Genomic DNA, 109,136 nt, shown 5'->3' on the forward strand with positions numbered 1-109,136 from the left:
AAGACGACGCCACCGAGGGCATGATCATGGTCGGCGAAATCGGCGGTTCGGCCGAGGAGGATGCCGCAGAGTTCATCGCCGATCACGTCACCAAGCCGGTGGTCGGCTACATCGCCGGCGTGACCGCACCCCCGGGCAAGCGCATGGGTCATGCCGGCGCCATCATCTCCGGCGGCAAGGGCACGGCCGAGGCAAAGTACGCGGCACTCGAAGAGGCCGGGGTCACGACGGTTCGTTCGCCGGTGGAGCTGGGCGCGGCGATTGCGGATCGGTTGAAGTAAATCGGTTGACGGGTCACGGTTTACGGTTGACGCAACAGCGGCTTCAGAGCCTACCGTAATCCGTAACGCCTAAACCGTAACCCGTAACCCGAATCCCATGCTCAAAATCGCTCTCGCCCAGGCCGACTTCCAGGTCGGCCACATCACGGCCAACCACGATCGGATTTTGAAGCTGATCCGGCAGGCGCGCGACGAGCAAGGGGTCGACCTGCTGGTGCTGCCCGAGCTGGCCCTGACCGGGTATCCACCCGAAGATCTGGTTTTGCGGTCTGGCTTTATGCGCCGAACCGAGGAAACCCTGGCCGACATCACCGACCAGGTGCGCGGGATCGACGTGATCATCGGTCACCCGCGCCGCCACGGGGAACAGCGCTACAACTCGGTCTCCTGGCTGCGCGACGGTCAGGTACTGGGCACTTACGACAAGTGGGACCTCCCCAACTACGCCGTCTTCGACGAGCGCCGCTACTTTGTTCCGGGGACCGAACCGCTGGTCATCGAGGTCGCCGGCGTGCGCGTCGGGGTGCTGATCTGCGAGGACACCTGGACGCCGGAGGCGGCGCGCGCCGCGCGCGAAGCCGGCGCCCAGCTGCTGGTCTCGGCCAACGCCTCGCCGTATTACCGGCGCAAGCACCTGGATCGGGCCGAGGTCCTGAAAAGCCGCCACGCCGAGACCGGCCTGGCGCTGATCTACCTCAACTGCGTGGGCGGGCAGGATGAGCTGGTGTTTGACGGTCATTCGCTGGCCATCGACGCCACGGGCCGCCTGTCGGAGCCGGCGCCGCTGTGTGAGGAAGCGCTGCTGAGGGTCGATTTCGACCCCGACACCGGGGCTTTCGGCTACCGCGACTGGCCGGCTGGCCAAACCGAGGATTTGCCGGTGATCTACGCGGTGCTCAAGCGGGGCCTGGCCGACTACGTGCGCAAAAACAAGTTCTCCTCGGTGGTGTTCGGGCTGTCCGGCGGGATCGATTCGGCCCTGACCGCGGCCCTGGCCGCCGATGCGCTGGGGCCGGACAATGTGCTGGCGGTGATGCTGCCCTCGCGCCACACCTCGGAATTATCGCTGATCCTGGCCAGCGAGCAGATCAACTGCCTGGGACTGAAATTCCACAATCTCTCGATCGAGCCCATTTACCAGGCCATGACCACGCAGCTGGCCGAGCCGTTTGCGGGAAGGCCGGAGAATTTCACCGAGGAAAACCTGCAGGCCCGCGCCCGCGGCAACCTGATCATGGCGCTGTCGAACAAGTTCGGCCACCTGCCGCTGGCGACGGGTAACAAGAGCGAACTGGCGACCGGTTACTCGACCATCTACGGCGACATGTGCGGCGGCTTCAGCCCGATCAAGGATGTGCTAAAGACCCTGGTCTATGAGCTGGCCGAGTGGCGCAACCGCCAGGGCGAAGCCATTCCGCAGGGCGTGATCGAGCGTCCGCCCTCGGCCGAGCTGGCGCCCGACCAGCTCGACCAGGACAAGCTGCCGCCCTACGTCGTACTCGACGAGATCATCAGCCGCTACGTCGAGCGCGACGAGCCGATTTCCGAGATCGTCGCCGCCGGCATCGACGAGGCCACCGTGCGCCGGGTGGCCGGCATGGTGCTGGCGGCCGAGTACAAGCGTCGCCAGGGCGCGCCGGGACCACGCATCACCCGCAAGGCCTTCGGCCGCGACCGGCGTTACCCGATCACCTCGGGCTGGCGCGACAGCGGTGGCCTTGGCGGCTGATCCGGCCGCTACAATGGGGCCTGGTCGCTCCCGGAACCACGCTGATGTCCCCTTCCAGCCGCCATGCCAGCGTGATCGTCAAGGCGGCCCAGCTCCTGGTTGATGCCTTCGACGATTACAACGCCAGCTTCGCCGACATCACCCGCCGCGCCAGGCGCCGCTTTGAGCGCGGCGAGCGCGCCGGCATGCGGCGCGACTCTGTCGCCCGCCTCAACCTCTACGACCGCTCCGTCGACGAAGCGATTTCCAGGCTTGAGCAGCACCTCGACGAGCGCCTGTTCTCGCGCACGCTGTGGGTCGACATTCGCGGGCATTTCGAGACTCTCATCGACGGTCAGCTCGACGCCGAGCTCTACAAGACCTTTTTCAACACCATCAGCCGGCGCCTGCACAAGACCCGCGGCGTCGACCCGGCGATCGAATTCGTGGCGCTGGACATCCAGCCCACCGACCGCATCACCCATCCGGTCTCGCGTCACACCTATGCGGTAGGCGGCGAGCTGGAGCGGACCTTTCGGCGCATCCTCGCCGACCATGACTTCCGCCTGCCGTATCGCGATGCAGACGCGGACTCGACCGCACTGGCCGAGGGCCTGGCGCGCGTGTTTGCGACCGACCCGGCGCCCGACGTGCTGGCGATCGAGCTGCTCGAGACCGTTTTCTATCGCGAAGGCCGTGCCTATCTTCTGGGCCGGGCATTTGGTGCGGAGCGCTACGTGCCCTGCGTGATCGCCCTGTGCCGCAGCAACGACGGTATCTATGTCGATGCACTGCTGACCACGCGCCAACAGCTGAGCATCCTGTTCGGCTACACCTTCAGCTACTTCATGGCCGACCTGCCGACCGTGGGTGATGCCGTGGTGTTTTTGCGCACGCTGCTGCCGGAAAAGCCGATCGAGGAGCTCTACACCGTGCTCGGTCGGGTCAAGCAGGGCAAGACCGAGCGCTATCGTGCCTTCGTTCGCCAGATCAATGCCCATCCGGAAGAAAAACTGGTCGAAGCCGATGGCCAGAAAGGCCTGGTGATGCTGGTGTTTACCCTGCCGTCGTATCCGCTGGTCTTTAAGCTGATCCGCGACCACTTCGCGCCGGTCAAGAAATTTGGACGACGCCAGGTCATCGAGCGTTATCACCTGGTGTTTCGCCACGATCGGGTGGGACGCCTGATCGATGCCCAGCAGTTCAAGGATCTGCGCTTTCCGCGCGAACAGTTCTCGCCTGAACTGCTGTCCGAACTGCAGGCCGAGTGCGGGCGCAGCCTGCAGGCCGATGGCGACGGCATTACCATCCGCCACTGCTATGTAGAGCGACGGTTGCGACCCCTGGATCTGTATATCGCCGAGACCGACGAACCGGCCGCGGCGGCCGCTGTGCTGGACTACGCCCAAGCCATCAAGGACCTGGCCCGCTCCAACATCTTTGCCGGCGACCTGCTACCGAAAAACTTCGGCGTGACTCGCTCCGGCCGGGTGATCTTCTACGACTACGATGAACTCAGGCTGATGACCGAATGTCGCTTTCGCCGCCTGCCGCCTTCGCGCGACGACATCATGGAACTCAACGATGAACCCTGGTTCCACGTAGAGGACAACGATGTGTTTCCGGAACAGTTCCCCCGTTTCATGGGCTTGAGTCGCGGCCATCTTGCCCTGCTGCAAGACCATCATCCCGATCTGTTCGACCCGGCCTGGTGGCAGGCCATCCATGCCCGTCTCAAGGCCGGCGAGGCGCTGGACGTGCCGCCGTACTCGGCCGAAGCGCGCCTGCACTCGACGTCGAAACAACCGTGATCCGGCGTCCGATCGATCACTTGCCCCTGTTTTTAAAAGGCGCGGCCATGGGCGTGGCCGATACCGTGCCCGGGGTGTCGGGCGGGACGGTGGCCTTCATCACCGGGATCTACGAAGAACTGATCCAGAGCCTGGCCCGGATCGGCCCGGCCCGGATCAGAGACCTGCGCGAGCGCGGATGGCGCGAGTTCTGGTGCGCGCTCAACGGCAATTTCCTGCTGGCGGTGTTTGCCGGCCTGCTGATCGCGCTGTTCAGCGTGGCCGAGCTGATGAACTGGCTGATCAGTCACCATCGCGTGGTGCTTTGGGCGTTTTTCTTCGGCCTGATCGCGGCCTCGATTCCGCTGGTGCTGGCACGGGTGCGGCGCTGGCGCAACGGCTACCTGTTGTGGATCGGTCTGGGTATCGGAATCGGTCTGGGCGTGACCCTGCTCGGCGGCGGCCAGACCCCCGACGCGGTCTGGATGGTATTTGTGGCCGGGCTGATCGCGATCAGCGCCATGGTCTTGCCCGGCATTTCCGGGAGCTTCCTGCTGCTGATCATGGGCCAGTACGAGGTCATGGTCCGGGCCGTGGTCGATCGCGATCTGCTGGTCATCGGGGCTTTCGGTCTCGGCGCCGTGATCGGGCTGCTCAGCATCGCGCGGTTGCTGTCAAAACTGTTTCGCCGCCACCACGACGCCACCGTGGCCCTGCTGACCGGCTTCATGGCGGGTTCGCTCAACGCGCTGTGGCCTTGGCAGGCCAGTGCCGACGGCGCGGTGGGCTCGGACCAGCACCTGGGGCCGATGCAGTTCGAGGCGGTGACCGGCCAGCCGTCGCAGCTGCCGCTGGTCGTTCTTGGCTGTCTGGTCGGCGCTTTGATTGTGCTTGCGTTCGCCCGACTGGACTCGGCGAATCGGACCGCTTGAATGTGCTCAGTGGTCACTTAGGCGGGGACATTGGCCTGCTTTCGCTCGGTCCACAGCATCAGCAGCATGTGCGGAACGGTCAGTGCCGCCAGTCCGATGAACAGGGTCTTGAGCGCAATGCCGGACAGATCGCCTGACGGCAGCAGCAGCGCGGCCACCAGCGCCGCCAGGACCAGCGTCGCCAGCGTGTAGACAAGCGCCTGAGCGATCAGGGATCGGCGTTCGCCCGCCGGCGCCAGGGCGATCGTGGCGCGCAGGTGGCGCGGGCTGTGGAGCAGGCAGAAGTAGATGACGAAGTACACCAGCGGTGGCGCGAACACGGCCAGCAGGACCAGCATGCCCAGCTCGATGAGCACGGTCCACTGCCGCTTCATGGCCGTCATTAACAGCACCGGGACTAGCGCGCCCAGCGCAACCAGGCCGACGCTGCGCAGGCCTTCGGCCGCGACCTCGGCGCCGGGGCCGGACAGGACGACGAAAATCGATGCAACCTCAGCCTGATAAAACACCGCCGGCATCCCCAGCAGCGCGGCCGCAGCGATCATTCTCTGCCAAGGCATGAGGGCATCCTGCCAGTCGCCGGCAAAATGCCAGGCGCTGATCATCAGAAACAGCACCAGGGCAGTGATCGGGAACAGCCACCAGGCCCCGACCACCGCCAGCGCCAGCGCGACGTAGCCCAGGTTGAATCCAATCCAGCCCAGAGGCCGCTCGAAGAGTCCGGCCCGGCGGGCAATCCAGGCGTCCAGCGCACCGTGCGGTAGCCCCAGCACGACCACGGCGACCGCCAGCAGCCCGACCTGCACCGCGAACGGCAGCGCCGTCGGCGCCAAGCCCAACACCAGCGCAGCCGCCGCCGCTGCGGCCGCGAAGCCCAAGGTCTCGGGGGGCAGGGCCTTCAAGCGTAACGCGCTCACGGGGACGTGATCGGCGTCGCGTCGGATCGCCCCAGTCGCAGCAGGGTTTTGAGGAACGGCGCGGGCGGCAGGCTGGCCACGACGCGAAGACTGTCGGCCCAGCCGGCCTGGTCGCTCATGAAGCGGATGAAGACCGGGCCGGGAACGCCGCAGGCCATGCGCTCAAACAGCGTTGGAGCGAGCCGGGGCCGGTCCTTGATGACCTGCAGAAACAGTCCGTCCATGAAGCGCTGACGGGCCCCGTCGCGGGCCTGCGCCAGCGCTGGGCCGCCTTTGCTCAAGCTTGCGCAGCAGTCCGCGGCCCAGCGCTGGATGCGCTGAAATCCATAGCCCGAGGCCGCACGCAAGGCGCCGCCGCCGGTTCCGGCGCGCACCACGCCCGGCGTCGGGTGGCTTGGGGGATGGGGCAGGCCCATGGGCAGGACGCCGCGTTCGGTTCGGTCGGTGGCGGCCACGCTCCAGCCTCGACGTCGCAGCAGCTCGTCGACCTCCTCATCGAGCTGGGCGGCGGCAACCGGCGTCGGAGAAAAGCGGGTGACTTCGACCAGCCCGCGGCGCGCGTCGAAGGGCAGCACGTAGCTGAACTGCAGGCCGCGACGATCGCTGCGCATGTCGGTCATCAACTCGACCGCCGCCGGTTCAAACGCGTTCGGCGAGTGATCGTCCAGTCGAACCTCGCGGCCGACGAAACACTGGTAAAGCGGCGCCTCGATCAGACGGGACCGCCCGGGCGGGCGCGTATCGATGAGTTGCTTGCTTGCCAGCGTGCGATCCGCTGTCTCGACATGGATTTTGCCGCCGAGGCTTTTCACCTCTCCGGCCGTTTCACCGAGCATCAGGGTCATGGTCGGGCAGGCGTCGATGGCGGCGAGCGCTTGCCGGTAGAAATCCAGGCTGTTGACGTACTGGTACGACCAGCCCGGCACCGCGCACTCCCGCACGGTTCGGTTGTGGCGCGAAAAGCGCCATTGGCGCCAGCGTCTCGAGGCCAGCCCACGCGGTGCAACATTGTTGTCGCGACCGTCGTCGCGCGCCCAGAAGCACCAGCTGCGGTCGTCGTGATACTCGGCTCTGGGTTCGACGATGCCCACCCGGCCGCGGTAGTCGGCGGCCGCCAGGCGCATGGCCAGGCTCAGGCCGGCGCAGCCGCCGCCGAGGATCAGTAGGTCGAAGTCCGCGGCGGCTGGCATCGCTGGGGCTCCGGGCGGACCGGTTTGTCCGGCCGCGTGTCGCGCACCGGCCAAAGGGTCGGATGAATCGAGCCGCTCGGGCGCTGCGAACCGAGCAGCTCGCGCGCCAGGCCGCCGGCGGCGATGCGCAGGCGGGCGGGCACCGGCACCACGGCCCGGCGATCCCAGGACCGATAGTCGGCGGCCGCGACCCGGTCGCCGATGGCACGGTAGACCCGGGCGGCGACGGCAATCGAGTAGCGGCAGCGCGCGGGCAGGAACTTAAGCCCCGCCAGGCCGCTTGCGTAATAGCCGTCGGCCAGGGCGAGGCAGCGCGCGGTGGCCCGGCGAAGCGCTTGCTGCCCGACCGCATCGGGCGCGAGGATCTCGGCCGGCGTCATCGCCCCCAGCCAGCTTGCCGGCAGGTAGATTCGCCCCATGGCCGCGTCCTCGCCGACGTCGCGGGCGATGTTGGTCAACTGCATGGCAATCCCGAGGTCGACCGCGTGAGCGCTGGCCTTGGGGTCGCTGGCGTCCAGGATCTTGCACATCATCAGACCCACGGTACCGGCGACGCCGTAGGCATAGTCGATCAGCTGCGCGCGCGACGCCACGCGCCGGCCCTGCAGTTCTTCGCTGACCGTGTCGATCAGCAGCAGCGCGGGCTCGACCGGCAGATCCGTCTCTGTGGCCAGCTGGAGCAGCCGGGCGCTGTGCGGGCAGCGCGCCGATCGCCGGATCAGATCGTCTCTGAGCCGCGAGAGTTCGCGCTCAGCGCGATCGCGATCCTGCTCGGCGTCGGCCAGGTCGTCGACGTGACGGCAGAAGGCATACAGCCCCGCAGCCCGGGCGCGGGTCGCGCGCGGCAGCACGCGGCCGGCGAGGTGAAAACTGCGCCCGTGCCGGCGCAGCGTTTCCTCGGCCGAGGGCGCGCGCCCGGCGTCCAGCGGTCCTTCCACGAACAGGCTCACGGCTGCGCCGCCAGCGTTTGCCCAAACGAGCCCCGGCTTTGGCTGGCCGCTTCGGGCAGCAGTCGGTCCACGACCTTGGCCGAGCACAGCACGCCCGGCAGACCCGCACCCGGGTGGGTGCCGGCACCGACGAGATACAGGTTGGCCGGTCCCTCGGCGCGATTGTGAAACCGGAACCAGGCCGACTGGCGGAAAATCGGGGCAATCGAAAATCCCGCCCCCTGGGGCGACAGATAGTCGGCGGCGAAGTCTTCCGGCGTCATGAAGAAATCGGCCTTGATGTGCTGCTCCAGCCCCGGCAGGATGGTCGCCGACAGGGCCTGGACCATGCGCTCCTGCAGCCTGGGTCCCTCGACCGACCAGTCGATGCCGGCCTCCAGATTGGGCACCGGCACCAGCGCATAGAAACTGTCGCAGCCGGCCGGCGCAAAGCTTGCGTCGGTGGCCGTGGGGCGATGCAGGTAGATCGAAAAGTCTTCGGCCAGAACCTTGCGCTGGAAGATATCGGCCAGCAGCTCGCGGTAGCGCGGACCCATCCAGATCGTGTGGTGGGCAACGTCGGGGTATTGCCGGTCGGTGCCGAAGAACAGCACGAACAGGCCCATGGATTTCTTGGCGTGGCGGGTCTTGAGCCGGGCCGAGGCGCGGCTGGCGCTTTTCGGCAGCATGTGCTCGTACAGGTGCGCCGGGTCGGCGTTGGAGATCATGGCGTCGCAGGACCGGGTGCTGCCGTCGCCCAGGCGCACGCCGGTCACACGGTCACCCTGCATGGAGATCTCTTCGACCGTGGTGTTGAGCTCGACGCGGATGCCGACATCATCCATCAGCTGGTGAAGCGCATCGACCAGCGCGCCGGTGCCGCCCATGGCGAAGTGCACGCCGTGGGCGCTTTCCAGGAAGTGGATCAGCCCGTAAATGCTGGTTGTATCGAAGGGGTTGCCGCCCACCAGCAGCGGCTGGATCGAGAAGGCCTGGCGCAGGTGGTCGCTTTTCAGGCGCCGGCTGACCATCTGCCAGACCGTCCGCCAGGCGCCCAGTCGGGCAAGGTGCGGCACCTGGCGCAGCATGAAGCCCATGCTGTGGAACGGGGCGTCGGACAGTTGGGTGAAACCGACGTCGTAGAGGCCTCGGCTGTCTTCCAGCAGGCGCTGGTAGCCGGCGACGTCTTCGGGCTGGATGCGGTGGATTTCGGCCAGCGTCTGCTCCATGCTGCCGCCGTAGTCGAAGCGTTGTCCATCGGCGAACTCGAAGCGATACCACGGGTCCATGGGCACCAGTTCGACGGCATCGGAAAGCTTGCGTCCGAACAGGCCGAACAACTCCTCGAACAGGAATGGGGCGGTCAGGACGGTGGGGCCGGCATCGTGCCGGAAACCGTCTTTTTCAAAAACCTGGGCGCGCCCGCCGAGCCGCGCGCAGCGGTCCAGCAGCGTGACTTCGTAGCCCTTGGCCCGGGCCCGCAAGGCGGCTGCCATGCCGCCGAAGCCGCCACCGATCACGATGACTCGATTCATGGGTTCTCCTTGCGAGCAAGCGCAGTGTGCAGCCTGAGCGCGGTTTCGGCGAGCAGTCGGCCGCAGTCGCGGGGCAGCGTCTGCGCCAACGTTGCGGTCTGGCGGAAATGCTCGCCGGCGCGTTGCGCGACGATCGAAGCCGGATCGTTCTTCCCGCAAGCCTCGACCACCCGCACGACGTTAAGGGCATTTTTGGCTCGATCGGCGTCCAGGTCGCGCAGGTCGTCGAACATCTGGTAGCCCAGAGAAAAAGAGCGCCCGCATTCCCTGGCAAGCGCGTCAAATTCTGCGAGATCGCCCAAGCGCAGGGCAAAGCTCAGCGGCAAAGACAGCAGCGGACCGGACTTGCCGGCCGCGATGGCTTCATAGGACGCCAGGTCGGCAGCGTGTCGACCCTCGCCGAGGTCAGCGTCCTGGCCACGGATCAACAGCGTCACGCTCTTGTGCAAGTGAGACACCAGCGCCGATGTCGCCGGAGAATCAGCCAGGGCCGCATACGCCGCTGAAAGCAGCAGATCGCCGGTGCAGATGGCGACTGCCTCGCCGTGCGCGGCCCAGACGGCGAGCCGGTCGCGCCGGATCCGGTCGCGGTCCTGCAGGTCGTCGTGCACCAGCGAGGCGTTGTGGACCAGCTCCACGGACGCGGCGATCGCAACGATATCGCCCGGCTGAACGTCAAGCGCCAGCCCGGCCTGGATAGCCAGTCGCGCCCGGAATCGGCCGCCACCGGCTTGAAGATGGTCCAGCGCGGCCTGCTGGGCCGCGCTGGAAGGGTTGCCGGACACGAGGTCCTGCATGGTGTGCTCGACCTGCTCTAGCAGGCTCGATGCGTCGGCTGACCCGGGCGCAGGCAGGTTGCCTGCGCCCGGGCCGAGCCCATGCACTGCATTCGCCTGAAGGCTCATGCGCGGATCCCGTGCGTCTTGACGTCTCAGGCCGTAGCCGGGCTCTGCGACTTGCGGAACGCGATCATGAAGATCAGGACACCAAAGAAGGCCTTGGCGACGACATCAGCGATCGTGTAGCCGACCTCGATCACGACGGTGGCGGTACCGCCATCCATCGGAATCACGAACGGCAGGAAGTAGACGAGCGGATAGAAGCTCCACGACAGAACAACGACCCAGCGCGCCAGATTGATCAGCCCGCGCACTTCGCCCGGCTGGCTGTTGATGGACTCAGACAGGCCGACGAACAGGCTGTAGACGATGTAGAGGAACGGAATCATCGACAGCGCACCCCAAATGAAGCGGGTGCCGTCGATACCGCCGGAGACCTCGCCGGGGTAGCCCAGCAGAATCATCAGCGCGGCCGCGCCGCCCAGGGTTACGCTCTTGCGTACCGTTTCCGATTTGGTCAGGCTCATCACCAGAATCAGCTCGACCAGCAGCAGCGGTACGGTCAACAGCCAGTCCACGTAGCGATAGGCCTGATTGAAGGCGACACCGGTCAGTTCGACGCTGCCGTCCATGACCGTGAATGCGCTTTCCCAGCTGTCGAAGATTCGCAGGTAGTGGTAACCGGCAATAAAGGTCACCAGCCCGGTGATGATCACGGCGAGCTTGTACTTCGGCGCAATCTGCGAAAGGCCCAGCCAGTAAAACAGCGTCGCGGCGAGCATGGCCGCAATGCCAAACGAAAAGGCGTTATAGATCAGTTGATATTGTCCAAAGGATAAGGCTTCCATTTACTTCTCCCAGTCGCGGTGCGATGTGACGCTGGACGGGCCTTGTTCGATCCTTGGAAAACAGGCGCAGCCAGCAAGTAGAAAGTTCGGTTGTAACTTTCAGCAGCGAGAGGCTACGCCGAAAATGTGCAGGTTAGGTGAATCTAAGCTTCTGAAATTACAATCAAAATCCTCACACTAGTGAAGCCAGTCTTCACTCACGGCGTGCTCGCTGCCCATGCTTTACGCTTATCTGTTGCGCTATTTCTTCAGTTGGCGATTCAGGAATCGCGCCACCATCTCGTAGACGTGCACGCGCTGGTTCGTACCGGTGATGCCGTGTTTTTCGCCCGGGTAAGTCATCAGGTCAAAGGGAATGCGCTGTTCCTGCAAAGCCTGCATCAACATTGTTGAATGGGTGAACAGCACGTTGTCGTCGGCCATCGGGTGGATGAGCAGCAGGGGGTCGGCGATCTGTTCGGCCCAGGTCAAAACGTTGCCCTGCTCATAGGCTTCCGGTTGGCCCCGGGGCGTTCCGAGGTAGCGCTCGGTGTAGTGGGTGTCGTACAGCGCCCAGTCGGTCACCGGGGCCACGGCCACCGCGGCGGCAAAGTCGCCCGGGTTCTGGGCCAGGGCCATCAAGGCCAGGTAGCCGCCGTAGCTCCAGCCGAAAATGCCGATTCGATCGGGGTCCACGAAGGGCTGGCTGCGCAGCCAGTCCACGCCCACCATCTGATCGATGATTTCGATCCGGCCGAGGTTCAGGTAGGCAGCGTCCTGGAACGACTTGCCCTGACGCTCGACGCCGCGGTTTTCGAGCGAGAAGACGATGTAGCCCTGACGCGCGAAGTACTGTTCGATCAGGGTGCGGCGACCCCAGCTGTCGGTCACCAGGCGATGGGTCGGGCCGCCGTAGACGTGAACCAGCACCGGGTAGCTCGACTCGGCGTCAAAATCCTGGGGGCGAATCATCCGGTAGCGCAGCGGCTGGCCCTCAGGCCCCACCAGTTCACCGAATTCCGGCGCCTGATGGGTGGCCCGGAAAGGCGCATACGGGTGGTCTCCATCGACCCGGTTCTCGACCAGCCAGGCCATGCGCTCGCCGGTGGTCGAATGCAGCGACAGCTGCGGGGGCTGGCGGGTGCTGGAGAAGGTATCGACGTAGACTCTTGCGGATCGGTCCATGCCGATCTCGTGCCAGCCCGGGCGGCGCGAAATCCGGGTGACGTATTCGGGCGTCTGGGTCAGCAGGGACTGTCGGTACAGGTGCTTTTCCTCCGCTGAGACTTCCGAGCCGGTGAAATAGACGAGTCCCAGTTCTTCATCCACGCCGACCAGTTCGTCGACCTCCCAGGCCCCGTCGGTCAGCCGCCGGATCAGTTCACCCTCAAGGCTGTAGAGGTAGAGGTGCCGGAAACCGTCGCTTTCCGAGGACCAGACGAAGGCCGGCAGTTCTTCCAGAAAGTAAAGATCGTCGTGCAGGTTGATCCAGGTCTCGGCAGTCTCGGTCAGCGCGACCACGGGCGCGCGATCGTCCAGCGAGGCAATGACCAGCTCCAGCGTCTTCTGATCGCGACTCTGGCGCTGAAAGCTCAGGTGCTTACCGTCGGGCAGCCAGGCTACGCGCGGGATGTAGATGTCTTGTTCTTCGCCCAGGTCGATCCAGCGGGTGGTCTCATCGTCAAGATCGATCACGCCCAGCCGGTAAGTCACGTTGGGCGTGCCCGTAAACGGATAGCGCTGCTCGACCAGGGTGATGCGATCGGCTTCGATCTCGTAGCGGCGGGTCGGGGCTATGGCCGATTCATCGGTGCGCAGGAAGGCGATCCGGCGGCCGTCGGGCGACCACCAGAAGCCGCGCGAGCGCCCCATCTCCTCCTGAGCGATGAACTCGGCCAGACCGTTGGCGATGACTTCATCGCCGTTCTCGGTGAGCGCTCGCGCCTCGCCCGATTCCAGATCCACCACCCACAGGTTGCGCTCGCGCACAAAGGCCACATGGCGCCCGTCGGGTGCGACTCGCGGGTCGATGTCGGCTGTCTCGCTGTCGGTGACCCGGCGCACAAGCCGGTCTTCGCTGGCCAGGTCGAGGATAAAGATATCGCCGTCGAGCGGGAAGATCAGGAAGCGGCCGTCGTCGGACCAGCGGTACTCAACGATGCCGGTCAAGCCCGCGATCCGGGCGCGCTCGCGCCGCGCCTGCTCCTCGCTGGAGAGCTCAGCCTCCTCGGCGACCACCTCGTCGGCGGCCACCAGCAGACGGGTCTCGTCATCTTCGATGTGATATTCCCACAAATCCAGTCGATCGCGGTCGGCCTCGCCGGCGCGCAGGAACGTGACCCGGTCGCCGGCCGGCGACAGTTCGGGCTGGCGCAGGCTCGGACCCGACAGATCCGGCGAGTCAAAGATCCGCTCGATGGTCAGCTCTGACTGCGCGAGCACGGATGCGGGAAACAGAACAAGACCAAATACGGTGGCAAGAAAACGCGACATGGAAGTCCGGGCTTTGACGGGAGATCAACCCGTTATTGTCGGCCGCGTCCGTGCGTTTGGCAAATGCGCGCAAGCGCTCGCTCAGCCGCGATCGTGAATCCGTTCAGCGGCCGAGTGCATGGTGATGGTCTCCAGCCCGTGGCCGTGCGGGCCGCGCTCGGAGCGATACAGCAGCCACGAAAACACCAGCCCCAGCGCCGCCAGCGCGGTGTAGAACCACATGCCTGCGGCATAGCCGCCCGGGTGATCCGGTGAGGCCCTGAAAGCGTCGTTGAGATAGCCGATGACCAGCGGCACCACCGCCCAGCCCAACTGCTGGCACAGCGTCATCATGGCGTAGGCCGAGCCCAGCCGCCGGGCGTCGACGATATAGGCCACCGACGGCCACATCACCGCCGGGATCAGCGAAAACACCGCACCCAGCACCAGCATCACCAGCAGCAGCGTCAGCGGCACCGTGGCCGAACCGACCAGGGGCACCAACAGGGGGATGTCGGGCCCGGGCGGTGCATACGTCACCAGCAAAAACAGCGGCAGCATGACCAGCGATCCGGCGGCCATGAAAAACGATCGCCTGCCGACCCGGTCCACCCACAGCCCGAACAGCGGCGTGATCACGATGGCCGCCATCGGCAGCAGGCTGGAGAGCAGGCCGGCGGCCTGGCGGTCCAGGCCGTGGGCCTGCTGAAAATAGTCGATGGCGAAGGTGCGAAACGGGAAAACCGTGGAATAGAACACCACGCACAGCGCGACGATGTACCAGTACGACGGGCTGAAGGCGTAGAGGTCGCGCAGGCGCAGCTTCTCGGCCTCTTCTGTGGGGCCGAGCTGGTAGTGGCGCTGGGCGCGCTGCTCCATCATCCAGTACAGCAGCGCGGCGGTGAGCGTGATCCCGCACACCGCCGTGGCCAGCCACAGCGGGTCCTGCCAGTTGCCGTACAGCGGCGCGGCAAAGCCGGTCGACCAGTCGGCCGAAGCCGAGCCCAGGCGCGAAATCGACAGGTTGAGCCCGAACGCGAAGCTCAGCTCGCGACCCTTGAACCACTTGGCCAGCGCGGTGGTCGCGGCCACGATCAGCGGCTCCGAGCCCAGTCCGAGCAGGAAGCGCCCGGCCAGGATGGTCTCGTAGCGCGGCGTGAGCGCGGTCAGCACGGCCGCCGCCAGGCACACCAGGGCAAACACGGTGATGGCTTTCTTGGTGCCGAAGCGGTCGATGAAAATGCCGCCGGCCAGCAGCACCAGCAGGGCGGCAACGTTGTAGGCGGTCGAGAGCAGTCCGATCTGGCGGTAGCTGAAGCCCAGCTGCTCGCGCATCAGGTCGATCACCGGCCCGAGTGCATCGTAGACGTAGTAGTTGCCGAACATGGCGAGGCTGACAAATACCAGCACGGCCCAGCGATAGGCCGGTGGCGGCGGCGGCAGGGGATCGAGACGGTGGTCGCGGGTCATGGATGGGAAGCGTCCGGCACGGGCTGCATGGCAGTCGGCAGTGTATAGCGGGCTCGCCGATGTGGAAAGCTCAGGCGATAAGGAAGATGTTGTTAAACTGGCCTGCCTGGAGGGAAAACATATGGCCGGTAAAGCAACCCTGGAGTCGTCGGTCGACATCACTCGGCGGGACCTGCTGGGTGGCATTGCCGCGATAGGTGCAGGGGCGTTGTTCCCGTCGATCATCAGGGCACGCGATCGAAAAGTCACGCTCCGGGTGCTGGGCACCCACGTCACCCTCCAGGAACCGATTCGGCGCCAGGCCGAGCAGGATCTCGGTATCGACATCGAGTTCGAGCCCGGCGGCAGCGCGCAGGTCCTGCTGCGAGCCACCACCAACCCCGAAAGTTTTGATCTCTACGAGCAGTGGTCTGACAGCACCCGCGTGCTATGGCGGGCCGACGCCATCCAGTCCATTGATACGCGGCGTCTGAAATACTGGGAGGAGATCAATCCGCTGAGCAAGACCGGGCGAATCTCCCCGGGTGCCAGTCCGGGGGCGGGCGACGTCCCGAATACCATCCTGTATGTGCAGCCTGACGGTCGGCTTGGCCCCGAACCGTCCCGCGAAATCAGTTTTCTGCCCTACGTCCACAACGTCGATTCGTTCGGCTACAACAGCGATGTCATCGCAGTTGGCGAACCCTACGTCGAAGAAAGCTGGGGCTGGCTGCTTGACCCGAAGCACTCGGGGCGGGTTGCGCTGGTCAATGCGCCCAGTATCGGCATCTTCGACTTGGCCCTCGCGGCGCGTGCCCGGGGACTGATCGACTTCGCTGACATCGGCGCGATGACCGCGGACGAGGTCGATGCCTTGTTCGAGATCGCCATCGACTACAAGCTCAACAACCACTTTCGCGCTTTCTGGCGCTCGGTGCCGGATTCGGCAGACTTGATGCTTTCGGGCGATGTGCATATCGCCAGCATGTTTTCGCCGGGCGTGACCATGGTGCGCAGTGCCGGGCTGCCCTGTCTTTACGCGGCGCCGCGCGAAGGCTACCGGGCTTGGCACGGCGTGATGTGCATGTCGCGTGCTTGCAGCGGCGAGCAACAGGATGCCGCCTATGCCTTCATGAACTGGTGGTTGTCGGGCTGGGCCGGCGCATTCATCGCCCGGCAGGGATATTACATTTCCAACCCCGAGCGCTCGCGGCCGTTCATGGAAAGCGATGAATGGGGCTACTGGTACGAAGGCTTGCCGGCCGAGCGGCCCATGCCGGGACCGGATGGACGCATTGCCGTGGAGCCTGGAGAAGTGCGCCGCGGTGGATCCTACGTTGAGCGGTTTGAAAACATCGCGGTCTGGAATACCGTGATGCCTACGTACGATCGAACCGTCCGGCGCTGGAGTGAGCTTGTCCTCGCGTAAGACTGGACGGGTTTCCTGGGCGGTGCGGATGTTTCCGCTCCGCCAGCGCATCACCCTGACGGTCTATCTGACGGTTTTGCTGGCGCTGATGGTCGTGATCGGGGCCTGGATGACGACGCAGCTTACGCGGGCGCGCGTGGCCTCGCTGAATGACCTGATTGATGCCTCGGCCGAGGTACGCAGGTATCGGACCCGGGTCGATCAGATGCAGTTTGCGTCGTTTCGCTTCATTGCGTCCAATCACGAATCGGCGGTGGATCGCGTTTCGGTCAGCTATGGCGACACCCGCGCTTCGCTTCAGCGTTGCATCGAGACCCGTTGTGCCGGCGAACCGGCAAACGCCAGGATGCGCGGCTTGCTCGAGCACCTCGATGGGTTCCACAAAACATTCTTGGAGGCGGTTCAGCAGCGTCAAGCCATTGAGGCCACGCTGTCCGGGCGTTTCGCCGAGCTGCTGGCCGGCTTGCACGCCCGCCTCGCGGCGTCTGATCGTTTGGGTGATTCAAACGGCGGCGACGCGCTGAACTCATTTCGTTCGCATCTGCAAGATATCGAAAGTTCGGCCGAAGCGTTCTGGAGCGCTGGCGGTCCGTCGTCGGCTTCGAGCCCGGATTTCGAGCAGGCGAACCGCGTTCTTGAGCGCATCGCCGATGCAGCCCCGCAGTCTTGGCGGGCGTCGGCGGAATCGGACCTCGAGGAACTGCGTCAGCTTTACCGGCAGCTGCTTCAGCGTTCACGGGGGCACCAGTTTCTGGTCAACGTGGTGATGGCCGGCGAGGCCCACGAAATGCAGATGCTGGCAGAGTTGCTGGAAGAGGAGCTTTCGGCCGAAATCGCTGCGGCGCGGGACGTCATCGACCGGCAACTGCGGGCATTTGCCTTGGGTCTGATTGCGCTATTGGTGCTGGGAAGCGTGCTGGTGTTCCTGGTGGGTCGGGCGATGGCCAACAGCGTAAGCGGGCAGATCCGAAGACTGAGCCGGATCTTCTCCGAGCTGGCTGCCGGCTCGGAGGCGCCGATTCGCTTCGATAGCGTCCACCGCGATGAAATCGGCGAACTGGCGCGCGCCGCGGAGCGCTTTCGCGAGGAGAATATCGAAAACCATCAACTGCTCGATCGCTACCGCGCGCTCAATGAGGAGCTCGAGTCGAAGGTGGTGCAGCGTACACGGGCGCTCGCCAGCAGCAACGAGCGCCTTGAGCATCTAGCCAACACCGATCGACTGACCGGAGTGTGCAATCGTCGGGCCCTGGATGGCGCGCTGGACGCAGAAGTCGAGCGCTGCCGGCGCTATGAGCACAGCCTGGCGTTGTTGTTTCTGGACCTGGATCATTTCAAACAGGTCAACGATGTTCATGGTCATGCCGTTGGCGACAAGGTTCTCCAGCAGTTCGTTGTCGAGTTGCGCAGCTTGCTGCGCGACAGCGATGTCCTCGGGCGCTGGGGCGGCGAGGAATTTATCGTCATGTGCCCGGAAACCGCTTCGCAGGATGCTGTGCATCTGGCCGAACGTATCCGCAGCCATGTCGCTGATCTCGACTTCCCCATCGCAGGCCGGGTCACGGTCAGTATTGGCGTGGCCGATTTTCGGCCGGGCGACAGCATCGAGGACCTGGTTGACCGGGCCGACCAGGCCCTCTATCGGGCCAAGCTCCAGGGCCGCAACCGCCTGGTGGCGGCCTGAGCGATCAGTCAGCGATCAATCCATGCCGGGCCTCAGCGCAGCCTGTCGATGAGGTCCAGGGTGGCCTGGCGGGTGTCATCGATCGTCTCGAGCATCTGCTGTTCGGCCTTTTCGGCCGCCGCATTTTTCTTGTCGAGCTGCCCGACCGATTGCGCCCAGGTCTCGTGCAGCGCCTGACCGGCGGCCGGTAACGGCGGCGGCAGAACCGCGGTCAGATCGCGAATGGCGGCCGCTTTGCCCCAGCCTGTGATCCAGGTCCGGGCGTTGCGCACCGGCACGTGAGAGTGTTCTTCGCGGCCGTGGAAATAGCGCCGGTACAAGGTGATCTGCTGCAGGTCGTTGACCTCGATGACCAGCTGGAAAGCCGCCTGGCGCCAGTTGCGATGGACCTCCGAGGTTTCGTTGCGCCAGGTGTTGTAACCCAGCGAGACCAGAGCGATGGCCAGGCTGATCAGGGCCACGCTGTGGCGGCGAAGCTGCGAGCGCAGCGAGTTGTCTTGCCAGCGCCTTGCGGCGCGGCGCTGGCGTTCGCGCATGCGCCGCTGGATGCGCTGGCTGCTGAAGCGGGTGGTGGTCGGTCGGTTCATGGCGGCGTCGGGCCCTCTACACGCCCAACTGCAGCAAGCCAAGCACCGACAGCGTGCCTGAGACGATTCGAGCCCACTTCACAACGATTAAAACCTGAACAGCGCATACTGGCTTCGGGCTTCTTCCAGCAGACCCTGATCATCCTCGGCAGCGTTCCAGGCCTCAAGGCCGTCGAGTTCCTCGGAGCGGTGGAACAGCAGCAGATTGCCGTCGACGATCTTGAAACGCTCCGGGTCGACGGCGACCGCCCGCCCCAGGGTCAGGCTGTACGGGCAATGCTCGGTAAACAGCGGCTCGTAGCGCCGGGGGTCGGCCTCGAACTTTGCCAGCTGTTCGCCATCGCGCAGGTGATAACGGCGGCCGTTGTACACGGCGGTGAACTCCGGGCGTCCCGGCTCGGGATGACCTTCTTCAAAGTACGAAACCGGGCTGTAGCCCTCGATGGCCAGCGGCAGATCTTCCGGGGTGGCGGCGTGGGCCAGCGTGCCGATCGTCGTCACAAGCAGGGCTCCGACCACCGCCAGAGCCACGAGCCAGCCGCAGATCAGTTCCTTGCGAAGCATTTTGAGTCTCCCGAAAAGCTGAATCATCCGTTCCACAAGACCGGGCTTGTCGGAGACTGCTGGCAAGAGCGGCTGAGCTGGCCCCGTCAGCGCGGAGTCAGGGTCATCCGGCTGACCGTGGTTTGTTCCACCTCATCCCGGGACCACGGCACGGTCCAGGGCGTCCCGGCCAGGAAATCGCCCAGGAAGCTGTCGAAATGGGGACTGAAGGGATTGCCCGACTGGCCCAGCGCCAGGGTGAGGGTGAAGGCGTCGGGGTTGTCCCAGTCGAGCACGAAGCGCATCGAGGCGCCGGCCCGTGCCTGCCAGGTCGCGGTTTCGGGGTCGAAGCGGGCAAAAGCGGCGTTGAGGCTGGCGCTGTCGCCACCGAACGGGAACGGACCGCGGCTTAAGTTCAGCCAGCGGTCGAGCAGCGTGGACTGGGCCAGAGGGTGGCGTACGTGCAGGGTCTGGATCTGGCCCAGCGGCCGGGCGCCGGCGCGCAGGGCGTCGTCGAGCGCGATGGCGGCGGCCTGGTCGCGGTCGCGGACGGCGAGGCCGGGGGCGTTGTTTTCTTGCTCGCGCAGCCAGCGATCGGTGAGCGGGCGCAGGGTGCGCCAGTCGGGGCGATCGCTTTCCCCGTTCGAGTCGAACAGCGCGCGCGGCAGATAGCCCCACCAGCGCGCGAACAGCCCGGCGACATCGGATGCAACGCTCATCTCGCCGTTCCATTCGTGCAGGTCTCCGGCAATGACGGTGCGCCCGCTTGCCTCGGCGGTCTCGGCCAGCCAGTTCTTCCAGGCCAGGGCGCGGTCGGAGCTGCGGTCGAGCTGGAAGCGGGTCATGTCGGCCTGGTCGAAGACCTCCTGGCTTTCGAGCAGGTCGACCGCGTGGCGGATGCGGTCCTGGTAGTAAAAGCCGGGCAGGGGGTAGGCCCAGTCCGGCCCGGCGGCCAGGTTGTTGGCGTTGGCCAGCCAGCCCTGCGCCGGGTCGAGCGCAAAAGGGCGCGCTGCCGGCGGGTGGAAACCGCGCCACTGATATTGAGGATCAGCCCCGTCCAGGACGCGGAAGAATTCTTCGTGTTCGCGCACCGGCACCGGCGTGGACTGGACATAACCGATGTGGCCGGCCTTGTCGGAGTAGCTCCAGTTGACCGACAGCGCACCCATGTCGCCGGCCGCGGTCCGGAATTGGTCGAAGTCTTCGGCCCGGTTGATGGCGATGCCGTGCTGAATCAACGGCGCGATCGGCAGTTCGAAGCCGGCCCAGCGCAACACCAGCACTTCGGATGGGCTGGTCTCGATGACCTTGCCGAACGGGACGAAGCGATAGGTCTGCGCCAGCGCCTCGTCCTGACCGCCAACGGCGATGTGCTCGCGCCGCTCGATCAGTTCAATCCAGCCGTCGGGACCAAGAATGCGTTCGGGCCGGTCCGGGTCGCGCTCCAGGCGGTAAAGCTCGAACAGGTCGACCGGCGCGACCGTGAACGCCCAGGCGATCCGTCCGTTGTGCCCCATGGCAACGAACGGCAGCCCGGGTGCGGTCACCCCGACCACGTCGAGCGTCTCGTCCGAATGCAGCCCGGCGGCGTACCAGAGCCCTGGCGCGGTGTCGAACTCCAGGTGCGGGTCCGAGGCATGCAGGGCCGCCCCGCTTTGCGAGCGCTCCGGAGCCACGACCCAGGTGTTCGAGGCTTCGGTCAGGCGGAGCGCCGGGATTGAGGGAATGCCGCTGCCGGTCAGCGTCTCCAGCCACGCCCCGGCCTCGGGGCCGAAGTCTTCGGTGACGGTCAGGTAGGCGTCGCGAATCTGTTGGACCAGGGTCAGGGGATAAAAGGTCTGGTAGTAGGCGACGCTGAGCACGTCGGCCCGGGTCCAGGGTCTGGGCGTATGGCCGAGCAGCAGGAATTCGGGCGGCAAACGTTCGGCTGCTTTCATGCGCTGGTTGATGCCGGTCACGTAGGCATCGATCAGCGCGGCGGTCTCCGGGTCCAGCCGTGGCGGATCTTCTGCCACCCGTCGAGCGAAGCCGAAGCCCCGGTTCAGGATGTCGAGCTCCAGCGCGGCCGGTCCGAACAGCTCGGCCAGCTCGCCAGAGGCCATGCGCCGGATCAGCTCCATCTGGAACAAGCGCTCGCCGGCGTGCAGCCAGCCCAGCGCCAGTAGTACATCGCGATCCGTCTGGCCATGAATCCGCGGGATGCCGCGCCGGTCGAACAGGATTTCGACCTCGTCTGAAAGACCCGCGACGCTGCTCTGGCCGTCATAGGGCATCTGCGACTGGGCCAGCCACATCCGTGCGCCGAACCACCCGGCGGCGATCAGGATGACGACGCTGATCAGGCTGACCCAGAAACTGCGGGCGAGAATTTTGCCGGTCTTGGTACTCATGGCCGGCAAGAATAGCGGATCGCCGGCCCGTCGTTTGCCTATAATCCGCCCATTACACTCGCCGCCCAAGATCGAGTCCATGCCCAGAGTTACCGAAATCAAGCGCGGCCAGGTGGTCGAGCACGACGGCACGGTTTACGCCGTGCGCCAGATCGACCGCTCCGCACCCACCGCCCGCGGCGGTGGCACCCTGTACCGCTTCAAGCTCGAGTCCATTCCCGGCGGCGACAAGCGCGAGATGACCTTCAAGGGCGACGACGTCCTCAAGGAGGCCGACCTGGTCCGGCGCCTGAGCGAATATTCCTATCGCGACGCCGACGGCTTGGTGTTCATGGACGGCGAGGATTTCAGCCAGTACGTGCTTTCGGCCGACGATGTTGGCGAGGCCGCCAGCTACCTGCTCGAAGGTCAGGACGGGATCTACGTACTCATCATCGACGATCAGCCGGTCGCCATCCAGCTGCCGCAGTCGGTGGTGCTGGAAGTCAGCGACACCGCGCCGGTGATGAAAGGCGCGACCGCCTCGCGCTCGGCCAAGCCGGCCACGCTGGAGACCGGGGTCGATGTGATGGTGCCCGACTACATCACGCCGGGCGAGGAGATCAAGGTCAACACCGAGACCGGTGAATTCATGAGCCGCGCCTGATGGCCGGACCCGGCCCGATCGATCCGCGCCTGCAGGCCCTGCGCGACGAGCTCGACCAGGTCGATGCCGGGCTGATCGACCTGGCCGGCCGCCGACAGCGCATCGTCGCCGAGATCGGCCGGATCAAGCAGGGCGCCGGCCGCCAGCTGCGCGATTTTCGGCGCGAGCGCGAAGTGCTGGACCGGGTGCGCGGCCGGGCCGAAAGCGCCGGACTGGATCCTGACGTGGCCGAGGATCTGCTCAAACGCCTGATCGACGCTTCGCTGACCCGCCAGGAACAGGATCGGGTGCGCGCCGCCGGGCGCGGCGAAGGCCGCCAGGCGCTGGTCATCGGCGGCGCCGGCCTGCTGGGCCAATGGCTGGTCGGGTTTCTCGACTCACAGGGCTACGCGGTGTCGGTGGCCGACCCGGCGGCCGATCCCACGCTGCCGGGAACGTACCCGGACTGGCGCCAGGCGCCGCTGGATGCCGAGCTGGTGGTGGTGTCGACGCCGCCGAAGGCCAGCGCTGCGATCATCGAGGAGCTGGCCGAGCGCCGGGTGCCGGGGCTGGTCTTTGATGTCGGCTCGATCAAGTCGCCGCTGATCCCGGCGCTGCGCGCAGCCGCCGGGGCCGGCCTGAACATCTGCTCGATCCATCCCATGTTCGGCCCCGACACCCAGCTGCTGTCGGGGCGCCACGTGCTGCTGATGGACGTCGGCTGCCGGGCGGCGGTCGAGTCCGCCGGGGCCCTGTTCGTCGACACCATGGCCGAAGTGGTCGAAGTGGCGCTGGACCAGCACGACCGGCTGATGGCGCTGGTGCTGGGCCTGTCGCACGCGCTCAACATCGCTTTTTTCACCGCCCTGGTCCGCTCCGGCATCCAGGCCGACCAGCTGGCCGGCATTTCCTCGACGACCTTCAAGCGCCAGCTCGAGATCGCCCGCGACGTGGCGGCCGAAAACCCGGATCTGTACCATGAAATCCAGCGCCTGAACGAGCACGGCGGCCTGGCCCGGCGCGCCCTGGTCGAGGCCGTGGAGCTGCTGTCGGCGGCCAGCGATGCCGATGATCCGGCCGCCTTCACCGACCTGATGCTCGAAGGGCGAAGCTATCTTGAAGGCTTGGGCCGCTAAGAGCGGTTATTCAGGCGAAATGCTCGTCCAGGTAGCGGTGGATTTCGGCTTCGACGCGCGATTCCAGCGCGCTGAGCAGGAACCCGAGCCGGGCCTTGACGTGGACGACGTCCTCGGTCACTGCGATTTCACCGTGCACGCCGAAGCGCTCGAAATGAATGGTGTCGCCATCCCAGCCGTAGTCGATGGCGAACTTGTCGGCCAGGTCGCGGGCCAGGTCATCGGCGATGCCCTGGGCTTCTTTCAGGTCCTTGCTGTGCGGTTTGCGGATGTCGATGGCCATGGATTTGCTATAACGAGGTTTTCGGCGGCAACAGGACGCTGGCCAGGATCATGCCGGTGGTCAGCGCAACCGCAATCATACCCGCCATCATGGCGGTCTCGATGCCCGAAACCACATCATCGGCCAGCAGCGTGGTCAGGCTGCGCAGGCCGATACTGCCCGGTACGAGCAAAATCAGTCCCGGCAGGTGCATGATCGAGCCGGGCCGCCCGGTCAACGTCACGAACAGGTTGCCGGCCAGGCCGACCGACAGCGCACCGATGAAGGCGCCGACCACGGGGGCTTCGATCAGCAGCCCGATGCGCGAGCCGGCGTGGGCAATCGCGCAGGCCAGCAGAATCCAGATCCAGTTGCGCAGCTGGGCCTGGTTGAGCAACATCAGCCCCAGCGCGGCCAGGATCACGCCGGCCACAGGCAGCCAGGATGGCGCAAGCGCGGTCCCCGTCAGGTCGAGCGGGCCGATCAGCCACTGACCGGCCAGTCCGCCCATGACCAGCCCCATGGCCAGCAGGGCAAAGACCATCAGCGCATAGGCCAGGCGCGAAGAACCGGAGACCAGGTGGCCGGTGGCCAGCTCGCGCGAGGCGGTGGTCAGGTCCATCCCCGGCAGCAGCGCGATGATGCTGGCAATCACCGCCGGCAGCAAGGCCGTGGCCGGGTCGATGTGGCACCAGGCCATGCCGAGGAAGGTGGTGATCGAGGCCGCCAGCGGCGCGATCAGGCGCGATCGCTCCACGTGGTTGCGCAGCCACAGCACGATCAGCCCGGTCAGCGTGCCCAGGGCCAGGGCCAGCAGCATCTCGCGCCAGCCGCCGCCGATGATCGGCGCGATGCCGGTCGAGAGCAGCGAGAAGCCGAGCAGCTGCAGCCAGTAACCGTACAGCGGGGGCGCCTGGTCGATGATGCGCACGCGCTCATCGGCCTGCTCGGGGCTCAGCGCTCCGGAAGCCAGCTGCTCCATGACCTCGGTCAAATCGGCGAGCTTGGCCAGGTTGGTGCTGCCCGGCGCCGAGCGGGCCAGGAAGGTGCGCTGCTTTTCGCCGTCGCCCAGCGAGACGATCAGCGCCGTCGGGGTGGAGAAAAATTCTGCCTGCAGGCCCAGCCGCGTTGCCATGATCTGCATGGCATCCTCCAGCCGGTGGGCCGGCGAACCGACGTGCAGCAGCGCCCGACCCAGGTTGAGCACCAGGGCCGCGTAGCGGTTGGACTCGTAGGGCTGGACGTTTTCGGTCGCGTCGGCATGGTCGGTCATGGATTGAAGTGTACTTTCTTGATCAACCGTGCGACATGCCGGCCAAGCATGTCGCCCTGTGCTAGCCTTCTGAAACCATGAGTGCCGTCGCTGATCATCTGTCCAGCCTGATTGCGTTTCCCACCGTGTCGCGGGATTCGAATCTGGCATTGATCGACTGGATCGAGGCTCGCCTGGCCGGGCTCGGGGCGCGCTGCCGCCGGACCTGTAGCGACGACCGGCGCAAGGCCAACCTGTGGGCTTCGTTCGGCCCGCAAGCGCGGGGCGGGGTGGTGCTTTCAGGGCATACCGACGTCGTCCCGGTCGACGGTCAGGACTGGGCCACGGACCCGTTTGATCTGGTCGAGCGCGACGGCCGCCTGTACGGCCGAGGGACCGCCGACATGAAAGGCTTTTCGGCCGCCATCCTGGCGGTGCTGGAGCAGGCCGATCTGGCAACGCTGCGCCAGCCGCTGCACGTGGCGCTGTCGTATGACGAAGAAGTCGGCTGCCTGGGCGTGGACCGCATGATCGATGATGCAGTGGCTGCAGGCGCGCGGCCGGACTATGCGGTCATCGGTGAGCCGACCACCATGCGCGTGATTCGCGCGCACAAGTCGATCAACGTGTTTCGCACCCGCATCACCGGCAAGGCCGCCCACTCCAGCCAGCCGCACCGCGGCGCCGGGGCGATCTTCGCTGCCGGTCGGCTGATTGAGCAGCTCTATCGGATCGGCGAGGAAAAGCGCGCTGCAGCCGGAGACAACGGCTTCGACCCGCCCTGGACCACGGTGCAGGTCGGGGTGATCCGCGGCGGCAACGCGGTCAACATCCTGCCGGCCGACTGCCAGTTTCTGTGGGAATACCGTGCGCTGCCCGACGAGGACGCCGACGAGATCATCGAGCGGGTGCAAGGCTTCGCCCGCGACAAGGTGCTGCCGAGCTTGCGCGAATTCGCGCCCGATGCCGACATCGCCATCGACACCCTGGCCCGGGTGCCGCCGCTGGTTCCGGACCCGGACCAGCGCGGCGAGAAGTGGATCGCGGATCTGCCCGGCGTGCGCGCCGGCGGCAGCGGCGAGGTCGCTTTTGCCACCGAGGCCGGCAGCTTTCAGCGCGCCGGTATAGCCAGCGTTGTCTGCGGCCCGGGCTCGATCGACCAGGCCCATCAGCCCGACGAGTTCATCGAGCTGTCCGAGCTCGAGCGCTGCCAGGATATGCTTTCCGGCATTGTCGAGCGCCTGTCGCGGTCTGCTGCATGAAACTCGATTTTTACCAGGTCGACGCGTTCACCGAGCGCGTGTTCGAGGGCAACCCGGCCGCGGTGGTGGTGCTGGAAGCCTGGCCGGAAGATGACCTTCTGCAGGCCATCGCGATGGAAAATAACCTCTCCGAGACCGCCTTTTTCGCGCCCGAGGGCGACGATTTTCGGCTGCGCTGGTTCACCCCCCGGGCCGAGGTCGACCTGTGCGGTCATGCCACCCTGGCCACCGCGCACGTGCTGTACGAGCACCTGGATCATGCCGGCGAGGGTGTGCGCTTTCTGACCCGCAGCGGAGCGCTGAGCGTGCGTCGCGAGGCCTCGGGCTACCGCATGGATTTTCCGGCCGCGGCTTCGGCATTGGTGGCCGTGCCGGGCGACCTGATCGACGGCCTCGGCGGGCGCAAGCCGGCGGCCGTGCTGGCCGGGCCCGATCACCTGGCCGTGTTCGAACGCGAAGCCGACGTTGCCGAGCTCCGGCCCGACTTCGCCGCGCTGGCGCGCATCGACGGCCGCGGGGTGATCGCAACCGCACCCGGCGAGAACTGCGACTTCGTCAGTCGCTGCTTTTTCCCCAGGCTGGGCGTGCCCGAGGATCCGGTCACCGGTTCGGCCCACTGCCAGATGGCACCGTACTGGGCCGAGCGCACCGGGCGGACGAGCTTGAGCGCGCGCCAGCTCTCGGCGCGCGGCGGCCGGGTCGACTGCCGGGTGCGCGGCGACCGGGTCGAACTGCTGGGCCAGGCGGTGACCTGCCTGGTCGGCGCGTTTCACCTGTAAGGCATGACGGCAAAGCGAAGCTTCGAGCCATGAGCAACCACGACCAGGACCGACCCCAGATCCGGCCGCTGTGGCCGACCCTGTTCCTGAACCATCGGCTGCCCGGCCATGAGCGCGCCAACCCGGTGCTCATGGAGATGATCACCGGCCTGGATTCGGCCAATCCCGAGCTGACCACCGACTACCTGGAAGGCAATCTGTTCGCAAAGCGCCATCCCATGCTCGAATGGCTGGAAGCCTGCATCCGGCGCTGCGTGACCGACTATGCCCAGGCCACAGGCATCGATTACGAGCTGGACTTTCATGTCCAGGGCTGGGCCAACGTCAACCGCTTCGGCGACTACCACAACCTGCACAACCACCCGTACTCGTGGCTGTCGGGCACCTACTACGTGCAAGTCCCCGAGTCACGCCGCGAGATGCCGGGCCGCAGCGATCTGGACCCCGGCGCGATCAGCTTTTTCGACCCCCGGGCCCAGGCCAACATGAACGCCATCCGCGGCGACGCCCAGGTCAACCCGGAACATCGCGTACACCCGCACGCCGGCGACATCCTGCTGTGGCCGGCCTTCGTCCATCACCTGGTCCATCCCAACCTGTCCGACGAACTGCGGGTCTCGATTTCGTTCAATATCGTGCTGCGCTGGCGCGATGAATACATGCCGTGAGGAACCAAAGTGCCAGCACTGAATCGTCCCTTGCCGCGGTGATGGGCGCGCAGTGGCGACAGATCAGCGTGGTCGGCGTGCTGGTTGGCACGCTGTTTTTCGCCTTCTCATTGACCCCCTCGCTATTACCCAGGCCGTTCGCCGTGCAGGGGCTGCTGGCCGGTTTATCGTTTGCCGCAGGCTACGGGCTCGGCGTCGCCGCCGTCTGGATCTGGCGCTACCTTGAACTGCCGCTGGCCAATCGGCGCTGGACCCGCCGAATCCAGGTCGGCGCGGGCCTTTTGTGCCTGGCCGTCGCGGTCAGCTTTTTGTGGCAGGCCACGACCTGGCAGAACGCGTTGCGAGAGCTGATGGGGATGGAGGATTCGCACGCCGGACAGCGCCTGCTCATGGCCCTGATCGCGGTTGCGGTGTTCGCCTTCGTGCTGTTCGTGGCGCGGCTCTTTCGCTGGGTCTTTCGGCGGCTCGCGCGCCGGCTCAACCGGCACGTGCCTCGGCGCGTTTCTTACCTGGTCAGCGCGCTTTTGGCGGTGTTCGTGTTCTGGTCGGTGATCGACGGCGTGCTGGTCAGCTCGGTGCTGCGGGTGGCCGATCGATCGTTTCAGCAGCTCGACGCGCTGATCGACGACGATCTGCCGCGCCCCGACGCGCCCGAGCAGGTCGGCAGCGCGCCGTCGCTGCTCGACTGGGAGGAACTTGGCCGCCAGGGACGCAGCTTCATCAGTACCGGGCCGACGGACGAGGCGCTCGGCGACTTCTTCGAGGCGCCGATGCCGCGACCGCTACGGGTCTACGTGGGCCTGAACTCGGCCGACTCGCCCGAAGAGCGGGCCCGTCTGGCTCTGGCCGAACTCAAGCGCGTTGGCGGATTCGAGCGCGAAACCCTGCTGCTGGTCACGCCCACCGGCACCGGCTGGGTCGATCCGGCCGCGCAGGACACGGTGGAGTATCTGCACCGGGGCGACATCGCCTCGGTGGCGGTCCAGTACTCTTATCTCAACAGCCCGCTGGCGCTGCTGACCGAGGCCGCCTACGGCGCCGAGACCGCCAGAGCCGTGTTCAACAAGATCTACGGCCACTGGCGCAGCCTGCCGGCCGACGATCGACCGCGCCTGTTCCTTTGGGGTCTGAGCCTGGGCTCGCTGAACTCGGATCTTTCTTTCGATCTGTTCGACATCGTCGATGACCCGTTCAGCGGAGCCTTGTGGAGCGGTCCCCCGTTTCGCCATCGCACCTGGCAGCGGACCACCGCCCAGCGCGATGCCGGTTCTCCGGCCTGGCTACCGACCTTCCGTTCCGGTTCCGTGGTTCGCTTCATGAACCAGTACGCCGGCCCGGATCGGCACGCGGCGGACTGGGGCGACTTCCGTATGGTTTTTCTGCAGCACGGCAGCGATCCGATCGTGTTTTTCAGTCCCGGCTCGGCCTGGCGCGAGCCGGCCTGGATGCGCTCACCGCGCGCACCCGACGTCTCGCCGCACCTGCGCTGGTTTCCTATCGTCACCATGCTGCAGCTGACCGCCGACATGATCGTCGGCACTGCACCGCCCGGTTTCGGCCACGAATACGCCCCCGATGACTACATCGATGCCTGGCTGGCGCTGACCGAACCGGCCGGCTGGCCTGAGGCCCAGGTCGAGCGCCTCAAGCGCCTGTTTGCTGCCGGAGATTGAGATGCCGACTCATCCCCACTTTGCCCCCGCCGTGCAAACCCTGCGCAGCTCGGTTTATGCCGGAGCCCGGCCGGCTGCCGGGCTGACCCCGATCCCGCTGCACATCGGCGATACCTGGATGGAACCGCCGGCCGGCTGCCGGATGGAGGATTTTCGCGTCGCCGATCATCCCGGCATGCATCGCTACACCGCCGTGGCCGGGCTGCCGGCGCTGCGCGCGCGAATCGCCGAGCTTGAGTCGGCCCGAACCGGCCTCGAGACGGCACCCGAGCAGGTCCTGATCACGGCCGGTGCCACGGCCGGCCTGGCTGCGGCTGTCGGTGCCCTTGTCGCGCCCGGCGAACAAGTGTTGCTGGGCGCGCCGCACTGGCCGCTGATCGCAGGCGCCGTGCGGGCGTTCAATGCCGAGCCGGTTTCGGTTCCCTTGATGACCGCAGTCGACAGCGCCGAGGAGGCCGTCGCCTGCTTCGAACGTCTGCGCAGCAAGCGCACCGCGGCGGTGTACTGGAACACGCCGCACAACCCGACCGGGCGAGTGATGCCGCGCGAGTGGCTGGCTGCCCTGAGCGACTGGGCCAAAAGCCGTGACCTGTGGATCCTGTCCGACGAGGTCTACGAGGATTACGTTTATGCCGGAGAGCACGTGCCGACCCGGCCCCTGGCACCCGAGCTCACCATTGCCGCGCATTCGTTTTCCAAGGCTTACGGGATGACCGGCAACCGCTGCGGCTACCTGGTCGGCCCGGGCAGAGTGATCGAGGCGATCGAGCGCATCATCACCAACCTGCATTACTCGGCCTGCACCGCCTCGCAGCTGGCCGCGCTCAAGGCCCTGGACGGGCCGGGACAGGATTGGGCGACGCGGGCCTGTATCCGCTATAGCGATCTCGGGCGCCAAGCCTCCGAAGCACTGGGTCTATCAGCGCCCGAGGGCAGCACCTTCCTGTTCCCCGAGGTGTCCTCAGCTCTGGACGAGCGCGGTCTGCCCGGATTACTCACCGATCTGACCGAGCAGGGCGTGCTGGTCGCGCCGGGCCCGACCTTCGGGCCTTACCCCAATCACGTGCGCCTGTGCTTCACGGCCGCCGAGCCTGAGCAGGTGCGCCGCGGTGTAGAGATTCTGGCCAAGCGGCTGGGCGTTTGAGGAAACTGGGAACACCCCCGCTAGCGCACCAGTTCGATACGCGCGACCTCGATATCGGCCTCGAAGGCCTCGCCGTAGGCGACCACGGCCAGCGAGCGCAGCGCGCTGAGGTCCAGCGGCTGGCGGATGGAGCGGGCCTCGAAGGCGCTAAACGGGATGACCTGATCCTGCCACTGGTCGCTGACGTCGATCGGGGCGCGGTAGTACTGCCACGGTCGCCGGGTGTCGCCGGTGCGCAGGTGCAGGTAGTATGGACCGGGCGCGCCGCGCGCGCGGATCGCCACCCCGGCAAAGTCATCGGCAGCGAAATCCCCGTCGGCGCTCAGCGGCACCCGGGCCTGGATGAAGCCGCCGTTGTTGTCCAGCCGCACCTGGCCACGCAGGCGCAGCGCTGATCCCTCGGGTCCGTCGACGTAGCCGACCTGCATGTCCGAGCGCCCGCCCATGACCCGGTCGGTAAACCCGCGCCATTCGGTGCCCAGGGCCGAGCGCCCGTTGCGCTGGCTAAAGTCGTCGATCAAAAGGCTTTGCTCGGACATGGCAACTCCCTGGGCCAGAAAAGCAAGCAGGCCGACCAGTACGGTCACTTGTGCAGATCGGATGTTCAACGCAAGCCGCTCGCCGAATCCATCAGCTCTGCGGCAACGTGAATCGATAGTCATGCCGCTCCAGCGGCGCGAGCGTGCCGACCTCGTAGGTCTCGACCTGGACCTGGCCGTCCTGGTGGACCGAAACGACCCGGAACATCGGTACGTGGCGGGTTTCGTCGGGGATCTTGGTGCGCTCCAGGGCGGGGACGTGCAGATAGTGCACCTCGTCGATGCGCTTGGAGTGATCGACCCGGTCCATGTCCATGTGCAAATCCCCGGAGATGACGGCGGCCACGTTGGGCTGGGCAACCACTGCGGCGAAACCGGGGTGGGTCACGCCCTTGTCGGCGTTTTCCGGGTAGACCCCGGTCTGGGCGGCGTGGACCACCAGAAACACCGGCTGCGGCGCCAGCCGCTGGATTTCGGCGACCATCCAGGCGATCCCGTCGTCGTTGAAGTCGCGCTCGAAATCGGGCGAGGCCATGACCAGCCCGACCGGCTCGGTCTCGAGCACGTAGCGCGCCGCCTCGATCTCGGCCCGGCCGTCGTTCCAGCGGTTGGCGAACTCCACAAACAGCTCGACCGAGCCGTGGTGTTCCTCGTTGCCCATGATGGGGTAAAAAGGCAGGTTGAGCTCCTGCAGCACCGGGGTGACGTTTTCGTACTGGATCATGGTGGCCTTGTGGGCGATGTCACCCACGCCGATGACGAAATCAAGCTGGCCGCGCGTGGCCAGCACGTTGATGTCGGCCACCGCCGCCTCCACGCCCGGAAACGCCGCCTCGGGCTTGGGTTCGGCGTCGCCGAGCACGGCAAAGCGCAGCACCACCGGGTTGTCGTCGGGCGCCTGGGCCAGGATCGGGCTTGCCAGCAGCGCGCACAAGAGCGTGGCGGCGATGATTCGAACGAGCTGGGGCAAGGTCGGCATGGCTTTGACTCCGGTCGCAAAGGCCTCGATTGTATCGTCGGTTTACTGCGCTACCATGAAAGCACCGTTGATTGACCAAAATCGAGCCTGCCGGATGAAACGCGACCAGATTGACTTTCCCGCCCGTCACGAGGCCCTGCGCGAGGACGTCAGCCTGCTCGGCGGCCTGATCGGGGACCTGTTGCGCGAGCAGTGCGGCCCGTCGCTGTTCCAGCGCGTTGAAGAGGCGCGTTCGGCGGCCATTGACCGGCGCAGCGGCGAGGCGACCGGCGATTTTCTCCAGTCGCTGTGTCGCTTCGACGGCAGCGCCGAGGCCAGCGACTTCGTGCGCGGCTTTGCCGCCTGGTTCCGCATGGTCAACCTGGCCGAGCAGGTTCACCGCATCCGGCGTCGGCGCGCCTACCAGAAAAGCGCGACCGGACCGCAGCCCGACAGCCTGCTCGACGTGTTTACCCGCCTCAAGGCGGCCGGCCGCAGCTGGGACGAGATCCGGGACCTGCTCGATGAACTCCTGATCGAACCCGTCTTCACCGCCCATCCGACCGAGGCCACGCGTCGCTCCATCCTGGAAAAAGAGCAGAGCATGGCGCGCTATCTGGTCCAGCGCATGGACCCGACCCTGCCCCCGGGAGAGGTCGAGCGGCTGATCGATCGAGTGCGCATGGAGCAGACCATCGCCTGGCTGACCGCCGAGCAGTCGCATACCCGCCCGACCGTGGCCGACGAAGCCGAGCACGCCCATTTCTACCTGGCCAACACGCTCTACCGGATCGCGCCGCTGATCCACGAAACCATCGCCGAAGCCGCCAGCAGCGTGTTCGATATCGACTGCTGGCCCGGCGACATGCCGACCGTGCTGCGCTTTGGCTCCTGGGTCGGCGGTGACATGGACGGCAACCCCAACGTCGGACCCGATACCGTGCTCGATACCCTGGCCGAGCAGCGCCGCCAGGTCATCGCCAACTACCGGCGCGAGGTCGGCCGGCTCAATCGCCTGCTCAGCCACACCGAGGGCAGGGCCGGGGTCAGCGACGGGGTCAAGAACCGCATCGCCGAGTATCGGCGGCTGCTGCCGGAGGTCGACAAACTGGTGCCGGCGCGTCACGCCGACATGCCGTACCGCGTTCTGCTGTGCTTTATCGACGCCCGACTGCGCGGCACCCTCGACGAGCACCGGGCCGGCTACGAGCGCGCCGAGGAGTTGCTGGACGATCTCGACCGGATCATCGAAAGCCTCAAGCACCACGGCGGCCGCCGGGCCGGTCTGTTCCCGGTCCAGCGCCTGCGCCGGCGCGCCGACATCTTCCGCTTTCACCTGGCCGCATTGGATCTGCGCATCGACTCCGGCGATCTGCACGAGGCCGTCGCGCGCCAGCTCGACGACCCCGACTGGCCCGAGCGCCCGGCCGAAGAACGCACCCGGGTGCTGCTGGAGCGCCTGCAGCAGGGCCATGCGGCAAAGCCCGACGATCATCCGGTCTTTCGCCTGCTGGAGTCGGCCGCCACCGCCCACTACCGCTTCGGCAACCGCTCGGTCGGCACGCTGATCGTGAGCATGAGCCGCAACGCCGACGACGTCTTGGCCGCCTGGCTGATGGCGCGCGCGGTCGGCATCGAGGACGGCCGGCTCGACCTGGTGCCGCTGTTCGAGACCGTCGGCGATCTGCAGGCCGCCGAACGGGTCATGGCCGGCCTGCTCGAACTTGACGGCTGGCGCGATCTGCTGGCCCTGCGCGCCAACCGCCAGATGATCATGCTGGGTTATTCCGACAGCAACAAGGACGGCGGCATGGTTGCCTCGCGCTGGTCGCTGCAGGATGCCCAGCTGCGCTTGACTCGGATTTTCGACGAGGCTGGAATCCGCGTGGTCTTCTTCCACGGCCGCGGCGGCACCATCGGCCGCGGGGGCGGCAAGACCCACAGCGCGGTTCTGGCCGCCCCGCCCGGATCGGTGGCCGGGCGCCTGCGCATGACCGAGCAGGGCGAGGTCATCCACCGCAAGTACGCCCTGCGCGCGATCGCCACACGCAACCTGGAGCAGGCGACCGGGGCTGTCATCCAGGCCACGCTGGGCCTGGATTGCCAGCCCGAGCGCGGCGCCGACCGACAGATCATGTCGCGTCTGGCCGAACTGGCCCGCGGCGCCTATCGTGAGCTGGTCTACGGCAGCCAAGACTTCTCCGACTACTTTCGCAGCGCCACCCCGATCGATGTCATCGAGCGCATGCGCATCGGCTCGCGCCCGGCCTCGCGCCAGAAAAAGACCGGGATCGAGGGCTTGCGCGCCATCCCCTGGGTGTTTGCCTGGGGTCAGAGCCGGCACAGCCTGCCGGGCTGGTACGGCCTGGGCAGCGGTCTTGAGCGCGTCATCGATGAAGTCGGCCTGGGCACCCTGCGCGAGCTCAACCAGCGCTGGCTGTTTTTTGCCAACCTGCTGCAGGATGCCGAAATGGCCATGGCCAAGTCCGACATGGATATCTCCAGACACTACGCCGGTCTGGCCGGCGAGCTGGGCGAGCGCTTCTTCCCGGCCATCGAGGCGGAGTTTGACCGCACCGAGGCCATGATCTGCGCCATCCGCGAACAGGACAGCCTGCTCGAGCGCGATCCGACGCTCAAGCGCTCCATCCTGCTGCGCAACCCCTATATCGACCCGATGAGCTTCGCCCAGGTCGATCTGCTGGTGCGCTGGCGCGCCGGCAACCGCGAAGATCGGACCCTCGAGCAGGCCCTGATCACCAGCGTCCACGGCATCGCCCAGGGGCTGCAGAACACCGGTTGATGAAATCTGCACCTGACATCCGCATTTCTTGTGCGTTGCATCACTGTTAAAGATGGGTTATTTTTTGTTCTCCGTCGGTTTCAGCCCAGGAGAAGAAAAATGACCACGACCCTGCAACCCCGTGCGCTGGTGACAGCGATTTCCGCCGCGCTGCTGGCGCTGGGGCTCGGCTCCGTGCCGGTTTACGCCCAGACCCAGTCCGCGGCCCAGGACGAAGCTGCTGAGAACGAAAACGCCCAGGCCGAGACTTCGGAAGAAGTCACCGACCGCGTCGTGGTCACCGGCTCGCGCATCGCCCGCGATCCCAACCTGATCTCGCCGGCGCCGGTACAGTCGGTCGACAGCGAGGACATCGAACTGTCCGGCGAGCTCAACGTCATCGATATCGTCAACGACCTGCCCGCGCTGCTCGGTTCGGCGAATGCCACCGACAACCTGACCTCGGCGGGTGCGGCCGGGGCCGGAATTCTCAACCTGCGCAACCTCGGCTCGGTGCGAACCCTGACCCTGGTCAACGGCCGCCGCCACGTGGCCGGCCTGGCCGGCAGCGCCTCGGTCGACGTCAACACCATTCCGGCGGCGCTGGTCGAACGGGCCGAAGTGCTCACCGGCGGTGCCTCGGCGGTCTACGGCGCCGACGCCGTGACCGGCGTGGTCAACTTCGTGCTCAAGGATGACTTCGAGGGCATCGATATCACCACCCAGTACAACCTTTCCGATCGCGGCGACGCCGACCGCCGGTTGATCTCGGCGACCTTCGGCAAGAATTTCGGGGCCGGACGCGGCAACGTCGTTTTCTCGCTCACCCACGAGGATACCGAGGGCCTGCGCCAGGGCGACCGCGCCCACACCCGCGGCGATCGCCTGGGCTCGGTCTGGCCCAACCCGGTGCGTTTCATCCAGGCCGCCGATATCGCCGAGTTCGGCCTTGATCCGCTGCTGCTGGGCAGCCAGATCTCCGGATTCTGCGATGACGGCGACGGTACCCTGGGCAATGCCCGTGATCCCTTGTGCAACCGCATCGACGGCGTGCCGGGCCAGAGCCTGCAGCCATTCGGTCGCTTTAACCTGACCAGCTATGGCTCGCTGATCGGTGTGGACTGGTTCGGCGACGAGTTTCTGTCGACCTTCCCGGGCAACGAGTTCGAGGAATTTGGCTCTCCGATTACGGTCAATCGCCCACCGGGCGGGCTGATCTTCGACATCAACGGCAACGGCGTCGAGGATTGCCTGGAGACCGTCAACGGCGTCGTCCTGCAGCGCTTCGGCTTCTTTGCCGGCTGCCACGTAACGCGCACGCCGGGTGAAGGCGCCGACGTGTTCCAGGACGGTCTGCTGGCCGGCACCCAGAATGCGTTCGGCGGTGACGGCACCTCGGGCGGTCGCGACGGCCAGTCGATCACGCCAGACGACGAGCGCACCGTGCTGAACCTGAACGGTCGCTATGACATCACGCCGTCCACGCGCTGGTTCTTCGAGAGCAAGTACGCCCGCTCCAAGACCATCGACGACGGCAGCCAGGCGGTCCAGGGCTTTTTTGATTCGCAGGTGTTGCGCTGGGACAACCCCTACATCCCGCAGAACCTGCGCGATCCGATCGAGGCCTTCGTCAACGCCAACCCCGACCTGTTCGTGCTCGACAACGTCAACATCCTGATCGGGCGCGACATGACCGACATGGGCCAGCGCCGCAGCATCGCCCGGCGCGAAACCGTGCGCTTCGTCACCGGCCTGGAAGGCGAGATTGGCAACGGACCGTTCAGCTACGAGCTGGCCGCTAACTACGGCAGGACCACCGCCGATACCCAGTTCACCGGTCTGGCGCTGGACCGCTACTACGCGGCCGCCGATGCGGTCGTCGATCCGGCCAGCGGCGAAGTGGTATGTCGCTCCGAGCTCGACCCGGGCGCGCTGCCGGCCGGCTCTTTCCTGCGCAGCGCCGGACCTTTCCGCGATTTCCAGACCTTCACCCCCGGCCAGGGCCAGTGCGTGCCAATCAACCTGTTCGGCGTCGGCGCGCCCAGCCAGGCAGCGACCGACTTCATCATCGTCGACATGGCGCGCGAGCGCACCATCGAGCAGACCGTGTTGAGCGGTTTCGTGGTTGGCGACAGCTCCGACTGGTTCAGCCTGCCCGGTGGGCCGGTGGGCATGGTGGTCGGGTTCGAGTACCGCGACGAGGAAAGCTCGTTTACGGCCGACGGCTTCGAGCAACCCCAGGATGACCCGCTGGGCATCGTCGAGGCGGCTTCGCGGGTCTTCCCGATCGATGCGCCGACCGCCAATATCTCAGGCAGCTTCGATGTCCGGGATGTGTTTGCCGAGGTTTCGCTGCCGCTGCTCAACAACCGGCCCGGGGTGGAAGACCTGACCCTGGATGCGGCCTACCGCTACTCGGATTACTCGACTCTGGGCGGCACCGACAGCTGGAATCTGCGTCTGTCGTATGCCCCGATCCAGGACATCCGCTTCCGCTCGACGCTGTCGCAGACGGTGCGCGCGCCCAACATCAACGAGCTGTTCTCGCCGCTGCAGCCGTCCACGGCGCGGCCCACCGACCCGTGTGACGTCGCCAACATCAACGACGGAACCGCCAATCGTCCCGCCAACTGCGCGGCCGATGGTCTGCCCGGCGATTTCACCGATCCGCTGACTGCGCGCTTTTCCGGCTTTACCGGCGGCAACCCCAACCTGGACGTGGAAACCGCCGACACTTTCACCGCCGGCATCGTGCTCGAGCCGCGTTTCGTGCCGGGGCTGTCGATCTCGGTGGACTGGTACGACATCGAGATCGATGACGCCATTTCGTCCATCGGGGTCCAGGAACTGGTCAACGCCTGCTACGATGCCGCCAGCTTCCCCAACCAGTTCTGCGAGCAGTTCGTTCGCGACCGCGATCCGGACTCGCCGACCTTCCTCGGCTTCCAGTCGTTCGTCAGCAGCCAGCTGAACTTCGCCAAGGTCGTCACCCAGGGCGTCGACTACGCCGCCCGCTACGACTTCGAGCTGGGCAGCCTGGCCCAGGCGCTCGACACCTACGGCAGCATGACCCTGGGTATCACCGGCAACTGGGTCAAAAAGCTCGAGCGCTTCGAGGACCCGATCGACGACAGCATCGTCAATGATCTGCTCTACGAGAACGGCCAGCCCAAGGACGCCTTCAGCGCCTTTGCCCGCTGGCGCTGGGATCGCCTGACCCTGAACTGGCAGGCCAACTACTGGGGCAAATTCCTGGAGTTCTCGCCGCGCATCGACAACACCAACGCCGACAACGTCGAAAACGCCTGGACCGGCGACATGTGGCGGCACGATCTGAGCGGCTCATACATGGCCAACGAGTCGATTCGCATCATCGCCGGGGTCAACAACATCTTCGATGAGTCTCCGATACTGACGTCGCGGTCCTACCCGGTCGGCATCATCGGCCGCGAGTACTTTCTGGGGCTTAACGCCCGGTTCTGATCGCGGCTCGCGCGATGTCTTAAAAAGGCCGGCCCCTGCGCCGGCCTTTTTTAAAGGGCCTTTAAAGGCCAGGTCCTACTTGTTTTCCGTTTATCTAAAAAAATTACTATTTTCATTGACTTGAATTGATTCTTAAGCGCTGATTCGGGATGATTCCGAAAGCTTAGGCGTGATTTCAGGACGGATCAGGCGGTGATGCGCAGGATGGAGCGCACATTCACCCCATCCGCCGGAGATCGCGCCATGAACCTGTTCAAGCTCAGCCACGCCAACCCGGTTGCCACGATTGTGGTCTTCGTGATCGTCGGCATCATGGGTTTGGCCGCCCTGGTGAACCTGCCCGTGCAGCTCACCCCGAATCTCGAGCGGCCCAGCATCGTCATTCTCAATTTCTGGCGCTCGGCGGCACCGGCGGAAATGGAATCCGAAATCGTCGAGCCCCAGGAGGAGGTGCTGCGCTCCATCGTCGGGCTGGAGCGGATCAACTCATCGGTGCGGGCCGGCTTCAGCATCACCTCGCTGTCGTTCGAGGTCGGCACCGACATGCAGGCCAAGCGCATGGACGTGATCAACGCCATGAACCAGGCGCCGCCGCGACCGCGTGACGCTGGCGAGCCATACATCAGTCTTGGGGGGCTGGAGCAGCCGCTGGCGACCCTGCTGATCCGCAAGACCCAAGACGGCGCCGACGACGACTTCACCGCAGATCAGGAACTGATCCGGCAAACCGTGGCCCCCGCCCTGCGCGCCATTCCCGGGGTGAGCGACGTCGGCCTCAACAGCTTCCGCGAGCCGCAGCTTGAAATCATTTTCGACCCCTACCGCATGGCGGCGCTGGGCCTGGAGCTGGACAGCCTGATCGCGCGCATCCGCAGTTCCGGCAACGTCTCGGGGGGGTTCGCGCCGGTCGGGCGAAGAGAATACACGGTGCGCTTTGCCGGCCAGTTCGTCGGCGATCAGTGGGCCGAGATGATCGTGGCCTACAACGACGGCCGCCCGGTCAAGCTGGGCGAGATCGCCGAGGTGCGCCAGGGCCACGAGCCGCTGCGCGGCTTCGCCTACCGCGACGGCGATCCGGCTTTCTACATCCAGCTGTTTGCGGCCACCAACGCCAACACGGTGGAGCTCATGGCCGAGCTGAAAGAGCAGGTCACCCGGCTCAACGCCGACCATCTCTCCCCGGCCGAGCTGGAGCTGGTGCTGAGCTTCGACTCCTCCGAACACATCAAGCGCGCCATCGCGCTGGTGCAGGGCAACCTCGGGCTGGGCATCGTCCTGGCCATGGGCCTGCTCTACCTGATGCTGCGCGGCTGGCGGGCGACCGCGCTGATCGCGATCACCATTCCGTTTTCGCTGCTGGCCGCCCTGCTGGCGCTCGACTGGCTTGGCCGCAGCCTCAACATCATTTCGCTGGCCGGGCTGGCCTTCGCCGTGGGCCTGGTGCTCGATGCCGCCATCGTGGTCCAGGAAAACATCGTGCGCCTGCTCCAGCACGGCAAGCCGCTTAAAAAAGCCGTGCTGCAGGGCACGACCGAAGTCGCGCCGGCCCTGTTTGCCTCCACCCTGACAACGGTGGCGATCTTTACGCCGATCGTGTTCATGCAGGGCGTGGAAGGGCAGTTGTTCTTCGATCTGGCCGTCAGCATGGCGGTCGCGGTCTGCGCCTCGATGCTGGGGGCGTTCTTCCTGGTGCCGGTGGTGGCCGGCGTCTTCCTGCGCCGCCGCGACGTCGGCGCCCAGCCGCCGCGCTTCTGGCACCGCCTGGCCCGGCGCTACCTGGCCCTGGCCGACAGCGATCGCCGTGCCCTGGTCTGGCTGGTGCTGCTCGGGCCCGGCGCGGCGGCGCTGATCTGGACCCTGCTTCCCGAGACCGACTTTCTGCCCGAGGCCAAGTGGGAGGGCATCATGACCGTATTCTCGGTGCCGCCGGGGGCCAGCTACGAAACCCTGGACAAGGAAATCGGCCGCACCGTCGTGCGTCGACTCGAACCCTACCGAACGGGGCAAAAGTCGCCGGCCATCCGCGGCTACAACCTGGCGATGAGCGAGGGCGGCAAGGTCCTGTTCGTCTACCCCGAAAATCCGCGCGAGGTGCAGGCCGTACTCGATCTGCTGCGCAGCGAAATCCTCGTCAACCTGCCCGATACCCGCGCCTTTTCTTTTCAGTCGTCTCTGCTCAGCCTGAACGTGGGGGGCGCGCGGTCGGTCTATCTGAACTTCACCGGCGAGCTCGACGCGGCTTCGCGCCAGGTGGCTGCCCAGACCATGCAGCGCATCAGCAGCGAGATTCCCGGCTCGGCAATCCGGCCGCTGCCGGGCCTCAACGATGCCCAGCCCCAACTCGTCCTGACCCCCCACGATCATGCCGTTGCCCAGGCCGGCCTCAACCGCAACCAGGTCGCGGACATGGTTCGCGCGGTCACCGGCGGGCTGTATGTCGGCGAGCAGTTCGACGGCAACCGGCGCCAGGACATCATCCTCAAGGCGCCTGACTGGACCAGCCCCGAGCAGCTCCAGGCGATCCCCATGGCCACGCCACTAAGCGGGGTGCAGACGCTGGGTCAGCTCACCCACGCCAGCCGCCAGGCCGGTCCAAGCCAGCTGCGGCGCGATAACGGCGAGCGCGCGCTGACCCTGGCGATCACGCCGCCGGCGGACATGTCGCTGGAAGCCACGCTCGAGAAACTGGCCCCGATCATGGACGAGGCCCGGTCCCAGGTCAGCCCCGGCATCCACCTGCGGCTCTCGGGCGGGTCGGACGATCTGGCCGACACGATCGCAACCATGATCTGGAACTTTGCCTTTGCGGTGCTGGTGCTGTTTTTGCTGATGACCGCGCTGTTTCGATCCCCGCTCGACAGCCTGGTCGTGCTGGCCTCCATGCCCATGGCCCTGGCCGGCGGCGTGCTGGGGCTGCGCGCGCTGAACCTGTTTGCGTTCCAGTCGCTGGACCTGTTGACCATGATCGGCTTCGTGATCCTCATGGGGCTGGTGGTCAACAACGCCATCCTGCTGATCGACCGGGCCCGGCGCGGCAGGGCCGAGGGGCTGACTCCCGAAGAATCGATCCGCATGGCGGTCGAAACGCGGGTCCGGCCGATCTGGATGAGCACCCTGACCTCGGTGGTCGGGATGCTGCCGCTGGTGCTGGTGCCTGGGGTCGGCAGCGAGATCTATCGCGGCCTGGCCGTGGTCATCGTCGGCGGCATGCTCACCAGCACCTTGTTTACCGTCTTGTTCATGGCCTCGGCGCTGCGCTGGCGGGCCCGCTTTAGCGCGCGCCGCGTCCGTACCGCGCCCCATCGTGTTCTTCAGACTTCCTGACGCTTGAGGAGATCCATCATGAAACATATCCAAACCATGACCTACGCCGCTGTTGTCGCCGTCGCAGCCGCCTTGTCGCCGGCCGCCCCTAAGGCCCTGGCCGCGCCGAAGTCGGTGGTGTCGGTGGTCGCCGTGGAGTCCGAGCAGGTCAGCCCGACCCTGATGGTGACCGGCACCGTCCAGAGCCGCCACGACTCGGCGGTCTCGGCCGGCATCGCCGGCTCGCTGGTCTGGGTCGCCGAGCCCGGCACCCGGGTGGCCCGGGGCGAGCCCGTGGCCCGGCTGGACGCGCGCCCCTTCGAGCTGGCGGTGCGCGAGCTCGAGGCGCGCCTGAGCCGCAAGCGCATCGAGATCCGGCGCCTGGAGCGCGACCTGGACCGCTACCGTCGCCTGCAGGAGCGGCAGTCGATCTCGGCGCGCGACGTTGATGCCCTGGAGGCCGACCTGGGCATGGCGCGCACGGATGCCGATTTGCTGGAAGTCGAGATCGATCGGGCCCGCGATGACCTGGACCGGACCCGCATCGTCGCGCCCTTCGACAGCGTGGTTGCGCGGCGCTTCCAGCAGCAGGGCGAGAGCGTGTCGGCGACCCAGCCGGTGGCCAAGCTGGTCAGCACCGACGCGCTCGAGGTGCGCTTCCACGGCCCGCTGGCGCACAGCGCGCTGCCCGACGCGCTGGGCAAACTGCGCGTGCACTGGTCAAGCGGCAGCGCCGAGATGGCGGTGCGCGCCACGGTGCCGGTCAGCGACGAGCAGTCGCAGAGTTTCCTGGGTTATCTGAGCGTGCCCGAGGACATGGCCCCGCAGTTTCGCATCGGCCAGCTGATCAGCGTGGCCGTGCCGACGGCGCTGCCGTCAACCCAGTTCATCGTGCCGCGCGATGCCCTGGTGCTGGGCGAGAAGCAGATCCGGGTGTTCGTGCTCGATGATGAGGGTCGGGCGCTGGCGATTCCGGTGGAAGTGGGCGCCGATCACGGCGACTACATCAGCGTCAGCGGTGCGCTCGCCGCCGGCCAGCAGGTCATCGTGCGCGGTGCCGAGTCCATTCGCAGCGGAGACCTGGTCAGCGTGCTGTCTCAGAACGAGTTTCCGGTGACCACGCTGGAAAGTTAATGGCTCACTATCCGGCAATCGGATTGCCTGCCCGCGGCGGCAGGCGATCCAGCAACTCCCGGAATCGCGGATCGTTGCGCAGCGGCAGATAGATCGGATCGACGTTGAGCAGCAGCACCGCCGGCTGGCGCTCATCGACGGCCGCGTTCAGCCAGCGAAACGCGGCCTCGTGGCGGTCGGCGTGAATGGCGTAGCGGGCCCAGCTCAGCGGCGGAATGTAGTGACCGATGTTGGCTTCGAGGCGCTCGTCGAGCAGGCGCGCGAACACCGCCGCCATGCCGCGCTGTCGATACACCTCGGCATATTGCGCGATCCGGGACTCGTCGATGCCGGCATCCATCATCAGCGTGGTCAGCTGCTCGAACGCCAGGTCATCCTCGCCCAGCAGCAGCGTAATGCGCAGCAGCATGCGCTGAAAATAGTGCGATTCCGGCTCGCTCATGATCAGACGCTTGACCTCGGCCAGGGCCCGCTCCAGCTCGCCGCGCATGTAATAGACAAAGGTCATGTTGACGAAGCGGTACGAGGCCGGATTGGTCCGGCGCAGCCCGTTCAAGACCTCCTCGGCGCGCTCGAACTCGCCCAGCGTGAGCAGCAACTCGCTGTAGGGCAGGTAGCTCATGGGGTTGTCCGGATCCAGCTCCAGCGCGCGCAAAAACGCCTGCTCGGACCGATCGATATCCCAGTCTGCCAGCAGGTAGAGCTCGCCCTTGCGCAGCCAGGCATCGGTATTGGCCGGATCCAGCGCCAGCACCCGATCGAGCAGGGCGTGGACCTCTTCGGCATAGAGCTCGATCTCCAGATGGCCATCGAGCGCGCTGAGCTCCATCTTGGCCTGCGCAATGCCGAGGTAGGCGGCGACCGCGTCGGGATCCTGATTCAGAACCTCGCGGAAATCGGCCACCGCCTGGCGGAGATCTTCTGCGTTGTCGCTGCCCAGGCGTTCCTGGGCCTGCCCCAGCAGCGCTCCGAGCTCGCCGGTCGCGGCCTCGACGATCGGCGCTACGGCGGCCGCGTCCGGCTTGATCGCCGGGTCCCGGCTGATCCACCAGGCCCCGGCAGCCGCCATCAGCAGCCCGGCCAGCGCCAGGCCTGAAAGCATCTTTCGTCGCGGCTGCGACGTGTGCGCGGTGGTCGTGGTTTCGGCCGCTGCGTCGACCCGATCGACCTGCGGCAGCCACAGATAGCCGGTCCCGGTCACCGTGCGGATGTATCTGGGCGCGGCGGCGCGGTCGCCCAGCACCCGGCGCAGCTTGCTCACGGCTACCGACAGGCTGTCCTCGTTGACCACCCGCCCCGGCCATATCTCTTCCATCAGCCAGGTCTTGGTCAGCACCTGTCCTGGCCGACGGCAGAAGGCATGGAGCAGATCGGCGACCTTCTGCTCCAGAATCACGTCTTCGTCCCCGCGCCGCAGGCGGCTTTCGCGGGGCGCGAAAGAAAAGTTTTCAAACGTGTAAAGCGCTGGCTTTTCCATGGGCGTTCATTTCAGAGTTTGTATGGTATTCCAGACGCGAGCGGGCCACAATCAGGCGCGCGGGCGAAATGATCGCTGCAGGCCCAGCCCGGCCACGATCAGCGCCAGCCCCACCCAGGTAGACGGCAGAATGGTCTCGCCGACCAGGCTGCGGATAAAAAACAGCGACAGGAACGGTGATAAAAAGATCAGATTGGATATCCGCGCCGTACTCTGGGTGAGCCGCATCGCACCCAGCCACAGCGCAAACGCCAGCCCCATCTCGAACACCCCGACGTAGGCCGCGCCGACCAGCCCGGGCCAGTCCGGCACGGCCAGCCCCTCGGTCAGCGCGCAGACCAGCAGCACGAAGGGCAGGGCCATCGAGAAATTGGTAAACAGCGCCACCAGCGGGTCGCGGGTATCGCGCGTGCTGAAAATCCAGTACAGCGCCCACAGCACCGTACTGCCCAGCGCCAGACCGACGCCGACCGGGTTGGCGAACTCCAGCGCCAGCACCTGGCCGCGCGTGGCGATCGCCCAGACCCCGGAATAGGCAACCAGTCCGCCGATCACGTCCATGCGTGTCAGCCGCTGCCCGAGCAGGGGGACGGCGAGGATCGCTAGCGTGAACGCCCAGGTATAGTTGAGCGGCTGCGCCTCCTGGGCCGGCAGCCGATCGTAGGCCTCGAACAAGACCACGTAGTAGGCCAGGGGATTGATCAAGCCCAGCGCCAGCGAGTACAGATAATCGCGCCGGCTGCCGCGCAGCACCTGACCCAGCCGGCCGGTCGCCACCAGCAACAGCCCCAGCGTCAGCACCGAGGCCACGCAGGCCCAGGCCAGCAGCTGGATCGGCGCCAGATGCTCCAGCGACAGCTTGAAGGCCGTGGCCACCGTCGACCACATCAGCACCGCCCCCAGGGCGAACAGCAGCGCGCGCTTTTCGTTGACGGCTTCCATGAACTGAGTGCAGATGTCAGGGCTCGGCTAAGGGGTTGCGGACGTTCAGGGAGGCGAAGCGGGAAAAATCCCGATCGGCGGACCACAGTTCACGAACGCCGTGATAGCCGCAGATGGCGGCGATTCTAGCATCGTGGATGATCGGACCCTGAAGTTGGGTCGGGCGGGCCAGCGTGTCCAGTGTCTCCAGATAGCCATCGGCCTCACTCAGAAAGCCACCAGTCAGAGAAAGCTGCAAGCGACCGAGTGCATCCAGCGCCAGGTCAATCGGTGTTGGCTCGCGGAAAATTCGGGGATGCGTGGTGATGGCCAAAAATTCATGCACACATGGCCAGGGCACGGCAACCGGCTCCGGTCTCCGCAATGCTGCATCCAGCACTTCACGGGCACGTCCATGGAACGGCATTTCCGGACGGTGCGCATAGACTAAAATGTTGGTATCGACTGCGATCATCCGCCACGACCACGATAGATCTCGTTGCGAAGCTGCGACCAGTCGCCTTCAGAGAACGCTTCGGTCAGCCCGCTGCCGCCAAACGTCGGGAAGTCCAGGCCGACTATTTTGCGCTGCTCTCGGGCGCGGAGAGCGTGCTGTAACCCTTCTTCAATCAGGGCGCGCAACGTCGCACCTTCGGCCCGCGCAGTCTGTTTGGCTTGCTTCAGCAAGTCATTGGGCAGCTCAATCGTGGTTTTCATATGGGTCAACCGTATTGACAATATGGGTGAGATGGTATCAACGTGCATGCGGGAGTGCAATGCCAGACGCTTTGATGTCATGACGCTATAATGGCATGCCCGACATTTGGCGAATACCATGAGCGATACATCCAAGCGTTCCACGGTTTATTTCGATCCTCAGGTGCACGCGGCGCTGCGTCTGAAGGCTGCGCATACGCATCGTTCCCTGTCAGAGATCGTCAACGATGCTGTCCGTGCGGCGTTGGCTGAGGACCAGGAAGATCTGGCCGCGTTCGAGGAAAGGATTTCTGAGCCAACCATGAGCTATGAGGCTTTGCTCGACGACTTGAAGGCTCATGGCAAACTATAAGCTTGTATTCAGGAAGTCTGTCTCCAAGGACCTTCGCTCGATTCCGAACAAGGATGTTGCCCGCATACTTCAGCGCCTGGAGTGGCTGCAGGAAAACCCCCGCCCCGCCGACAGTGAAAAACTCTCGGGCCAGGAGCGCTACCGAATCCGACAGGGGGTATACCGAGTCGTCTATGAAGTGCAAGATGAGCTTCTTGTCGTGACGGTCGTAAAAGTTGGCCATCGAAAGCACGTCTACAAGCGTCGATAGTGGGCCATGCCATTCAATAGATGCTTGTTCCGAACCCATGACCTGACTAACGCAGCAGGACTGCGTGAGTCCGGCGATCATCTGAGATGCCGTGTTCGTGCACTGGCTAGGTCAAACCGCTATAATGCCGCCCCTGCCCACAACGGGCATTGGCACTGACAAATGCCGCTGTAGCTCAGTTGGTAGAGCAACGCATTCGTAATGCGTGGGTCGGGAGTTCGAATCTCTCCAGCGGCACCAAATTAAAACGTTTTATTTCAATACGTTATACGCCCTTCGGGGCCTTTCGGTTGGGCCCAAGCTGTGTCGTGGGCCCCGCCCGGGCCCAGAGTGGGCCCAAAATGGGCCCACAGCTTGGTGCGCCGCCACTTTCAAGCCACCTCAGACACCAGGCCTGAACCGTCGCGCCACAACGGTAGGGTTGGCAATCGCAATCAGGGCTGCTTATACTCCAAGCAGTTGAGAGTAGACACCTCAGAGGGCTTGAGATGGGAGCAGTATTAGTGGGGTTGCGTAGTGTTTTGGTGGTGACGATTGTGTCTCTGCTGCTTACTGGATGCGCGCATTTTTCCTCGGGCAATCCCACTGCAGATTACCCGGAAGCGGAACAGTTTCCCCAAATCTATCAGGCCAAGATGATGGCGGCGGCGCATTGGCAGTTGATCGCCGAAAATGAGGCTTCGCTCCTTGCCCGACGCTTCCCTACAGGTTCAGCCTTTACACTGGCCGATTCGGGTCCGGAGCAAAGTACTAGTACACGTTCGGATTTCGCGGTGGCCTACCACCATATGCTCAGTCAAGGGCTACTGAGTAACCAGATGCGCGTTTTTGACCGAGGCGCAGATTTTCAACTTACCTATCATATTCAAGTACTGAGCTATCGCGAGCGGACCCAGCAAAACGTCGGTTCCGGCTTTTACACGGGCTCGACGGTAGTGGGGTTCCTTCTTGCAAAAGGTCTGCAGATATCAAGGCCTGGAATCATGCTGTTTCCCATTGCTGTCGGTCTGGATGCATACAACTCCGCCAACAGCGACACCGAGACACCAAATACAGAAATCATTTTAACAACGACCGCCAGGGCCAATACTGAGGTGGTTTACTCAAACAGTTCCGTCTATTACTTCCGGGCTGTCGATCAGGAACTATATGACGGTGTGGCGCCTGAGGCCGAAATGAAAAATGAGCCGCGTCGGCCAGAGTTCAAGGTCGCCGGTCCCAACGGAGGGGACACGTGAGTATGGTTCGGGTCGGTCGCTGGACACGGTTGATCTTGATAGCCTTGCTCAGCACAGCCCTCTTGAGTGGCTGCCAGCAAATCAGAACCAACCTGGGTCTAGGTTCGTCGGGGGATTCCAATGTCGGACGCGAGGTTGAGCGCTCTATGCGGCGCATGATGCGGGCTGCACCCTCACTGGAGCGAGACCACGTCCTTATCGTTACCAGTTTCGCCAATGTGGATGCGTTGGGGAGGTCTTCACGTCTGGGTCGCATGCTCGGTCAACATTCGGCAGCCTCTATCACCCGCAGGGGGTTTAATGTCGTTGAAATTCTGCTCAGTGATACCCTCTATATTGATCCCAAACAAGGTGAGTTTCTACTAACGCGCGATGTGGCGCGACTGGCTAGCCGATATGAGGCGGACGCAGTGGTTGTAGGCACCTATACTGTCGCTCACGACATTGTTTACGTCACCAGCAAACTGGTGCGCTCTAGCGACGCGCTTGTGCTTGCGGCAGATAACTTTGAATTATCGATCGGCCCGAACATGCGTCGTTTATTGCACTAAGCATGATCGCCTAAGAATCTCCACCCTGCCAATCTTCGGATGACCTCGTCATTCTCTTCCGCGCTGGCGAAATCAACGGGCACCCAGAAGTCACGCTTGTACTCCTGAATTAGCACAGTATTCTGACCCGCCCAAGGCTCCAGCGAGCGCATCACATCGCTCCCGCGACCGCACTCCTTCGAGATTGATGAAGCACAGACGCCCAAGGTTTGGTTCAACCGGCGCCGCCATCGACCTCAATTGGCTTTGTTGCCGCGGAGCATTCCGGTGTCGGTTTGAATCTATTATTCGGGACGCGATGAGTGATATCATTGAATAGTGGTCGATTCTGAAGACCTCATAACCGCTGAACCCCTACAGCGCCAAGGGCCCCAAGCCTTGGGCGTTTTCGAGGCTGAGCGGTCGGAACTGACCCACGACCTGATCCAGAGATCCAGAGTCTCGATGCACTTTGCGACGACGGAGTTGAAGATGCCCGGGAGCGAGATATTTCCTAACGGATCCGTGAAATTGATGTCAGACAAGCGGACTTGGTGGAGGTGACCGAGTTTCGGGAAGAGGTTCGCGCGAAGTTGAAGCGCCGATAGATTTGTAAAGTACGAATTCTCCGACAGGCGGCGGAAAAGGCAGAAGCTGCTGCAGGTTGGTATGAGTAAGAGGGATCAGGCTTTGGTGTAGAGTTTGCCGAAGCGATTGAGGCCGCTATTTAAGCACACAAACGGGAACAGAATTTTAATGAAAAAGTTCGCAGGTTTAGTATTGTTAGTGCTCATGCACGCTGTCTTCTTTCAAACAGCATTTGCACAGGATGGAAAATCAGCGTTGGTGCCCTTAGCCTCGCTCGACGACTTCACGAGGGGTGAAGATGGGTGGGCCTTCGGGCTGGGCCTGGGTATTGAGTACGAGTCTGCTTACGAAGGGTCGGATGAGTTCGGCTTCGAAGCACAGCCTGCTGGTGCAGTACAGTGGCGTAGGGGTGATGATATTTTCTTCTTTGCCGGTGAGGCTCTGGGTTGGCGTGGTCTTCGTTCTGATACGTGGCTATTAGAGGCCATCGTAGGCTTCGAAGAAGGCCGTAAAGAAAGTGATTCCGATGACGGTCGGTTGGATGGACTCGGAGACACAGATGAGGGTCTTGAGTTCGCGCTGCAAGCGCGTCGAGCTTTCGATGCTGATTGGCGTTATTGGTTGGATTCTCGAGTTGTAATCGGTGAAAACGGAAACCTTGGCATTTTTGGGTTGGGCCGTCGTTTCGGCGAGCGGGAAGACGGCTCCGGTTCTGAATTTTCTATCGTTGCGGTTTTTCACGATAGCGATCTTGCCAATACAGAGTTTGGCGTAGACCCGGCTCAGGCGGCTGCATCGGGACTGGATGAGACCAACCTAAGCGGAGGATTTCGCTCGATCGGGGCTCATTACAATTATCGGAATTATCTCAACGATCATTGGCAGATTTTCGGCGAAGTGCTCTATGAACGTTATGGTAGCGACATTGCCGACAGTCCAATCGCCCGCAACAACTATGAAGCCGAAGTAGGCCTCGGATTCATTTACGTATTCTAGACCGCTTGTACTGTTGGACTCAGCCAGCGCTGCTGGTGATCTGGCATGGCAACTGCGGCTCCAGTTGCTGCAAGGTGCCAAACAGCCCGTCGACGACATTCTCCTTGCCCGCAAACAACGCCTCCGGCCCTTCGCTATGCAGCGTACTGAACGGCGCCTCATACAGCGCCTTGGCCTCGATCACGCCGTTCTGGCTCAGCTGGTCGATGATCAGCTCGACAAACCGGATCTGACGGGCTGACAGACTCTCGTCACTGAGAAATTTGGAGAACGCGGCCTGAACAGCAGCCCGGTCCATGCCCACCAGTGAGCGTACGAAGTGGACCAGTGACGGTGCCTGGCTGCGCGCCAGGAGGTCGGAGAGCAAGGTTTCGCCTTCTTCCTCGCCGATCTGGATCAGCATGGCCTGAAGTTCCTCCAGATTCTTTTCCGTCAGCGGCTGGTTGGTGCGCAGGCGCTGGATGACGATGTTGTCCAAGTGGGTTCTCAGGTACTCCCGGACCTTCTTCTCGTACTGGGCGCCGGTCATGCGCGGCATGGGGATGACTTCGCCGTCGCGGATGCCGAGGATGTCGTCTTTGAGGTTGGAGTAGACCACGGTGCGCTTCTGGCGGTCGATGAAGGGCACCAGGCCGCGCACGCGCCGGCGCATTTCCTCCAGCAGGTCCAGGGTCATGCCTTCCCAGAACTCCGGGGTCTGGATGGCCTGCAGGTAGGCGGCTTGCTGGGCGACGGCCGGGATGGTGGTCTTGTCGTCCAGCAGCTCGGCTACGGTCATCACCCGCTGCCGCTGCTTCTCGAACATATTCTGGTTGCCCTCCAGCAGGGCCAGCTGCATTTTCAGGGCGGTCAGGTCGAACAGGCGGGACTCGACATCGTCGGTCTCGATCTGGCTGGGCAGAGCGGCCAGGTGCTGGCTGAGCTGCTGCTGGTCATGATCGCTCAGGCGCTCCCAGGCCTCGCGCTTCTGGAAGCGCTCGACGGCTTCCAAGTGCATGCGCACGATGAAGTTGTCTCGGTTCATCGCCGCGACCTCGGCGTGGAGCTGGTCGGCCAGGCCGATCTCGAGTTCCAGCCCATCGTCCCGGCCCGGGTCGTTCTGCAGCTGGCTCAGCAAATCCACCCGGGCGCGGAACAGCCGGGTGCCCAGCGGCACGCCGCCGCTGCCTTCGATGCCCTCGGGGTTTTCCTTGAAGAAATCGAAGTTGTAGCAGAAGTCGAAGACCCGGAAATTCTCCTTATCCATGCCGGGGCCGAACAGGTCCGGGCACAGCCGGGTGCCGCGACCGATCATCTGCCAGAACTTGATCTTCGAGTACACCGGCTTGAAGAAAACAAGGTTCACGACTTCAGGAATGTCGATGCCCGTGTCGAGCATGTCGACCGAGATGGCGATATGCGGCGGCTTGTGAACTTGCGAGAAATCGTCGATCAGGGTCTGGGCATAGGTGGCGTAGTTGTCGATCACCCGGGCGAACTGGCCCTTGAACTCGGCGTAGTGGTGGTTGAAGCGCTCCTCGATGAAAGCGGCATGGTCATGGTTGCGGGCGAAAATGATGGTCTTGCCCAGTCGGTCGCCGCCGGCTACCCGGGTGCCTTGCTCCATCAGGTGCTGGAGCGTCTTGTCGACGGTGTCCTGATTGAACAGCCAGCTGTTGATCGCCGCCGCGCTGACCTTGTCGGGCAGGCCTTCTTCGTCCGCGTCGTCGCCCCAGTCCAGGCTTTCCCAGTGGGCCTTTTCCTCCTCGCTTAAGTCTTCGTAGTCGATGCCCTCCCGCGGGAAGCGCAGGTCCACCTGCTGCACCCGGGGCGGGACCAGAAAACCGTCGCGCACGGCCGTGTCCAGCTCGTAGGCGTCGGTGGGCACGCCGGGCTCCAGATCAAACAGCTCGTAGGTGTTGCGGTCGACCTGCTCGCGGGGCGTGGCGGTCAGGCCCACCAGCAGTGAGTCGAAGTAGTCGAAGATCGCCCGGTACTTCTGGTAGACCGAGCGGTGAGCCTCGTCGATGATGATCAGGTCGAAGTAGCCCACACCGAAGCGCGCCTCGCCCCGGCCTTCGGTGGCCTTCTCGATCAGGCCCATCATGGTCGGGTAGGTGCACAGGTACACCCGCCCGTCGGTGTTTTTCTCGGTGACCAGGTTGACCGGGCTGGACTCGGGCAAATGCGCCTTGAAGGCGCTGCAGGCCTGGTTGACCAGCGAGACCCGGTCGGCCAGGAAAAGCACCCGCTTGATCCAGTTGGCCCGCTGCAGCAGATCGACCAGGGCGATCGCGGTGCGCGTCTTGCCGGTACCGGTGGCCATCACCAGCAGGGACTTGCGCTGTCCCCTGGTGAGCCCCTCGCTGATGCTGCCGATGGCGCGTTTCTGGTAGTAGCGCCCGGCGATGGCCTCGTTGATCTGACCGACGTCCAGGGGTTTGCGGCTGTCTCGCCGGCGGATCAGGCGCTCCAGCTCGTCTTTGCGGTAGAACCCGGCGACCTTGCGCGGCGGGTAGTGGGCATCGTCCCAAACCCAGGTCTCGTAGCCATTGGTGTAGAAGATCAGCGGGCGCTGGCCGTGCATCTGCTCCAGGCAGTCGGCGTAGAGCTTGGCCTGCTGGCGCCCGGCGGTCGGGTCGACTGTGGTTTTCTTGGCCTCGACCACGCCCAGCGGTTTGCCGTCGTCGCCCCACAGCACGTAGTCGGCATAGCCGTAGCCTTTGGCGTTGGGCATGCCCTGGATCTCGTACTCGCGGTCGCGGGGTCGGTCCAGCTTCCAGCCGGCGCGGTTTAAGTCCAGGTCAATCAGGTGACGGCGGGTGTCGGCCTCCGAATAGTCGTGGGTGTCCGGTATGGCCTCGGCCTGCTCGCGCAGGCGGGCGATTTCTTCGCGCAGCGCCTTGATCTCGGCATTCTGGGCGTCGGCTTCCTGCTGGCGTTTGAATTCGGCCTCGGAGCGTTTTTCCAGCTCCTTCTCCAGCTCGACCAGCTGCTCACGCGGCACGACATCATCGGCCACCGGCGCCGGCACGCGCTCGTCGCGCCACGCCGCACCATCTCGGGGGTGGTTGGGGGCATAGGTGCGGGTCAGCCAGTAGCAGAAATGGTGCAGATCTCGAACCGCCTGCATCGCTTCCTCGACCGAGACACTGGCCCGGTCGTGGACGGCCTTGTTGCCGATCTTGTGGATCAGCTGGGCTTTCTGAAACACCCGCTCGTCCATCACCCGGCGCAGGCTGTTCTCGTAGAGCAGCGCGGCGAGGTTGCGGTCGTAAGGTTGGCTCAGGCGGCCCTCAAACCTGTAGAGCCAGTGCAGGGCGGCTTCCAGGGCGAAGCGGGCGTGGAAGCAGGCAGCGCGTGGGTCGCAGTGGATATGACCTTCCGCCTTCGTCGCAGCGGCGGCGGTGGCGCTGAAGCGGTTGGGGAGGAAGGCGAAGTTGGTCATGGCGCGCTATAGCTGGCCCATAAAAGCGCGGCCCTGAAGACAGGAAAACAAGGCTTGAAGTTCGTCAATCTGTTTGATGCTGTTTATGCGTTGCTTTTCTACCGCTGACACAATGAGACAGTACCTTTCTTGAAGATCCATCGGTGGAATAGGTACCTTTATTCGGTTTAGCTGTTTTTGATTTAATTTGGGTTGCGCCGTTCCAGTTATATATGGCTTCAAATCGATGAGGTTCACCAGATCACGCAAGAAGATAAGTGAAGCTGATCCGCTATAAGCTAGTACGTGAGCATGATTATTGACCCAATACTTACCCTCAGCGATGAAGGCGACGGGAGTTGATCGTGCTACTAGGTTTGCTCCATCTTCCCCAATGAGTAGGCGCGGGCCGTCAAAGATATAGTCGTCTACGTAATCGATGATCCCAGATGCACCGTAGTAAGGATAAATTCCGTCAATCTGATCTCGATCTGCTTTTTTCAGCGGAACACGACGCCCATCTTCGTTTCTAGCAACCTCTCCAAGAGTCGCAATCTCCCACCCCTTCGGATTCTCCACCGGGTCGCCGAACATATCCAGAAAGGTGGATTGCAGGAGGGCGTCGAGTTGGGCAAGGGACTCGCGGCGCTTGGCCCGCAGCGCGTCCGCCGCATCCAGAATCTTCGCGATGCGCTTCTGTTCGGGGAGTGGCGGGAGGGGGAGCCGGAGTCTCTTAAAACTTGAAATGTTGAAGCTAGATTGATTTACCGAATTCTTGGTAATCCGAGGTAGCTGGCGCCGGAAGGATGGAGAGGAAAGGATGTGATAGACATATTTTGGCTCTGCACTCTCCCGATCAACCCTTAACGAAAGTAAGTTCATGCCGTGAACTAGCTTTTGCGGAACACCCTCGTAGATTGCACATTTACCGAGATGCTTCGTGCTGTTTATATGACTGATAAGTATGTCGCCGTCTTGCAAGAGCCAGCCTGCTGCATCTTCTTCGAAGAGCCCCGCATACCCCACTTTTGCCGGATTGATGGTTCCGTCAGAAATCGTCTCGATTCGAGTTATCGGCAGCCCTCCGGCTTCCGAAGACTGACGGATAGACTTTCCGTTACGAAGAATGGCAGCAATTTCATGGAGTGGACTCACTTGGACAACAACTCCTCCAATTCGGACCGCCCCCTTGCAATCTCCTCATCCAACTCCTTCAACCGCGCCAGAATCACCGCCGGCGGGTCGTACTCCACCGCCTCGTACTCGACTACCTTGTAACGGTTGACCGACAGGTCATAGTCATTCGCTGCGATCTCTGCTTTTGGAACGAGGAAGCTCTGGTCAGTACGCTTCCGATCTGCCTCGGCTGCCCGATCATTCCATCGGGCCACAAGATCCGGCAGATCGGTCTTGTCCGGCTGCGGGTTGCGCTTGTCGTCCAGCGAGTAGCCGTCGGCCTCCATCTTGTAGAACCAGACGTGCTCGGTGCCACCGGAGTTGGTCTTGGTAAACACCAGGATGGCGGTGGAGACCCCGGCGTAGGGTTTGAACACGCCCGAGGGCATGGAAATCACCGCGTCCAGCTTCTGGTCCTCGACCAGCATCTTGCGCAGGCTCTTGTGCGCGGTGCTGGAGCCAAACAGCACGCCGTCGGGCACGATCACCGCGGCCCGGCCGCCGATCTGCAGCAGGCGCAGGAACAGGGCCATGAACAGCAGCTCGGTCTTTTTGGTCTTGACGATCTGCAGCAGGTCCTTGGCGGTGGACTCGTAGTCCAGGCTGCCGGCAAACGGCGGATTGGCCAGGATCAGGGAGTATTTCTCCGCATCCGTCTCGTCGGCCTGGGCCAACGAGTCGCGGTAGCGGATATCCGGGTTCTCGACCCCGTGCAGGAGCATGTTCATGCTGCCGATGCGCAGCATGGTGGAGTCGAAGTCGTAGCCGTGGAAGGTGGACTCGTTGAAGCGCCGGCGCGAGGCCTCGTCGCGGTAGATCGCGTCGGCGTGGTGTTGGCGCAGGTACTCCGAGGCCGCGACCAGGAATCCCGCCGTGCCGCAGGCCGGGTCGCAGATCCGGTCGTTCGGCGTCGGTGCGGTCATGTCCACCATCAGCTGGATGATGTGCCGGGGCGTGCGGAATTGGCCGTTCTGCCCGGCGCTGGCGATCTTGCCCAGCATGTACTCGTACAGATCGCCCTTGGTGTCGGCGTCGGTCATGTCGATACCGTCGAGCTGGTCGACCACGCTGGCCAGCACCCGGGGTGTGGGCATCATGAACATGGCGTCTTTCATGTGGTGCGAGTAGGTCGTGCCTTCCTCGTCACCGTTGCCGGTGCCCAGCGCCTTGATGAACGGAAACACCTCGTCGCGGACGGTCTCGAACATCTCCTCCGGGCTGAAATCCTTGAACCGCGACCAGCGCAGCCGATCCTGCGCCTCGGAAAACACCGGATCCTCGATCGCCCCGCCCAGCCGTGCAGCCTTGCGCTCGCGCAGCGTGTGCAGCTCGTCCAGGCGCTTGATGAACAGCAGGTAGGTCAGCTGCTCGATGACAGACAGGGGGTTGGAAATCCCCCCGGACCACATCGTGTTCCAGATGCGGTCAACCCGGGACTTGAGTTCGCCGGTGATCATGGTGCGGATTTCCCCAAAGTGCCCAACCACCGGAGAGTTTACCAAGAGTGGCGGCCCTCAGGTCGGGGCCTAAGGTGGCGCCGGGTGATGCACGGAATCTGCTTTCAGGGCGGTAGGGCGTTGGTCCGTCGCTGCGGAAGTTGCTACCGCTTTTGCCGAGGAACGCGTTGCGGGGGGATGTGTTCGACGAGCTCTTCGATCTTGCATCCGAAGTAGGTGCATAGCCGGTCCAGGTATTCGGAGCGAACGCTCGCGCCAGGCTGGTTCAGCATTTTGGAGAGCGTGTTGCGCGCAATCCCGGTCGCTTCGGAAATCTCGAGCGCCGTTACCCGCCGGGACTCCTGAAATTCCTTCTCGGCGATTAGCTCTTTCAGTTTGTAGCGCAGCATTTCGGTCTCAAATGCACAATTTTATGAATTGTTGCACAAACCTCTTGACAATTGAACTAAATGCCCTATATTGGTATCGAAAGCACAGAAAACTGGGCAAACGCACAAGCAGGAGGAAGGGATGGACCACGAAGCCGCGATTGAGTACATCACTACCGAGGAGTTGTCAGCTCGGATCAAGTACGACCCGAGGACCATACGGTCCCAACTCAAGGACTCGGTCCTGATCGAGGGGATTCATTACATCAGGCCATTTGGGCAAAGAAAAATTCTTTTCATTTGGCAGACGATTGAGCGTGACATGGTCAAGCACTCTGTGGCGCTGCGACCGGTTACCCCTAGAGAACAAATGCGGGTGATCGCCAATGGGTAACGTCCGCGTTCGCACCGACACTGGCCGCATCTTCATCGACTTCCGGCTTCATGGGGTTCGATGCAGAGAGTATCTGTCACTTCAGGACACCCCTGAAAACCGCCAGACCGCGCAGAACCTGCTGAACCAGATCGAGCAGGAGATCAGGCAGGGCACGTTTGACTACGCGGCGCATTTTCCGAACTCCAAGCGGGCAGGGCAGTTCCCGAGGCCGGTGGCGCCGCCGGCACCTGCGCCTGCTGTTGCGGCTGCGCCGCCCGCAGACCCTGCGCTGACTCAGGCCCCGCCTGCGCCGGTGGTGGTCGCCGCCCCGGCGCCACCGCCACCCCAGACGCCGCTGTTTGCCGATTTCGCCGAGACGTGGTTCAACGAGTGCGAGCCCGGCTGGCGGCCGCGATACCAGGAGTCGGTCCGAGGTGCGCTGGACCAGCACATCCTGCCGGTGTTTGGCCTGAAGCCCGTCCACGAGATCCGCCGGGCCGATGTGCTGGCTTTCCGAGCCGCTTTGTCCAAAAAACCCGGCCGGGGCGGGCGGCGGCTGTCGAACGTGCGCGTCAACTCGGTGGTGCTTTGGCTCAGCCAGATTCTGAACGAGGCCAGCCTGCGTTTCGAGTTCTCGCCCGCAACCAACGGCATCAAGCCGCTCAAGACGCCCAAGCCCGACGTCGAGCCGTTCTCCCTGACCGAGGTGAACTCGATCATCGATACCTGCCGGCCGGAGTGGCGCCCGTACTTCATTACGCGGTTTTTCACCGGGCTGCGGTCCGGCGAGATCCACGGGCTTCGCTGGCACAACATTGACTTCGAGCGCAACCAGATCCTCGTCCGCGAGACCCTGGTCGACGGCCAGATCCAGCAGGGTGCCAAGACTTACGACTCCTGCCGCGATGTGCCGATGCTGCCGCTGGTGCGCGAAGCGCTCCTGGCGCAGAGAGAAGCCTGCCCGGAGCACGTGGAGTGGGTGTTTTACGGGTCAAGTTACGCCCCGGTCGATACCGGCAACTTCACCAACCGGATCTGGAAGCCCCTGCTGGGTTACCTCGGCCTGCGCTACCGCCGTCCCTATCAGACCAGGCACACCACGGCGACTTTGCTGCTGGCTGCGGGCGAGAATCCTGAGTGGATTGCCCGACTGATGGGGCATACCAACACAGAAATGCTGTTTACCCGGTATTCCAGGTACGTCCAGGACCTGACCCGCCGAGATGGCTCGGCCATCGACCGGCTACTGAGCGATCAGGGCCCGAGGGTCAAGCCTGACGAGCCCTGCCAACTCGAAAAACGCAAGACCCGCAAGCAGCCGGCATCGGGTCGAAAGGAGCGCAGCACCACATCCCCGACCGCAACAGTCACGCGCCTGTTTCGAAATGACTCACGCTGAACGCCAAGGAGGGCATATGAGCAGCAATCGCGCCGTAATGGAACACCTTTACCGGAACTTTCAGGGTATCGCCGATCACTGCATGGGTCGATTCCGGATTCCGAATGACCGCAGTCTGATCATGGTGCTTGGCCAGCCCGATCAGATTTCCAATCGCAGCGCACTGATCTGCTGGATCGGCGAGCAGCTGCTCGATCCCGACATTGATGATCACGACAACCTCTGCCAGGTCATGTGCGAGCGCCTGGCCCTGATCCTGGTCGATCTGTACCCGCACCGCTGGGCCGAGATCGTGGTGGACGTGGTGCGCGACGACCCGCTGCCCAGCTTCGCTTTTCTTGACGCCATGCGCCGTCTGGTCGCGGAGTCGCGGGCATGAGCGGGCGGCAGACCGATCGCGCAGCCGCACTCGCCCATCGGCTGGTTGCACCGAGCGCGGCATCCATCGCCGCTCACCTGGTGGGGGTGTTTCAGATTCCATCGGGGGCCGACCTGGCCCTGGGTCTGGCACCCGAGGCACCGGCCTGCAACCAAGCGGCGCTGTGCTGCTGGGTTCGCCTGGAGTTGGCTCGCATGGCCGATCGCGAGCCGGTGGCCAACGTCCTGGTCGCCATCGAAGAACGCCTTTTGGAGCATTTGCAGGCCCTGTGGCCCGATCGAGCCGGCGAGGTCGAGGTGCCGTCGCCAGCCGCCCTGGCATCGGCGCTGCCGCGGCCGTACTGGGAACCAAGCCTGGCCTGCGCGCCCCCCAAAAGGCGTCAGCGGCCGTCGAGCCCGCGTGCCCGAAATTCGAATTCTCAGTTCATGGACCAACAAAAGGAGGAATACCATGAAAAACCGTAGCTACTTGAGCAAACTGTTCCGCATTGGGAACATCCTGCTGGCATTGGCCCTGGCCGTGCGGGGCATTCCCCGCACCTGGCAGCCCGGCGTGCCCGCCGTCACGATCCAGTCGGGCTGGGCGATCTACGCAGATGAAATCAGGCGGCTGGACGCACTTGACCCCAAGCTGCGGATCTTTCAGAGCGGGGTGCTGGCGGCCGCGCTGGTGACCACGGCGCTGGACCCTCGGGTCTTTGCCTTCTGGGAGTTGGTCAACCAGGAGCGCTGGACCCGCCATCGCGATGGCCGGATCGACCCGCCCGGCTGGCTGCTGCAGCAGATCCTGCGCCACTCCGGGAACCGCGACCTGGCCCTGCGCCCGGAATACCAGCACTACCTGTTTCAGGTCAGTCTGGCAGCCGCCATGGCCTGGTTGAGCGCCCTGGATGCAGGCCAGCCGCTCTGGCTGACCGGCGAGCCAGCGCGGGTGAAGATCGATGAGTTGCTGGAGCAGGTCCGTACCCGCAAAGGCCTGCGGCGCGCGCCGGACGGGTTCCGCCCGCCCAAGGACCTGCTGGGGCGGCTGCCTGCACTGACGCCCACGGTGATCGAGCACCCCATGGACCTTGATCTGGCAATGGACATGGCCAGGGCGGTGCGGGATTTGGAGCCCTTTGGGTTTGAGGTCGGGGCGCTGGATGATGCCCGCGATGTCCTGGACGCGATGGAGATCCCGAGCGAGTTGGGTGCCCCGGCTGTGCTGACAGCCGCACTGGTGAGTCTGGCTCGTGATCCGGACCGTGTCGGGATGTGGTCCGATATCTTCGCCGGTTGCTGGTCGCACGACCCCCATGAGGGCAGCGACACCGCCGGTCTGATCACACGGGCCATCCAGGTCGCCAATCGGCGCGAGGGGGGTCTGCCTGGCCAGGCTCAGTTGTTCGCCCGGGCCATGATGGCCATCAAGACCCACGACCGCCTGAAGCGGCCCGGTATCGTGCCGCGACACAAAAACATCCCGAAAGCGCAGGGCGATTGGGTCAAGCCGATCATCGTGGCCTGGAGCAAGATCACCATGACCGATATCCCTGTGATCCATTCCTGCCAAGTGCAGCCGGTGATCAAGGGCACAGCCGACAGCCTGGCCCGCCAGAGGTGCCAGAACCGCAAGGCCCGTCGGAGCCGGGACGAGACCGGCGCGCGCGGTGAGCGCAGCTTTGCTCAGTACCACGCCTGCCGCGGTCTGCCCCGCCGGGGCTGCCTGATTGACCGGACGCGCGATCAGTGCGGCTGGGACTACGAGTTGGACACTGAGGGGGAGCCGCTGTGGGTTTTTGAGGTCAAGGTCGTCACCGGCGGCATCGATTGCATCATCGGTGAGCGTCAGTGGGAGCTGGCTGAGGAGTTGGGCACGAACTACTGGCTGGTGCTGGTCGAGGAACGGCCCGATGCCGACGATGAGATCCGGTTCATCCGCAACCCCTACCAGTGGCTGCAGCCGGAAAGGGAAACCCGGCTGGTTCCGCATACGACGCTCAAGGTCAAGGGCCGGGACCTGAAGAAGGTCGCAACCGACGATGTGGAGTCGCTCCTGCAGCAGTCGGAGGCGCTGTCGGTGGACGATTTCGAGGCCAGCGACGACTAGGGTTTGCGAAAGACCGAAGCGAGAGCCCGGGGTGGGTGACTGCCCCGGGCTTTCTTTGTAGGGGGCGCGATCACGCCAAGCGCGCCGCCTGGGCTCCCGGCTGGACTTTCTTCGGCTCTTCGCGGTTTTGTGTGGGTTGAGCGGTTGGAATAGCCCCAAAAGTCGCGTAAATCTGGCCCGATTTCATGTTACGCAGCGCGCTACAGCGCACTGAAAACCTGCAGAAACTCTTTCTGGATCGCCTGATTGGCAATCATGGTCAGCTTGAGGCTATTGCTGGGACAGGTCGACCTGCCGAGCTCAGCCGACTGGGGTCGCTGCGCAAGTTCTCCATAACATCCAACGCCACCAGGATGCCGTCCTGGCCTTCATTAGCAACCGCATGACAAATGCCGTTGCCGAAGGGCTCAATCGAATTGTTACAAACCTCAAGAATCGGGTGATTGGCTTTCGCCCTTTCGACGCGTTTTCCGAAACGGTCTACCTGAGGGTCGGGGGCCTCAATCTACCCGGTCAAATCCGAGCTCGACTCCAAAGACTATGAAAATGCAGGCAGATCAGGCGATGTGAGCGATCAGGGCTTTGCGAAACCCGGATGTAGCCAAACTCATTCAGGGCTCACCAAAAACTGCGCCGCCACGAAACAACGAGACGGCGCAGTAAGCAATCGGCGGCTTCAATCAGACGCTATCGAGAACTTCCATCCCCTCGTTGATCAAGGTCTCGGCTTTGTCGAGCACGCGGTGGGCTTCACCCCAATTATGGAAGCCGTTGCTATTTTCGACCCAGATGAAGTCCCAGTAGAACTGCGCTTCACGGTGGATTTTTTGCAGTCGCGTCAGAGTCACTTCGTCAACGCCACCATTGTCACGCTTGGCCGCCACCGCGTCGATGAACTCGGCCAACTCCCGACCAATCCGGTTCTGTTTCTCATACACGCGGCCCTGCACCCCTTCAGCACGAGCAACAACGCCATCAGTCCCCCAATTGCTGTGGCAGCCCATGCAGGTGCTTTCCACATGGGTCAGCGGACTGGTCCAATGGTGCTCGGTGTATTTCTCGCCATCGGCATCAGTCGCCTTGGGCATGTGGCAGTCGGTGCACTGCAGGCCGAGCATCGAATGGACGTTGACTTCCTGACCTTCGTGGTAAAGCTCGTATTCAGGGTGCTGAATCTTGGCGACCAGCGCGCCGGTGCGCGGATGCACCCACTCATCCGACCGGCGGGCAGCATCGTAATGCTCTAACTGGGCTTCGGCAGTCAGACCCGTTGTCCAGGCCAGTTCCACCTTTCGCGTGTCGGCACTGAAATGATAATTGGTGTGGCATTGGGCGCAGACCAGATCGGTGCGACCTTCAGGTTCAATATTGGCAAATGTGCCGTGCGCGAGCCCCTCGTCCAGCCAGGTACGCGCATGGCGGACGGTTGCGTCATCCGGAGCATGACAATCCAGACAACCAATGGTGTTGGAGCCCATGACCTTGGAAAACGGCATCGAGTACCAGTCATCACCGTGGATGGCATCAAGCTTGCTCACATCCGTGGTTTTACAGCCGATGCAGGTCGCCGGGCGCTTGTCCCAGTCCGGGAGGCGCTCAGTGTCGGCGATGTCGGTCAGCGCATAGTAGTGGCCGCGCGAGCGGTAATAGCCCTTGGAAAAGGCGAATCCGTCATAGTTGACCTTGAGGAATGGATACATTTCCAGATAGTTGATCTTCTCGACGTCCATGCCTTCGGCCTCGGCCTTGCCGCCGCCGCCGTAGGTCGTTTCCTGCATTTCCGAGGTCCGCATCCAACCATCGTATTGAGCCGGAAAATAGCGCTTCCAGTTCTCAGTCACAGTGGCCTCGTCCAGACTATCGAAACCCTCAAAGCTTTCTTTATCCCCATTTGTCGGACTGCTGGAAACCGCAGCCATGGTCGCCAGCCCCAGGCACAGCGCGATCAGCAAAATGACAAACCCGTTTTCCTTGCGCATATGCCCTCCTCAGAACAGATTCAGCACAACCTTCCAGTGACGAACGATGCATATGAAAAACACTGAATATTTCAAATATGCATATGAGGTTCAAGAATAGCCAAACCGTCAACAAATTGTCAACGCCGGCGAGCGATATTCATAATTTTGCAATATTTACGGCCACTACTCGCCCCGGAATCGGTTTTGCCGAGCCTGCCCAAAAGACGCATAATCATACTTTCTATACTTTCTGATGTTACTTATGGGCCCAGTGACCAATGACGAGTGAAACAACCTTCCTCTTCTGCGCCGGCCTGGCCGTTCTGATCGCCTTGCTGTTTGCGCTATGGCCGAGCGTTTACCACCTGATTCGGCACCGGCAATCTACGCCGCGACTTCCGCATCCGTTGAATCTGGCGTTGATTGTGTTGATTCCGGTTTCAACCGTCCTGCTTTACCTCCTGGTCGGCACCTATGGCGATGCCGAGATCGATGACCCTCGGATCACCCTCATCCGGTCCCAAATGATCGAGATGGCCCGCGAGCTCGAGAAAAACCCCGACCAACCCGAAAAGTGGCAGCGGATGGGGCTGATGTACAAAGACTTACGCCACTACGGTCCCGCCGAACACTCACTCCGCCGCGCGCTGTATCTCAGACCTGAGAGCGCTTTCTTGCATGTCGAGTTGGCCGAAACCCTTCAACTGCGCAGCGAACTGCCCGGAATGCCGCCGGAGGCAAGGGCTTTGCTTGAGCGTGCGGTTGCACTGGAACCGGAAAGCCTTAAGGCACTCTGGATACTGGCGACTGACGACTTCTCAGAGGGCAACTATGAGACCGCTCTGGCCTGGTGGGAGCAGATGCTGCCGCTGGTGCCGGAAGACTCCAGCATCCATCGCGCCGTGGAAAATGAGACAGAACGAGCCCGCGATCGAATTCGTCAACAACCCTGAGTCTGCGGCTCCCGGATCATCGATCCGATCCTCGTGAGCCGAGTCCGTAAAAGGACTGCAGACGGCGGTCCGTTAGAACACATATCGAGCCCACCGTCAGCAGGATCACTGCAGATAAAATGACGGATAACCGGAGAAACGGCAAATCCATGGTCCAGCGCATCATCGCCATGGAGACCAGCGAATAAAGCCATACCAGGGCGGCTGCGAAAAGCGCAACCATGATGAGATGCGCGGCCCACGGGCGAGGCACCGCCAACAGACCCATGCAACCCAATGCCAGCAACATCATCGGCCAATGGCCGTCGCGAAGAAAATGTGCCGCCAGCAGCAGGAAGGAAATAGCCGGCAGAACCAACCAGCCCATCAGTAGGCCACTCCTGTACATTTAAGATAGCGAAACGTCGCTAACATCCTTAGGCCGAGCTTCATGTATTGGGTGAGTCTCATGGAATTTGTGATTCCGCTTGTCTTTTAGGGCGATTCAGCAAATGCGGGAGAGGCGCCGCCGCTGTTCCATCGGAAGTTTCGACCCGATGGTGCTCGTCGAGCAGGTGCATCAACGACAGCCAGGGGTGACGCCAGACCATACGCGGCCCCCCGAGCCGCGTAGAACCACGGTCGTGCCTGCGCCGGACTTTATTGGCAGAGCCTTCTACTTTAGGTATTCATAATACTTTCAGGGATGATCATTGATCAAACTATTCACAATGCATCTTGCCCAGAACTTGACCTAGATCAAAGCTAAGACGTTTATTGTCATGCCATTCTTGGGTCTGATCATTCTGTTTCGCGCGAGCCTTAACAACGCGCAAAGGCTCGCCCAATGCCAGCCCCGTTGAGGAGAGCCCAAGCATGTTTACCAGACGTCAAATATTGATCGCCACTGCCGCATCTGCAGCAGCAGGCGCACTTTCTTCCAAACTGTCTGCTCAAGACGCTCAAAAACAACAAGGCATGTCTCCTGAGTCTATGGCCCATCTTGATGCTGCGAACTCCGTTGACCATTGGAAGAAAACGGTTTGCCGCTACTGTGGAATCGGCTGCGGCGTGATGGTCGGTGTCAAGGATGGTATGGCCGTTGCCGTGAAGGGTGACCCCCAAAATTCAGTAAACGAGGGCATGCTCTGCGTCAAGGGTTATCACCTCGCAGACATGCTGTATGCCGAAAGTCGGCTAAAAACCCCATTGATTAGAAAAAATGGTCAGCTTGTTGAGTCCAACTGGGAAGAGGCACTGGATCTCATTGGCAATCGTTTTTCGGAAATCAGGGATACCCATGGTCCAGACGCCTTGGGCTTTTACGGCTCTGGTCAGTGCAGCATGGATGAGTCTTATCTCTACAATAAACTCTTCAAGGGATTTATCGGAACGAACAATGTAGAGGGAAACCCAAGAACCTGCATGGCCAGTGCAGTAGCAGGTTATGTCTCGACATTCGGTAAGGATGAACCGCTCGGCACATATGACGACCTCAATAAGGCGGACGTGTTCTTTTTCATTGGCGCCAACCCCGCTGAAGCCCACCCGATCATCTGGGCACGAGTGCTGGAGAGGCGCAAGAACGCGCCCAACACCAAGATCATCGTCTGCGACCCGAGAGAAACCCGCTCGACTGACGCCGCGGACATCAAGGTCATTTTTAAGCCCAACATGGACCTGGCCCTGCTCAACAGCATGGCCTATGTCATGGTCAAAAACGGAATGCATGATCGAGCATTTATCGACCAGCATATCAACTTCCAGGAAGGCTCGGAAGGCAAGTCTTGGGAGGACTACATGTCCTTCCTCGAGGACTATGCTCCGGAAAAAGTCGCTGATGAGATTGGTGTGCCCGCAGCTCTCATCGAACAAGTGGCGAAACTATTCGGTGACAAGAATCGGGAAACAATGTCAATGTGGACCATGGGGCTTAATCAGAGGTCACGCGGTCAGTGGGTCAACAATCTGATCAATGGCTTGCACCTGATCACCGGGAAGCTCTGTCGTCCGGGCTCAACGCCATTCTCTCTTACTGGCCAGCCCAGCGCATGCGGCAGCGTCAGGGAGGTTGGCGCGCTTTGCCACCTGCTTCCCGCTCACCGCTTTGTGGCCAATGAACAGCACCGAAAGGAAATTGCAGACATCTGGGGAATCCCAGCCGATCGCATTCAGCCAAAGCCTGGCAAGCCTCTGATGAAGATGTTTCAAGCTACGGTCGACGAAGAGATCAAGGGCCTTTGGGTCATGTGTACAAATCCGGGGCAGTCCCTACCGAATGTCAATAAATATCGAAAGGGTATGGAAAAGTGCTTCATGGTCGTGTCGGAGACCTTTCACCCGACCCGGACCACCGAACTGGCGGATGTCGTTCTACCTGCCGCTCTGTGGTGTGAGAAAGAAGGCATCTACGGCAATGCCGAGAGGCGCACGCAGCACATGGCCAAGGCGATCGACCCGCCAGGTGGGGTTAAGAGTGACCACTGGGCAATTTTGGAAGTAGCCAAGCGGATGGGTTATGGCGATTCCTTCGATTACAAAAGCGTCGAACAAGTTTACGAGGAATATCGCCGTTGCACGGTGGGAACGGGCTATGACGTCGCGCCCTTTTCGCGTTTGAAAGCCGAGCGAGGCGTGCGCTGGCCCGTTGTTGGTGACGGCATGGGTAAAGAAGCCTCGATCCGCTACGCTGCCCCTTATGACCCGTACGTGGAGCAGGGCATTCGTTTCTACGGCAAACCAGATGGAAAAGCGATCGTATTCCTGCGTCCGCAGGCTGATGCTGCTGAGAAACCGTCTGACGAGTTCCCATTTGTTCTGACCAATGGCCGATTGCTAGAACAGTGGCATACCATGACCATGACGGGTACCGTGCCGGCACTTAAGAAGATTCCCGAGTATTATCAGAGCGGCCAACGCTGGTTTGTTGAGATGCATGAGCAAGATGCCCAGCGACTCGGCATCACTAATGGGGACAATGTACGCCTTACATCGGCGCACGGCAAACTTGAAACTCGAGTCGTTCTTAACGGGCGCGGTCGTCCACAGCCTGGCCTGCTCTACATGAACTTCCACGATCAAAACCCCGCCGAAATGGTCAATATTCTGGTCAGCGATGCGACCGATCCGGTCTCTCATCAGCCGGAATACAAGATATCGGCGTGTAAGATCGAAAAGGTTTAAGTGGCTTACTTTTTGGAGTGTATTTATGAAAACGTGCACCATACTGAGCATCGCAGCCATGGTTGCGGCCACCCTGGCATATACCGGAGTCAGCTGGATCCATGCAGCGGAAGTGAAGTTAACCGATAGTACCGAGATCACTGAAGACAAAAAGATTCCGGCAAAACCAGGTGGCATTCCGCATGAGCTGGATGGATCGTATACACAGTGCTCAACGTGTCATCAGCTGGAAATTCCGCCTCATCCCGCCAAAATTGAGAGCTGCCTGATATGCCACACCCAGAACGTCGAAGAGAACAGGGGTGATCAATGATCGTTTCTGGGGTGGTTGTAAAAGTAACGCCAGGAACTGAGGATGCTTGCGCTCGACATCTGTCGAGCTCACCTGGGGTTTTCATTGAGAAAATTGAACCGGGAAACCTGGCTCTTGTGATCGAATCTGCGAGCAATCAAAACATGATTGATCAGAGCTTGGCTTGGCAGCAAGAACTAGAAGCCATTCAAGGCATCTATCCGACTTTTATTGGACGTCACGATGAAGCGCCGTGCTAACAAACGAGAAGCTCACATTAGCCTAAAGACCAACCAGATTGCGCTCATAGTGAGCGTGGTCATGCTCAATAGCAGGATGATCGTAATGGTCAGAGCCATAGCCCGCGAAAACCTTGATCGGGGTCGGGCTTATTTCGAGTAAACCATCATGCTAGCTAGCCTTCCGAAATCTTGAACCACAATACCCCCTCTCCAAGAATAGATGTCATCAGCGTCCAGAGGAACGTTTATACGCGCTTTGTTCCGCCCGCCCGCCCTAGCCATCGGAATCAACGGCGCCTGGCTAGGTTAGTGGAATGTTTCTTCATTTCAGCCTCGGTGTTTTCGCGAATGTATAGGATCTTCGTTTCTCCGAACGGCTGAAAGAAGGGAACATCATTTTCGAAAAATCATGTTGATTCGTGATTCGTGATTCAGGGTTTCCGGGCTGGGGATGACTGAGCAAGCAGTCTCACTCCTACGATATTATTTTCGCAATTCGATTTTGTGTACGTTGACCGGTTCGGATAGCCTACGGGCTGGCCCCGCTGAGAGTCCCGTCCATGCACGACCGCGAGCTTTACCGCCAGATTTTGGGTATTCAGGCGCCTTGGGAGGTTTCTAAAGTGCAAGTCGACCTGCCGGCAACCGGTGTCACCGTCCATATCCGACATTCGGGAGAGGGCTTGGCCTGTCCGGAGTGCGGTGCGAGTTGTCCGGGCTACGACACCCGCGAGCGCAAATGGCGGCACCTGGATACCTGCCAATACAAGACCTGGCTGGTCGCGCAAGTACCGCGTGTTCGGTGCCCGGAGCACGGCGTCCATCAGGTGCCGGTGCCGTGGGCGGAGAGCAACAGTCGGCTGACCGCACTGTTTGAGGCTTTGGTGATCGACTGGCTGAAGATCGGCACGATTTCGGAAGTGGCGGAGCAGCTGGGTTTGAGCTGGTCGGCGGTCAGCGGTGTCCAGGAGCGTGCGGTGGCGCGCGGCCTGGCGCGCCGGGATCAGGCGTTTCCGAACTCGATCGGCATTGACGAGACGGCGTTTAAGCGCCGGCACCAGTACGTGACGGTCATCAGCAGTGGCGATCGGGTGCTGCATGTGGCCGACGACCGCAAGCGCGCGACCCTGGATGCCTGGTACGCGGCGCAGCCGACAGAGGCGCTGGCCGGTCTGCGCACGGTAGCCATGGACATGTGGGGCCCGTTCATTGATTCCACGCTGGCGCATGTTCCCGGCGCAGACTACAAGATCGCCTTTGACAAGTTCCACGTCGCCCAGCACCTCGGCGACGCCGTTGACAAGGTCCGCCGCAGTGAACACAAAGCCCTGCTGGCGGCTGAAGGCGGCTCGCTCCTGACCAAGAGCCGCTACCTGTGGCTGCAGCATCCCGACAATATGACCGACAAGAGCTGGGGCCGCCTCAAAGAGCTCAAATCCGCGAACCTGAAGACCGCCCGAGCCTGGGCGATCAAGACCCACGCCATGTGCCTGTGGGGCTACAAGGTCAGAGGCTGGGCACGAAAGGCCTGGATGAGTTGGTATAGCTGGGCCATCCGCTCCCGGCTTGAGCCGGTCAAGAAGGTGGCGAGAATGATCAAGCGTCACCTCGAGGGCATCCTGACGGCTGTGGTGACCGGGGCGACCAACGCCCGCGCCGAGGGCTTCAACACAATGATCCAGAAAATCAAGCGCGATGCCCGTGGATTCCGAAACAAGGAGCGGTTCAAGGCTGCGATCTACTTTCATTTGGGCGGGCTCGACCTCTACCCAGAGGCGGTACAGAAATAAGTGCTACCCACACGATTCAGTGAAGAGCCCTTTCTTCATTTCGGGAAATATGCACTCATTCAACCCGGTTATGGGGCTTCTGTGAACCGTCCGGGACAACGGGGTAGAACCCGCCTTGATCTCGGCCTCCGAAGTGTGCCCCGGCGTCTTTATGGAATGCCGTGGTCATGTTCGCCAGTGCCTGCTGTTTCCACTGCACGATCTGACTGATGTGAATTTCAAACTTTCCGCCCCATTCCGCAGAGTCTTGCTGTCCAGAAGGGCGACTGATGGGGCAGGCCGGCAAACGAAACCGGAAGGGCTACGGTGACAAGGTCGAAGCCGAGGCGGCTAAAAACCGTGTGATACCTCACCGACGAGGAGTTCAATGACGCCCTCAAGCAAAATTTCCAGCTACTTGCAGCGAAAGGCATCAGCGTGCGTGCAATGGTCAATGACCTGTCGTGAAGCGTCAGCGTTTCCTGTCGGCTTTGACCAGGAGTCTCCAGAACACCAGCAGTATGACCCCGAAACCGACCAGTAGAAGCCCGCTCAGTAGAAAGGGCAGCATCCAGAAGGTCATCGATTGATCAGCTGACCCTGCGACAGACCCTGCCTCGAACGAATAGAAACCAACGGACGCTGCTCCAGCGATGATGAGGACGCTGCCCATCAGGAGTAAGAAACGAGCCCTGAGCTTGGAACGTTGGCTGCTTATTTCTGGTCGAGGCATAACATCGGCATGTAAGAGACTCGCCGCGATGAAGTCCTGCCTTCATCGCCTGCTCCTTGAGAGCCGACGCTACTCATAGCGCACAGATGACGTCTTATGGTGTAAAAAAACTGTACAAGCGAAAGGGTCCACCTCAATAGATATTTTTCTGCACGTCGAGAGGAGGGGTGACGAACGGCTGAATCAAGAGTCGATCTAACCTCAATTCGCGTGTTTCCCTGAAGACCTCGATTCCGATGGTCATGCCCAGGTGTCCAGCGGCTGGCTGATCCCGATAGGTGCCAAAAAGGCGGTCCCACCAGGGTAGGTTGAAGCCGAAATTGCTGTCAGTTTCCTTTCGGACAATGGAGTGGTGGACCCGGTGCATGTCGGGTGTTACTACGGCCAAGCGAAGCCAGCGGTCGAGTTTTATAGGGAGGCGGACATTACCGTGATTAAACATTGAGGTGGCGTTAAGTAACACCTCGAAAATCAGCACTGCTAGGGCGGGGGCCCCGAGCAGAGTCACCGCGGCAAGCTTAATGCCCATCGAGATCAGGATTTCCAGAGGATGGAAGCGCAGCCCGGTGGTCACGTCGAATTCCAGATCTGTGTGGTGCATCCGATGCAGGCGCCAGAGCCACGGAATGGCGTGGAACGCCCGGTGTTGAAAATAGATGGCCAGATCCAGCACCACAACAGAAGCCAATATCGCCAGCCACGTTGGAACCATAATCAGGTTGAAGAGGCCCCAGCCTTGTTCGGCGGCGACCAAGGCCGCCCCGACAGCGGCGAGGGGGAAGACCAATCTAATCGCGAGCGTGTCCAGAACGACAATCAGCAGGTTGTTGGGCCAGCGCTGCCAGCGATCAATCCGCTGGGGTCGCCGCGCAGCAAAGATCTCCCACATCACCATCCCCAGCAGGACGGTCACGAAGATAGCGATCCTAATCAGTGGCTCTTGTGTCATCAGCGTTCCATTCGTGCCATGAAAAGATACGATCCTATATTCTATAGTCTGATTGAACCTGTAAAGGAGCCAAACCTGTGAATACTCTCATTATCATCAACGACCCGCCCTATGGTACCGAGCGCCTGTATAACGGCCTGCGCATGGCCCATGCGCTGATCAAGCGAGAATCGGCAGTCACGGTTTTTCTGATGGGTGATGCCGTATCCGGCGCCAAGAGCGGCCAGAAGACGCCGGATGGTTTCTACAACGTTGAGCGCATGGTCAAGCGGGTCACCATCAAAGGTCGGGTGCTGCTGTGTGGTACCTGCATGGACGCCCGCGGTTTAACTGACGATGAGATGGTAAACGGCGCTCAACGCAGTACCATGGATGCCCTGGCTGAAGCCACCGAGCAAGCCGACAAGGTCCTGGTTTTCTGATTCTTGCACCCGAAAGCGGCTGAGCTGCCTGGTTAAATCCGCCACGACACGGCGATGGCTGTACTTGGGGATTTTGGTGGTCGAGCTTGCAGTTTCACCGAGGGGCGACGGTTGCCTGACCGCAGGTCACCACAAGGGGCCTCCTGAGCCGATTGCGATGGTAAGTAGCCCGAGCGTCAGATTGATCGCAATGATGCTACGAATCCGCCCCAGCCGCCGTCCAGCCTCGGCCCAGTCCGCGGCGGCGACAGCTCTGCGCATATGCTGGTAAGGCAACAGATAGAGATAGGCGAACAACCCCATCATGATGACGCCGGCCAACAGCATGATATGAACGTGGCCACCGACGCCGGCCATGCCGCCGTAAACCCCGAAAATCAAAGCGAATCCGGTGCCCAGCAGCACCAAGATACTGATCCAGACCCACGGGAAGAAGCGCGCGAAGATTCCAAGCCAAAGCTTGCCGCGTTCCGGGGGCTCCAGTGCGGCCCCCGCTGCGGGCCGAACCGCTGTGTAGGCAAGAAACATCCCGCCAACCCAAACCGTGGCAGCGACTGCGTGGAGGGCGATAAGTGCAGAGACGAGGCTGGAGGGCATGATTTGGCTCGGTTCGCGGTGGCTTAGGGTAGGTCATTAACACTTGGTCAAACTAGGCCATTGTCTGGTGGATGTGCCAACGAGCCTAGCCAGCGAGCCGGGCATCCAGGCTGATCTTGGCGTTGAGCAGTCGTGAGACCGGGCAATCTTTTTTTGCGGCCTCGGCCGCATTCAGGAATGCTTCGTCGTCGGCTTCGGGCACCTTGGCCACAACGTTCAAAGCCACCGAGGTAATGGTTGGCGCACCATCGACCTCCTGGAGCTCAACGACTGCTTCGGCGTCGATGTAGTCGGCCGTGAAACCGGCCTCGCCGAGAATTAGTGAAAGCGCCATGGCATAGCAGCCGGCGTGTGCGGCACCGATCAGTTCCTCGGGATTGGTTCCCTTGCCGTCTTCGAAACGGGTCCGGAAAGAATATTGCTGGTCTTTCAGGACACCACTTTCAGTAAATAGCGTGCCGGCCCCATCTTTTAGGCCACCTTCCCAGCGTGCGCGTGCGTTGCGTTTCATAACGTCGTTTCTCCAGATTGACTTCGAGTATGGCTCCAACGTAACACGAGCGCGAAATCTGACCCGGCTTTTTCGGGTATTGCCTCCTAAAGATTTGTTTGGCGGCGCTTTCTGAGTACCTCTGACTAGTTCTGCACAGCGAATCAATTCAAAATGCTTGTCCAGAAAAGCATTTAGCGCGGCTTGATGAGTTATCTTGGTCGAATGCCTCAACACCAAAAAAACCTCAAAATGGACGAGCAACTACTTTGTTACCAGCAGTCCGTGCTGGGGGCTGCCAGAGACCTGGAGGCTTTCTCGGAGTAACACGTTCAGGAGGCGGGCAGCTGGGCGCACTTGCAGGTCACCGAGGGCAGGGTTTGTCTGAGATTCGTGGACCAGACGGGCACGGTCTTGTCTGAACACGCACTGGACGCTGGGAGCAATGCCGGGCTGACGGTTCCGCCGGCGGCATTGCATCAAATCGAGAGGCTCAGCCAGAAATTCACCATCGAGGTATCGTGCTACTGCAAACCGCACCGGTACTTCGAGAAAAAATACCAGCTTTCCAATGTGCACGACGATTTGTTGTCTGCCTATCTGCACTCCTTGCGGGATCGCTCGCTTAATCGCATCCTCGACATTGGCTGCGGCAGCGGGCGAAACCTGCTCTTCCTGGCCAAAATGGGCCATGCGGTGACCGGGGTTGAGAACAAGAGCGAAAAACTCGAACGCATCGAGGCCATCGCCCGCCAGGAAGGCCTCGACGACTTAACGCTGCTCAACCATGACCTGCACGAACGCCTGCCGTTTGCTGCCGGCGAGTTCGACGCCGTGGTTGCGACCGTTGCCCTTCAGTTCCTGAAACCGGAGCGCATTGATTCATTGCTGGCGGAGCTGGGCGAGGCAACGGCGGCTGGTGGGTTCCACTTTTTTGTTTTTCCCGTGGCCTCGGAGATCTTTGGCTACCCTGAGAACTTCGCCTTTTTGCCGAGCAAAGACCAGCTTTTTCACTGGTACCAGCATCGGGGCTGGTCCCTGATCGACTACCGGGTCAACAACGGCCAGTTGACCAGAAGAGGCGCAGACGGCAAGCCGATACAGGGGCAATTCGCGACGCTCCTGGCGCAGAAACGTCCGCCTCCCTGACGGGCCCGTCGAAGGCAGCCGGGTCGCAAATGAGGGGACATCGCCGCGTGAATAAGCTGTACGCTCTGCCTACGGCAGTGCTTTCCTCATAGGAGATTCTGGAATGAAAAACATAACCTTAACGAGCTGCGGCATGCTGTTTATGCTGCTGATTGTCTCCCCGGCCATCGCTCAGCATGACCATCACCACGATCACGAAGCGTCCCCCGAGGCTGGATCGTTGGCGTTGGAGCTGGACGAGGGCGAACGCTGGGCTACCGACGCGTCGCTGCGCCAGGGAATGGCGGGCATACGCGAGGCGTTCCAAGCGCATCATCAAGACTACCGCAACGACCGGTTCGACCAGAAGTCGGCTGCCGAGTTGGCCGATCAGGTCAGCGATCAGGTTGACTTCATGTTCGCCAACTGCCAGCTGTCTTCACAAGCCGATGCCGAGTTGCACAAGTTGCTCGCTGCGGCTTTGGGTGCTGTCGCATCCCTGCGAGATGCCGAGACCGAGCCCTACGAGGGGCTTCACGCACTGCATCAGGTGCTTGATGTCTATCCGGAGTATTTCGATCATCCGGGTTGGATATAGGTTCGGATCAGAGTTAGGTCTTCGCGAACCGCTCGGTGAGGACGAACAGAGTAGGTACAACCACCAGGGTCAGCACCGTGGCGGCAAGAATGCCGCCGATGATGACCGTTGCGATCGGCGAAAAGCGTTCTGCCCCCACGGCCAGTTCCAGGGCCAGAGGCAGCATTCCGGCAATAGTCGACAGTGCAGTCATCAGGATTGGGCGAATGCGGGTGGCGACGGCCACTGCCACGGCGCGCGGGGGGCTGGCGCCGTTCGCTCTTCGCTGGCGCGCCACGTCAAGCAAAATGATGGAGTTGTTGACCACGATGCCCACCAGCAAGATGACGCCCAGCAGCGCCGGCATGGAGACGTATTTCCCGGCCAGCAGCAAGGCTGAGGCAACCCCGATGAATTGCAGTGGAATCGCGGCCATGATGGTCGCGGGATGGATGAAACTGGAAAACTGGACAACCAGCAACAGATAGACCGCCAGGGCTGAGAGCATCAGCGTGCTGAGCATTCTCGCGCGTGCTTCCCCGAAATCCTGCTGCTCGCCGACGAGCCGAACCTGCATGTCTTGCGGGCTTTCAAACGTGCTCAGGCGTGCTTCGACGTCGGCAACGACCGCCGATAGGGGTCGGCCGGTGTGGTATCCCAGGATTTCAAGCGTGCGCTGACCGTCTTCCCGGGTCAACAAACGCGGGCCTTGCGCGCTTTTCAGGGTGGCGATCTCGCGCAGCGGGACGCTGCCGCTGGGCGTGTTCAACACGATCTCGCCCAGGTCATCGAGCTGTTCGCGCTGGTCTGGCTGATACCGAACGACCACCTGGAGGTCGCGCCGGGGTTGCTGCCGATAGCGGGTTGCGGCATGACCGTCGATGGCGCGATGCACGGTGACCGCGGCCGCCCGGGCGCTCAAGCCGAGTTCGCTGACCCGATCATGATTCAGTTGCACCCGGACTTCCGGCGTGTCCAGCGACCAGTCCTTGTACAGATCGCTGATGCCGGGTATCCCGGCCAGATGAGCGACAAGCTGATCACCGAGCTCGCTGAGCCCGACGATATCCTCGCCGGAGATTCGAACCACGATGGGTGCTGCGGTGCTGCTGCGCGCCGTTCCGCCCATCTCTTTCGGAACACCAAGCATCACGCCCGGCGTTTGCTCCAGGCTGCGGCGGACCTCGTCCATGAGTGCCCACTGGCTGATCTCGCGTTCGGTCCGGGGCACCAGCTGGACGGTGACTTCCGCCTGGTTGGCGTTCATGGCGCCGCGCTGCCCCATGGATCTTGCGCCGGGTTCATGTCCGACGCGAACGCCGACTTCAAGGACTTCATCGCGCCCGACCAGATCGTCCTCGATCACCTGCATGGTGGCCACGGTGTTTTCGATTGGCGTACCGGGAACGGTGTCGACTACGACCTGGAAGCTGCCCGAGTCGAACCGCGGGAGCATTTCGCTGCCGATCAGGCGCAGCATGCCGATGCTGGCGATCAGCAACAGCACAGCGAGCCCCAGCATCATGATCGGATGACGCAAAGCAGCCCATAGCGCGCGCAGATAGCCTTTGCGGATTACGCGCAGGCTTCGATCCACGGCCCGGGTCATTGGATTTCGGGCTGTCTGCGGCGCTTCCGGTTTCAGCCACCAAACTGCCAGCAGGGGGATGAGGGTGACCGACATGACAAATGACGAGGCCAGCGCAAACGCCAGGGTCATGGCCAGCGGCCCGAACAACTCGCCGATGAAGCCCCCCATGAAGGTCAGCGGAACGAGCACGCCCAGGGTGGTCAGGGTGCCGCCCAGTTTGGCGCCCAGGATTTCTCCGGTTCCCTCAAGGGCTGCTCGCGCGGAGGTGACGTCCCGCTCGACAAGATGGCGGTGAATGTTCTCGAGGATGACGATGCCGTCGTCGACCAAAAGGCCGATCGCCAGAATCAGCGCCGACATGGTGACCATGTTCAGATCAAGACCGGCCAACTGCATCAGGACAAAAGTCGTCAGGAATGCTGCCGGTATCGACAGGGCAATGATGAGTGCCTGGCGCCAGTCGGCAAGAAACAGCAGGACAATCAGCATGGTCAGCCCCACCGCCACCGCCACGGTTCGGGTCATGTCTGAAATGACCTGCTCGGTGAAAACCGAGTCATCGTCGGCAATCGTGATTTCGATCTGGGGCAGTTCAGCGGCCAGTGCTTCGACCGCCTGCCGTACCCCGGCGGCCACCTCGACCGTGTTGGCCTCGTCGCGCCGCAGGATCTGCACGGCGATGGCGTCGCGGCCGTTGTGCCGGTACGCCGAGTTTTGCTCGCCGGCCTGGAGCGTGACCTCGGCGAGCTCCTCCAGTCTAATCAACCGGCCGTCTTGCGAGCGCACCACAAGTCGTCCGATCCCTTCCGGCGAGGCCAGCGGGGCATCGAACCGCACAACCGTCTCACGTTGCCCATAGTCGATGCGCCCGCCCGGTGCGCTCAGATTCCAGTCATCCAGCACGGCCATGACTGTCTGCATGTCGATGTCGGTAGCATCCAGCCGGTCGCGACCCACGGCGACGTGCAGCTCCAGCTTGTGGCCGCCGAAGATGTCGACGGCGGCCACCCCGGGGACGCGCTCCAGCCGGTCGCGCACAGCGTTGTCGGCCAACTCGCGCACTTCAGGCATGGGCAGCCTGTCGGCGGCAATGGCCAGGGTCACGATGGGCTTGTCGGCCGTCGAGAATTCCAGTACCTGGGGCTCGTTGATGCTGGCCGGCAACTCCTGGCGCACCCGTCCGATGGCGTTTTGTACGTCGACCGCGGCCAAGCTGGATGATCTGTCGAAGGCAAATTCGACCCGGATGACCGAAAGCCCGGTCTGGCTGCTGGAACGTATACGCGTCATGTCATCGAGGCTGGCGAATTCCTCCTCCAGCAGTCGGGTCAGGTCGGTATCGACGTCTGCGACTGCCATGCCGGGAAACTGGGTGATCACGGTGACGGTGGGCGGGTCAGTGTCGGGAAAGAGCCGAACCGGCAGCTCGAAGCGCGCCTGTATGCCCAGCACCAGCAGCGCGAGGATTAGGGCGATCACCGCGTGACGATGGGACAGCACCCACTTCGGCCAGCGATTCACGGGCCTGGCGCTTCCTGTACTACCCGAATGGGGACCTCATGGCCGAGGCGGGGATCGGCGGTGGTAATGACGATGTCCCCGACGGTCAGTCCTTCTTCGATCAGAACGCGGCCATCCGAGCCTGGCCCGGTTTGCACCGAGCGTCGACGGGCCTGGTCGCCGCCGGCCAGGTAGAGCCAGCTGGCGCTCTGATCCTCATGAACCGCCTGCGCGGGAACGCTTATCGCAGCTTCGCGATACAGGACGCGCCCGCGCACGATGACGGCCATGCCCGGCTTTAAATCATCATTTTGCTCAGGGATGAGCACCGCCAGTGTGGCGCTGCGCGTGTTCGGAGCCAGCGCCGGGTAGACTCGATCGATTCTTGCTTCCCACTGCCGCTCGATTGCGGGGACATGAATCGTCACGGGAAGGCCGGGCTGAATGCCCGCCGCATCGGTTTGCGGCAGATGGACCACGGCCTCGAGCTGCTGATCGGCGACCAGCTCAATGATGGGCGAGCCTTGCCGAGCCAGCTCACCGCGCTTGACGAAGCGCTGCTGAATTCTTGCATCGAAGGGCGCTCGGCCGACGGTATAGGCCAGACGAGTCCTGACCAGGTTCAGGTTGGCCTCGGCTTCACGCTGCTGCGCGGCCAGCGACGACACCTGCTGAGCGGTCTGTTCCAAAAGGCGCTCCGATGCCAGTTCTCTAGAGAACAATTCCTGCTGGCGAGCCAGCTCGTGTCGCGCGGTTTCCAGTTCCCCGTCAATTCTTTCTGACACGGCCTGCAGACGCGCCTGCTCGGAGACAAGTTCAGCGTCATCGAGCCGAAAGACGACGCTGCCGGCCTCGACGCGCTCTCCCTCACGAAAAGGCAGTTCGAGAACATTTGCGCTCAGCTGGGCCGATAGCGCGGCACGTTGTTCGACTTCGAGACTGCCCCGCCAGCTCCTCTCGACCTGGAAAACGCTTTCGGCAGCGGTTTCAACGCGCACCGGCACCGGGGGTGCAGCCTGAGCGAGTTCAGGGTGGCGTTTTTCCTGAACGCGATTGAAAGTCGCCAGGCCGATGATGACCACCAGTGCCAGCCCGGCAATCAGCGTCAGAAGACCTGCCTTCGAGAGTTTTGGAAAAAATGACATGCAGTAGTCCTGGCCGCGTCGTTGGCGTTACTGGGCTGAGTCCCTGGTGAGCGCGCGCTCAAGCAGATGCCAGATCACATCAGCCTGCCCAGGTAAATCGAATTCGAAATCATGGATCGACCAGCGCATGACCAGCCCCTGAATCATGGCCAGGATCAGTCGAGCGGTTTGTTCTACCTCCAGATCCGATCGAAAGGTCCCATCGACAATCCCTTCGCGCAGCAGGCCTGAGAGAATGGTCGTGTAGTCGTCCATGATCGTGCGCACAGCCTGCTTCAGACGGGCGTTTTCCTCATGCAGGCGCTCGGAGAACAGCAGCCGAGGCAGGCCGGGATGGCTGGCAACAAAAGAAAGCTGCCTGGCCAGCAGCAGGCGCAGCCGACCGTCGGCCGGACCGGCGCCGGTCGCCACGGAGTTCACCGTGCCGAGCAGGTTGCGGGCGATCCATTGAGCGACCGCCTCGAGAATCCCATCGCGGTTTTTGAAATGCCGGAAAACGGTGGGCTGTGCAATGCCCACGCGATCGGCAATCGCCTGCGCGGAGATCTGTCCGCTGTTGGATTCAGCGGCCAGCTCGATGACGGCCTGGACGATTTCCTCGCGCCTTTGTTCTCCGCTCTTGCGCATGCCCGAGACTCTAGAGTAAGTAAGTAATTGCTTACCTTACTCGCGTCCAGCTTCGGTTGCAAGCCGGTTTTGGGCTAAAAGGGATATCAAGAATGTTTGATTTGGCTCAAGTTCCGCGACAAGACATCGCGCTAGCATATCGCCATGAATCAGCAATCCATCCCTTTGCCGCCCGAAACGACGCCCCTGAAAGGACGTCTGCGCCGTGAATTCCGCACCATGGAAGCGATGGTGCGTATCTGGTGTCGGGCAAAGCACCCGGGCCAGGCGCCTTCGGGCGCGGTGTGTCCTGAATGCCAGGCCTTTCTGGACTACGCCTGCAAACGCCTTGAGAAATGTCCCTACGGAGAAGACAAGCCCACCTGCGCCAAGTGCCCGGTGCATTGTTATAAAAGAGCGCAGCGCGAGCACGCGCGCGAGGTCATGCGCTTTGCCGGACCGCGTATGGTCTGGCGCCATCCTTGGCTTTCGTTGATGCACCTGCTCGACAAGCGCCACCGGGTCGAACACCCGATGGAGCAGCGGCGGCGTCATTCCCGTAGCCGCTGAATTGCCCCAAGAACAACCGGAATCACTGATCCCATGAGACTCACCCAATACACGGATCTCGGCTTGCGGCTGCTGATTTATCTCGCCAGTACCCCGGGGCAGAGCGCCTCGTTGGGTGAGATCGCCGATGCCTATGGTGTTTCCAAGGCGCACCTGAAAAAGGCCGCCCAGGCGATGGCCGCCAACGGCCTGTTGGAAACCCGCCGCGGCAAAAGTGGCGGGATCAAGCTGATTCGCGATCCGGCAACCGTGGTCATTGGCAGCGTGGTTCGTCTTTTAGAACCGGATATGCACCTGGTGGAGTGCATGCGGCCGAACAATGAATGCGTGATTACGCCGGTCTGTCGGCTACGTCGCGTCGTCCACGAGGTCAGAGCCGCAGCCCTGAAGGCTTTTGATAGCTACACGCTGGCCGATATCGTGGGCGAGCCGGAGCAGGTCGCCCAACTCCGGGAACTGCTCGACATCTCGCCTTAACGCTTAACCGCAACCTCAGCCTGGCCGGACCGGGGCATTTTGCTGCTGCAGACGATCCAGCGCCCTTTGTACGTCCTCGATGTTGTTGAATCGGGCCACCAGCTGCAGCCCAGCGCCCTTTTCCGAAAGCTCCAGGGTTTGACTCTCGCTGAATACCAGACCGAGTTGGTCCTGGGTTTGCCGTCGAATTTCGGCCTCTTGCGCAATGGCCTGGTCGACCGAAGAAACGCAGTATTCATCGCCAAAGCCACCTTCCGGTTCTTTCAACCAGGACAAACAGACCAGCCAGCTGACAAAGGCGCCGGCGGCGATGATAAAGAAAAACTGGGAGGGGGTTACGAAGGTGAAGACAAAGAGGTAGACCACGGCACCCACATTGCCGTACGCGCCGGCCATGCCTGAGATCTGGCCGGTGAGGCGCCGTTTGATGGACGGCAGAATGCCAAAGGTTGCACCCTCGGCCCCCTGGACGAAGAATGAACAGAAGATGGTGAACACGATGGCGACAAACAAGGGCCAATCGCTGTCGAGCAGACCCATCAGCAAAAAGCCGATGGCGATGCCGAACATGTAGGCCAGCATCACGAAGCGCCGATTGCCGAAGCGGTCCGAGACCAGCCCGCCCATGGGTCGGGCAAACAGGTTGACAAACGCGAACGAGGCCGCGATCGCACCGGCCGCGGCCGCACCCAGGCCCCAGGTCATCTCGAAAAACATCGGCAGCATCGAAACCACAGCCAGCTCCGCCCCGAAGTTGGCGAAGTAGGTCACGTTGAGGGCAACAACGCTCTTGAACGGGTAGCGGTCGTCTTCCGGCACGCCCTGGCGCAACAGGGGCAGATTGACCCGCAGGATCTGGACGATCTGGTAGATCACCGTGGCCGCAATGGCCAGGTACAGGTAGAGCGCGGTCAGCCCATCCAGATAACCCATGTTCTGGACCCGCCAGACCAGAATCGACAGCACGCCGACCAGTGGGATGGTGAACACGATCAAAAGGGCTAGATCGCCCCAGCTGCTGACCTCCAGCGCGTTGGCCTTGCGCGGTTTGCGGTGGGTATCGGCGCTGGGACCGTCGGTGATGGCAAACCAGTAGAACACGCCGTAGGCGGCCATCACGACGGCAGAGGTGGCAATAGCGTAGCGCCAGCCGTTGTCGCCGCCAAATAGCGTCAGGGCGATGGTGGGCAGCGTCATCGCGGCGGCGGCCGACCCAAAGTTGCCCCATCCGGCGTAAAGGCCTTCGGCAAACCCGATGTTTTTAGGCTTGAACCACAGCGCAACCATGTGGATGCCGACCACAAAGCTCGCGCCGATGGAGCTCAACACCAGGCGGGCAATGAGCATTTGCTCTTTGCTGGTACCGAAAGCAAACACCAGCGCCGGAATGGCCATCAGCACCATGAGGATCGAAAACACCCGCCGCGGTCCGAATCGGTCCAGCGCCATGCCGACAATGATGCGCGCCGGGATGGTCAGGGCCACGTTGGCGATGGCAAAGAGCCGGAGATCGTCGCTGGTCAGCCAGTCGGCGCTGCGCAAAATGCTGGTCGCCAGCGGCGCCATGTTGAACCAAACGTAGAAGCTGATGAAAAAAGCGATCCAGGTCAGGTGCAGTGCACGAATTTCCGGACTTTTGAATTTGAAAAGGTCGCTGATGCTCACGGGCGGAATTTCCTTAGGACAAAATGCTCAACTTAGGGGGCGGGAATGATCAGCAGCGGGCACTGGACGCGCCGGGCGAGGAATGCGCTGACCGAGCCAAAGGTCATGTGATCGAACTCTTCGACCAGTCCTTCGAGCGTGCGCGAAAAGAACCCGCCCTCGGCCTTATGGCTGTGCCGACACATCACCAGCATGTCGGGATTGCGCTCCAGCGTTGCCCTCAGGATCATTTTTCGAGCATCTCCTTCGGCCATGAGGACGCGGGTCGGGAAGCCGGCGTCGGTCAGCTCGGCCGCGGCCGTTTCGGCGCCGGTCTTGAGTTCATCGTAGGAACTCTGGAACAGGTGATCCTCCACGCTGGTTGAGCTGCGCGGCTCTTCGACCACGCAGATCAGCGTGATTTCCGGTTGAGAGTCCTTGAAAAGCCGCTTCGTCCCATCGAGCACGATGCGTGAATTCCGGGAATGGTCATAGGCCAGCATGATCTGCATTTTCGTGCTCCAGAACGGGCATTTGCCGCAAAAGTGACCTCTATTAAATCCTTTCTGGAGTAAACGAATATTGATCTAGATCAAAGAAAGAAACAGGCACCTTATCAGCATAAAGAGAATAAAACGTTTATAAACAACTATTTGAGGTGATAGCCGGATTCTGGCGCCGGTCGCAAATTCAACTCCCTCGTCTTAACAGCTAAAAAAAATAGCCGTTTTTGACCAAAATCAAGTTTGTTCGCCGTCCAACAGACTAGATTGCCCACATCGGGTAATTACAAACGACTTGGATCAAGCAGCGAGGAGCAGACCGACGTGGCGCTAAATCGGGATATCGAGAAGTGGGAACCGGAAGATCCGGGCTTCTGGGAATCGACCGGCAAGGCCGTGGCCAACCGCAACCTGTGGATTTCAATCCCCAGTCTGGCCATGGGATTTGCGATCTGGATCATGTGGGGCATGGTCGCGGCCCAAATGCTCAATCTGGGCTTTCCCTTCACAGAAACGGAGTTGTTCACGCTGGCCGCGATTGCTGGCCTGACCGGCGCGACCCTGCGCATCCCGGCATCGTTCATGATCCGCATTGCCGGCGGTCGAAATACGATCTTTTTGACCACGGCGCTGCTGATTATTCCCGCGCTCGGCGCCGGTCTGGCCCTTCAGAGCAAAGAGACCCCGCTGTGGGTGTTCCAGGTGCTGGCCTTCCTGTCCGGGATCGGTGGCGGCAATTTCGCCTGTTCCATGAGCAATATTTCCGGTTTCTATCCCAAAAGCAAGCAGGGCCTGGGCCTGGGCCTGAACGCCGGTCTCGGCAATTTCGGCGTGACTTTCATGCAGATTCTCATCCCGCTGGTGATGACGGTCGGCGTGTTTGGAATGATCGCCGGCGACGCCATGGTGCTCGAGCGAGCTAGCGGTACCTTGATCGGCCGCATCGACGCCGGCACCGAGACCTGGATCCAGAATGCCGGCTTTGTCTGGCTTGTATTTCTCATCCCGCTGTGCCTGGCCTGCTGGTTTGGGATGAACAACCTGCGCACCATTACGCCGGATCCCGGCCATCCGCTGGTCGCTTTCGGCAAGATCCTGGGGCTGTACGGCATCGGATTTCTGGCTGCCGGGATCGGCCTGTACCTGTTCTTGCCGAGCCCGGTCGGTCTGGGCGTGCTGAACATGTGGCTGGCGCTGCCCCTGATCATCCTGCTCACGCTGGGGTTCATGCGCCTGCTGCCGGGCAAGGTCGGCGCCGGAATCCAGGCCCAGTACGCCATCTTTCGCGACAGACACACCTGGTCGATGACGGTGCTCTACATCGCCACGTTCGGCTCTTTCATCGGGTTCTCTGCGGCCCTGCCGCTGTCGATTGAGGTGCTCTTTGGCAACATGATGGTTGACGGTGAGCGCATTGCCAACCCGGATGCGCCGAGTGCGCTGACCTACGCCTGGATGGGGCCTTTCGTGGGCGCGCTGATTCGCCCGGTTGGCGGCTGGCTTTCGGACAAGGTGGGCGGCTCCATCGTCACCCAGATCATCACCTTGATCATGCTTGTGGCTGCGATCGTGGTGGGCTACGTCATGATGTTGGCTTATCAATCGGCCTCGCCCAACGATTATTTCTTTGCTTTCATTGCCTTGTTCATCCTTCTGTTTGCCGCCAGCGGCATCGGCAACGGCTCGACTTTCCGCACCATCGGCGTTGTTTTCGACCAGCAGACCAAGGGTCCGGTGCTGGGTTGGACTTCGGCGGTGGCCGCGTACGGCGCCTTTATCGCACCGCGCGTGATGGGCGAACAGATTCAAGCCGGCACGCCGCAGGTGGCGATGTACGGTTTTGCCGCTTTCTACGCGCTGTGCCTGGTGGTCAATTGGTGGTTCTACCTACGCGCTGACGCCTACATCAAAAATCCCTGAGTGTTTTCAAATCAAGCTGCCCGAGTGGGCTGGAGCAAGCAAAAATGAGCTATTTTCTTGATCAACTGGCCTTTTTCCGGCGTGAGAAAGAAGAATTCTCCGAAGGTCATGGCATTACGACCAACCAGTCCCGTCGCTGGGAAGACGGCTATCGCCAGCGCTGGCAGCACGACAAGGTGGTGCGCTCCACGCACGGGGTGAACTGCACGGGATCATGCTCGTGGAAGGTCTACGTCAAAAATGGTCTGGTGACCTGGGAAACCCAGCAGACCGACTATCCGCGCACCCGCCCCGGACTGCCCAACCACGAACCGCGCGGTTGCTCGCGCGGGGCCAGTTACTCCTGGTATCTCTACAGCGCCAACCGGGTGAAATATCCGATGATCCGGCGTCGCCTGATCGAGTTGTGGCGCGAGGCCCGGCAGCAGCACGCGGACCCTGTCGATGCCTGGCAGTCTATCGTTGAGGACCCGGAAAAAGCCCAGAGTTACAAGCACCGCCGCGGCCTGGGTGGGTTCGTGCGCGCAAACTGGGAAGAGCTCAACGAAATCGTTGCCGCAGCCAACGTATTCACGGCCAAGGAGTTCGGTCCGGATCGCATCGTCGGCTTCTCTCCCATTCCGGCCATGTCCATGGTCTCCTACGCCGCCGGCACGCGCTACCTGTCTCTGATCGGCGGGACCTGCATGAGCTTCTACGACTGGTACTGCGATCTGCCGCCGGCCAGTCCCCAGACCTGGGGCGAGCAGACCGACGTGCCCGAATCGGCCGACTGGTTCAACTCGACCTTCGTGATGATGTGGGGCTCGAACGTGCCGCAAACGCGCACCCCCGACGCCCACTTCATGACCGAGGCCCGCTATCGCGGTACCAAAACGGTAACCGTCACGCCCGACTACTCGGAGGCCTCCAAGTTTGGCGATATCTGGCTCAACCCCAAGCAGGGCACCGATTCGGCCATGGCCATGGCGATGGGCCACGTCATCCTCAAGGAATGGCACGTCGAGGGCAAAAGCGAGTATTTCGATGACTACGTGCGCCGCTACACCGACCTGCCTTGCCTGGTCCTGCTCGACGAGCAGAACGGGAATCTGGTGCCGGGCCGCTATTTGCGTGCATCCGACTTAAGCGGGGCCATGAAACAGGAAAACAATCCGGAATGGAAGACGCTCGCCCTGGATGAAAAGAGCGGGCGTATCGTCGCGCCGCGCGGCTCCATCGGCTTTCGCTGGGGCGAAGAACACAAGTGCTGGAACCTGGAAGAAAAGGACTCCGACGGCAACGAGGTTCGCCTGGCGCTGACCAAAATGGACGGCCCCGATGAAGTCACGGACGTCGCCTTTCCTTATTTTGGCGGCGGCGGCAACGACTTCTGGTGCCGGACCGAGCATGACCCCATCCAGCTTCGCCGCGTGCCGCTCCAGCACGTGACCCTGGCCGACGGCTCGAAGGCTCGGGTCGCGACCGTCTTCGATCTGATGGTGGCCAACTACGGCATCGATCGGGGGCTCGGCGGGGCCAACGTCGCTGCCTCCTACGACGACGACGTGCCCTACACCCCGGCCTGGCAAGAGCAGATTACCGGGGTTGACCGCGAGAAGGTCATCTCGGTCGCCCGCCAGTTTGCCGAAAACGCGCACAAGACCGGTGGCAAGTCGATGATCGTCATTGGTGCGGCCATGAACCACTGGTACCACATGGATATGAACTACCGCGGCGTCATCAAGATGCTGATGATGTGCGGCTGTATTGGTGTATCCGGCGGGGGCTGGGCCCATTACGTGGGTCAGGAGAAACTGCGGCCGCAGTCCGGCTGGACCCCGCTGGCGTTTGCCCTCGATTGGCATCGCCCGCCGCGGCAGATGAACTCGACCTCGTTTTTCTACAACCACACCAGCCAGTGGCGCTACGAGCAGCTCGAAATCAAGGAGATTCTGTCCCCGCTGGCCAATCCGGCCGACTACACCGGCTCTCTGATCGATTTCAACGTGCGGGCTGAACGCATGGGCTGGCTGCCGTCGGCTCCGCAGCTTGCGCGCAACCCGCTCAAGGTGGCGCGCGAAGCGATGGATCAGGGCCGCGACGTGAAAGAGTACGTGGTCGAGCAGCTGAAGTCCGGTGAACTGGGCTTTGCCTGCGAAGACCCGGACAACCCGGCCAACTTCCCCCGCAATCTGTTTGTCTGGCGATCGAACCTGGTGGGTTCTTCAGCCAAAGGGCACGAGTATTTCTTGCGCTATCTGCTTGGCACCGAAAACGGCATACAAGGCAAGGACCTGGGCGAGGAAATTGACCGGCAGCCGCACGAGGTTAAGTGGCGCGAAGCCGCTCGCGGCAAGCTGGATCTGCTGGTTACGCTCGACTTTCGTATGTCGACGACCTGCATGTACTCCGACATCGTCCTGCCAACGGCGACCTGGTACGAGAAAGATGACCTCAACACCTCCGACATGCACCCGTTCATCCACCCGCTGACCGCGGCGGTGGATCCGGCCTGGGAATCACGCTCGGATTGGGATATTTACAAAGGCATCGCGCGCGAATTCTCGCGGCTGACTTCCGGTCACCTCGGCACGGAGACAGACGTCGTAACGCTGCCGCTGCAGCACGACACCCCGGCCGAGTTGTCGCAGGCACTGGGTGTGAAGGACTGGAAAAAAGGCGAGTGCGAGGCGATCCCTGGCAAGACCATGCCGAACATCGTCGTGGTCGAGCGGGACTACCCGGACACCTACGCCAAGTTCACCTCGCTGGGTCCCTTGATGGACAAACTGGGCAACCTTGGCAAGGGCATGCAGTGGGATACCAAGGAAGAAGTCGAAGCACTGGGTGATCTCAATGGCCGGCAGCGCACACAGGGTGTGGCCAAGGGACGGCCCAAGATCGAAACGGCGATTGATGCCTGCGAAACCCTGCTGATGCTGGCACCTGAAACCAACGGCAAGGTTGCCGTCAAGGCCTGGAAGTCGCTGTCGGAAAACACCGGACGCGATCATTCCCACCTGATAGCGGGACACGCATCAGAGAAGATTCGCTTCCGCGACGTGGTCGCCCAGCCGCGCAAGATTTATACCTCGCCAATCTGGTCGGGTATCGAGTCCGACAAGGTCTGCTACAACGCCGGCTGGACCAATATCAACGAACTGATCCCGTGGCGCACCCTGACCGGCCGCCAGCAGTTTTACCAGGACCACCTGTGGATGCGGGCTTTCGGCGAGCAATTGTGTGTTTACAAGCCGCCGGTGGATCTCAAGACCATCAACCCGATCAAGGGCAAGCGCGACAACGGCAACCCGGAGATCGTGCTGAACTTCATCACCCCGCACCAGAAGTGGGGTATCCACAGCACCTATACCGACAACCTGCTGATGCTGACCCTGTCGCGGGGTGGGCCGATCATCTGGATGTCCGAGGTCGATGCCGCCAAGGCAGAAATCAAGGACAACGACTGGATCGAGGTCTACAACATCAACGGTGCGATTACCGCTCGCGCGGTGGTCAGTCAACGCGTGCCGGAAGGCATGTCGATGATGTACCACGCTCAGGAGAAGATCATCAATACCCCGGGATCCGAGATCACCGGCATGCGAGGAGGGATCCACAACTCGGTGACGCGGGTGGTGGTCAAGCCGACCCACATGATCGGCGGCTATGCCCAGCAAAGCTACTTTTTCAACTACTACGGCACGGTGGGTGCCAACCGTGAGGAATTCATTGTTGTCCGCAAGATGAACAAGCTGGACTGGATGGATGGCTCGGCCGTCGAAGATGCAATGGAAGTGGAGATCAACTAAATGAGGATCAGAGCGCAAATCGGCAAAGTCCTGAACCTGGACAAGTGCATCGGCTGCCACACTTGCTCGGTGACCTGCAAGAACGTCTGGACCTCGCGCGAGGGAATCCACTACGCATGGTTCAACAACGTCGAAACCAAGCCCGGGATCGGTTACCCCAAGGAGTGGGAAAACCAGGACCGCTACAACGGCGGCTGGATCCGCGACAAGAAAGGCAACCTGGTGCCCAAGGCCGGAAGCCGCTGGCGGATTCTCGCCAACATCTTCGCCAACCCGGACATGCCGGCGATCGACGATTACTACGAGCCCTGGGACTACGACTATCATCACCTGCAGTCGGCACCTGACGCCAAGACCATGCCGACGGCCCGACCGCGTTCGCTGATTTCCGGTGAGCGGATGAAGAAGATCGTCTGGGGTCCCAACTGGGAAGAAATTCTCGGGACGGAATTCGAACACCGGTCTAAAGACTACAACTTCAAAGGCATCCAGAAAGAGATCTACGGGCAGTTTGAAAACACCTTCATGATGTACCTGCCCAGGCTGTGCGAACACTGCCTCAACCCAACCTGCGTGGCCTCGTGTCCTTCCGGTGCGATTTACAAGCGCGAAGAAGACGGCATCGTCCTGATCGACCAGGAAAAGTGTCGTGGCTGGCGGATGTGCGTGTCCGGCTGCCCGTACAAGAAGATCTACTACAACTGGAAGTCGGGCAAGTCCGAGAAGTGCACCTTCTGCTATCCGCGCATCGAGATCGGCCAGCCGACGGTATGTTCAGAAACCTGCGTCGGGCGGATCCGCTACCTCGGCGTGCTCCTTTACGACGCCGATCGTATCGAGCAGGCTGCCAATGCAGCCAACGAGCAGGATCTCTATCAGGCCCAGCTCGACATCTTTCTTGATCCACACGACCCGGAGATCGTCGCCGAGGCGCGCAAACAGGGGATCCCTGACGACTGGCTGGAAGCGGCCAAGGCATCACCGGTCTACAAGATGGCCGTCGACTGGAAAGTCGCTTTCCCGCTGCACCCGGAGTATCGGACCCTGCCGATGGTGTGGTACGCACCCCCGCTGTCGCCGATTCAGTCGGCCGCCGAGGCCGGCCATATCGGTGTCAATGGTGAAATTCCGGATGTCCAGAGCCTGCGCATACCCGTGCGCTACCTGGCCAACATGCTCACGGCCGGGGAAGAGCAACCCATCATCACCGCGCTGGAGCGGATGCTGGCAATGCGTGCCTTCATGCGGGCCCGCCACGTCGACGGCGAAGAACGACTGGATCTTCTGGAGCGGGTCGGCATGGATCTGGATATGGTCGAAGACATGTACCGCTACATGGCCATCGCCGATTACGAGGATCGTTTCGTGATCCCGACCAACAAGCGAGAGTATGCCCATTCCATCTACGACGGCTACTCCGAGCGAGCCGGGTGCGGTTTTACCTTCGGCAGCGGCTGTGATCACACCGGCGGCTCGGATGCTGACGTGTTTGGCGGCAAACCCAACACACAGCGCAAGTTCTTTCCGATCCGGGTGGAGAAGGCCAGCAACAGCAAGGAGCCGGCCGCGCACGATCATGAAGCCTGGAGGAAGTCATGAATCCGTTGACGCTGAAAGTGCTTTCCCGACTCATGGTGTACCCGAGCGCCGAGCTGCTGCCCGCGCTTGAAGAGATGCGCTCGATCGTAAAAGCCGAGAGCAGCCTGGATGCGGGGATTCGGGAACGTCTGCTGGACTTTATTGATCAGTTTGACGAGCGTGAACTTGGCGCGGTACAGGAAGAATATGTTTCGCTATTCGACCGCGGCCGCGCCTTGTCGCTGCATCTTTTCGAACACGTTCATGGTGAGTCACGGGATCGTGGTCAGGCCATGGTTGATCTGATTAACCTCTATCAGGAAAACGGCCTTGAGCTCGACGCGCGCGAGTTACCCGACTATCTGCCCCTGGTTCTGGAATACCTTTCTGAGAGACCGCCTGAGGACACCTTCGAGCTGTTGGGCGATGCCATGCCGATCATTGTGTTGCTCGGCGCGCGCCTGCGTGAGCGTGACTCCAGCTACGCCAGCCTCTTCGAGTCTCTGGAGGCGCTGGTCGGAAGTCCTGATAACGCAGAAGATCTGCGCGAGGCTGCCTCGCAAGAAGGGCCGGACCAGACCATCGTCAATATGGACGAAATCTGGGAGGAAGAGCAGGTTCGTTTCATGGGCAACAGCGAGCCAACCAGCGACTGCGGCGCTGCATCGGCGCCGCTCAAGCGAAATCTGAATCAACAGCAGCGCACGAGCCGCGCGCGGAGTTAAATCATGGCCAACTACATCCATCAGTTCATTTTCGGGGTATTTCCCTATATCGCGGGCACGGTCTTCCTCGTCGGATCCTTGCTCCGCTTCGAGCGTGGCCAGTACACCTGGCGGGCGATGTCAAGCCAGATGCTGACCGGGCACTCTCGCTGGTTTCGCCCGGCCAGCCTGGCCTTCCATATCGGCATCCTGTTTTTGTTCTTTGGGCACTTAGTCGGGCTGCTGACACCGACCTGGTTTTACCAGGATACCCTCGGCATCGACCCAGGCTTCAAGCAGCTGTTTGCCATCGTTTCGGGTGGCGCTGCGGGTCTTTTGTGCCTTTTTGGCCTGACCTATCTGCTGTGGCGGCGCCTGTTTGTTCCTCGCGTACGCAATAACAGTGCTGGTATGGATACCTTCATCATCTGCCTCATCTGGCTGCAGCTGATGACCGGCATGAGCACGACGTTTTCGTCCATCCATCACCTGGACGGCGGCGTGATGCAGCAGCTAGCGCACTGGGCCCAGAGCATCGTGACCTTCCAGGCCGGAGGACATGAATACATTACGAACGTGCACTGGATCTACAAGATGCATATCTTCCTGGGTCTGGTGATGTTTACCGCCTTCCCGTTCAGTCGCCTGGTGCATATCTGGAGCTGGCCGTGGGCGTATACGCGGCGCCGGTATCAGGTGGTTCGCCAGCAGTAGCTTTGCCTAGACCGAACCGCTTCAAAGCGAAATTCAGTCTGATATTTGGAAGCCGATGATATGAATATGCAAGCCAGCCATGAAACAGTGGTTACCCCGCCACCAATCCGCGTTGATGAGCGGGAAATCACCATCGAGGATATTGCGCGAGAGGTGCAGTATCATCCCGCGCCGGACCTCGGGGAAGCGCGTCGACGGGCTGCGCGCGCCCTGGTGATTCGAGAACTCCTTCTGGCTGAATGTGATCGCCAGAATGTCTGCGCAGAATCCGGCCAGGAAGGAGAAAGTGACGAAGAGTCGCGCATTCGCCAGTTACTCGAAGAACATATCGAGGTCCCGGAACCGCAGGAATCGGACTGTCGGCGCTATTACGACGCCAATCGCGACAAGATGCGCACCGCCGACGAACACGAAGTTTCCCACATACTCGTGCCGGCACCGCCTGATGATGAAAAGCTCAGGGCTGAAGCTCGCAAGAAGGCCCTAGGTTTAACCCAGGAGTTGCAAGCTCATCCCGACCGCTTCGTTTCCATGGCCGGTGATTTTTCCAGTTGCCCCTCGAAAGATGTTGGCGGCCATCTCGGAATCATTGCGCGCGGGCAGACCGCGCCGGAGTTCGAAAAGGCCCTGTCCCGCTTGCCGGTCGGGGAAATCCCGGATTATCCGGTTGAAACGCGCTTTGGGTTTCATGTCGTTATGGTTCATCAGCGTGCCGAAGGTCACCCGGTGCCGTTTGATCAGTGCCGCAGCAAGATCGCCAATTATCTGCGCGAGCACGTGCGACGGCGCGCGATCAGCCAGTTCATCCAAGTCGTTGCCGGCGAGCACCGGATCGAAGGATTTGATCTGGAGGCGGCAAACTCGCCGTTGGTTCAGTAGATGGATACCGTCGATACCTCGATCGGGTCCAGCAACGCACTCGACGACTTGCTCACCATGGCTCGGTCCGAACCCGGGCCAGCGCGATTGTTGACGCTTTTGCTGCGTGCAGAGCCGGTGGTTGACCGAAATGCTGCGGCTGACTCCGGACCGGCCGAGTCCGGCCTGCTCAAGCCCATTGCAGTCAAGGCGCACGTCCTGGATGACATTCCTGACGGTTCGGCCTTGCTTGCAGATGTTGAGGGCGTCGTGCAGTCGGAGTGGCATTTCTTGATGGTCGGCGTGTTGCCCGGCTCGCTGGCGGGACCGCCTTCGCCGGACCTGACCGACGAGCAACTCAAAAATATGGCGCGCTCGGTGCACACCGGCAGCGGTATGGACCGGTACGCCTTTTTTGATCGCCACGCCAATCCGGTGCTGATCGGCCCACCTTCGTGAACCCCCAGCTACCCGTTCTGTCCTACGCCTTTCGGCCTTTTTTCCTGCTGGCCGCGGTGTATGCCATCGTTTTGATGGGCGCGTGGATTGGAACTTGGTTTCTAGCTTGGCCGGTCGCCGGATCAATGACTCCAATCGTTTGGCATGGTCATGAGATGGTATTCGGGCTGGTTCCGGCGATCGTGGCAGGGTTCTTACTGACAGCAATCTGCAACTGGACCGGACATCCCCCGTTGTCCGGGCGACCCTTGTTGGCACTGTTGGCGCTTTGGCTGGCTGGCCGTGTCACGATGTGGAGTTCGGCCTGGATTCCCGCTTGGGTGTTGGCGCTGATCGATAGTGCATTTTTGCTCGCTTTGGCGCTCTACGTCGCCTTCGTTGTGGCGCACCGACGAAATCGACGCAACGTGGTAATTGTTGGCATTATTTTCGCTTACTGGCTTGCAGGGCTCAGCGCTCATTTGGGCTACCTCGGTATCGATCTTCCGGTCGACGGCCACCGCATGGGGCTGATGCTGATTGTCCTGCTGCTGACCGTCATCGGCGGCCGGATCACACCGGCTTTTACCCGCAATTGGCTGAAGCGGCAGCAAGCCGATGAAACCGTCGTGCTTTCTCGGCCATGGTTGGAACAGTCCTCGTTTTGGACCCTTAGCCTGTTGGTTGTCGTGGTGGCGCTTCCTTCTCCAGGGTGGTTGATCGTGATCGTGGGCAGCCTGTCCGGCTTGCTGCATGGGTGGCGGCTGGTCGGCTGGTCCGGTTGGGTAGGACGCAGCGATCCCTTGATCTGGGTGCTGCACCTGGGATATGCCTGGCTGGTCGTGGGTTTGTTGCTGTTATCGGCCGGTCAGGCGAGCGCGCTGGTTTCACCAAGCCTTTGGACCCATGCCCTGGGCGTCGGTGCCATGGGGACGTTGGTGCTGGGCGTGATGACGCGGGTGAGTTTGGGGCATACCGGTAGGCCCCTGGTGCTTCCCACGGGTGCCGCTTCCATTTACTGGATGATGATGCTTGCCGCGGTCGCACGGATGGTCTATGCCGTCGGCCTTGGTGATTCAGAGAGTTGGCTGCTCATCTCTGCAGCCGCCTGGATTGGGTCTTTCGCGCTTTTTCTTGGTTTTTACAGCTCAATTCTGCTGTCGCCGCGTGCTGATGGGCGCCCCGGCTAAACGTCAGCCCAATGAACAAAGAGGAACGGAAATGAACCACAAAACCGCATTGCTGACGCGATTTTTCGCGCAGTCCAGAAGTCTTCATGTCGGCGCGATGTTGCTAAAAGACGCGGCGGCAACCCAGAGCGAGACTGACCACCCGAACGCGATCAATCATCGTACGGCTAATGCGCCTGAACGGCGCACCCTCTGTCCAGGGGGATTTAATTGCCCTCACTGCCAAGATTTCCTGGCCGGAAAGTACTGAGGGTAAATGTTCATGCAGAAGTTTAACAATATGGGTTTCCGCGGCAAGCTCGCCGTGATGCTGGCCCTGCCGTTACTGGCTGTAATTTATCTGTCGGGCGAACAAATCCTTAATCGATTGCAAAACTGGTCGGAGATGACGTCTACCGAGCGGGCCGTCGAGCTGAGCATTCAGGTCAGCGAGGTGGTCCACCAACTTCAGATTGAACGCGGAATGTCTGCCGGGTTTCTGGGTTCTGATGGAGAGGGTTTTGAGCGAGAGCTGGCCTCGCAGCGCGATGTGGTGGACGAGCAGCGGGCTGCGCTTCAGGCCTTTTTAGACGATTTCGATGTTGATAGCCTGGGCTTGGAAATCGCGGCTGCGCTAGATGGTGCGCTTGCCAGCATGCAAGATATCTCCAGACATCGCGGTGCGGTCGATGGTCTGTCTATTCCGGTCTCGGAATCACTGGAGTTCTACACCGGTCTGACTCAAGAGTTTATTGGCCTGATGGAGTTGTTGGGCTCCCTTAGCGAGCACCCCGAGATTGCGCGAATGTCAGGTGCCTACACGAACATGGTCTATCTGAAGGATCTGGCCGGTGTAGAGCGAGCGGTGCTGAGCAACGTCTTTGCTGCCGATCAGTTCAGCGGCCAACTGTTTGCCCGCCTTGCAGGCATCGTGGCCGGCCAGGAGACGTTTGCCCAGGTCTTTCGGGGTCTGGCAAGTAGCGAGCAGATAGGTCGTTTCGAAGAACTCATGGGGCGAAGCGAAGCAATCGAGGCCGAGCGCCTGCGCCAACGGGCTTTCGAGCGCTTCGAGACTGGAGGATTCGGGATTGATTCGACGGTCTGGTTCCAGGCCCAGACACGGAAAATGGGGCTTTTGCGGGAAATGGAGTCTCTTTTAGCGGCTGATCTGGCCCAGCGCGCCAATGCGCTTCGACAGGCCGCCCAGGCGCAGCTTTGGGGTTTTGTGCTGCGGGCGGTCATCGTCATTGGCGCAACGCTGTTTCTAGCGTTTTACGTATCCAGGATCTTGTTCAGGCAGCTTGGTGGAGAGCCAAGCTATGGCCAGGCTGTGATCGCACGGGTCGCTGCCGGCGACCTGTCTGTGCGGGTGGCTGTGCAGGGCAGCGATGAGGCAAGCCTGCTCGGCTCGGTCCGGGCCATGGTAGCCAAGCTTTCCGAGATCGTCGGCTCGGTCAACGCGGCGGCCGACGAGCTGGCCTCAGCCTCGCAACAAGTGTCGTCGACATCAGAAAACCTCAGCCAGGGCGCAAGCGAGCAGTCGGCCAGCGTGGAGCAGGTGAGCGCTTCGATGGAGGAAATGTCGGCCTCGATTGCCCAAAACAGCGAGAACGCCCGGGTGACCAATGAGCTTTCCTCGCGATCAGCCGAAGAAGCCAACGCCGGCGGCACGGCCGTTGCCGACACCGTGGAGGCCATGCGATCGATTGCCGAAAAGATCCAGATTATCGATGAGATCGCTTATCAAACCAATCTGCTGGCTTTGAATGCGGCGATCGAGGCGGCACGGGCCGGCGAGCACGGCAAAGGCTTTGCCGTTGTCGCTGCCGAAGTGCGCAAGCTTGCGGAGCGGTCTCAGCTGGCCGCCAGCGAGATCGGCACGGTCGCTGCCACCAGCGTGGCGACGGCAGAACAGGCCGGCAAGGCGCTGGAAGGGCTGGTGCCGGCAATCGAGAAGACATCGCAACTGGTTCAGGAGATTACGGCGGCTTCCGGCGAACAGGCCAGCGGGGCAAGCCAGATCAGCGACGCCATGAGCCAGCTCAACTCAGTTACCCAGCAATCTGCGTCTTCTTCCGAGGAATTGGCCGCGACCTCTGAAGAATTGAGTGGGCAGGCCATGCAGCTGCAGCAGTTAATGTCATTTTTCCAACTTGAACACAGACAAGGAAAGCCTTCTTGATGCACGCAATGCGCCGCCAGCGATGAGCCCCGCAGCCCTGTGAGCAAATGCGCCCTCAGCCGCCCTTTCAGCATGCTTCCTGGGAACAAGGTCAATCGGTGACTCAATTGTCCGGAAGCACCTGGCTGGCTTTGTTTGTGCTGATGATTGCGCTATTCGCTCTCTTTTATTGGCGCCGTCTCAGTGACATCAAGGATTTAAAGCACGCCGTCTTTGAGGCGCGAAAACTGAAAATCGCCGTCGATCAGAGTCCAGCCAGTATCGTCATCACCGACTGTAACGGAAAAATAGAATACGCCAACCGTACCTGCATCGAGAACACCGGCTACAGCCGTGAAGAGCTGATCGGGCAAAATCCCAGAGTGATGCAGTCTGGCCAAACGCCCAAAGAGGTATACGCGGATCTATGGGCTACGATCAAGCTTGGACGAACTTGGCAAGGGCGTTTGGTCAACCGACGCAAGGATGGCAGCGAATACGTCGAGCGGGTTCTGATCAATCCGGTGCTCGACGCGCAGGACCAGCCAATACGATTTATTGCCGTAAAAGAAGACATTACCGAGCGTGAAGCGCTCGATCAACGCTTGCAGTCGTTAGAGTACTTCGATGCCTTGACCGGTCTCGCCAACCGCTACTCTTTCATCAAAGAACTCGAGCAACGACTGGGGCAGGTCCGCCCGGGCCAGATGCACCAAGCGCTGGCACTGGTCAACATTGACCGTTTTCATGGTTTTAATCTCACCTACGGTCATGAGGCTGCCGATCGCCTGTTGCAGCTGGTTGCGCGCAGGCTCGTCGAGCAGGTTCCCGAAGACTCAATGGTTGCACGCATCGGGCCTGATGAGTTTGCGATTTTGCCCCCGCTGGCAACTGGCTCTGATACCCGCCTGATGAGCCCAGCCGAAACCAAGTGGATACAGCGGGTGCAGCGCGCCTTGCGCGAGGGTTACTCGTTTGTGGACCGGACGCGCGTCGTTGGGTCATCCATTGGTTTTGCCGTTTGCGATGGGGTGTGCGACGGCAAAGGGAAGTGCGATCCCGGTGGATTGATGAGGATGGCCGATACGGCCTTGCACTCGGCAAAGGCTCAAGGCGGCGGCCAGGTGGCTTTCTTCGACGCCGAGTCCTCGCACGAGGCTGAGCAATTGCTGCGCCTCGAGCAACACCTGGCCAGAGCGCTTGACAAAGAAGAACTCCACGTGGCCTTGCAGTCGCAGGTCGATCCAAGCGGGAAGCTGGCGGGCGTTGAGATCCTGCTGCGCTGGCACCATGCCGGCCTGGGTGACATTGCGCCGGTGCGCTTCATTCCGCTGGCCGAGGATAGCGGGCAGATTGTTCCGATTGGGTACTGGGTGTTGGAGCAGGCGCTGGAAATTCTGGGCTATCTTCAGGCCAAAGAGGCCGCACTGACGGTCAGTGTAAACATCAGCCCGGTTCAGATTCAGCAAGCTGACTTCGTAGAGGCGGTGAAAAGGCGTCTCGATGCTCGCGATGTAAATGCAAGCGGTCTTATTTTGGAAGTCACTGAACGCATCTTCATGGACGCACCAGAGCTGGCAATGCAGCGACTGAGAGCCCTGCGCGATCTCGGTGTCGGTATCTCCATCGATGATTTCGGGACAGGCTATTCCTCGCTTGCCTACCTCAAGCGCCTGCCGGTGACGGAGTTGAAGATCGATCGTGAGTTTGTGCGTGGTCTCCCCAATGATCCAGCCGACTGTGCCTTGGTCAACATCATGATCTCGGCCGCCAAGCAGTTGAAGCTCCGAGTCGTGGCCGAAGGCATTGAGAGCGCCGCACAGGCTGAATTTTTTGATGACCTGCCAGAGTTGCTTTTACAGGGTTACCTGTATGACCGTCCAACCGCTTTTGTTGAGTGGTCCAAGAAGTGGATGTAAGGGCCAAAATAAATTTAATGATAAATCTTATATAGAGGAGTGGAGCCATGTTCAAGAATCTTTCGGTGAAAATCAAGCTGAGCATTTTGATCGGCTTTCTTAGCGTCTTGTTGGTCGGCATCGGTGCTGTAGGCTTGTTTGGAATGGGCGAAACTGTCCAAGGTTTGCAGACGGTCTATGAAGATCGAGCGATACCGATCGCAGATCTCGGTGACATTCGCGCCCGTCTTCTGCGCAACCGCCTCGCCGTTGCGGTTTCCCAAGTCAGCCCGGATGCAGATTTCATTCGTCAGCAAATGAATCTGGTCGACAATAACATCCGGGCGATTGGAGAACTGTGGGATGGGTTTATGGCGACGACGCTGACGCCCGAGGAGGCAAGATTGGCCGAGCAGTTTCAGACTGATAGAACGAGGTTTGTCCAAGAAGGCCTGGTTCCTGCGGTCGCAGCGCTGCGCGAGGGCGACCTGGTACGAGTAGAGACAATTGTCACAGATAAAATCCGACCGCTGTATGAGCCGGTCGGTTCGGGTCTTGATGCGTTGATCGATCTCCAGGTGAGAGTGGCCGAAGAGGAGTACCAGGCGGCTCAGTCTACGTATGCTAGCTTGCGGAATTTTGCGATCGCTGCGATAGCCATAGGCGTCTTGCTATCGATCGCTCTCGGCTTGATGATTATCCGCGGTATTACTGTGCCTTTGGGGGTGGCAGTCCAGTTGGCCAAGGATCTGTCCAAGGGTGATTTCACGCGTAAGGTGGAGATCGAGTCCAAGGATGAAATCGGCCAGTTGCTGGCAGCGATGAAGGAGATGGTATCTAAGTTGAGTCAGATCGTTAAAGAGGTCAACGGATCCAGCGAGGCACTGGCATCGGCCTCAGAAGAGGTTTCATCCACAGCGCAGAATCTAAGCCAGGGCGCCAGCGAGCAGGCGGCAAGCGTTGAAGAGACGACGGCTTCAGTAGAGCAGATGTCGGCGTCGATTGAACAGAATACAGAAAACGCGAAAGTCACCAACACTATGTCGAGCAAGGCGTCTGAAGAGGCGAAAAAAGGTGGCGAAGCGGTTCTCAAAACCGTTGATGCCATGAAATCCATCGCGGATAAGATCAAGATCATCGATGATATTGCCTATCAGACCAATTTGCTGGCGTTAAACGCCGCGATTGAAGCTGCTCGGGCCGGAGAGCACGGAAAAGGCTTTGCCGTTGTCGCCGCAGAGGTGAGGAAGCTGGCAGAGCGTAGTCAGGTAGCATCGCAGGAGATCGGCGAAGTGGCCACGGGTAGTGTAAGCCTGGCTGAACAAGCCGGGAGTCTGCTCGATGAAATCGTGCCAGCCATTCAAAAAACCGCGGATTTGGTTGAAGAGATCAGCGCCGCGTCGCAGGAGCAAGCCTCAGGTGCCGGCCAGATCAACAGCGCGATGGAGCAGTTAAACAGTATTACCCAGCAAAGCGCCTCTTCGTCCGAGGAGTTAGCCTCGACCTCGGAAGAAATGAGCGCTCAGGCCGAGCAGCTACAGCAACTCATGACATTTTTCAAGATTGATGGCGGCAGTAATGCCGGGCTGCCCATGCGGTCGGGCGGCTCCTCTGGATCGGCTGCGGGTAGATTAGTGGCCGCGGCCAGCAAAGCGCCCCGGACTTCTGGCGATGAGGACGAAGATTCCCAGTTTGTGCGGTTCTAGGCAATCGGGTGTCCCCGAGGTTTCGCTGTCTGAGATTTACAGGAACGTCTCACTGATGGGTTGGTTGGTTCTTCCTGCTATTTCCTTTCTGCTGCTGGCGGCGCATTTTCTTCGCGATGGTCATTGGCCGATGATGCTGCTGGCATTGGGTTCCATGGGTGTGTTGGCGGTACCCCGCCCATGGGCCGCGCATCTCATCAGGGTTGCGCTTTTCGCAGCCGCCCTAGTATGGCTTGATTCACTGGTCTCCATGGCGACGATGCGTTGGACCATGGATTTGCCGTTTCTGCGTCTATCCGTCATTTTGTCTGCAGTGATCCTGCTGACGGTGGGCTCGATATTTGTTTTAGCGCACCGCCGTCTGCAGTCCTTTTACGGACTGGGCTCACGAGGATCGGATCGGTGATCCGGGAGCCGCAGACTCAGGGTTGTTGACGAATTCGATCGCGGGCTCGTTCTGTCTCGTTTTCCACGGCGCGATGCATGCTGGAATCTTCAGGCACGTGGGGCAGCATCTGCTCCCACCAGGTGAGAGCCTTTTCATAGTTGCCGGTCAGGAAATCATTGGTGCCGAGTAACCAAAGGGCCTTGAGGTTGTCGGGTTGTAATTCTATGGCCTCTTCCAGCAGCGCTCTGGCTTGTGGGGGCATTTCTGGCAACTCGCTGCGGAGATGAATGGTTTCGGCTAGTTCAACACGCAGGAAAGCACTGTCGGGCCTAAGGTAAAGGGCTCGCCGCAGGCTGTGTTCGGCTGGGCCGTAGTGACGCAGGTCCTTGTAGATCAAGCCCAGGCGCTGCCACTGTTCCGGCTGGTCCGGATTCCGCTCCAGGTCTCGGGCCATTTCGATCATTTGTGCGCGCAGCTGGGTGACGCGTGGATCATCGATCTCGGCTTCGCCATAAGTACCCACCTGCAGGTACAGCATTGTGGTGACAAGAGGTACGAGCACCAATATCCCCAGGAGCAGGGGCAGCGGTAGCGTTCCACTGGACGGTTTCTTTCGACCAAGCCGGGCTCGAATATCTGGCCCCAGCGCGAAAAACAGTGCAAAAAGGACGGCCAGACAAGCCAGTATGTAAAAAAGATCGAAGCTCACTTTTTCAAAAAGACGTATATAAAATAGCGAGTATGCCACTTGTCTCTGCAGATTTCTCTTGTCGGAAAAACCAGGCCTGGGCCGCCTGCGCAAGACTGACGGGTGCTTGAGCGGGTCAATAAGTCGTTGACATCCCATTGACGGTTGAATATTCTTGAATCCTAGATGCATATTAGAAATGCGCATTCACTAATATGCTTCTGGCTGTCCGGAACATCCGAGTGAGGAAAGGAACGATGCGAAAGGAAACCTGGTTTGTAGCCGTGCTGGTGGGCGCGGGACTGTTGCTGGCGACCATGGGAGCGCTCTCCAGCAGCCCGTCCAACGGCGAGAAATCCGATTTTGAAGGCTTCGACAGCCTGGACGAGGCCACGGTCACCGAGAACTGGAAACGCTATTTTCCGGCCCAGTACGAGGGCTGGATGCGGACTTCGGAAATGCAGGAAACGACCTACGGTGGCGGCGGCAAGGCCGCGGCCGAAGACATGGACATCGAGAAGATCAACTATCTGGAGATGTATCCGTTCCTGAAGGTCAACTACGACGGTTTCCCGTTCTCCAAGGGCTACTACCGCTCGCGCGGCCACTACTATGCGCTGACCGACGTGGTCGACACCGAGCGCCTGCCGGACTGGGAAAAGCGCCCGGCCACCTGCATCGGCTGCAAGACCACCGACGTCAGCAAGCTCGACGCGGTCCACGGTGACGACTGGTACTCCATGCCCTTTTCCAAGGTCGTCGGTTCCAACACCATTGGCTGTCTGGACTGCCACGCCGCTGAAGATGCCACCGTGCGCCACGCGCGTGACTGGCTCGACGAGGGCATGGCCCACGGCACCTTCGCCAACATCGAGCCCGAAGGCCGCACGGACCTAGTCTGCGCCCAGTGCCATACCAATTACCACTTCAACGCCGAGACCCGCAAGGTCGAGCTGCCGTGGACCACCGGCCTGACCGTCGAGGCCCAGCTCGAGCACTACGACGCGGCCCAGCGCTCAGACGAGTGGGTGCATCCGCAGACCGGCGCGCTGGTGGCCAAGATCCAGCACCCGGAATACGAGCTCTACCACGAGGGTCAGGAAGTCAACGTTCACTCCATGCTGGGCCTGCAGTGCACCGACTGCCACATGCCCAAGGCCACCGACAGCGACGGCGAGGAATACACCGAGCACCACTGGACCAGCCCGCTGACGCACGTGGAGAGCACCTGTATGGGCTGCCACAGCAACTGGGGCAGCGGTGGCGTGATCGCGCGCGCCGAAGGCGTGCAGGGACGCGTCTACGAAAAGCAGAACCGGATCGGACGCGAGCTGGCCGAGTTCATCGAGGCTGTGGCCGAAGCCCGCTCCGGCGAAACCCTGGATGAGGTCACCTTGACCCGGCTGCAGCAGATTCACCGCGAGGCGCAGTTCTACTGGGACTTCATCTGGGTTGAAAACAGCAACGGTTTCCACAACTGGGGTGAGGCTCACCGCGTGCTCGACAAGGCCGAGGCCCTGATCAATGAGGGCATGGACGTTCTCGACAGCGTCTAAGAACGCGAACAATGAGCGCCGCCATCCCTGCCGGGTGGCGGCGCACGACTCTTCATTTTTCGGAATGCCATGTACTTATGAATTGGCGAAAAATCTTCAAACCCAGCGCCAAGCTGTCCATTTTTACGCTGGTCATCGGCGGTGCCGTTTTCGGTGCGGTCGCCTTTTATGCGGGCCAGACCACGCTGCATGCGACCAGCACCGACGAATTCTGCATGACCTGTCATAGCAATCATTCTTTGCAAGACGAGGTGCTGGCCTCCGCTCACGGCGACAACGAATCCGGAATTGTGGTGAACTGTCGCGATTGCCACCTCCCGCGCGAACCGTTCGCCTATCTGCAAAAAAAGATCGCTGTCTCTCCGGACTTATGGCGATTTGTCACCACGCCGGGATTCAACACCCAGGAACACCTCGAGGAGCACCGGCTTGAGTGGGCGGAGCTGACCCACGATTACCTGCGCTCGATCGACTCCTCGACCTGCCAGGCCTGCCATGCCCGCGTCTATGACGATCCGCCGCCGGAAAACATGAGCCGCATGGCGGTTGGCATGCACACCATGAACAAAAACCGCGACGAAGCCGAACGCGAAACCTGCATCGACTGCCACAAGGGCGTGGCCCATCCCTATCCGGAGGCCTGATACGAACGAGCTTGGCCGGGGTCGCATAGAATTAGCGGGGATCTTCCCTGCTAAAGAGCGTAGTGAGATATGCGACTAACCCAATACACCGACTATGGTCTGCGATTGCTGATTTATCTAGCTTCAGCTCCGGACCAATCGGCCAGCGTCCGTGAAGTTGCCGATGCCTACGATATTTCCCGGGCCCACCTGAACAAAGTAGCGCTGCAATTGACCGCCGCCGGCGTCTTGACGGCCCGCCGCGGGCGCGGCGGTGGGGTCTGGCTGGGGAGCCCGCCGGATCGAATCTTGCTCGGCACCGTCATTCGTCTACTCGAGCCGGATTTTCACTTTGTTGAATGCATGCGTCCGGGCAATCAATGCGTAATTACGCCGGCATGTAGATTGCGCGAAATTTGTCAACAGGCGCAGGAGGCGGTTTTTGCCGTGTTTGACCGTTACACATTGGCCGCTTTGCTTGAGGACACGGAGCGACGTGACGCTGTTTGCGCCTTGCTTGGCCTGTCTCAGGATTGAAATCCTCAAGCCGCAACTGAATACTCTTTCTCCACTACCTTCATAGCGAGTCGATCCGGAAGCGGCGACGTGGGGCAGATGGGGACCGTCAGCAGCTCAACCAGGCCGCGCAAGCTAGGACTACATGTCCGAAAGCATGCCGAAGCCTCGGCAGAAATTGTATCGTACGATACAATTTGACGAATTTTTCCACCCGGCCGACCTGCCTTTCTTGTGTCGTACGATCCATTCCGTAAGAGTCTCAGCATTTGAGCCTGTTGGTATTCTTACAGAATGAAGCAGGACCACCCCGGCTGCTTCAGATGGGCCTAAAATGCCTATTCTCCTTAGGCGTCCCCGTTATGATTACTTTTCAATGGAACCAGGATTACATGACCGATCTGCCCTCTGTCGATGGACAGCATCGGCACTTGGTGGATCTGATCAATCAGCTCGGTCGCTCTTTGGGCGACAACGGCGTCAGCCGGGCTGATTTGCAAAGCCTGTTCGGAGAATTGGTCAGCTACGCCCAGTTTCACTTCCAAGACGAAGAACGCTTGATGAGGGAAACCGGCATCGATGAGCGGCATATCGACCGGCATGTGTCGAGTCATCGACGCTTTCTCAAGGATGTCGACACACTCCAATCTACTGATTCGGGCCCAGCGGAGCGCTCTGGCGCTGGTATCCTGGATTATCTGGTCCATTGGCTGGCTTACCACATTCTGGGCCAGGATCAGGATATGGCACGACAAATCGAAGCGGTGCGGTCTGGTGCCGAGCCTGCCGAGGCGTTTGACCGCCATGAGCGTGAAAAAGAGGCCGCTATAGAACCTCTGCTCGCGGCATTGAACCAGCTGCTTCAGCAGCTTTCCGCACGCAACCGTGAGTTGGTCGAGCTTAATCATTCGCTGGAAGAACGCGTGGCAGAACGTACCCAGGCGCTATCACAGGCCAACGACGAGCTTAAAGCCCTTTCTTTGACGGACGTGCTGACCGGCCTGTCCAACCGCCGCCACGCCATGATGTTGTTGGCGACGTTATGGGAAGAGTCCGACCAAACCGGGCAATCGCTCGCGGCTTTGATGATTGATGCCGATAACTTCAAGATCGTCAACGATACCTACGGTCACGATGCCGGAGACACGGTATTGATGGAGCTGGCGAGAGAACTTCAGCACTCGCTGCGTTCGGACGATCTGATTTTTCGTCTCGGCGGGGATGAGTTTCTGGTTCTGTGTCCGGCGACTGATTTTGACGGCGCGATGCAGGTCGGCAGGTCATTGCTGGATCGGGTGGCAAAAATGAGCGTGCCTACGGGCTCTGGATTCTGGAAAAACAGCATCAGCGTTGGAGTGGCAGTACGCACCGCTCCGATGAGGGTCCTTGACGAACTCATCAAGGCGGCCGACGACAGCGTCTACCTGGCCAAGGACGCGGGCAGAAACTGCGTCCGAGCCAGCCAGGAATCGCCTGTGTGAAAAGTGGGGCCGAATTGCGCTAAAGCGAGCCTCATATCAATGAATACGCGGGGAATTTTTTGCTGTTTTGAGCGGCAGCTCTAGAAGTCTGGTATAAAATACCGGGTTTTACTGGCACTGGTTCGATGGAAGACTTTGCATTCAGTCGTTCGGTGCCTGGCGGTTGAAGACCATTCCGCTCATCAATAATGATTTTTTCGGTTTGCCTCGCTATTTTGCTGATTTCTAGCACTTTTGTTCCTGAGCCGCCCGGTTCTGGCATCGCATGAGCCCCCAAACAACCGATCTCATCGACGGGGTGCTGCTTGAGGGCTGCGCTTTGCATGAGGTGCTGCGGGGGACTTGGAGCCCAACCAATCAGCCGGTGGTTGTGAAACGTGCGCGTTTCGGACACGACCCACTTGCGGCGCGGGCAGCGATCGATCGGGAGCGCGGCGTCCTGCGTCAATTGGCCGGCATTTATGGTGTACCGGCCTTGCTTGAGGGCGGCTCAAATGAAGTGGTCATGGAAGATTTCGGGGGCTGCGATCTGGCGCGCGCCGGGCTGGCTGGGCGACTCGAGGTTTCGCAGTTGGTGGATGTTGCAAAGCGCCTGGCCGGAACACTCGCCGAGATTCATGACCGGGGTATCGCCCATCTTGATCTTCATCCGGGCAATGTCGTGGTTCGTTCCCACGATCTCGGCGTTGAACTGATCGATTATTCCTGTGCCACGCCTCTGCCTCTGTTGAATCTCGACCATATCGCTGCCTCACGCGCAACGCCTCACCTGGGAGCTGCGGGCTTTCGGGCACCGGAGTTCGAAGCAGGGGCGCGCGGCGATGTCGATCATCGGGCCGATCTTTACGGACTGGGCGCGACCTTGGTGTACCTGGCCACCGGTGCGGTTCCCTTTGACGAGGACGACCCGGTCGCCCTGCGCCACGCCAAGCGTACCCAACTGCCTGCAGCACTCGAGCAGATGGGAGACGAGTTTCCTGAGCCGCTGATCCGGATTCTGAGGCGTCTGCTTGATCCGGACCCGGATCGACGTTACCGCAGCGCGGCTGGATTGGCCCACGATTTGGAGGTCTTGCAAACCGCCATCGCTGAAGGCTCAATGCTCGAGGACATGCAGCTTGGGCGTGTCGATTTGGCGCCGCGACCCACGGCACCTCGCCGGCTGGTCGGTCGTGCCCGCGAGCTGGCCGAGTTGCGCGAAGCGCTCGGCGATACACGGCGAGGCGGGTGCCATGCAATGTTCGTCGCCGGTCCCCCCGGCATTGGCAAGACCGCACTGATTTCTGAGCTGCGCTCGGAAGTGCTCGGCAGCGGAGGTCGCTTTGTTTTCGGGAAGTTCGAGGAGCTGCTGCGCGATCAACCGTTATCGGCGCCGGCCAGCGGCTTGCGAGAGCTTTCTCGGCAGCTGCTCGACGATTCGGCAGGCCAGGCCGGGGGCTGGCGACGTCGTCTGACGGAGGCCGTGGGCCAGGATGCACAGTTCGTCACCGATGCATTTCCGGATCTGCGCGGATTGTTTGATGGGCCCGATGCGATGCTGGTTGACGACCAGCTCGAGCGCCGCGCCCGGCTGCGTTCGGCGTTGGTCGACCTGCTGGCGGCGGTTGCGCATCGTGATGCGCCGCTGGTGTTCGTGCTTGATGATCTGCAGTGGGCAGATCATTTTTCCGTAGAACTTTTGGAGCAGCTGCTCGGGGCGCCCGATGTCGATGGATTGCTGCTCATCGGTGCCTACCGGGACGTCGAAGTCGGCCCAGACCACCCTCTGGCCATGCTGCTTTCTCGTCTTCGGGCGACCCACCGGCCCCCGCGCGAGCTACTGCTGCAGCCGCTGGATACCTCGATGCTGGCCGATCTGGCGTCATCCATGCTGCTTGATGAAATAAAGCCAGACAACGAACTCGTTCAGATCCTCGCTGAGCGCACGGCTGGAAACCCTTTTCACGCCGTCGAGCTGGTGCTTGGCCTTCACAAGCGTGGCGCCTTGGTTGCTGATCGCGAGCGGGGTCAATGGCGGGTATTACCGGAGGCTCTAGCGGCCGAGCACCTCACTGACGACCTGGTCGGAATGCTGATCGAAGAGTTCAGCACTTTGCAGGACCCACTGGGCGCCTTGACCACGGCGGCGTGCCTGGGCGGGACGTTTACCTTCAGGCAGATGGCCAATCTGCTCGACGTGGAAGAGATCGAGGTTGATCGAGCGCTGGAACCGGCGTTGCGACGAGGGGTGCTGCGCATTGAGGAGACGCTCCCGCAGAAAGCCGCCGGAGAGTCCAAGACGATACGCTTCGCCCACGATCGCATGCGTGAGGCTGCGTTGGGTTTGCTGGAGTCTGCTGACCGCCGGGCCCGACACTTGGAGTTGGCCCGCCGCATAGATGCCGCACCGCCGCCGGGCCGTGATGTCGTGGCGGCGGCCGGGCAGCTGGTGATGGCTGTTCCGCTCGAGCTTGTCGACAAGCAGGCGCGTGCGGCGACCCGACTTCTTCGGGAGGCGGGCGCGGAGGTGATGCAAAAGGGCGCTTTTCTGACGGCGGTCCGTTTTCTTCGACTGGCCGTGGACTTGATGCCCGAAGACACTTGGGAGTCAGCCCATGACGAGGCCTTTGGTCTTAACCAACAGCTTCACGCCGCCCTGAGCGGAGCGGCAGATCACGGTGGTGCTGAAGAGATTTTCGCGGTGCTCCAGGCACATGCACAAAGCGCTGGCGAACTGGCGGCAGCCGCCCGGCTCTACATTACCGGGTTGGCCGACCAAACCCGCTATGAAGAGGCGGTTCGATTCGGGTGCCAGTTGTTGGCCTCACTCGGGATCGATGTGCCGCTGGACGATCCGATCGGGGACGTCGATCGTCGCCTGTCTGCTCTGGAGGCCGTGTACAGTGAACAGGGCCATCTCACCCTGCCGACCGACCCTGCTGAGGCCTCCGAGCGGCACATCGCTTGGTTGATCAACCGAATGATCCCGGTTGCGTTTTTCTGGCGCCCCGAGGTGGCATTCTGGTTGCATGTGGTCAGCGTCGAGCGCTGGCGCGAGCACGGTCTGCTGGATGAGTATCTTTTTCCGGCAGCGTGCGTCACCTTGACAACGATTGGCCTGCGCGATGACCCGGCGCTGGGAATAGAAGTTGCGCAGCAAGCCCTGCAAATCGGTAGTCAGCGTTCGGAGACCTCCCCAACCGAACGTGCTCGGACGCACCATGTGGTGGGACTGTTTGTCAGTCACTGGTCACGGCCGCTGGAGCGCAGCATCGACCATGCCCGACTGGCCTTTGATCAGCTTGCGCGCGCTGGTGAAACCGATTTTGCCTGTTTCTCTTTTTATACCACCCAGGCGGCCGTTTTTGATACCGCCAATGGACTCGATGACGTCGAAGCGGAGATCGCGCGAGCCGAGTCGTATGCGGGGCGGGTCGGCAACCTGCATGCTCAGCAGGCTTACGTCAATTTCCGTCGGACGCTGCTGGCACTTAGGGGCGAAACCGACGGGCCGGGCAGCTTTGACGGCCCCGGCTTTAGCGAGAGTGCGCACGTGGCCGAGGTTTCGGCGAACCCGATGGCGCGCAGTTTCTATCACACTTACCGAGCTGTGACGGCGCTGCTGTTTGCTGACACCGACACCTTGATCAACCAGGCGGCAGCAGCCCGCGAGCATGCCCCGTACATCACAGGCTTTTGGCCCGCGGCGCTTGTTCGTCTGGTCTCGGCCCTGGCCAGCGTCGAGAGTCTGCGCCGTGGGTGCGAGGACATCACCGTTGCCGAAAAGGCCAGAGCCCAGCTGGAAAGCGACGAACACTGGCTCAAGGAACGCGCGGTAAAAAGTGAGGCCAACCTGGGTCACCTCGCACAGCTGGTAGGCGCCGAGTGCCGCGAGCTGGAGGGCGATTTCTGGGGGGCATCGATCGCCTTCGAGCAAGCCTCTGCGCTTGCTGCCTCCAACCATCGGCCTTGGCAGCTTGCGCTGATTTTAGAGCGTGCGTCCGAGTTCCAAAGGCGCCAAGGGCTCGATCGTGTTGCCGATGCCCAGCTGTTGCGCGCCAGGCTGGCATGGCAAAGATGGGGTGCGGTCGGCCGGGTCGCAGCGCTTGATCGGCAGTCCCCCCATATTGCTCATCTGGAGGCTTCTCAAAGCAGCGGGGAGAAACGCAATATCGACCATGTCGCTCTGCTGAGAGCTGTTCGGTCCATCAGTGGGGCGCGCACCCGTGAAGAGTTGGTGTCACGCTCCCTGAAGGTGGTCGCGCCGCTGGCGGGCGCGAGCCAGGCTCGGCTAATCGCGCGCGGGTCTGCCGGGGGCTGGTGGTTGGAAGGCGGTATGGATGAAGCGGCCAATGTTCCCAGACAGCCGCTGGAAAAAGCGATTGAGGCCGCCGAAGTGCCTTCGAACATTCTAAAAATGGCTGAGGGAGCGACGGACTTTCTGGTAAGCGAAGATGCCGCAACCGATCCTCGATTCATGAGCGACCCAAGGTATCAGCGGCGAGGACGATGCTCGCTGCTGGTGCTTCCGATCCGGGTCCAGAATCAGCTGGAGGCGGTCCTGGTACTCGAGGAGGGTCATCGCCGTTCGGCCTTCGGTTCGACGCGCCTGGAATTGCTGTCCCTGCTAGCCTCGCAGCTTGCCTCGGAGTTCGAGGGCCTGAAGGTCCGCGAGCATCTCGAGGAGCTGGTCAGCGAGCGCACTCAGGCACTTGCCTATGCCAACGAGCAGTTGGATGCACTCAGTCGTACCGACGCCCTGACCGGGATCGGTAACCGTCGTCAGTTCAACGAAGTCCTTGAGGTGGAGTGGCGACGAGCTGCCCGACGCAGTCGCGCGGTGGGTTTGCTGCTGCTAGATATTGACCACTTCAAGACTTTTAACGATCGCTATGGACATCAGGCCGGCGATGTTGCGTTGCGAGCCGTTGGCGCCGTGCTGCGGGACGGCTGTCGCCGCGCTAATGAAACGCCGACGCGCTTTGGTGGTGAGGAGTTTGCGATTTTGGTCGCCGACGCCGACGTCCGTGAGGTTGTCTGGTTAGCTGAGCAACTCCGCGCCGGGATCAAGGCCATTGAACTATCCGGATCCGGCGGCCTGACGGCGAGCATCGGGGTTGCGGTGCAAAAAGCCGGCACCGGCACGGCCGGCGAGCAGCGCTTGGTGCATGCAGCCGACGTCGCGTTATACCGGGCCAAACAAGGTGGCCGAAACCGGGTGGAGTTGTGCCGTGAGTCAGACTGCCTCACGGATTGATGGGCGTGAGCGGCTGCGGCACAAATGCGACCACGCCTATTGTCTGAAGGACGCTGCGCAGTAGTCCTGGAACTCATCCAGTGGCACCGGCCGGCTGAACAAGTATCCCTGATACACGTGACAGTGGTTGAGAGCGAGAAAATCACGCTGCGCCTCGGTTTCTACGCCTTCGGCGAT

At 61.9% G+C, this 109,136-nt stretch carries 91 protein-coding genes, 1 tRNA gene and 3 pseudogenes (1 of these 95 only partly in view); 59 read left to right on the plus strand and 36 right to left on the minus strand.

Annotated elements, in window-relative coordinates; translation table 11 throughout:
- From sucD to G3I74_RS10495, 4 genes are all read left to right on the plus strand, one after another.
- Positions 1–281 carry the final stretch of a succinate--CoA ligase subunit alpha gene (gene sucD, locus G3I74_RS10480; protein ID WP_164211528.1) on the plus strand. The gene continues 592 nt to the left of window position 1, outside the view, so the window shows 281 of its 873 coding nt (coding positions 593–873); its start codon lies beyond the left edge, outside the window; the stop codon is at positions 279–281.
- A gap of 97 nt (positions 282–378) precedes the next feature.
- Positions 379–2,010: an NAD+ synthase gene (locus tag G3I74_RS10485; RefSeq protein ID WP_164211529.1), complete on the plus strand. Its 1,632-nt coding sequence runs from the start codon at positions 379–381 to the stop codon at positions 2,008–2,010.
- 44 nt (positions 2,011–2,054) lie between these two features.
- A complete protein-coding gene (aceK, locus tag G3I74_RS10490) occupies positions 2,055–3,800 on the plus strand; it encodes a bifunctional isocitrate dehydrogenase kinase/phosphatase (protein ID WP_164211530.1) in 1,746 nt (581 codons plus the stop codon).
- On the plus strand, positions 3,797–4,711 hold the full coding sequence (locus tag G3I74_RS10495; protein WP_164211531.1) for an undecaprenyl phosphate translocase family protein: 915 nt from the start codon (positions 3,797–3,799) through the stop codon (positions 4,709–4,711). The genes aceK and G3I74_RS10495 overlap by 4 nt, the downstream gene beginning before the upstream one ends.
- Before the next feature lie 17 nt (positions 4,712–4,728).
- On the opposite strand, the gene G3I74_RS10500 is transcribed toward G3I74_RS10495, so the two are convergent.
- From G3I74_RS10500 to G3I74_RS10535, 8 genes are all read right to left on the minus strand, one after another.
- Positions 4,729–5,613 carry a Brp/Blh family beta-carotene 15,15'-dioxygenase gene (locus tag G3I74_RS10500; protein WP_203594670.1) on the minus strand — a complete coding sequence of 295 codons (885 nt, stop codon included), beginning with the start codon at positions 5,611–5,613 and terminating at the stop codon, positions 4,729–4,731.
- Positions 5,614–5,624: 11 nt separating this feature from the next.
- Positions 5,625–6,818 carry a lycopene cyclase family protein gene (locus G3I74_RS10505; protein ID WP_164211533.1) on the minus strand — a complete coding sequence of 398 codons (1,194 nt, stop codon included), beginning with the start codon at positions 6,816–6,818 and terminating at the stop codon, positions 5,625–5,627.
- The gene (locus G3I74_RS10510; RefSeq protein ID WP_164211534.1) at positions 6,788–7,768 is read right to left on the minus strand and encodes a squalene/phytoene synthase family protein; all 981 of its coding nucleotides are present in this window, start codon (positions 7,766–7,768) and stop codon (positions 6,788–6,790) included. Before G3I74_RS10510 ends, G3I74_RS10505 begins: the two co-directional genes overlap by 31 nt.
- Complete coding sequence (crtI, locus tag G3I74_RS10515) at positions 7,765–9,282, minus strand: phytoene desaturase family protein (protein ID WP_164211535.1); 1,518 nt, start codon at positions 9,280–9,282, stop codon at positions 7,765–7,767. Before crtI ends, G3I74_RS10510 begins: the two co-directional genes overlap by 4 nt.
- The gene (locus G3I74_RS10520; protein ID WP_164211536.1) at positions 9,279–10,187 is read right to left on the minus strand and encodes a polyprenyl synthetase family protein; all 909 of its coding nucleotides are present in this window, start codon (positions 10,185–10,187) and stop codon (positions 9,279–9,281) included. The genes crtI and G3I74_RS10520 overlap by 4 nt, the downstream gene beginning before the upstream one ends.
- A 26-nt stretch (positions 10,188–10,213) precedes the next feature.
- Positions 10,214–10,969 carry a bacteriorhodopsin-like gene (locus tag G3I74_RS10525; RefSeq protein ID WP_164211537.1) on the minus strand — a complete coding sequence of 252 codons (756 nt, stop codon included), beginning with the start codon at positions 10,967–10,969 and terminating at the stop codon, positions 10,214–10,216.
- 240 nt (positions 10,970–11,209) lie between these two features.
- Positions 11,210–13,441, minus strand: a complete 2,232-nt coding sequence (locus G3I74_RS10530) for a S9 family peptidase (protein ID WP_164211538.1) — start codon at positions 13,439–13,441, stop codon at positions 11,210–11,212.
- Positions 13,442–13,522: 81 nt separating this feature from the next.
- On the minus strand, positions 13,523–14,890 hold the full coding sequence (locus G3I74_RS10535) for an MFS transporter (RefSeq protein WP_164211539.1): 1,368 nt from the start codon (positions 14,888–14,890) through the stop codon (positions 13,523–13,525).
- A gap of 121 nt (positions 14,891–15,011) precedes the next feature.
- On the opposite strand from G3I74_RS10535, the gene G3I74_RS10540 reads away from it, so the two are divergent.
- Positions 15,012–16,298: an ABC transporter substrate-binding protein gene (locus tag G3I74_RS10540; protein WP_164211540.1), complete on the plus strand. Its 1,287-nt coding sequence runs from the start codon at positions 15,012–15,014 to the stop codon at positions 16,296–16,298.
- A 28-nt stretch (positions 16,299–16,326) separates the two neighbouring features.
- Positions 16,327–17,982, plus strand: a complete 1,656-nt coding sequence (locus G3I74_RS10545) for a GGDEF domain-containing protein (RefSeq protein WP_164211541.1) — start codon at positions 16,327–16,329, stop codon at positions 17,980–17,982.
- A 32-nt stretch (positions 17,983–18,014) separates the two neighbouring features.
- Here the strand turns inward: G3I74_RS10545 and G3I74_RS10550 are convergent, their stop codons facing one another.
- The 3 genes from G3I74_RS10550 to G3I74_RS10560 form a co-directional block, all read right to left on the minus strand.
- Entirely contained in the window at positions 18,015–18,569 is a 555-nt protein-coding gene (locus G3I74_RS10550; protein WP_239056831.1) for a hypothetical protein, read from the minus strand.
- An 87-nt stretch (positions 18,570–18,656) separates the two neighbouring features.
- Positions 18,657–19,133 (minus strand): YHS domain-containing (seleno)protein, encoded by a 477-nt coding sequence (locus tag G3I74_RS10555; RefSeq protein WP_164211542.1) that lies wholly within the window; start codon positions 19,131–19,133, stop codon positions 18,657–18,659.
- An 86-nt stretch (positions 19,134–19,219) separates the two neighbouring features.
- Positions 19,220–21,502 carry a penicillin acylase family protein gene (locus tag G3I74_RS10560; protein ID WP_164211543.1) on the minus strand — a complete coding sequence of 761 codons (2,283 nt, stop codon included), beginning with the start codon at positions 21,500–21,502 and terminating at the stop codon, positions 19,220–19,222.
- A gap of 79 nt (positions 21,503–21,581) precedes the next feature.
- On the opposite strand from G3I74_RS10560, the gene efpL reads away from it, so the two are divergent.
- Both efpL and G3I74_RS10570 read left to right on the plus strand, forming a co-directional pair.
- Positions 21,582–22,148 carry an elongation factor P-like protein EfpL gene (gene efpL, locus G3I74_RS10565; RefSeq protein WP_164211544.1) on the plus strand — a complete coding sequence of 189 codons (567 nt, stop codon included), beginning with the start codon at positions 21,582–21,584 and terminating at the stop codon, positions 22,146–22,148.
- A complete protein-coding gene (locus G3I74_RS10570; protein ID WP_164211545.1) occupies positions 22,148–23,263 on the plus strand; it encodes a prephenate dehydrogenase/arogenate dehydrogenase family protein in 1,116 nt (371 codons plus the stop codon). Before efpL ends, G3I74_RS10570 begins: the two co-directional genes overlap by 1 nt.
- 10 nt (positions 23,264–23,273) lie before the next feature.
- Here the strand turns inward: G3I74_RS10570 and G3I74_RS10575 are convergent, their stop codons facing one another.
- Both G3I74_RS10575 and G3I74_RS10580 read right to left on the minus strand, forming a co-directional pair.
- On the minus strand, positions 23,274–23,546 hold the full coding sequence (locus G3I74_RS10575) for a polyhydroxyalkanoic acid system family protein (RefSeq protein WP_164211546.1): 273 nt from the start codon (positions 23,544–23,546) through the stop codon (positions 23,274–23,276).
- Positions 23,547–23,553: 7 nt separating this feature from the next.
- Positions 23,554–24,798, minus strand: coding sequence for a threonine/serine exporter family protein (locus tag G3I74_RS10580; protein ID WP_164211547.1), 1,245 nt, complete (start codon positions 24,796–24,798; stop codon positions 23,554–23,556).
- A gap of 77 nt (positions 24,799–24,875) precedes the next feature.
- Here G3I74_RS10580 and argE point away from each other — a divergent pair, with 77 nt between their 5' ends.
- From argE to G3I74_RS10605, 5 genes are read left to right on the plus strand one after another with little or no spacing between them, the layout of a single operon-like run.
- The gene (gene argE, locus G3I74_RS10585) at positions 24,876–26,039 is read left to right on the plus strand and encodes an acetylornithine deacetylase (protein WP_164211548.1); all 1,164 of its coding nucleotides are present in this window, start codon (positions 24,876–24,878) and stop codon (positions 26,037–26,039) included.
- Positions 26,036–26,818: a PhzF family phenazine biosynthesis protein gene (locus G3I74_RS10590; protein WP_164211549.1), complete on the plus strand. Its 783-nt coding sequence runs from the start codon at positions 26,036–26,038 to the stop codon at positions 26,816–26,818. Before argE ends, G3I74_RS10590 begins: the two co-directional genes overlap by 4 nt.
- 29 nt (positions 26,819–26,847) lie before the next feature.
- Positions 26,848–27,486, plus strand: coding sequence for a TIGR02466 family protein (locus G3I74_RS10595; protein ID WP_164211550.1), 639 nt, complete (start codon positions 26,848–26,850; stop codon positions 27,484–27,486).
- Positions 27,483–29,159 (plus strand): alpha/beta hydrolase, encoded by a 1,677-nt coding sequence (locus G3I74_RS10600; RefSeq protein WP_338063096.1) that lies wholly within the window; start codon positions 27,483–27,485, stop codon positions 29,157–29,159. The genes G3I74_RS10595 and G3I74_RS10600 overlap by 4 nt, the downstream gene beginning before the upstream one ends.
- 1 nt (position 29,160) lies before the next feature.
- A complete protein-coding gene (locus tag G3I74_RS10605) occupies positions 29,161–30,303 on the plus strand; it encodes a pyridoxal phosphate-dependent aminotransferase (protein WP_164211551.1) in 1,143 nt (380 codons plus the stop codon).
- A 20-nt stretch (positions 30,304–30,323) separates the two neighbouring features.
- Here G3I74_RS10605 and G3I74_RS10610 read toward each other — a convergent pair whose 3' ends face one another.
- A complete protein-coding gene (locus G3I74_RS10610; protein WP_203594671.1) occupies positions 30,324–30,890 on the minus strand; it encodes a CIA30 family protein in 567 nt (188 codons plus the stop codon).
- 43 nt (positions 30,891–30,933) lie between these two features.
- Positions 30,934–31,821: a metallophosphoesterase family protein gene (locus tag G3I74_RS10615; protein WP_164211553.1), complete on the minus strand. Its 888-nt coding sequence runs from the start codon at positions 31,819–31,821 to the stop codon at positions 30,934–30,936.
- Between the two features lie 94 nt (positions 31,822–31,915).
- On the opposite strand from G3I74_RS10615, the gene ppc reads away from it, so the two are divergent.
- From ppc to G3I74_RS10635, 4 genes are all read left to right on the plus strand, one after another.
- The gene (gene ppc / locus G3I74_RS10620; protein WP_164211554.1) at positions 31,916–34,603 is read left to right on the plus strand and encodes a phosphoenolpyruvate carboxylase; all 2,688 of its coding nucleotides are present in this window, start codon (positions 31,916–31,918) and stop codon (positions 34,601–34,603) included.
- Positions 34,604–34,702: 99 nt separating this feature from the next.
- Positions 34,703–38,065: a TonB-dependent receptor domain-containing protein gene (locus G3I74_RS10625; RefSeq protein WP_164211555.1), complete on the plus strand. Its 3,363-nt coding sequence runs from the start codon at positions 34,703–34,705 to the stop codon at positions 38,063–38,065.
- A 243-nt stretch (positions 38,066–38,308) separates the two neighbouring features.
- Positions 38,309–41,389 carry an efflux RND transporter permease subunit gene (locus tag G3I74_RS10630; protein WP_164211556.1) on the plus strand — a complete coding sequence of 1,027 codons (3,081 nt, stop codon included), beginning with the start codon at positions 38,309–38,311 and terminating at the stop codon, positions 41,387–41,389.
- Positions 41,390–41,407: 18 nt separating this feature from the next.
- Entirely contained in the window at positions 41,408–42,502 is a 1,095-nt protein-coding gene (locus G3I74_RS10635; protein WP_164211557.1) for an efflux RND transporter periplasmic adaptor subunit, read from the plus strand.
- A gap of 7 nt (positions 42,503–42,509) precedes the next feature.
- On the opposite strand, the gene G3I74_RS10640 is transcribed toward G3I74_RS10635, so the two are convergent.
- Genes G3I74_RS10640 through G3I74_RS10655 form a run of 4 tightly spaced genes read right to left on the minus strand, consistent with a single transcriptional unit; the run spans position 42,510 to position 45,617 of the window.
- Complete coding sequence (locus G3I74_RS10640) at positions 42,510–43,979, minus strand: winged helix-turn-helix domain-containing protein (RefSeq protein WP_164211558.1); 1,470 nt, start codon at positions 43,977–43,979, stop codon at positions 42,510–42,512.
- 51 nt (positions 43,980–44,030) lie between these two features.
- The gene (locus tag G3I74_RS10645; RefSeq protein WP_164211559.1) at positions 44,031–44,921 is read right to left on the minus strand and encodes a DMT family transporter; all 891 of its coding nucleotides are present in this window, start codon (positions 44,919–44,921) and stop codon (positions 44,031–44,033) included.
- 16 nt (positions 44,922–44,937) lie between these two features.
- Entirely contained in the window at positions 44,938–45,375 is a 438-nt protein-coding gene (locus G3I74_RS10650) for a type II toxin-antitoxin system VapC family toxin (RefSeq protein ID WP_164211560.1), read from the minus strand.
- A complete protein-coding gene (locus tag G3I74_RS10655) occupies positions 45,372–45,617 on the minus strand; it encodes a hypothetical protein (RefSeq protein ID WP_203594672.1) in 246 nt (81 codons plus the stop codon). The genes G3I74_RS10650 and G3I74_RS10655 overlap by 4 nt, the downstream gene beginning before the upstream one ends.
- Positions 45,618–45,735: 118 nt before the next feature.
- On the opposite strand from G3I74_RS10655, the gene G3I74_RS10660 reads away from it, so the two are divergent.
- The 6 genes from G3I74_RS10660 (at position 45,736) to G3I74_RS10685 (ending at position 49,571) form a co-directional block, all read left to right on the plus strand.
- Positions 45,736–45,969, plus strand: a complete 234-nt coding sequence (locus G3I74_RS10660; RefSeq protein WP_164211562.1) for a CopG family transcriptional regulator — start codon at positions 45,736–45,738, stop codon at positions 45,967–45,969.
- Complete coding sequence (locus G3I74_RS10665; RefSeq protein WP_164211563.1) at positions 45,956–46,219, plus strand: type II toxin-antitoxin system RelE family toxin; 264 nt, start codon at positions 45,956–45,958, stop codon at positions 46,217–46,219. The genes G3I74_RS10660 and G3I74_RS10665 overlap by 14 nt, the downstream gene beginning before the upstream one ends.
- Before the next feature lie 164 nt (positions 46,220–46,383).
- Positions 46,384–46,459 (plus strand) — tRNA-Thr (locus G3I74_RS10670).
- Positions 46,460–46,707: 248 nt separating this feature from the next.
- A complete protein-coding gene (locus G3I74_RS10675; protein WP_164211564.1) occupies positions 46,708–47,457 on the plus strand; it encodes a hypothetical protein in 750 nt (249 codons plus the stop codon).
- A gap of 2 nt (positions 47,458–47,459) precedes the next feature.
- On the plus strand, positions 47,460–48,008 hold the full coding sequence (locus G3I74_RS10680) for a FlgO family outer membrane protein (protein ID WP_239056873.1): 549 nt from the start codon (positions 47,460–47,462) through the stop codon (positions 48,006–48,008).
- Between the two features lie 735 nt (positions 48,009–48,743).
- Positions 48,744–49,571 (plus strand): MipA/OmpV family protein, encoded by an 828-nt coding sequence (locus tag G3I74_RS10685; protein ID WP_164211566.1) that lies wholly within the window; start codon positions 48,744–48,746, stop codon positions 49,569–49,571.
- Between the two features lie 19 nt (positions 49,572–49,590).
- Here the strand turns inward: G3I74_RS10685 and G3I74_RS10690 are convergent, their stop codons facing one another.
- From G3I74_RS10690 to G3I74_RS10705, 4 genes are all read right to left on the minus strand, one after another.
- Positions 49,591–52,998, minus strand: coding sequence for a DEAD/DEAH box helicase family protein (locus tag G3I74_RS10690; protein ID WP_164211567.1), 3,408 nt, complete (start codon positions 52,996–52,998; stop codon positions 49,591–49,593).
- A gap of 6 nt (positions 52,999–53,004) precedes the next feature.
- Entirely contained in the window at positions 53,005–54,132 is a 1,128-nt protein-coding gene (locus tag G3I74_RS16220; protein WP_164211568.1) for a restriction endonuclease subunit S, read from the minus strand.
- Positions 54,129–55,610, minus strand: coding sequence for a type I restriction-modification system subunit M (locus G3I74_RS10700; RefSeq protein ID WP_164211569.1), 1,482 nt, complete (start codon positions 55,608–55,610; stop codon positions 54,129–54,131). Before G3I74_RS10700 ends, G3I74_RS16220 begins: the two co-directional genes overlap by 4 nt.
- A 143-nt stretch (positions 55,611–55,753) precedes the next feature.
- The gene (locus G3I74_RS10705) at positions 55,754–55,999 is read right to left on the minus strand and encodes a helix-turn-helix domain-containing protein (protein ID WP_164211570.1); all 246 of its coding nucleotides are present in this window, start codon (positions 55,997–55,999) and stop codon (positions 55,754–55,756) included.
- Positions 56,000–56,120: 121 nt separating this feature from the next.
- Here G3I74_RS10705 and G3I74_RS10710 point away from each other — a divergent pair, with 121 nt between their 5' ends.
- The 6 genes and pseudogenes from G3I74_RS10710 to G3I74_RS16335 all read left to right on the plus strand — a co-directional run.
- On the plus strand, positions 56,121–56,372 hold the full coding sequence (locus tag G3I74_RS10710) for a hypothetical protein (protein ID WP_164211571.1): 252 nt from the start codon (positions 56,121–56,123) through the stop codon (positions 56,370–56,372).
- Entirely contained in the window at positions 56,365–57,753 is a 1,389-nt protein-coding gene (locus G3I74_RS10715; RefSeq protein WP_164211572.1) for a site-specific integrase, read from the plus strand. Before G3I74_RS10710 ends, G3I74_RS10715 begins: the two co-directional genes overlap by 8 nt.
- Before the next feature lie 16 nt (positions 57,754–57,769).
- On the plus strand, positions 57,770–58,132 hold the full coding sequence (locus tag G3I74_RS10720) for a hypothetical protein (protein WP_164211573.1): 363 nt from the start codon (positions 57,770–57,772) through the stop codon (positions 58,130–58,132).
- Positions 58,129–58,596 (plus strand): hypothetical protein, encoded by a 468-nt coding sequence (locus tag G3I74_RS10725; RefSeq protein WP_164211574.1) that lies wholly within the window; start codon positions 58,129–58,131, stop codon positions 58,594–58,596. The genes G3I74_RS10720 and G3I74_RS10725 overlap by 4 nt, the downstream gene beginning before the upstream one ends.
- Positions 58,583–60,220 carry a protein NO VEIN domain-containing protein gene (locus tag G3I74_RS10730; RefSeq protein WP_164211575.1) on the plus strand — a complete coding sequence of 546 codons (1,638 nt, stop codon included), beginning with the start codon at positions 58,583–58,585 and terminating at the stop codon, positions 60,218–60,220. Before G3I74_RS10725 ends, G3I74_RS10730 begins: the two co-directional genes overlap by 14 nt.
- Positions 60,221–60,527: 307 nt before the next feature.
- A pseudogene (locus tag G3I74_RS16335) lies at positions 60,528–60,764 on the plus strand (transposase); the annotation flags it as partial.
- Positions 60,765–60,900: 136 nt separating this feature from the next.
- Here G3I74_RS16335 and G3I74_RS10740 read toward each other — a convergent pair.
- Positions 60,901–62,199 carry an ammonia-forming cytochrome c nitrite reductase subunit c552 gene (locus G3I74_RS10740; protein WP_164211576.1) on the minus strand — a complete coding sequence of 433 codons (1,299 nt, stop codon included), beginning with the start codon at positions 62,197–62,199 and terminating at the stop codon, positions 60,901–60,903.
- A gap of 260 nt (positions 62,200–62,459) precedes the next feature.
- On the opposite strand from G3I74_RS10740, the gene G3I74_RS10745 reads away from it, so the two are divergent.
- The gene (locus G3I74_RS10745; RefSeq protein WP_164211577.1) at positions 62,460–63,134 is read left to right on the plus strand and encodes a tetratricopeptide repeat protein; all 675 of its coding nucleotides are present in this window, start codon (positions 62,460–62,462) and stop codon (positions 63,132–63,134) included.
- Positions 63,135–63,150: 16 nt separating this feature from the next.
- Here the strand turns inward: G3I74_RS10745 and G3I74_RS10750 are convergent, their stop codons facing one another.
- Both G3I74_RS10750 and G3I74_RS16340 read right to left on the minus strand, forming a co-directional pair.
- A complete protein-coding gene (locus G3I74_RS10750) occupies positions 63,151–63,501 on the minus strand; it encodes a hypothetical protein (protein ID WP_164211578.1) in 351 nt (116 codons plus the stop codon).
- A gap of 79 nt (positions 63,502–63,580) precedes the next feature.
- Positions 63,581–63,802: a nitrous oxide-stimulated promoter family protein gene (locus tag G3I74_RS16340; protein WP_420823077.1), complete on the minus strand. Its 222-nt coding sequence runs from the start codon at positions 63,800–63,802 to the stop codon at positions 63,581–63,583.
- A gap of 187 nt (positions 63,803–63,989) precedes the next feature.
- Between G3I74_RS16340 and G3I74_RS10760 the strand changes: the two genes are divergently transcribed.
- From G3I74_RS10760 to G3I74_RS10775, 4 genes are all read left to right on the plus strand, one after another.
- Positions 63,990–66,296 carry a molybdopterin oxidoreductase family protein gene (locus tag G3I74_RS10760; RefSeq protein ID WP_164211580.1) on the plus strand — a complete coding sequence of 769 codons (2,307 nt, stop codon included), beginning with the start codon at positions 63,990–63,992 and terminating at the stop codon, positions 66,294–66,296.
- 58 nt (positions 66,297–66,354) lie between these two features.
- Entirely contained in the window at positions 66,355–66,609 is a 255-nt protein-coding gene (locus G3I74_RS10765; protein ID WP_203594673.1) for a hypothetical protein, read from the plus strand.
- On the plus strand, positions 66,606–66,848 hold the full coding sequence (locus tag G3I74_RS10770; RefSeq protein WP_164211582.1) for a chaperone NapD: 243 nt from the start codon (positions 66,606–66,608) through the stop codon (positions 66,846–66,848). The genes G3I74_RS10765 and G3I74_RS10770 overlap by 4 nt, the downstream gene beginning before the upstream one ends.
- Before the next feature lie 542 nt (positions 66,849–67,390).
- The gene (locus G3I74_RS10775; protein WP_164211583.1) at positions 67,391–68,620 is read left to right on the plus strand and encodes an ISL3 family transposase; all 1,230 of its coding nucleotides are present in this window, start codon (positions 67,391–67,393) and stop codon (positions 68,618–68,620) included.
- Positions 68,621–69,465: 845 nt separating this feature from the next.
- On the opposite strand, the gene G3I74_RS10780 is transcribed toward G3I74_RS10775, so the two are convergent.
- Complete coding sequence (locus tag G3I74_RS10780) at positions 69,466–70,245, minus strand: sterol desaturase family protein (protein WP_338063097.1); 780 nt, start codon at positions 70,243–70,245, stop codon at positions 69,466–69,468.
- A 113-nt stretch (positions 70,246–70,358) separates the two neighbouring features.
- On the opposite strand from G3I74_RS10780, the gene G3I74_RS10785 reads away from it, so the two are divergent.
- Positions 70,359–70,703, plus strand: a complete 345-nt coding sequence (locus G3I74_RS10785; protein WP_164211585.1) for a DsrE family protein — start codon at positions 70,359–70,361, stop codon at positions 70,701–70,703.
- A gap of 126 nt (positions 70,704–70,829) precedes the next feature.
- Here the strand turns inward: G3I74_RS10785 and G3I74_RS10790 are convergent, their stop codons facing one another.
- Positions 70,830–71,300 carry a CopD family protein gene (locus G3I74_RS10790; protein ID WP_164211586.1) on the minus strand — a complete coding sequence of 157 codons (471 nt, stop codon included), beginning with the start codon at positions 71,298–71,300 and terminating at the stop codon, positions 70,830–70,832.
- Between the two features lie 85 nt (positions 71,301–71,385).
- Complete coding sequence (locus tag G3I74_RS10795) at positions 71,386–71,811, minus strand: OsmC family protein (RefSeq protein ID WP_164211587.1); 426 nt, start codon at positions 71,809–71,811, stop codon at positions 71,386–71,388.
- A 318-nt stretch (positions 71,812–72,129) separates the two neighbouring features.
- On the opposite strand from G3I74_RS10795, the pseudogene G3I74_RS16115 reads away from it, so the two are divergent.
- The 3 genes and pseudogenes from G3I74_RS16115 to G3I74_RS10805 all read left to right on the plus strand — a co-directional run.
- A pseudogene (locus G3I74_RS16115) lies at positions 72,130–72,294 on the plus strand (TehB-like domain-containing protein); the annotation flags it as partial.
- 6 nt (positions 72,295–72,300) lie between these two features.
- Entirely contained in the window at positions 72,301–72,939 is a 639-nt protein-coding gene (locus G3I74_RS10800; protein ID WP_420823078.1) for a methyltransferase domain-containing protein, read from the plus strand.
- A gap of 103 nt (positions 72,940–73,042) precedes the next feature.
- Entirely contained in the window at positions 73,043–73,516 is a 474-nt protein-coding gene (locus G3I74_RS10805; RefSeq protein ID WP_164211589.1) for a hypothetical protein, read from the plus strand.
- 13 nt (positions 73,517–73,529) lie between these two features.
- Here G3I74_RS10805 and G3I74_RS10810 read toward each other — a convergent pair whose 3' ends face one another.
- Genes G3I74_RS10810 through G3I74_RS10820 form a run of 3 tightly spaced genes read right to left on the minus strand, consistent with a single transcriptional unit; the run spans position 73,530 to position 78,358 of the window.
- Positions 73,530–76,607 (minus strand): efflux RND transporter permease subunit, encoded by a 3,078-nt coding sequence (locus tag G3I74_RS10810; RefSeq protein WP_164211590.1) that lies wholly within the window; start codon positions 76,605–76,607, stop codon positions 73,530–73,532.
- The gene (locus tag G3I74_RS10815) at positions 76,604–77,731 is read right to left on the minus strand and encodes an efflux RND transporter periplasmic adaptor subunit (protein WP_164211591.1); all 1,128 of its coding nucleotides are present in this window, start codon (positions 77,729–77,731) and stop codon (positions 76,604–76,606) included. The genes G3I74_RS10810 and G3I74_RS10815 overlap by 4 nt, the downstream gene beginning before the upstream one ends.
- A 27-nt stretch (positions 77,732–77,758) precedes the next feature.
- Positions 77,759–78,358 carry a TetR/AcrR family transcriptional regulator gene (locus tag G3I74_RS10820; RefSeq protein WP_164211592.1) on the minus strand — a complete coding sequence of 200 codons (600 nt, stop codon included), beginning with the start codon at positions 78,356–78,358 and terminating at the stop codon, positions 77,759–77,761.
- Positions 78,359–78,502: 144 nt separating this feature from the next.
- Between G3I74_RS10820 and G3I74_RS10825 the strand changes: the two genes are divergently transcribed.
- On the plus strand, positions 78,503–78,907 hold the full coding sequence (locus G3I74_RS10825) for a nitrous oxide-stimulated promoter family protein (protein ID WP_164211593.1): 405 nt from the start codon (positions 78,503–78,505) through the stop codon (positions 78,905–78,907).
- A 33-nt stretch (positions 78,908–78,940) separates the two neighbouring features.
- Entirely contained in the window at positions 78,941–79,384 is a 444-nt protein-coding gene (locus G3I74_RS10830) for an RrF2 family transcriptional regulator (protein WP_164211594.1), read from the plus strand.
- 15 nt (positions 79,385–79,399) lie between these two features.
- Here the strand turns inward: G3I74_RS10830 and G3I74_RS10835 are convergent, their stop codons facing one another.
- Both G3I74_RS10835 and G3I74_RS10840 read right to left on the minus strand, forming a co-directional pair.
- Positions 79,400–81,049 (minus strand): MFS transporter, encoded by a 1,650-nt coding sequence (locus G3I74_RS10835; protein ID WP_164211595.1) that lies wholly within the window; start codon positions 81,047–81,049, stop codon positions 79,400–79,402.
- 32 nt (positions 81,050–81,081) lie between these two features.
- Complete coding sequence (locus tag G3I74_RS10840) at positions 81,082–81,540, minus strand: universal stress protein (protein ID WP_164211596.1); 459 nt, start codon at positions 81,538–81,540, stop codon at positions 81,082–81,084.
- Between the two features lie 315 nt (positions 81,541–81,855).
- Between G3I74_RS10840 and G3I74_RS10845 the strand changes: the two genes are divergently transcribed.
- The 13 genes from G3I74_RS10845 (at position 81,856) to G3I74_RS10905 (ending at position 98,877) form a co-directional block, all read left to right on the plus strand.
- Entirely contained in the window at positions 81,856–83,451 is a 1,596-nt protein-coding gene (locus tag G3I74_RS10845) for an MFS transporter (RefSeq protein ID WP_164211597.1), read from the plus strand.
- Positions 83,452–83,495: 44 nt separating this feature from the next.
- Positions 83,496–87,245, plus strand: coding sequence for a nitrate reductase subunit alpha (locus G3I74_RS10850; protein WP_164211598.1), 3,750 nt, complete (start codon positions 83,496–83,498; stop codon positions 87,243–87,245).
- The gene (gene narH / locus G3I74_RS10855; RefSeq protein WP_164211599.1) at positions 87,246–88,844 is read left to right on the plus strand and encodes a nitrate reductase subunit beta; all 1,599 of its coding nucleotides are present in this window, start codon (positions 87,246–87,248) and stop codon (positions 88,842–88,844) included.
- Entirely contained in the window at positions 88,841–89,548 is a 708-nt protein-coding gene (narJ, locus tag G3I74_RS10860) for a nitrate reductase molybdenum cofactor assembly chaperone (RefSeq protein WP_164211600.1), read from the plus strand. The genes narH and narJ overlap by 4 nt, the downstream gene beginning before the upstream one ends.
- Positions 89,549–89,551: 3 nt before the next feature.
- Positions 89,552–90,241, plus strand: coding sequence for a respiratory nitrate reductase subunit gamma (gene narI, locus G3I74_RS10865; protein WP_164211601.1), 690 nt, complete (start codon positions 89,552–89,554; stop codon positions 90,239–90,241).
- Positions 90,242–90,301: 60 nt separating this feature from the next.
- A complete protein-coding gene (locus G3I74_RS10870) occupies positions 90,302–91,120 on the plus strand; it encodes a peptidylprolyl isomerase (protein WP_164211602.1) in 819 nt (272 codons plus the stop codon).
- Positions 91,121–91,558, plus strand: coding sequence for a hypothetical protein (locus G3I74_RS10875; RefSeq protein WP_164211603.1), 438 nt, complete (start codon positions 91,121–91,123; stop codon positions 91,556–91,558).
- Positions 91,555–92,727, plus strand: a complete 1,173-nt coding sequence (locus G3I74_RS10880) for an NnrS family protein (protein WP_164211604.1) — start codon at positions 91,555–91,557, stop codon at positions 92,725–92,727. The genes G3I74_RS10875 and G3I74_RS10880 overlap by 4 nt, the downstream gene beginning before the upstream one ends.
- A 31-nt stretch (positions 92,728–92,758) precedes the next feature.
- Positions 92,759–92,977, plus strand: coding sequence for a hypothetical protein (locus G3I74_RS10885; protein WP_164211605.1), 219 nt, complete (start codon positions 92,759–92,761; stop codon positions 92,975–92,977).
- Between the two features lie 6 nt (positions 92,978–92,983).
- Entirely contained in the window at positions 92,984–94,888 is a 1,905-nt protein-coding gene (locus tag G3I74_RS15965) for a methyl-accepting chemotaxis protein (protein ID WP_239056832.1), read from the plus strand.
- A gap of 98 nt (positions 94,889–94,986) precedes the next feature.
- Positions 94,987–96,786, plus strand: coding sequence for an EAL domain-containing protein (locus tag G3I74_RS10895; protein ID WP_164211606.1), 1,800 nt, complete (start codon positions 94,987–94,989; stop codon positions 96,784–96,786).
- Between the two features lie 47 nt (positions 96,787–96,833).
- Positions 96,834–98,471 carry a methyl-accepting chemotaxis protein gene (locus G3I74_RS10900; RefSeq protein WP_164211607.1) on the plus strand — a complete coding sequence of 546 codons (1,638 nt, stop codon included), beginning with the start codon at positions 96,834–96,836 and terminating at the stop codon, positions 98,469–98,471.
- Positions 98,472–98,526: 55 nt separating this feature from the next.
- A complete protein-coding gene (locus G3I74_RS10905) occupies positions 98,527–98,877 on the plus strand; it encodes a hypothetical protein (protein WP_164211608.1) in 351 nt (116 codons plus the stop codon).
- A gap of 16 nt (positions 98,878–98,893) precedes the next feature.
- Here G3I74_RS10905 and G3I74_RS16225 read toward each other — a convergent pair whose 3' ends face one another.
- On the minus strand, positions 98,894–99,607 hold the full coding sequence (locus G3I74_RS16225) for a TPR domain-containing protein (RefSeq protein WP_203594675.1): 714 nt from the start codon (positions 99,605–99,607) through the stop codon (positions 98,894–98,896).
- Positions 99,608–99,804: 197 nt separating this feature from the next.
- Here G3I74_RS16225 and G3I74_RS10915 point away from each other — a divergent pair, with 197 nt between their 5' ends.
- The 4 genes from G3I74_RS10915 to G3I74_RS10930 all read left to right on the plus strand — a co-directional run bounded on the left by G3I74_RS10915 (position 99,805) and on the right by G3I74_RS10930 (position 103,723).
- On the plus strand, positions 99,805–101,103 hold the full coding sequence (locus tag G3I74_RS10915; protein WP_164211610.1) for an ammonia-forming cytochrome c nitrite reductase subunit c552: 1,299 nt from the start codon (positions 99,805–99,807) through the stop codon (positions 101,101–101,103).
- A gap of 77 nt (positions 101,104–101,180) precedes the next feature.
- Complete coding sequence (locus G3I74_RS10920; RefSeq protein WP_164211611.1) at positions 101,181–101,747, plus strand: NapC/NirT family cytochrome c; 567 nt, start codon at positions 101,181–101,183, stop codon at positions 101,745–101,747.
- 69 nt (positions 101,748–101,816) lie between these two features.
- On the plus strand, positions 101,817–102,263 hold the full coding sequence (locus G3I74_RS10925; protein ID WP_164211612.1) for an RrF2 family transcriptional regulator: 447 nt from the start codon (positions 101,817–101,819) through the stop codon (positions 102,261–102,263).
- A gap of 341 nt (positions 102,264–102,604) precedes the next feature.
- Positions 102,605–103,723, plus strand: a complete 1,119-nt coding sequence (locus tag G3I74_RS10930; protein ID WP_164211613.1) for a GGDEF domain-containing protein — start codon at positions 102,605–102,607, stop codon at positions 103,721–103,723.
- A 31-nt stretch (positions 103,724–103,754) separates the two neighbouring features.
- Here G3I74_RS10930 and G3I74_RS10935 read toward each other — a convergent pair whose 3' ends face one another.
- Positions 103,755–104,048 carry a hypothetical protein gene (locus G3I74_RS10935; protein WP_164211614.1) on the minus strand — a complete coding sequence of 98 codons (294 nt, stop codon included), beginning with the start codon at positions 104,046–104,048 and terminating at the stop codon, positions 103,755–103,757.
- On the opposite strand from G3I74_RS10935, the pseudogene G3I74_RS16345 reads away from it, so the two are divergent.
- Both G3I74_RS16345 and G3I74_RS10940 read left to right on the plus strand, forming a co-directional pair.
- Positions 103,989–104,723: pseudogene (locus G3I74_RS16345) on the plus strand (serine/threonine protein kinase); the annotation flags it as partial. The gene G3I74_RS10935 and the pseudogene G3I74_RS16345 sit on opposite strands and share 60 nt — an antisense overlap.
- A gap of 99 nt (positions 104,724–104,822) precedes the next feature.
- Entirely contained in the window at positions 104,823–108,959 is a 4,137-nt protein-coding gene (locus tag G3I74_RS10940; protein WP_239056834.1) for a diguanylate cyclase, read from the plus strand.
- The last annotated feature ends 177 nt before the right edge of the window (positions 108,960–109,136 follow it).

Origin of the sequence: Wenzhouxiangella limi (assembly GCF_010499265.1) — a bacterium.
GTDB lineage: Bacteria > Pseudomonadota > Gammaproteobacteria > Xanthomonadales > Wenzhouxiangellaceae > Wenzhouxiangella > Wenzhouxiangella limi.

What these genes read in the sequence shown, in the direction of transcription:
- G3I74_RS10540 (WP_164211540.1), top strand. Translation starts at nt 15,012, where the DNA reads ATGGCCGGTAAAGCAACCCTGGAGTCGTCGGTCGACATCACTCGGCGG.
- G3I74_RS10820 (WP_164211592.1), bottom strand. Translation starts at nt 78,358, where the DNA reads ATGCGCAAGAGCGGAGAACAAAGGCGCGAGGAAATCGTCCAGGCCGTC.
- narH (WP_164211599.1), top strand. Translation starts at nt 87,246, where the DNA reads ATGAGGATCAGAGCGCAAATCGGCAAAGTCCTGAACCTGGACAAGTGC.
- G3I74_RS10575 (WP_164211546.1), bottom strand. Translation starts at nt 23,546, where the DNA reads ATGGCCATCGACATCCGCAAACCGCACAGCAAGGACCTGAAAGAAGCC.
- G3I74_RS10545 (WP_164211541.1), top strand. Translation starts at nt 16,327, where the DNA reads ATGTTTCCGCTCCGCCAGCGCATCACCCTGACGGTCTATCTGACGGTT.
- G3I74_RS10730 (WP_164211575.1), top strand. Translation starts at nt 58,583, where the DNA reads ATGAAAAACCGTAGCTACTTGAGCAAACTGTTCCGCATTGGGAACATC.
- narI (WP_164211601.1), top strand. Translation starts at nt 89,552, where the DNA reads ATGGCCAACTACATCCATCAGTTCATTTTCGGGGTATTTCCCTATATC.
- G3I74_RS10815 (WP_164211591.1), bottom strand. Translation starts at nt 77,731, where the DNA reads ATGTCATTTTTTCCAAAACTCTCGAAGGCAGGTCTTCTGACGCTGATT.
- G3I74_RS10830 (WP_164211594.1), top strand. Translation starts at nt 78,941, where the DNA reads ATGAGACTCACCCAATACACGGATCTCGGCTTGCGGCTGCTGATTTAT.
- G3I74_RS10675 (WP_164211564.1), top strand. Translation starts at nt 46,708, where the DNA reads ATGGGAGCAGTATTAGTGGGGTTGCGTAGTGTTTTGGTGGTGACGATT.
- aceK (WP_164211530.1), top strand. Translation starts at nt 2,055, where the DNA reads ATGTCCCCTTCCAGCCGCCATGCCAGCGTGATCGTCAAGGCGGCCCAG.
- G3I74_RS10690 (WP_164211567.1), bottom strand. Translation starts at nt 52,998, where the DNA reads ATGACCAACTTCGCCTTCCTCCCCAACCGCTTCAGCGCCACCGCCGCC.
- G3I74_RS10840 (WP_164211596.1), bottom strand. Translation starts at nt 81,540, where the DNA reads ATGCAGATCATGCTGGCCTATGACCATTCCCGGAATTCACGCATCGTG.
- G3I74_RS10550 (WP_239056831.1), bottom strand. Translation starts at nt 18,569, where the DNA reads ATGAACCGACCGACCACCACCCGCTTCAGCAGCCAGCGCATCCAGCGG.
- G3I74_RS10940 (WP_239056834.1), top strand. Translation starts at nt 104,823, where the DNA reads ATGCTCGAGGACATGCAGCTTGGGCGTGTCGATTTGGCGCCGCGACCC.
- G3I74_RS10850 (WP_164211598.1), top strand. Translation starts at nt 83,496, where the DNA reads ATGAGCTATTTTCTTGATCAACTGGCCTTTTTCCGGCGTGAGAAAGAA.
- G3I74_RS10745 (WP_164211577.1), top strand. Translation starts at nt 62,460, where the DNA reads ATGACGAGTGAAACAACCTTCCTCTTCTGCGCCGGCCTGGCCGTTCTG.
- G3I74_RS10485 (WP_164211529.1), top strand. Translation starts at nt 379, where the DNA reads ATGCTCAAAATCGCTCTCGCCCAGGCCGACTTCCAGGTCGGCCACATC.
- G3I74_RS10870 (WP_164211602.1), top strand. Translation starts at nt 90,302, where the DNA reads ATGAATATGCAAGCCAGCCATGAAACAGTGGTTACCCCGCCACCAATC.
- G3I74_RS10905 (WP_164211608.1), top strand. Translation starts at nt 98,527, where the DNA reads ATGGGTTGGTTGGTTCTTCCTGCTATTTCCTTTCTGCTGCTGGCGGCG.
- G3I74_RS10795 (WP_164211587.1), bottom strand. Translation starts at nt 71,811, where the DNA reads ATGAAACGCAACGCACGCGCACGCTGGGAAGGTGGCCTAAAAGATGGG.
- argE (WP_164211548.1), top strand. Translation starts at nt 24,876, where the DNA reads ATGAGTGCCGTCGCTGATCATCTGTCCAGCCTGATTGCGTTTCCCACC.
- G3I74_RS10680 (WP_239056873.1), top strand. Translation starts at nt 47,460, where the DNA reads ATGGTTCGGGTCGGTCGCTGGACACGGTTGATCTTGATAGCCTTGCTC.
- G3I74_RS10715 (WP_164211572.1), top strand. Translation starts at nt 56,365, where the DNA reads ATGGGTAACGTCCGCGTTCGCACCGACACTGGCCGCATCTTCATCGAC.
- G3I74_RS10625 (WP_164211555.1), top strand. Translation starts at nt 34,703, where the DNA reads ATGACCACGACCCTGCAACCCCGTGCGCTGGTGACAGCGATTTCCGCC.
- G3I74_RS10700 (WP_164211569.1), bottom strand. Translation starts at nt 55,610, where the DNA reads ATGATCACCGGCGAACTCAAGTCCCGGGTTGACCGCATCTGGAACACG.
- G3I74_RS10825 (WP_164211593.1), top strand. Translation starts at nt 78,503, where the DNA reads ATGAATCAGCAATCCATCCCTTTGCCGCCCGAAACGACGCCCCTGAAA.
- G3I74_RS10655 (WP_203594672.1), bottom strand. Translation starts at nt 45,617, where the DNA reads ATGAAAACCACGATTGAGCTGCCCAATGACTTGCTGAAGCAAGCCAAA.
- G3I74_RS10915 (WP_164211610.1), top strand. Translation starts at nt 99,805, where the DNA reads ATGCGAAAGGAAACCTGGTTTGTAGCCGTGCTGGTGGGCGCGGGACTG.
- G3I74_RS10720 (WP_164211573.1), top strand. Translation starts at nt 57,770, where the DNA reads ATGAGCAGCAATCGCGCCGTAATGGAACACCTTTACCGGAACTTTCAG.
- G3I74_RS10525 (WP_164211537.1), bottom strand. Translation starts at nt 10,969, where the DNA reads ATGGAAGCCTTATCCTTTGGACAATATCAACTGATCTATAACGCCTTT.
- G3I74_RS10805 (WP_164211589.1), top strand. Translation starts at nt 73,043, where the DNA reads ATGAAAAACATAACCTTAACGAGCTGCGGCATGCTGTTTATGCTGCTG.
- G3I74_RS10645 (WP_164211559.1), bottom strand. Translation starts at nt 44,921, where the DNA reads ATGGAAGCCGTCAACGAAAAGCGCGCGCTGCTGTTCGCCCTGGGGGCG.
- crtI (WP_164211535.1), bottom strand. Translation starts at nt 9,282, where the DNA reads ATGAATCGAGTCATCGTGATCGGTGGCGGCTTCGGCGGCATGGCAGCC.
- G3I74_RS10530 (WP_164211538.1), bottom strand. Translation starts at nt 13,441, where the DNA reads ATGTCGCGTTTTCTTGCCACCGTATTTGGTCTTGTTCTGTTTCCCGCA.
- G3I74_RS10560 (WP_164211543.1), bottom strand. Translation starts at nt 21,502, where the DNA reads ATGAGTACCAAGACCGGCAAAATTCTCGCCCGCAGTTTCTGGGTCAGC.
- G3I74_RS10570 (WP_164211545.1), top strand. Translation starts at nt 22,148, where the DNA reads ATGGCCGGACCCGGCCCGATCGATCCGCGCCTGCAGGCCCTGCGCGAC.
- G3I74_RS10555 (WP_164211542.1), bottom strand. Translation starts at nt 19,133, where the DNA reads ATGCTTCGCAAGGAACTGATCTGCGGCTGGCTCGTGGCTCTGGCGGTG.
- G3I74_RS10595 (WP_164211550.1), top strand. Translation starts at nt 26,848, where the DNA reads ATGAGCAACCACGACCAGGACCGACCCCAGATCCGGCCGCTGTGGCCG.
- G3I74_RS10635 (WP_164211557.1), top strand. Translation starts at nt 41,408, where the DNA reads ATGAAACATATCCAAACCATGACCTACGCCGCTGTTGTCGCCGTCGCA.
- G3I74_RS10750 (WP_164211578.1), bottom strand. Translation starts at nt 63,501, where the DNA reads ATGGGCTGGTTGGTTCTGCCGGCTATTTCCTTCCTGCTGCTGGCGGCA.
- G3I74_RS10740 (WP_164211576.1), bottom strand. Translation starts at nt 62,199, where the DNA reads ATGCGCAAGGAAAACGGGTTTGTCATTTTGCTGATCGCGCTGTGCCTG.
- G3I74_RS10775 (WP_164211583.1), top strand. Translation starts at nt 67,391, where the DNA reads ATGCACGACCGCGAGCTTTACCGCCAGATTTTGGGTATTCAGGCGCCT.
- G3I74_RS10935 (WP_164211614.1), bottom strand. Translation starts at nt 104,048, where the DNA reads ATGCAAAGCGCAGCCCTCAAGCAGCACCCCGTCGATGAGATCGGTTGT.
- G3I74_RS10630 (WP_164211556.1), top strand. Translation starts at nt 38,309, where the DNA reads ATGAACCTGTTCAAGCTCAGCCACGCCAACCCGGTTGCCACGATTGTG.
- G3I74_RS10660 (WP_164211562.1), top strand. Translation starts at nt 45,736, where the DNA reads ATGAGCGATACATCCAAGCGTTCCACGGTTTATTTCGATCCTCAGGTG.
- G3I74_RS10885 (WP_164211605.1), top strand. Translation starts at nt 92,759, where the DNA reads ATGAACCACAAAACCGCATTGCTGACGCGATTTTTCGCGCAGTCCAGA.
- G3I74_RS10760 (WP_164211580.1), top strand. Translation starts at nt 63,990, where the DNA reads ATGTTTACCAGACGTCAAATATTGATCGCCACTGCCGCATCTGCAGCA.
- G3I74_RS10900 (WP_164211607.1), top strand. Translation starts at nt 96,834, where the DNA reads ATGTTCAAGAATCTTTCGGTGAAAATCAAGCTGAGCATTTTGATCGGC.
- G3I74_RS10920 (WP_164211611.1), top strand. Translation starts at nt 101,181, where the DNA reads ATGAATTGGCGAAAAATCTTCAAACCCAGCGCCAAGCTGTCCATTTTT.
- G3I74_RS10650 (WP_164211560.1), bottom strand. Translation starts at nt 45,375, where the DNA reads ATGATCGCAGTCGATACCAACATTTTAGTCTATGCGCACCGTCCGGAA.
- G3I74_RS10640 (WP_164211558.1), bottom strand. Translation starts at nt 43,979, where the DNA reads ATGGAAAAGCCAGCGCTTTACACGTTTGAAAACTTTTCTTTCGCGCCC.
- G3I74_RS10535 (WP_164211539.1), bottom strand. Translation starts at nt 14,890, where the DNA reads ATGACCCGCGACCACCGTCTCGATCCCCTGCCGCCGCCGCCACCGGCC.
- narJ (WP_164211600.1), top strand. Translation starts at nt 88,841, where the DNA reads ATGAATCCGTTGACGCTGAAAGTGCTTTCCCGACTCATGGTGTACCCG.
- G3I74_RS10705 (WP_164211570.1), bottom strand. Translation starts at nt 55,999, where the DNA reads ATGCTGCGCTACAAACTGAAAGAGCTAATCGCCGAGAAGGAATTTCAG.
- G3I74_RS10505 (WP_164211533.1), bottom strand. Translation starts at nt 6,818, where the DNA reads ATGCCAGCCGCCGCGGACTTCGACCTACTGATCCTCGGCGGCGGCTGC.
- G3I74_RS10930 (WP_164211613.1), top strand. Translation starts at nt 102,605, where the DNA reads ATGATTACTTTTCAATGGAACCAGGATTACATGACCGATCTGCCCTCT.
- G3I74_RS10520 (WP_164211536.1), bottom strand. Translation starts at nt 10,187, where the DNA reads ATGAGCCTTCAGGCGAATGCAGTGCATGGGCTCGGCCCGGGCGCAGGC.
- G3I74_RS10590 (WP_164211549.1), top strand. Translation starts at nt 26,036, where the DNA reads ATGAAACTCGATTTTTACCAGGTCGACGCGTTCACCGAGCGCGTGTTC.
- G3I74_RS10725 (WP_164211574.1), top strand. Translation starts at nt 58,129, where the DNA reads ATGAGCGGGCGGCAGACCGATCGCGCAGCCGCACTCGCCCATCGGCTG.
- ppc (WP_164211554.1), top strand. Translation starts at nt 31,916, where the DNA reads ATGAAACGCGACCAGATTGACTTTCCCGCCCGTCACGAGGCCCTGCGC.
- G3I74_RS10685 (WP_164211566.1), top strand. Translation starts at nt 48,744, where the DNA reads ATGAAAAAGTTCGCAGGTTTAGTATTGTTAGTGCTCATGCACGCTGTC.
- efpL (WP_164211544.1), top strand. Translation starts at nt 21,582, where the DNA reads ATGCCCAGAGTTACCGAAATCAAGCGCGGCCAGGTGGTCGAGCACGAC.
- G3I74_RS10770 (WP_164211582.1), top strand. Translation starts at nt 66,606, where the DNA reads ATGATCGTTTCTGGGGTGGTTGTAAAAGTAACGCCAGGAACTGAGGAT.
- G3I74_RS10875 (WP_164211603.1), top strand. Translation starts at nt 91,121, where the DNA reads ATGGATACCGTCGATACCTCGATCGGGTCCAGCAACGCACTCGACGAC.
- G3I74_RS10790 (WP_164211586.1), bottom strand. Translation starts at nt 71,300, where the DNA reads ATGCCCTCCAGCCTCGTCTCTGCACTTATCGCCCTCCACGCAGTCGCT.
- G3I74_RS10615 (WP_164211553.1), bottom strand. Translation starts at nt 31,821, where the DNA reads ATGCCGACCTTGCCCCAGCTCGTTCGAATCATCGCCGCCACGCTCTTG.
- G3I74_RS10665 (WP_164211563.1), top strand. Translation starts at nt 45,956, where the DNA reads ATGGCAAACTATAAGCTTGTATTCAGGAAGTCTGTCTCCAAGGACCTT.
- G3I74_RS10765 (WP_203594673.1), top strand. Translation starts at nt 66,355, where the DNA reads ATGGTTGCGGCCACCCTGGCATATACCGGAGTCAGCTGGATCCATGCA.
- G3I74_RS10580 (WP_164211547.1), bottom strand. Translation starts at nt 24,798, where the DNA reads ATGACCGACCATGCCGACGCGACCGAAAACGTCCAGCCCTACGAGTCC.
- G3I74_RS10605 (WP_164211551.1), top strand. Translation starts at nt 29,161, where the DNA reads ATGCCGACTCATCCCCACTTTGCCCCCGCCGTGCAAACCCTGCGCAGC.
- G3I74_RS10925 (WP_164211612.1), top strand. Translation starts at nt 101,817, where the DNA reads ATGCGACTAACCCAATACACCGACTATGGTCTGCGATTGCTGATTTAT.
- G3I74_RS10710 (WP_164211571.1), top strand. Translation starts at nt 56,121, where the DNA reads ATGGACCACGAAGCCGCGATTGAGTACATCACTACCGAGGAGTTGTCA.
- G3I74_RS15965 (WP_239056832.1), top strand. Translation starts at nt 92,984, where the DNA reads ATGTTCATGCAGAAGTTTAACAATATGGGTTTCCGCGGCAAGCTCGCC.